Below are 115,343 nucleotides of genomic sequence, written 5' to 3'. Positions count from 1 at the left end.
GGCGCAACGTATTCAGCGCCCGCCAGCGCGGCCAGTAACCCCTGCGTCGCGCCATAAACTGCCGTACCCAGCGTTGGGATCCCGAGGACTTTAAGCTGTTTAAGTGCCGCAAGGCCTTCCGGTGTAGCGGGAACCTTAACAACCAGCCCCGGTACCCGCGTGGTTAGCAGCTGTGCCTCTTTCACCATTTCATCAGCCTGGTTTGCAATCACCTGAGCAAACAGCTGACCTTCGCCCCCCAGAGCGTCCTGCAGTGCAGGAAGCACTTCCCACAGGGATATTCCTGCTTTGGCAACGATGGAAGGGTTGGTGGTTACGCCCTGCAGCGGCAGAACACGGGCAAGACGCTTAACGGCGGCAACATCTGCGGTATCTAAATACAGTTCCATTACGCTCTCCAGAATTAGAGTCATCTCTCATTGACCGCATCATAACCCGACTGTCGATTGATTAGCTGATCAATATCAATATAACTTTCATTCGAAAGTAATTTAATTTACGAAAGAAACAAAACAGAGATAATGCCATGCTGTTCAATATTCAGCGCTACTCCACGCACGATGGCCCAGGGATCCGCACGGTGGTCTTCCTGAAAGGATGCTCGCTAGGCTGTCGCTGGTGCCAGAATCCCGAAAGCCGTAGCCGTGAATGCGACGTTTTGCTGGAGCGCCGTTTGTGCATCACCGGCTGCGAACTTTGCCAGCAGGCCGCGCCGGACGTGGTTTCCCGTGTAGACAATGAACTGGTTATTGCCCGTGGCAAACTCAACGCCGATGCTATCAATGCACTGAGAGAGTGTTGCCCTACCCAAGCGTTGACCGTCTGCGGCGAAGTAAAAACGACGGATTCTATTATGGCCACAGTGCTGCGCGATAAACCTTTTTATGCTCGCAGCGGAGGGGGGATTACGCTTTCCGGCGGGGAGCCTTTTATGCAGCCGGAGCTGGCGCGCGAACTGCTACAGCGCAGTAAAGAGGCCGACCTGCATACTGCCGTGGAATCCTGCCTGCACGTGCCCTGGAAATACATTGCACCTTCATTAACTTTTTTGGATTTGCTGCTGGCGGATCTTAAGCACGTAGACAAAGCGCGCTTTCAGCAGTGGACCGACGGCAACGCCGAACGCGTGATGGATAACTTTCGCAAGCTGGCCGCCCGCGGCGTAGAGATGACCATCCGCGTGCCGTTGATTCCCGATTTTAACGCCGATGAACGTTCCATCCGCGCCATCAGCGATTTCGCCGCCGACGAAATTGGCGCGAAATCTATCCATTTTCTGCCTTATCACACCTTAGGGATAAACAAATACACCCTGTTGGAGCAGCCCTACCTGGCCGCCAGCAGGCCGCTTGATGCACCAGACCTTCTGCACTTCGCCGAACAGTACGCCAGCCAAAAAGGCATGACAGCCTGGATTAGAGGATAATCATCATGACCGAACTGAACCTGAATTTTCTCAGCCCACGTATAAAGGCGCACAAAGAAGCGCTGATACATATCGTGAAGCCGCCGGTCTGCACCGAGCGTGCCCGCCACTACACTGCCGTTTACCAGCGGCATCAGGATAAACCGCTGCCGGTTCGCCGCGCGATGGCGCTGGCCCATCATCTGGCGGAGCGAACCATCTGGATCAAACATGACGAGCTGATCGTCGGCAACCAGGCAAGCCATGTGCGCGGGGCGCCGTTCTTCCCGGAATACACCGTGGGTTGGATTGAGAGCGAAATCGACGAGCTTGGCGACCGTCCGGGTGCCGGCTTTTCAATTTCCGACGCGGATAAAGCGGCCATGCATGAAATTTGCCCCTGGTGGCGCGGGCAGACGGTGCAGGATCGCTGTTATGGCATGTTTACCGACGAGCAAAAGGCACTGCTGGCGACCGGGATCATAAAAGCCGAAGGCAATATGACTTCCGGCGACGCTCACCTGGCGGTTAATTTCCCGCTGCTGCTTGAGCTGGGTATTAGCGGGTTCCGTGACAAAGTCGCCGAGCGTCGCGGGCGTTTGCAACTTACCGACTGGGACGACCTGCACAAAGAGCAGTTCCTGAAGGCCATTGATATGACTTTTGTTGCCCTGAGCGACCATATATTACGCTACGCAGAATTGGCGAAGAAAATGGCCTCCGACGAAAAACGAGAGGCACGCCGGGATGAACTGTTGGCGATCGCTGAAAACTGCGAACATATCGCCAGCAATCCGCCGGTCACTTTCTGGCAGGCTTTACAGCTCAGCTATTTCGTTCAGCTTGTACTGCAGATTGAATCCAACGGGCACTCCGTCTCCTTTGGTCGGCTCGATCAATACCTTTATCCGTGGTTCCGCCGGGATGTAGAATTACAGCAAACCACCAGTCGGGAACAGGCTATTGAACTGTTGCAAAGCTGCTGGCTGAAGCTGCTTGAGGTGAATAAAATTCGCTCCGGCTCGCATTCAAAAGCCTCCGCCGGCAGTCCGTTATACCAAAACGTCACCATCGGAGGACAAACGCTGGTGCACGGCGTGGCGGTGGATGCCGTTAACCCGCTCTCCTACGCCATTCTTGAGTCCTGCGGCCGCCTGCGCTCAACGCAGCCTAACCTCAGCGTTCGCTATCACGCCGGGATGAGCAGCGACTTCCTTGATGCCTGTGTGCAGGTGATTCGCTGCGGATTCGGCATGCCGGCGTTTAACAATGATGAAATTGTTATCGAGGCATTCATTAAGCTTGGCGTCAGCCGGGAAGATGCATATGACTATGCGGCTATCGGCTGCATTGAAACCGCCGTCGGCGGAAAATGGGGCTACCGTTGCACCGGCATGAGCTTCATCAACTTTGCCCGCGTGATGCTGGCAAGCCTTGAACATGGCCGGGATGCCACCAGCGGGCGTATCTTCCTCCCACAGCAAAAGGCGCTGTCTGAAGGCAATTTCACTTCGTTTGACGAAGTCCTCGAAACCTGGGACCAGCAAATTCGTTATTACACGCAAAAATCGATCGAGATCGAATGCGTGGTAGATACCGTGTTGGAAGAAAACGCGCACGATATTCTTTGTTCGGCGCTGGTGGATGATTGCATTGAACGAGGCAAAAGCATCAAGCAAGGCGGCGCCAAATACGACTGGGTTTCAGGGCTTCAGGTCGGGATTGCCAATCTTGGGAATAGCCTTTCAGCCGTAAAAAAACTGGTCTTTGAACAGGGCATCATAGGGCAGCAACAGCTGGCGGGTGCCCTGGCCAACGATTTTGCCGGGCTGAGCGGCGAGCAGCTTCGCCAACGACTAATCAATGGTGCGCCAAAATACGGCAACGACGATGACGAAGTCGATATGCTGCTCGCCCGCGCCTATCAAACCTACATTGATGAACTTAAGCGCTATCACAACACGCGCTTTGGCCGCGGCCCTGTTGGCGGAACATACTACGCGGGAACCTCTTCTATTTCAGCAAACGTGCCGTTTGGCGCAGCCACAATGGCCACGCCTGATGGCCGGAAAGCACATACACCTTTGGCAGAAGGCGCCAGCCCCGCGTCCGGGACCGATCATCTTGGCCCTACGGCGGTCATCAGTTCCGTGGGCAAACTGCCGACCAATAAAATCCTCGGCGGTGTTTTATTGAACCAAAAACTGAATCCTTCAACGCTAGATAATCCGCGCGATCGTGAAAAATTAATGTTTATGCTGCGCACCTTCTTCGAATCACACAAGGGCTGGCACGTTCAGTACAACATTGTCTCCCGCGAAACACTGCTGGAAGCCAAACAAAATCCTGATAAATATCGAGATTTGGTGGTAAGGGTTGCAGGATACTCGGCCTTCTTTACGGCCTTATCTCCTGACGCGCAGGATGATATTATAGCCCGCACGGAACATACTCTTTGACGAGAAGGCGGGGTTAATCCCCCGCCTGACTACTGGCTGACATGAACTCAAGACAACAAATTATCCTGCAGATGGTTATCGATCAAGGCCGGGTTAGCGTCGCCTCTCTGGCGAAAACAACCGGCGTTTCAGAAGTCACCATCCGCCAGGATTTGAACCTGCTGGAAAAAAATAATTACCTTCGTCGCACGCATGGTTTTGCCGTCCCGCTGGATAGCGATGATGTTGAAACTCGCATGATGAACAACTACACCCTCAAGCTGCAGCTTGCGCAATATGCCGCCTCGCTGGTGAGTGATGGTGAAACCGTGTTTATCGAAAACGGCAGCAGCAACGCGCTTCTCGCCCGTACTCTGGCGGAGCAAAAAAAGGTCACGCTGATCACCGTCAGCAGCTACATCGCCCATTTGCTGAAAGACACCGATTGTGAAGTCATTCTGGTCGGCGGGATCTATCAGAAGAAAAGCGAAAGCATGGTCGGGCCGCTTACCCGCCAGTTTATCCAGCAGCTGCATTTCAGTAAGGCTTTTATCGGCATCGACGGTTTCTTGCCGGAAACCGGTTTTACCGGGCGCGATATGCTGCGTACCGACGTGGTGAATTCTGTGCTGGAGAAAGGTAGCGAGGCCATTGTGCTGACGGACAGCAGCAAGTTTGGCAACGTGCATCCGTATACTTTGGGCCCGATTTCACGCTTCAACCGCGTTATCACCGACGCCGCAATTAGCCAGGAGACGCTGGAGCAACTGAAAGCAGTCCACCTGCAGGTGGATATTGTTGACCCCTACGCCGCCGTCTAAGTCTCTGTTGCCCGTGCCGCGCGCGGGCTTCTTCTCTCTCAGAATATTCCCACGCTGGAATTAAGAGTTTTTACCTGTGTTAATCATACGGAAAAAATAGAATAGAATTTAGCGATATAACAGGGAGTAATAAACGCACCTGCCCTTTTTTAAGCTTATATCGCGACATCGTTTCACGAACCGTCCGGTAAAGTGGTGAATTCTTACTATACTTACCTGAGACTGGTTTCCGTGAATCAATTATTCTGGAGAAAGTATTATGACCTTAAATAACAAAAAAGTGGCCGCTGCCATGCTGGCTATTACTCTCGCAATGTCCCTGAGCGCCTGTTCTAACTGGTCTAAGCGTGACCGCAACACGGCGATCGGCGCAGGTGCCGGTGCGCTGGGCGGCGCAGTACTGACCGACGGCAGCACGCTGGGTACGCTTGGCGGTGCGGCAGTAGGCGGTATTATCGGTCACCAGGTGGGTAAATAAGGCAGGACGCCAGCAAAAGCTAACTCGCTTTGACGAATTCATTACGTGTTAATTTTCAGGTCTGACTAACAGCAGTAAAAATAAAAGGCCACGGTATTTTCCGTGGCCCAATAATTAATATTATCCCGAATTACCCGCCCGCGAGTTTCACTTTCATGCCTTTCGCTTCAAGCAATGATTTTATCAAATCGCGCTTATCGCCCTGGATTTCAATCACACCGTCTTTGACCGCGCCACCGCAGCCACATTTCTTTTTCAGCTCCGCAGCAATGGCTGCCAGCGTCGCATCGTCGGCATCAATACCAGAAATCAGGCATACGCCCTTCCCTTTGCGGCCGCTGGTCTGCTTTTGAATGCGCACAATGCCGTCGCCTTTTGGGCGCTGAACTTCAACTTTAGGTTCGTCTATACGCCCGGTTTCCGTGGAGTAAACCAGCCGGCTGTTATTGTCTTTCATCAAACCCCCTGCACCAGCGAGGCGCGAATATCGCGCAAAGTCTGCGCCGGGTCAGCAGATTGGGTGATCGGACGCCCAATGACCATAAAGTCTACCCCGGCTTGCTGAGCCTGCTGTGGTGTCATGATGCGGCGCTGATCGCCGGCATCACTGCCAATCGGGCGAATACCAGGGGTAATAAGCTTGAATTCTCGGCCTAACGCCGCCTTAAAACGTACCGCTTCTTGCGCAGAGCACACTACGCCGTCCAGGCCACACTCTTTGGTCAGCGTCGCCAGACGCTCGGCATAGTCTGCCGGGCTCGCGGTAATGCCCAGATCGGCCAGGTCGCTGGCTTCCATGCTGGTCAAGACGGTAACAGCGATCAGCAACGGCGCATCTTTCCCAAATGGGGCAAGTGCTTCTTTTGCGGCGCGCATCATTCGGGCTCCACCCGTAGCATGAACGTTGACCATCCACACACCCATTTCTGCAGCAGCAGCTACGGCCCGCGCGGTGGTGTTCGGGATATCGTGGAATTTCAGATCGAGGAAGACCTCAAACCCGCGCTGTTGCAGGTCGCCCACAAGCTGTGGCCCAAACAGGGTAAACATCTCCTTCCCAACTTTCAGACGGCAGTCGCGCGGGTCGATACGGTCGACAAAGGCCAGGGCGCTATCGCGATTATCATAATCAAGAGCAACGACTATCGGCGATTCAGTGGCAACACGGGAGGAGGATGACGCAGTTGAATTCATGGCAAAACCTTCTGACTGTTGGGCACCAGCGCGGCGCAAAAAAGTTAAACGGCAGCATTCTACTCGTCAGCCAGGTAAATTTACAGCCGCGATTGCCCCCTGCTAAGCGAAAGTTGCACGATGCTGAAGCTGGGGACGATGAAGCATTGATTAGTATGTTGTAACTAAAGTATGTTTTTTTAAAAAACGCGGGCTATTGACCATCCAGCCCGCGAATTGGTTTCACCGTTGACCAGGCACGGCAGGACGGGCAATGCCAGTACATGGTGTAGGCAGTAAAGCCGCATTTTTGACAGCGATAGCGGGGCTTGGTGCGAATTTGTTCGCCAACCATATCCCTCAGTACCATCAAGCTTTCTTTCGCTCGCCCTTCCTCCGCCTCATGCAGGTGGTAATCCATCAGACGATGGAATACCCGCATTGTTGGATGCCGTTGCAGTTGACGGTTGATATACATCTGGGCCGTTTCAGCGCCTTCGCGCTGCTCAAGAATACTCGACAGCATAAGCTCTGCCACCGCCCCGCTGTTTTCTTCCACGCAACGCTTGAGGAAAGTTTCCCACTCGTCAGGTTTGCCTAGCTGTTGATAGCACACCTGCAGCATCTCCAGCGTTTCGCTGACCAGTTCGCTATCTTGCTCAATCACGCGTTTTAACGAGTCTACCGCTTTGGCATACTCGCCTTTTTCCATGAAAATACGCCCCATCATGATGGAGACCCGGGCGCAATTTTTATCTGCAGCCGCCCCTTTTTTCAGCAGTGACATGGCCTTGTCCGTGTCGTCATTGCCAATGTTTTGCAGCGCAAGTTCACAGTAGAAGTGCGCGATTTCCACACGCTGTTTGTCTTTGCCGAGCTTAACCAGCCGTTCGGCCACATCGATGGCTTTCTGCCAGTCGCTTGTTGCCTGGTGAATTTGCAGCAGCTGCTGGAGCGCGCTGATGCGGAAGTCGGTTTCGTCGATAAGCTGGCTGAACATATCTTCGGCGCGGTCATAAAGCCCGGCGGCCATGTAGTCTTTGCCGAGTTGCTGCACGGCAAGCAGACGCTGGTCGTAGTTCAGCGACGCGCTTTCCATAAGCGACTGGTGGATACGGATAGCCCGATCAACCTCGCCACGCTGGCGGAAGAGATTCCCTAACGTGAGGTGAGCTTCAACGGTGCCGGTGTCCTCTTTCAGCATATCGAGGAACAGATCAACCGCTTTGTCCTGCTGGTTAGCCAACAGGAAGTTCACCCCGGCGACATAGTCGCGAGAAAGGCGACTGGCCTCCTGCTGTTTGTCTTGCAGCGCACTTCTGCGCCCCATGTACCAGCCATAAGCGGCTGCAACGGGTAACAGCAGAAACAGCAGTTCCAACATAAAAGATTATTCCTTCACAGCCGGCACAACGGGCACCGAAACATCAGTAGTAGGGGTAACCTGCTGCTCAAGACGTTTAATTTTTCGCTCAGCACGGGCCAGGGACACACGGACGCGCAGCCAGAACAGACCGCAAATCAGCCATCCAATAATAAACCCTGCCGCAAACAGCGTGGCCAGCAAAGTAGACACCCGGTACTCGCCTTGCGCTAACAGGTAATTAAAGTTCACAACCTGATCGTTTTGCGCCCCTAAAGTGATAGACACCACAAAGATGGCAAGTACCAGTAAGAAAATGAGTAAATATTTCACATGACATCCCGTTATGTGGTCACAGCTGGCTTAGCTATGCCAAAAATGAGTCCCAGAGGTATAAACTACCATTTCAGGCGAAACCGGGGAATCAATTAACCTCCCCGAATGCATAAGAAATGGGGGTTAAAACACTATTCTCAACTTTTTTCATGCCGTTCGGCTATTTCCTGGTCTTCTTCTGCCGGCGGAGTCAGCGGCCCACACCAGCGCTGCGCCAGCCAGGTCGCCAGAATAACTAGCAAACCAGAGATAATCGTGGCGACAACCAGGTCACGTGGCCAATGCATGCCCAGCCACAGTCGACTTCCCATTACGCCAGTTGCCCATAACAACAATACCCCCAGCGTAAACGTCCGCCTGCGCGGCCAAAGTAATCCTACGCCCAACAGCGCCCAACTGGCAGCAAACATCGTGTGACCAGAAGGAAAAGCGAAACCGGTTTCGAACTGCCAGTGTTTGCGTAACCAGCCGGGAATTTCATCCTGCCCTTCCAACTGCGCTTTCACCAGTTCCGCACGCTGAGTACGCTTTAAAGTGTAGAACTGGTCGGTAGTGATATGGTGAGTTTTTTCAAGCCAGACGACGAATGGCCGGGGTTCCTGCACTTTGTTCTTGATAACGGACTTAATGCCCTGACCTATAAGGATAGCGGCAGCGAGGATAGCAAATAACATCAGCCCAGGCTTAAGGCGATAACGCAGGCACCACAGAAACCAGGCACAAAGCACAACATGCGTAATGATTCCCCAGGGCTGCGTCACGGTCTCAGTGACCCAATAAAGCATTTTTAACACGCTTTCATCGCCCCCAGGGGCCCATTCCCAGCCGCTGAACCAGACAATTAACGGCATGATTAAAAGAAGCATTGTGCCTGTGGTGATGCGTTTTGCTATTGCCTGCATGAAAACCTCATGATAATGAAAGCCTTTAAAGAATAACCGAAAAATGCCCAGGAAGGTTAAACCGCGAGGCCGTCATTGGCAAAAATGGCTTTTTAATTTGTCAATGAAGCGAACGACCGCGCGTTATGGCAAAATATCTGACATTAACGTACAGGCCAGACTTCTGGCAGACACCACGGTGTCAAAATAAGTACCTGGAGAATCACATGCAGCTTAAACGTGTGGCAGAAGCCAAACTGCCAACCCCCTGGGGCGATTTCCTGATGGTGGGTTTTGAAGAAGTGGCAACGGGGCAGGATCATGTTGCCCTGGTTTTCGGGGATATTAGCGGTGAAGAGCCCGTGCTCGCGCGCGTCCACTCCGAATGTCTGACCGGTGATGCGCTGTTCAGCCTGCGCTGTGACTGCGGCTTCCAGCTTGAAGCCGCGTTAACCCACATTGCTGAACAAGGCCGTGGCGTGCTGCTTTACCATCGCCAGGAAGGCCGTAATATCGGGCTGCTGAATAAAATCCGAGCCTATGCGCTGCAGGATAAAGGCTACGACACGGTAGAGGCTAATCACCAGCTCGGCTTTGCCGCCGACGAACGTGACTTTACGCTGTGCGCCGACATGTTCAAACTGCTGGGCGTGGATGCCGTGCGTTTACTCACCAATAACCCGAAAAAAGTCGAAATTTTGACTGAAGCCGGGATCAACATTGTTGAGCGCGTACCGCTCATCGTCGGGCGCAACCCGAAAAACGCGCATTATCTCGACACTAAAGCCGCCAAAATGGGCCATCTGTTGTCTGAGTAAAGACGCTCATCTCGTCAAAAAGCCCCTTTTCAGGGGCTTTGTCGTTTCTTACTTCAGCATATTCCTGATCACATAATGCAGGATGCCGTCGTGACGGAAATAGGTCAGCTCATTGCCGGTATCAATGCGGCAGCGGCAATCAATGACTTGTTTTCGCCCATCGGCAAAGGTCAGCGTAACCGGGACGCTGGCGCCAGGCTTCAGTTGGTTTAACCCGCTAATATCGAGCTTTTCCTCACCCGTTAGCCCAAGCGTTTTTCGCGTGACGCCCTGAGGGAACTCCAGCGGTAAAATGCCCATGCCGATAAGGTTCGAGCGGTGAATGCGTTCGAACGATTCGGCAATGACCACCCGTACGCCCAGCAAGCGAGGGCCTTTGGCCGCCCAGTCGCGGCTTGAACCGGAGCCATACTCTTTCCCGGCGATCACCGCCAGCGGAATGCCCCGCTCTTTGTAACGCATTGCAGCGTCATAAATTGAAAGAACTTCTTCACCCGGCAGTAACCGCGTCATACCGCCTTCAACGCCTGGCACCATCTCGTTGCGAATACGAATGTTAGCAAACGTCCCGCGCATCATGACTTCATGGTTACCGCGGCGCGAACCGTAGGAGTTAAAGTCTCTGCGCTCTACACCATGCCCCTGCAGGTATCGCCCCGCCGGACTGTCAGGTTTAATGCTCCCCGCCGGGGAAATATGGTCGGTAGTGACCGAATCCCCCAGCATCGCCAGCACGTTAGCCCCGTGAATATCTTCCACTTGTTTTGGCTCGGCGCCCATCTCGTCAAAGAACGGCGACAGTCGGATATAGGTTGAGTCGTCCTGCCAGCCGTAGGTGGCCGACCGCGCCACCTCGATGCTGCGCCACTCTTCGGTACCTTCAAACACTTCAGCATATTCTTTGTGGAACATCTCGGTAGTCACCTGCGCGACAGCCGCAGCAATTTCCTGGCTACCCGGCCAGATGTCTTTCAAGTAGACGTCAGCGCCATTTTTATCCTGCCCTAATGGCTCTTTAGTCAGGTCGATGTTCATGTTACCAGCCAGCGCGTAGGCGACGACAAGCGGCGGTGAGGCCAGCCAGTTCGTTTTCACCAGCGGGTGGATACGGCCTTCGAAGTTGCGGTTGCCGGAAAGCACCGCGCCCACGGTAAGATCGCCTTTTTTAATCGCCTGCTCGATAGGATCGGGCAGCGGGCCAGAGTTGCCTATGCAGGTAGTACAGCCGTAACCCACCAGGTTAAAGCCCAGCTCATCAAGGTATGGGGTTAATTTGGCTTTCGCCAGATAATCAGAGACCACCTTAGATCCCGGCGCAAGCGAGGCCTTCACCCAGGGCCGTGGTTTCAGCCCCAGACTGACGGCTTTTTTAGCCAGCAAGCCTGCCGCCATCAGCACGCTGGGGTTTGACGTGTTGGTACAGGAGGTGATAGCGGCAATCACTACAGCGCCATCCGGCAATTGATGCTCTTCGCCCGCCAGCGTGTAGCTGACCGGATGACGATCTTTGTGGGAAGCGTTGACTTCAAGCTCGTTGCTGGCGGCAAACGCCTTTGGCACTCCGCCGAGCGGGACACGATCCTGCGGGCGTTTTGGCCCGGCCAGGCTTGCCTCAACGTCATGCATGTTTAAAGAGAGCGTGCTGGTAAACACGGGTTCATCCCCCGTATTACGCCACATGCCCTGCGCCTTAGCGTAAGCTTCAACCAGAGCCACCTGCTCTTCGCTACGCCCGCTGAGGCGCATATATTCCAGCGTTACGCCGTCGATCGGGAAGAAACCGCAGGTCGCACCGTATTCAGGAGACATGTTGGCGATCGTTGCCCGGTCGGCGAGCGGCAGCGAATCAAGCCCGTCGCCGTAAAACTCAACAAATTTGCCCACTACGCCGTGTTTACGTAGCATCTGGGTGACGGTCAGCACAAGGTCCGTCGCGGTGATCCCTTCCCGCAGTTTGCCCTCGAGCTTAAAGCCGACCACATCGGGGATCAGCATAGATACCGGCTGGCCCAGCATCGCCGCTTCAGCTTCGATACCGCCCACTCCCCAGCCCAGCACGCCAAGGCCATTAATCATCGTGGTATGCGAGTCGGTGCCAACGAGCGTGTCAGGGTAAGCGACAAGTTCACCGTTCTGTTCTTCACTCCAGACGGCTTTGCCCAGGTACTCAAGGTTCACCTGGTGGCAAATGCCTGTACCGGGCGGCACAACGCTGAAACGGCTAAAGGCCTGCTGGCCCCAGCGTAGAAAGACATAGCGCTCGTGGTTGCGCTCCATTTCAAGACGAACGTTTTCCTCGAAGGCATCGTTGTCGCCGAAATGGTCGACGGTCACCGAGTGGTCAATCACCAAATCGACCGGGGAAAGCGGGTTAACTTTCGCCACATCACCGCCGAGGCGCTTAACCGCCTCCCGCATTGCGGCAAGATCGACCACCGCCGGGACGCCGGTAAAGTCCTGCATCAGTACCCTGGCAGGACGATAGGCAATTTCGCGGTCGGCGTGGGCCTGTTTCAGCCAGCCGGCCAGGGCATGAATATCTTCGCGGGTGACGGAGTCTTCATCCTGCCAGCGCAGCAGGTTCTCCAGTAAAACTTTTAGCGACTTAGGTAACCGGCTGATATCCCCCAGCTCTTTTGCAGCCAGCGGTAAACTGTAGTAATGCCAGGTTTTATTTAGCGCCCGTAGAGTGTCCTTACTGGCTTCGCGTAGGGTTAACGACATAGCTCCTCCTTTATGACAGGGATAGCGAGTGCCCTGATTATTCGCAGGGTCACTATTAAAGATAACACAAACTTGCCGTAACGATTTGATAACAACCCAAATTGATAAATGAGGCGAAGGGAATAAACCGTGAATAAACAAACGCCCCAACGGAATGTCGGGGCGAGAGGCGAATCGGGAGGATTATTCGAAGCAGTAAGACGGGGCGTTCAGCCACTCAACAAAGATTAATTCGCGAAGACACGCAGCACTTCTACCCAAAACAAGGCAGACAGCGTGAAAGCACCGATCCATGACCAATATTTCACGGCATTGTGATTATTCATAGCGTTAACTCAATGTGACTATATGCAACAAGACTGCTTAATTAAGCAATCACCAGAATGTATTGCTGTGTGTAATTATTAGTGAATAACAGGTTACCCTGCGGTAAATAAAAAGCACTTTTAATTCCGCAGAAAAAATAAACAATTCAATAACGATTTTATTGTTTTTTGCTATCGTCTTCAGAAAACAAATCAATAAAGGCCTGCTGCTGTTTCGTCAGCGTCCAGCCTTCTGGTGGCGTGCTTTCCTCTTTCTTAACGTCTTTTCGTGGTTTGCCGCTGTTGCGGGCCACAACTTTAGGTGCAGGAACCCTATCCCGAGTAGACATAGCTACCCCCAAAAATGCCAGGCAACCAGCGCCACAACCAGCCAGAACAAGGCTGACACCAAAAACACCGCCATCCATGCCTTGCGTTTCAGGGATGGATCCTGCTGCGATTCCTCACTGCCTGATGACATTGCTAGCCTCATACAATCGACACCACTTATCGTAACGTTTCTAAACAATCGGTATAACTAATCGCCAGTTGGGATTAATCCTAAAGAAACTCTAGCTCAAAAGCCAGAAAAATTGCGCAATAAGCAGGAGAAAAGATTTAATCTTTTGACCTGAAATAAATAATCGAAACGCCAGGTTTGCGCAACCACGAATTATTTACTAGCTGTGTCTCTTAATTGCGACACAATAACCATTAACAGGATGTGGCTTATTTGCGGGAATGGGAATAGACGAAGAAATGCGTTTAATTCTTGTTTAATAATGACTCGGGTATCTTCGGATGCGCCGAAGATACCCTGGGGAATTATTTGGCAGGTAATTTTATATCTTTAAACATCGCTTCAATATCTTCGTTCGAGCGTAATGCCACGGCGGTATCCACCACGTCACGGGTTAAATGTGGCGCAAAACGCTGAATAAAATCATACATATAACTGCGCAGAAAAGTGCTGCGGCGGAAACCTATTTTCGTCGTGCTGTGGCTAAATACGCCCTGGGCTTCGATACGGACTAAATCCGGGTCTGAAATCGGATCTACCGCCATGCTAGCAATGACCCCTACTCCGAGACCCAGGCGAACATAAGTTTTAATCACATCGGCATCGGTGGCGGTAAAGACGATTCGCGGCGTTAACCCTGCACGGTTAAAAGCAGTGTCCAACTCGGAACGGCCGGTAAAACCAAAGGTGTAGGTGACCAGCGGATACTGCGCCAACTCTTCGATGCTAACCGACTCTTTCGAAGCCAATGGGTGATCGGGCGTAACCACAATGGAGCGGTTCCAGTGGTAGCAAGGCAGCATCACCAGGTCATCATAGAGATGAAGCGCTTCGGTGGCGATAGCAAAATCGGCGTTGCCTTTGGAAACCGCTTCTGCAATCTGCGTCGGCGAGCCCTGATGCATATGCAGTGAAACCCGAGGATAACGCTCAATAAAGCCTTTAATCACGCCAGGCAGCGCATAACGGGCCTGTGTGTGGGTTGTCGCCACATAGAGCGAGCCTTTGTCAGGCCAGGTGTGTTCTCCGGCAACGGACTTGATGGCGTCGACTTTAGACAGCACTTCACGGGCGATACGGATAATTTCCTGCCCCGCAGGAGTGACCTGGGTCAGGTGTTTTCCGCTTCGGGCAAATATTTGTATCCCCAGTTCGTCTTCCAGCATACGAACTTGCTTACTGATCCCCGGCTGAGAGGTATAAAGCCCTTCCGCCGTAGAAGAGACATTAAGATTGTGGTTTACGACTTCAACGATATAACGCAGCTGCTGTAATTTCATAGCTTACCGTCCAGGGTCAAAGGCCCCGGCGCAATGGGCGGGGTTAAGACGCAGAAAAAACGAAAATTGACATTGCTTTACTCACTATATCAGTTATAGCTACTTTGTATAGATGGGATAAAAAGATAATAAACGAGTTATATAAAGCACTATAAAAAAACCGGAGACAGGCTCCGGTTTTCACAGGTTCAGGCAGAATTATTTCTTACCAACGACCCATTTGCCGTCAACGAAGAACGCTGACCAGCCGGTCGCTTTACCGTCTTTATCAGAAGCCACGTACTGCTGCTTCGTTTTACGACTAAAGCGAACGAACGCTTTATTCCCCTCTGGATCTTCCTGAGGAGCATCGGCCAGATAGCGCAGCTTCTCCGGCAGGCGATCGCGGAAGCGATGCAGCTCTTCAACCAGCGGGGCGCGCGTTTCACGAGATTTCGGGAACGTGTTCGCGGCAAGGAAGACGCCAGCGGCGCCATCACGCAGCACGAAATACGCGTCAGACTTCTCACACGACAACTCTGGCAGCGGCACCGGATCTTCCTTCGGTGGCGCTACTTCGCCGTTACGCAGGATCTTACGGGTATTTTTACACTCGTCATTAGTACAAGCCATGTACTTGCCAAAACGCCCCATTTTCAGGTGCATTTCGGAGCCACATTTCTCACACTCAACGATTGGGCCGTCATACCCCTTGATGCGGAATTCACCCTCTTCGATTTCGTAGCCATCACAGGTCGGGTTATTACCGCACACGTGCAGCTTGCGCTTCGGATCGATAAGGTAGCTGTCCATCGCCGTGCCGCACTTTTGGCAGCGACGCTTGGCGCGCAGGGCGTTAGTTTCCGCATCATCACCTTCCAGCACGTTAAGAACTTCGTTCTCCGGCACCAGGTTGATGGTGGTTTTGCAGCGCTCTTTCGGCGGTAACGCATAGCCAGAACAGCCGAGGAATACGCCGGTACTCGCAGTACGGATCCCCATTTTACGGCCGCAGGTTGGGCAGTCGATGCTGGTCAGAACCATCTGGTTCGGACGCATACCGCCTTCTTCCGGATCCTGCTCCGCTTTCTCAAGCTGGCCGCTAAAATCAGTGAAGAAGTTATCCAGCACGCCTTTCCACTCGGCCTGGTTATTAGCCACCTGGTCAAGACTGTTTTCCATTTGCGCCGTGAAGTCGTAATTCATCAGCTCGCGGAAGTTCTCTTCCAGACGATCGGTAACAATTTCACCCATTTTTTCGGCGTAGAAACGGCGGTTCTCAACGCGCACGTAGCCACGATCCTGAATGGTTGAAATGATAGAGGCATAGGTGGACGGGCGGCCAATCCCGCGTTTTTCCAGCTCTTTCACCAGCGACGCTTCGCTGAAACGCGCGGGCGGCTTGGTAAAGTGCTGGGCTGGAAGCAGTTCAACCAGCGTCAAAGATTCGCCCGGATTCACCGCAGGTAAGGTGCGATCTTCATCACCCTTGCGCAGCGCAGGCATCACTTTCGTCCAGCCATCAAAGCGCAGCGTGCGGCCACGCGCCTTCAGACGGTACTCACCTGCTTCCACCGTCAGCGTGGTGGAGTCGTATTTCGCTGGCGTCATCTGGCAGGCGACGAACTGGCGCCAGATCAGCTGATAAAGCTTCTGGGCATCCGCCTCCATGTCTTTTAACGCTTCCGCCTGCACGGCCACGTCAGAAGGACGAATCGCTTCGTGCGCTTCCTGAGAGTTATCCTTGCTGGCGTATTGATTGGCATCCGCCGGCAGGTATTTCTTACCAAAGTTTTCTTCGATGTAGCCGCGTACCATGCTCACCGCGTCCTGGCTCAGGTTAGTAGAGTCAGTACGCATATAGGTAATGTGGCCCGCTTCGTAAAGACGCTGCGCCATCATCATGGTTTTCTTCACGCCGAAGCCAAGGCGGGTGCTGGCAGCCTGCTGCAGTGTGGAGGTGATGAACGGCGCCCCCGGTTTGCTGCTGGTCGGCTTGTCTTCACGATCCAGAACGGTGTAACGCGCTTTTTCAAGCAGGCTAACGGCCGCCATGGTCTGCTCGCGGTTAACCGGACGGAACGGTTTGTCTTTATGGTGACTCACCTGCACCGGCAGCGCATCGCCCTTCGGCGTCGACAGGTTGGCATCGATTTCCCAATACTCTTCCGGGACGAACGCTTTAATTTCGCGTTCACGCTCAACCACAAGGCGAACTGCCACGGACTGAACGCGCCCGGCAGACAGGCCACGCGCAATTTTTTTCCACAGCAGCGGAGACACCATATAGCCCACAACGCGGTCCATAAAACGGCGCGCCTGCTGGGCATTCACACGGTCAATATTCAGTTCACCCGGCTTTTCAAACGCCTGACGAATCGCATTCTTAGTGATTTCATTAAACACCACGCGGCTGTAGCGGGTGTCGTCGCCGCCGATAACTTCCCGCAGGTGCCAGGCAATGGCTTCCCCTTCGCGGTCAAGGTCGGTTGCGAGATAGATGTGGTCTGCTTTTTCTGCCAGTGATTTCAGCTCGGAGACCACTTTCTCCTTGCCAGGCAGCACTTCGTAATGAGCATCCCAGTCATGCCAGGGATCGACACCCATACGGTTGACGAGCGCTCCGCGTTCATCCTTTTTGACCTTTTTGGCCCCTTTGGCGGCGGTAGAGTCAGCGCTCTTCTTGGTGGTTGATCCACTGGTCGGCAAATCGCGGATATGACCGACGCTGGACTTCACCACGTAGTCGTTTCCGAGATATTTGTTGATCGTTTTGGCTTTTGCCGGGGACTCAACGATAACGAGAGCTTTACCCATTTTCACCTTTACCTATTTAATTCTTCCAGGAATACGTCGCAAATTTTCACCTTCCACTGGCGACGCGCTTTTTTATATTGCGGCAGCGTAGAAGGAGATCAACTCTTTTTTTCAATAACCTGCAGCACCCACGGCTCACTCATCGGGTATTGAAGGCCAAAAGTCTCAAACAAGTGGCATAGCACGACGTAAGTTTGGTCGAATGTCAAGCAATTCTGTTGCCAGATTTGCGAAAGCGTCACACTCTACCTGATAAAATATGTTACGCAACTTTATTAGCATGCAATACCGGATCCCGCCAGCACGGTTAACTTTTTTAAGGCCACAGGGTTTACAGGGAAAATTTGCCCTTTTCCCTCAAGCGGACGTAAACTAACGCCAGTTTTTTAAGGAGAACATCATGCAAGAGACAACTCAACCTATTGACCGCGAATCCCTCCTCGCAGAGGCGAACAAAATCATTCGTGAACATGAGGATTTCCTGCACGGAATGGAAGCCACCGGCGTGGAGCAGAAAAACGGCGTGCTGGTCTTTAGTGGAGAATACTTCCTGGACGAACAAGGTTTGCCCACTCCGAAGAGTACGGCGGTGTTTAATATGTTTAAACACCTGGCCCACGTCCTGTCAGAAAAGTATTCGCTGCAGGGCTAAACGAAAAGCGAGGCTTAAACGCCTCGCTTTTTTGGCTTTACAGCAGTGGTTTTTCACCACGCTGCCACCAGCGCAACAGCAGGCGATCTACGCTGTTCGCCGCGCTACCGGTGAAGCGGTCCATCATTTTTTTACGCTGCAAATAACGTACATTAATAGCGTCAAAATCTTTCATCATGCCCAGCAGCAGATCGTCGCTGGTCGCCACGTCATCAACCAGACCTTTTTCTTTCGCCTGGGTACCGTACCAGTGCTCGCCCGTAGCCACTGATTCAATATCAAGACCCGGACGCATGCTGCTGACAAACTGTTTGAACAGGTGATGTGTTTCGTTGAGATCTTCCCTGAACTTCTCACGCCCCTGTTCAGTGTTCTCACCCAGCAGGGTCAGCGTGCGCTTGTACTGCCCCGCGGTGTGCAGCTCCACGTCGATGTCATTGCGTTTAAGCAGGCGATGGAAGTTAGGGATTTGCGCGACAACGCCAATCGAGCCGATGATCGAGAAGGGTGCGGCCACAATGCGCTGGGCAACACACGCCATCATATAGCCGCCGCTGGCCGCCACTTTATCCACCGCAATGGTTAAAGGCACGGCTTTGTCCCGCAAGCGCTGGAGCTGTGATGCCGCTAGCCCGTAGCCATGAACCACTCCGCCAGGGCTTTCCAGGCGCAGCAAAACTTCATCCTTGGGTTTAACTACCGATAGCACGGCGGTAATTTCTTCACGGAGCGAGCTGACTTCGTGGGCATCCATGCTGCCTTTAAAGTCGAGGACGTAAAGCGTCGGCTTGCCTGAACTGGCCTTTTCGCCACGTTTAGCCCGCGCCTTTGCCTGCTTCGCTTCGAGCTTAAGCTTTTTCTTTTCTTCTTTAAGCCACAGCTTCTGCTGATGTGGGTCGAGCATAGCGACCTGCATCTCCTGCTGTACATCCTGATACTGCTCGCTCAGATTCGTCAGCCTTAGTTCACCCCGGCCCTGTTTCTTACGTTGCGCAACGTTCACCAGGATAAGTGCAACGGCACCAATTGCCACCACGATGGTCACCGCTTTAGCCAAAAAAAGTCCATAGTCAGCAATCAGATCCACATTTACCGCCTTTTTCACCAAGCATTGTTAATCTCCGCAGTGTACCCGAGCGGGCACACGTTCGTCTGTAAGTAACTATAAAGGCAGCATGAGGGCATCCTTAAAAGATTTGGCTCGGGGAAATTTTTGCAAAATGTTAATCCTTAGCATTGTCTCCGGCTGACTGATTGAAATACGCCCGTCTTTAAGGCATAAAGCCAGGTAACTTAACGAGAAATAAGACGTGAGCATATTGCATCACGCGAGGAGTAAAACCGTGCACTATCAGCCGCAAGATAATTTACTGAAAAATCGCATTATTTTAGTGACCGGTGCCAGCGATGGCATCGGCCGCGTCGCCGCACTCACCTATGCCAGATTTGGTGCTTCGGTGATTTTGCTGGGGCGCAATGAGCAAAAGCTCCGCGCCGTCGCCGGTGAGATCCAGTCTCACGGTTTGCTCCCCGCGCACTGGTTCACACTTGACTTGGCTACCGCCACGTCGGCAGATTGCCATGCGCTGGCTAACAAGCTTAGCGCGCTGGTTCCCCGCCTCGATGGCGTCCTGCATAATGCCGGTATTCTTGGCGATGTCGTGTCGATGGACAAACAGGATCCCGACACCTGGCAGGCCGTCATGCAGGTGAACGTCAATGCGACCTTTTTCCTGACTCAGGCTTTGCTTCCTTTATTACTTAAATCCGAATCTGGCTCTCTGGTTTTTACCACCTCAAGCGTGGGTCGCCAGGGCCGCGCTGGCTGGGGCGCTTACGCCGCCTCAAAGTTTGCGACGGAAGGCATGATGCAGGTGCTGGCGGAAGAGTATAAGCAGCACAACCTGCGCGTAAACTGCATCAACCCAGGCGGTACTCGCACCGCAATGCGCGCCAGCGCCTTCCCCACGGAAGATCCGGCCAAACTGAAAACGCCCCGGGATTTAATGCCGCTTTATCTCTGGCTGATGGGCGACGACAGCCGCCGTAAGACCGGCATGAGTTTTGATGCCCAGCCTAACCGTAAACCGGGGATTTCGGAATGAGCGAAGAGCGTTATCAGCAGCGCCAACAGCGCCAGAAAGAAAAGGTTGATGCGCGCATTGCAGAAGCCCAGCAGGAGCGCGGGCTCCTGATAGTCTTCACCGGCAACGGGAAAGGTAAAACAACCGCCGCATTCGGCACCGCTACCCGCGCCGTAGGCCACGGCCAAAAAGTCGGCGTCATTCAGTTTATCAAGGGCCAGTGGCCGAACGGCGAACGTAATCTGCTGGAGCCACACGGGGTTGAGTTTCAGGTGATGGCAACAGGCTTTACCTGGGAAACGCAAAACCGGGAAACGGATACCGCCGCCTGTCTTGCGGTGTGGGAACACGGCAAACGGATGCTGGCAGACGCCACGCTGGATATGGTGATCCTCGACGAGCTGACCTACATGGTGGCTTATGATTATCTGCCGCTGGAAGACGTCTTAAGCGCGCTGGCTAACCGCCCGGCGAATCAGACAGTGATTGTGACAGGCCGCGGGTGCCATCGCGATATTCTGGAGATGGCCGACACAGTCAGCGAACTCCGCCCGGTTAAGCATGCGTTTGACGCCGGGGTGAAGGCGCAGATGGGTATTGATTACTAATAAAAAAACCCCTCAAAAGAGGGGTTAAGATTTAGCTGCCGCTGCCGTTATTACGGCTGCTGCTGGCGCGGCGGTTGCCGCCGGTCACTTGGGTGTGACGCTTCACGGCACGACGAATCTGGTTCGCTTTCATGCGGCGGCGATCTTTTTCTACCGCCACTTTACTGCTGGTTTCTTCCGGCAGTTCCACCAGCGTACGCAGGTAGTTTGTCTGCGCCAGGTCAAGCTCGGTATAGCCCCCGCGCGGAAGGCCTTTCGGTAGCTTAATGTCACCGTAACGCACGCGAATAAGGCGGCTCACCTGAACACCGACAGCTTCCCACAGGCGACGAACCTCACGGTTACGGCCTTCGGTCAGGGTCACGTTGTACCACTGGTTAATGCCTTCCCCGCCGGTGAACTTGATGGTTTTGAACGCCGCCGGGCCATCTTCAAGCTGCACGCCACGAGACAGTTGTCTTACTTTGTCGTCATCCACCTGGCCAAACACGCGTACGGAGTATTCACGCTCCACTTCACGGCTTGGGTGCATCAGGCGATTTGCCAGTTCTCCGTCGGTGGTGAACAGCAGTAAACCACAGGTATTCACGTCCAGACGCCCAACGGCAATCCAGCGTGCACCGCGCAGCTTTGGTAAACGGTCAAAAACGGTTGGGCGCCCTTCCGGGTCGCTGCGGGTACACAGCTCACCTTCCGGCTTGTAATAGGCCAGCACGCGGCAGATTTGTTCCGCAGATTCACGGATGGAGATCAAATGACCATCGATGCGGATTTTAAGCGACTGGGTAATTTCAACACGATCGCCCAGCGTGGCAATTTTACCGTCAACGCTTACGCGGCCTGCAGAGATAATGGTTTCAATCTCACGACGGGAACCATGGCCAGCGCGAGCCAGCACTTTTTGTAACTTTTCGCTCATTGAGCTTCCTCGGGTGTCGCCTTCACAGGCGTCTCAGATACTTTGAAATCAAAAGGCATGGGCCTGATGAAGTATAAATACGAATTTGAATGGCTGCCCGGCAATGCAGGAAAACCGCTGACAGCATCGTGGCCGCCCATAGTACACGAATTTTAACGTAAATGGAGTGAAAACCCGTTTCCAGATTTGCTCACCGCTGGCTCTGAGTATCCAGCAGCGCAGCTTGCTCGCCGGAAGCACAATTGCGCGGAGTTGCCACATTTTTATTTCCTCTGGCAGCCTCACTGCCTCCCAGAAAAACAGGAATTCCGCTCTTCAGCCAGCGGTGATACTGTGCCTGTTGGTTAGCATCCAGCGCCTTATCGGCCCAAATCATAATGTGGTCCGCATGAATACGGCTAAGGTCCGGGCAGGGAATACCGCGATCCAGGACCTCAACGCAAAAACCGTCGCTGGCAAAACGGATCCCTTCCAGCCACAGTTCAACGGGGTCTTCAAGCGACAGCGCCAGAATAAACAGACTGCCGCCCGGACGCTTACGCCCGCTGGCCAGGACGAACGTCGCATATTCAATCAGCGCCGTATCAAGCAATGCGCTATTCATCGCCTGTTCCTGCGGTACATCAGCGTTAAGCCATAGTCTCAGCGGGCGGATAACCTCATCAATAAAAATAGCGGGCGGGACTTCGCGGCCATAGCGCCAGATAAGCCCCCGGAGCTTCGCAGGCTGCATCGCTTCACACTGCGCCAGCAGGGCTTCCTGAACGTCGAGCCATCTGAAAGGCGGAGACATCTCCTCGCCTTTCAGCAGCGCCAGCATATCTGACAAAGCAACCCCCTTCTCAAGCCAGCCGACAATCGCGGCGACCTGCGAACAGTGGGTAAAATCAAAAAAACGGTGCCCATTCTCATCCACCTGCGGCTTGATCAACCCATAACGCTGCCAGCTACGAATATTGGCGGGCGTCACGCCGCATTGAGAAGCAAGAACATCAATGTTAAATCGGGCCATAGCGATTTCCTTACAGGAAAGGTTTAACGTCCCCGACGCCCTCGCGCATCACAACCGGTGCGTCTTCAGTCAGATCGATAACCGTGGTGGGCTGCTGCCCCAGATAGCCGCCGTGGATAACCAGATCCACCACTTTCTCGAGGCGATCTTTGATCTCTTCGGGATCGGACTCGGTAAACTCGCTACCCGGTAGCATCAACGAAGTCGACAGCATCGGCTCATTCAGCACTTCAAGCAGCGCCAGCGCAATCGGGTTTGACGGCACGCGCAGACCAATAGTTTTACGTTTTTCCTGCAGCAGGCGGCGGGGAACCTCTTTGGTGCCCTTCAGGATAAAGGTGTAATTTCCCGGCGTGTTGTTTTTAATCAGGCGGAATGCCACGTTGTCGACGAAGGCGTATGTCGACAGCTCCGACAGATCCCGACACATCAGGGTAAAGTTGTGGCCATCAGGGAGCTGACGAATGCGGCAAATGCGCTCCATGGCGCCCTTATCTTCAATCTTGCAGCCCAGCGCATAGCCGGAATCGGTAGGATAAACAATGACCCCGCCTTTACGAATAATATCGACGGCCTGATTAATCAGGCGCGGCTGCGGGTTATCCGGGTGGATATAAAAAAACTGACTCATACTGCCCTCTCTTTAGCGATGCGGCTCTGCTCCCAGTGCTGCCAGACGGGCTCAACGCCCGCCGGTAGCCACAGCTTACGGCCCAGTTCAATCCACGCGCAGGGTAGATGAAAATCAGACCCCTGCGACGCCAGCAGATTAAACTGCTTAGCGTAGCTCGCAAGCTGGGTACGTTCGTTGGGAGCCTGCTGGCACTGCGCAACTTCCATGGCATCGCCACCGTGTTCGGCAAAGTGCGCCAGCAGTCGTTTTAGCCATTTTGCGGTCAGGCCGTAGCGCCCTGGATGCGCCAGCACCGCCTGCCCGCCAGAATGATGAATCACATCAATAGCTTGTTCTATTGTACACCACTGGGGCGGAACGTATCCGGTTTTCCCCTTAGCCAGATACTTTTTGAAAACATCGCCCATATTGCTGGCTTTGCCCTGCTCGACCAGAAAACGAGCGAAATGCCCGCGGGTAATTGCCCCGCTGCCTGCGTGGCGCATCGCCCCTTCCAACGCACCGGGAATACGTGCTTTATCCAGACGTTCCGCAATCATTACCGCGCGCTGGCTGCGACGTTCACTTTGCTGTTCAAGAAAAAGCTTCAGCGACGGATGCTGTTCATCAATGCCCAGGCCAACGATATGGATTTCGTGATTTTCCCAGATGGTGGAGATTTCAACGCCGCTAATTAACCGTAGTGGTAAATTCAGACGCTGGATTTCAGCCCTTGCAGCAGGCAGGCCCGCCACGGTGTCATGATCGGTAATAGCCAGGACCGTAACACGCATATCTACGGCGCGATTAACCAAAGCTTCAGGAGACAACAGGCCGTCCGAGGCGGTAGTGTGGCTGTGCAGGTCGTGGATCGTGGCCAGGGTGGGCTCGCTCAAAATGGCTCCAGAAATGGATAGACAGAAATTTAGCGGCCCATGATAACGATAATCGGCTATTTTAAAAAATCAGTATTGACAATATAGCCACGAACCAGTTTACTAGTACGCAAGTTCACATGACGAGGTATCTGAAATGAAAGCGATGAATTCCCTGCACGGTTGGTGGCGTACTCCCTGAACTCGGGCGGTGCGATCGCGTACGCTGTTTAACAGCACAGATACCAGGCCCGCCAACGATGCGGGCTTTTTTTTGAACAAAATTTGAGAACTAAAATGCAAACACAAAAACCGGCACTTGAACTCCTGAGCAGCGAAGCTGCCTACCGTGAAAACCCAACGGCCCTTTTCCACCAGCTGTGCGGCGCGCGCCCAGCGACGCTGCTGCTGGAATCCGCAGACATCGACAGTAAAGACGACTTAAAAAGCCTGCTGCTGGTAGATAGCGCCATGCGCATTACGGCCTTAGGTGACACCGTCACCTTACAGGCCTTGTCTGCTAACGGCGCTTCACTGCTGCCGCTGCTGGACGCCGCGTTGCCTGCCGGCGTCGAAAACGAACACTTCCCGGATGGCCGCACCCTGCGTTTTCCAACGGTCAGTACGTTATTAGATGAAGACGCGCGCCTGTGCTCGCTGTCGGTCTTTGACGCATTCCGCATTATGCAGGAACTGGTAAGCGTGCCGGCGGAAGAACGTCATGCGATGTTCTTCGGCGGTTTGTTTGCCTACGACCTGGTGGCGGGCTTCGAAGACCTGCCGCAGTTGAAGCAGGACAACCGCTGCCCGGACTACTGCTTCTACCTGGCCGAAACCTTATTGACCATCGATCACCAGAAAAAACAAACCCGCATTCAGGCCAGCCTCTTTACGCCTTCCGTGAGCGAAAAACAGCGCCTGCAGAAACGCACCGAACAGCTGCGCCAGCAAATCAGTGAAGAGCCTGCTGCCCTCCCGGTGCAGAAAGTTGAGCACATGAGCTGCGATGTCAATCAGACAGACGAAGAGTTCGGGGCGGTTGTTCGCCAGATGCAAAAAGCCATTCGCATCGGTGAAATTTTCCAGGTTGTCCCGTCCCGCCGGTTCTCGCTGCCTTGCCCGTCACCGCTGGCGGCTTATCAGACGCTGAAGAAGAGCAACCCAAGCCCATACATGTTCTTTATGCAGGACAACGATTTCACACTGTTTGGCGCTTCCCCGGAAAGCTCGCTCAAATATGATGCGACGAATCGCCAGATTGAGATCTACCCGATTGCCGGCACCCGCCCTCGTGGCCGCCGCGCCGACGGATCGCTGGATCGAGACCTGGACAGCCGCATCGAGCTGGAAATGCGTACCGACCATAAAGAACTCTCAGAACACCTGATGCTGGTTGACCTGGCGCGGAACGATCTCGCCCGCATTTGCACACCGGGCAGCCGCTACGTGGCGGATTTAACCAAAGTCGACCGCTACTCCTTCGTGATGCACCTGGTTTCCCGCGTTGTCGGCGAGCTGCGTCAAGACCTGGACGTGCTGCACGCCTACCGCGCCTGCATGAATATGGGCACCCTGAGCGGCGCGCCGAAAGTGCGTGCGATGCAGCTGATTGCTGGGGCCGAAGGCGTTCGTCGCGGCAGCTACGGCGGCGCGGTGGGTTACTTCACCGCCCACGGCGACCTCGATACCTGCATCGTCATCCGCTCAGCCTACGTTGAAGACGGCATTGCCACCGTGCAGGCCGGCGCTGGCGTTGTCCTTGATTCAGACCCGCAGTCCGAAGCCGACGAAACCCGCAACAAAGCTCGCGCTGTTTTGCGCGCCATTGCTACCGCGCATCACGCCCAGGAGATTTTCTAATGGCTGACATTCTGCTGCTCGATAATATCGATTCATTCACCTATAACCTGGCGGACCAGCTGCGCGCGAACGGCCACAACGTGGTGATTTACCGTAACCACGTCCCGGCACAAACGCTGATCGAACGCCTGGCCACCATGGATAACCCGGTGCTGATGCTGTCCCCTGGGCCAGGTGCCCCAAGCGAAGCGGGCTGCATGCCGGAATTACTGACACGAATGCGCGGGAAACTGCCGATTATTGGCATTTGCCTCGGCCACCAGGCCATTGTGGAGGCTTACGGCGGCTACGTCGGCCAGGCAGGCGAAATCCTGCACGGCAAAGCCTCCTCTATCTCCCATGACGGCGAAGCGATGTTTGCCGGGCTGCCTAACCCGCTGCCGGTGGCGCGCTATCACTCCCTGGTGGGCAGCAACATCCCTGCCGGCCTGACCATCAACGCCCATTTCGACGGCATGGTGATGGCGGTTCGCCACGAGGCTGACCGGGTTGTGGGCTTCCAGTTCCACCCGGAATCCATTCTCACCAGCCACGGCGCTCGCCTGCTGGAGCAGACCCTCGACTGGGCGCTGCAGAAGCTGAAGCAGGCCAATACGCTGCAGCCGATCCTCGACAAGCTTTATCAGGCGCAAACCCTGAGCCGCGAAGAGAGCCACCAGCTGTTTTCTGCCATCGTTCGCGGTGAGCTGAAGCCAGAACAGCTGGCGGCCGCGCTGGTCAGCATGAAGGTGCGCGGTGAACACCCGAACGAAATCGCCGGCGCCGCATCTGCCCTGCTTGAGCACGCCGCGCCGTTCCCAAGCCCGAGCTACGAGTTTGCCGATATCGTCGGCACCGGCGGCGACGGCAGCAACAGCATTAACATCTCCACCGCCAGCGCCTTTGTTGCCGCCGCGGTCGGGCTAAAGGTCGCCAAACACGGCAACCGCAGCGTTTCCAGCCGTTCGGGTTCCTCCGATCTGCTGGCAGCGTTTGGCATCAACCTGGAAATGAACGCGGATGCTTCCCGTAAAGCGCTGGACGAGCTGGGCGTTTGCTTCTTGTTTGCGCCTAAGTACCACACCGGTTTCCGCCACGCGATGCCGGTTCGCCAGCAGTTGAAAACGCGCACCCTGTTCAATGTTTTGGGGCCACTGATTAACCCGGCGCATCCGCCGCTGGCGCTGATCGGCGTCTACAGCCCGGAACTGGTGCTGCCGATTGCTGAAACCCTGCGCGTCCTCGGCTATAAACGCGCAGCTGTGGTTCACAGCGGCGGCATGGATGAAGTGTCGCTCCATGCGCCGACGCTGGTCGCCGAACTGAATCAGGGTGAAATCAAAAGCTACCAGCTGACCGCCGCCGATTTCGACCTTCCGGCCTATCACCAGGAAGCACTGGCGGGCGGCACGCCGGAAGAAAACCGTGACATTCTGACTCGCCTGCTACAAGGTAAAGGTGAGACCGCGCACGAGTCTGCCGTCGCGGCTAACGTTGCGATGCTGATGCGATTGCACGGCCATGAAGACTTGAAGGCTAACGCCAAAAAAGTGCTGGATGTATTGCGCAGCGGGGCCGCATATGACCGCGTCACCGCGCTCGCAGGAAGAGGATAAGGGAATGCAGGAGACCGTTTTAAACCGCATCGTGGCTGACAAAGCGCTGTGGGTCGAAGCCCGCAAACAGCAGCAGCCGCTGGCGAGCTTCCAGAATGAGATTGTGCCCGCCACGCGGAACTTCTATCACGCGCTGCAGGGGGCCCGCACCGTCTTTATTCTTGAATGCAAAAAGGCATCCCCGTCCAAAGGGACGATCCGCGATGACTTCGACCCGGCTCATATCGCCGGTGTTTATAGGCATTATGCCTCTGCCGTGTCGGTGTTGACCGACGAGAAATACTTCCAGGGCAGCTTCGATTTTCTGCCGATCGTCAGCGGGATTGTCAGCCAGCCGGTACTGTGCAAAGACTTTATTATCGACGCCTACCAGATTCATCTGGCGCGCTTTTACCAGGCGGACGCCTGCCTGCTGATGCTCTCGGTGCTGGACGATGAACAGTATCGCCAGCTGGCCGCTGTGGCCCACAGCCTGAACATGGGCGTGCTGACCGAAGTCAGCAACGAAGAAGAGCTGGAACGCGCCATCTCGCTCGGGGCTAAAGTGGTCGGCATCAACAACCGCGACCTGCGCGATCTGTCCATTGACCTGGACCGCACTCGCCAGCTGGCCCCGCGTCTGACCCACGGCGTCACGGTGATCAGCGAATCGGGCATTAATCATTACGCCCAGGTTCGTGAACTCAGCCACTTCGCCAACGGATTCCTGATTGGCTCCGCGCTGATGAGCGAGGATGACCTGAACGCCGCGGTACGCCGCGTGCTGCTTGGGGAGAATAAAGTCTGCGGCCTGACGCGAGGGGAAGATGCTCGTGCGGCTCAGGAAGCCGGAGCTATTTACGGTGGCCTGATCTTCGTCCCGACTTCGCCGCGTTTTGTCAGCGATGAGAAAGCCGCTGCAGTCATTGCCTCCGCGCCGCTTCGCTACGTGGGTGTATTCAGAAATACACCGGTAACGGATGTTGTGCAGAAAGTAGAAACGTTCTCACTGAGCGCAGTTCAGCTTCACGGCGCTGAAACCCAGGCATACATTACTGAGCTGCGAGCGCTGCTGCCGGAGAAAACACAAATCTGGAAAGCGTTGAGCGTAGCCGACACGCTTCCTGAGCGGAATCTGCATCACGTCGACAAATACGTGTTCGATAACGGCCAGGGCGGCACCGGGCAAAGCTTTGACTGGCGACTGTTAGCCGGACAAAAGCTGGATAACGTGATTCTGGCGGGCGGCCTCGGAGCGGATAACTGCGTGGAAGCTGCTAAAGCCGGCTGCGCGGGACTGGATTTCAACTCTGGCGTGGAAAGTGCGCCGGGAATAAAAGATGCTAACAAGCTGGCTGCGGTCTTCCGGACCCTGCGGGCTTACTAAGGAAGAGATACCATGACTTTACTGAACCCTTATTTTGGTGAATTTGGCGGGATGTACGTGCCGCAGATCCTGATGCCTGCTTTGCGCCAGCTCGAAGAAGCTTTTGTGGCGGCGCAAAGTGACGCTGAGTTCCAGGCGGAGTTTACCGATCTGCTGAAGAACTACGCGGGCCGCCCAACGGCGCTGACCAAGTGCAAAAACCTTGCGGCTGGTACCAATACCACGCTGTATCTCAAACGTGAAGATCTGCTTCACGGCGGCGCGCACAAAACTAACCAGGTGCTGGGCCAGGCGCTGCTTGCCAAGCGTATGGGCAAAACCGAAATCATCGCCGAAACCGGCGCGGGTCAGCACGGCGTAGCTTCTGCCCTCGCCAGCGCCCTGCTCGGCCTGAAATGCCGTATTTATATGGGAGCCAAAGACGTCGAGCGCCAGTCGCCAAACGTCTTCCGTATGCGCCTGATGGGGGCCGAAGTCATTCCGGTGCACAGCGGCTCATCCACCCTGAAAGATGCCTGTAACGAGGCGCTGCGCGACTGGTCTGCAAGCTATGAAACCGCGCACTACATGCTCGGCACCGCCGCAGGTCCGCACCCGTTCCCGACCATCGTGCGTGAATTCCAGCGCATGATCGGCGAAGAAACCAAAGCGCAGATCCTGGAAAAAGAAGGTCGTCTGCCTGACGCGGTAATCGCCTGCGTGGGCGGGGGCTCCAACGCCATCGGTATGTTTGCCGACTTTATCGATGAAACCAGCGTGGGCCTGATTGGCGTTGAGCCAGCCGGGCACGGGATCGAAACCGGCGAACACGGGGCACCGCTGAAACATGGCCGCGTGGGGATCTACTTCGGTATGAAGTCGCCAATGATGCAAACCGACGAAGGGCAAATCGAAGAGTCTTACTCTATTTCTGCCGGGCTGGACTTCCCGTCCGTGGGGCCGCAGCACGCTTACCTGAACAGCACCGGTCGCGCCGATTACGTCTCTATTACCGATGACGAAGCGCTGGATGCCTTTAAAGCACTGTGCCGCAGCGAAGGGATTATTCCTGCGCTGGAGTCCTCCCACGCCCTCGCCCATGCCTTAAAAATGATGCGCGAGAACCCTGAAAAAGAGCAGCTGTTGGTAGTGAACCTCTCTGGCCGCGGCGACAAAGACATCTTCACCGTCCACGATATTCTGAAAGCACGAGGGGAAATGTAATGGAACGTTATCATCATCTGTTTGAACAGCTGCAGGCCCGCAAGGAAGGCGCATTCGTTCCCTTTGTGACGCTGGGCGACCCAACCCCTGAGCTTTCGTTGAAAATTATTGATGCACTGGTTGAAGGCGGCGCGGATGCGCTCGAACTGGGCATTCCGTTCTCCGATCCGCTGGCGGATGGCCCAACCATCCAGGGCGCGGCGCTGCGGGCTTTCGCCTCTGACGTGACGCCAACCCAGTGCTTTGAAATGCTGGCGACGATCCGCCAAAAATACCCGGAGATCCCGATTGGTCTGCTGATGTATGCCAACCTGGTCTTTAACCGCGGCATCGACGAATTTTATGCGCTGTGCGCCAAAGTGGGCGTGGATTCTGTGCTGGTTGCAGACGTGCCGGTGGAAGAGTCCGCTGAATTCCGCCATGCCGCAATGCGCCACAACGTCGCGCCTATTTTCATCTGCCCGCCAAACGCCGACGAAACGCTGCTGCGCGAAATTTCGGCTCATGGCCGGGGTTACACTTACCTGCTTTCCCGTGCAGGCGTTACCGGCACCGAAACGCGCGCTCAGCTTCCGCTGCATCATTTAATTGAGAAACTGGGTGAGTATCAGGCCGCACCGCCTCTGCAAGGCTTTGGTATTTCCGAACCGTCTCAGGTACGCGATGCCATTGCCGCCGGTGCTGCAGGCGCGATTTCAGGTTCTGCGGTGGTGAAAATCATCGAAAAGAACCTGGCACAGCCTGAAGTAATGCTCAGCGAACTGAAACAGTTCGTGCAGAACATGAAAGCCGCCACGCGGGGTTAAGGTAAATAAAAACGGCGGCCGACCGGTTTAGTCCCCCGATCTGCCGCCGTATTAACAGAAATTGTGGTTATGTTAACTGGCTGCTTTATTTTCCAGCTCTTCCTGATATTCAAAAAAGCGCTGTCTGAATCTCATTGGATCTTTAATAAAACGAATCGGCGCATGACCAGCCCCGGAATCACTGATCACCAGAGAGCCATAACCCAGCATGCGACCAATAATCCCTTGCCGAACCTGAAGGCTGGATATTTTCTTAATCGGGATTTCAACGGTATCACGTTTAATTAAGCCCGATTTAGCGATCAGTCGCTTATTGGTAATAGCCGCTTCATTGGAGCGTACAACAAAATACCCCAATGGAATCAGGATAAAACCAACGATAGTCATGAATCCTAAAATGAGTCCCCAAAGGATCCAGGGCAGCCATGCCCACAAAGTCACCTGCCCACGATATAATACTTCTTCATTGCCAATTAAGTTGGAGTCGATATATGCCATTTTTCTACCCATTAAAAGAAGACGGGGAATAATAGCATCTCATTTCAGAATATGACTAATTGAAATTTAATGTACGCACCCAAAGAAACTGGCCATTAAACAGCCAGTTTCTTCCGATGAAGAGAGACTTAAAAACGGTAACCCGCAGAGAACATAAATGCCCACGGGTCAATACGCGTCTTGATGCTTTGCTGATCGTCGCCAGCTTTAAATTTCACCGTAGTGTCGATGTCCATATACCAGACGGACATGTTCAGCAGCCAGTTCTCGTTAACCAGATAATCCAGCCCAACCTGACCCGCTACGCCCCAGGAATCTTTGACCTTCAGATCGCTCAGGCCCGCGCTTTTGCCGGTGTCATTGAAACTTGCATCAAAGAAGGTGGTGTAGTTTACCCCGACGCCCACATAAGGCCGTACTTTGCTGCCCGCATCGCCAAAGTACCACTGCGCCATCAGCGTAGGTGGCAACTGATGCACGGTGGCCAGGTCACCGGTTGGGCCCAGCCCTACTTTATGACGGAACGGCGTCGCCGCCAGCAGCTCAATCCCGATGTTATCGGTGACCATGTAGTCAAAGGTCAGCCCGAGCTGCGTGTTGTTATCGACTTTAAAGCCGCCCATTTTGAGCACGTCGTCCGAGCCCGCGGTGGGTCGAACCGTCGCGGTACCCGCGCGCATAAAGAATTCCCCCGCCTGATGCGCCGACGCCGCACCGGACAAACATCCCATCGCCAGTAATGCCAGTGTGAGTTTTTTCATAGCCCTTCCCTTGTTATGGTTTTTAACAGCGGGCTGAATATACTTAGAAAGAAGTACAAAGTGATCTAACACCGATCACACTTTATCCACTAATTTAACATTCAATGATCTGGATTAATTTTTGGTTACGCAGTGAAAAACAACAAACCGAAACCAGATCAACTTTGTGAATAATCACATCCTGAAAATTCTTCCCCCTCCACCTCTTGCAAAACGTCCTGCCCTGGCTAATTTGGATATTCCTCTCAACCGTTGGAACGTGAAATCAGAAGTGGCAGGTGCAAGATGAGCGATAACCCTTGTATGACTTGTGGTGCCTGTTGTGCTTACTTTCGTGTCTCTTTCTACTGGGCTGAAGCCGACGATGCTGGCGGCCTGGTCCCTTCACACTTAACCGAGCCGGTGACTCCATTTCTGCGCTGCATGAGCGGCACCAACCAGCGTAACAGTCGCTGCGTTGCGCTGGAGGGCGAGCCGGGTCAGCGGGTCAGTTGTAACATCTATGAGAATCGCCCTTCGCCGTGCCGCGAGTTTGCGATGTCCGGGGAAGACGGCATCACCAACGATGCCTGCAACCGGGCACGAGCTCGTTACGGCCTGGCACCGCTGTACGGAACTGACGCTATTCAACCGCTTATAGAAAGTCTTTGTGGTGCCACGGCAGCCTCATCCAGGGTACAATTGCCCCCAGATTGATAACCGTTAGCAACATCAAGGAGAGTGCATGTCTATCACGGCAGGTTCCGTATACCGTGACACGGGGAATTTTTTGCGTAATCAGTTTGTTACCATATCGCTGATTGCGTTACTTTGCGCCTTAATTTCGGTGATTATTGGCCGCGCGTTCTCGCCCAGCGAAGAACAAATGGCGATTCTGAGTGAGGGAGATAACCTGGCGGGCAGCGTCGGGCTGTTTGATTTAGTGCAGAATATGTCGCTGGAACAGCAGCAAGTGTTACTGAAAGCGTCTGCGGCCTCCACGTTTTCGGGCCTGATTGGCAACGCTATTCTGGCGGCCAGCATGATGGTGCTGATGCAAATCGTTTCTGCAGGCCAGCGCGTTAGCGCCCTGCGCGCGATTGGTGCCTCTGCGCCCGTGCTGCCAAAAATGTTCATTCTGATCTTCCTGACCACGCTGCTGGTGCAAATCGGCATTATGCTTGTGGTTGTGCCCGGCGTGCTGCTGGCAATCCTGCTGTCGCTTGCCCCGGTAATGCTGGTGCAGGATAAAATCGGGATTTTCCGCTCTATGCGCAGCAGCCTGCGCCTGGTGTGGGCCAACATGCGCCTTGTTGCCCCTGCGGTCGTCGGCTGGCTGGCGGCCAAAACGGCGTTACTGCTGCTGGCATCCAGCTTTGCTGCGCTGTCGCCGGAGGCCGGGGCCGTGATTGCGAATACCATAAGCAACCTGATTTCAGCCGTGCTGCTGATCTACTTATTCCGCCTGTACATGTTGATACGTCAATAACCTTCCCCGACTCCTGACCGCGCGTTATAGTCAGGAGTCACCTCTTTACGGAACAGATTATGAAGCAGTTTCTCGACTTCCTGCCCCTGATTGTCTTCTTTGCTTTTTATAAGATGTACGACATTTTTGTCGGCACCTGGGCGCTGATCATCGCCACCGCCCTCGCCCTGGTTTATAGCTGGGTCAAGTACCGCAAGGTGGAAAAGACCACGCTGGTAACTTTTGTGATGGTTGCCGTGTTTGGCGGCCTGACGATTTACTTCCACAATGCCGAATTCATTAAGTGGAAAGTCACGCTGATTTACGGCCTGTTCGCCGCCGCCCTGCTGGTGATGCAGTTCGGCATGAACAAGCTGCTGATTCAAAGCATGCTGGGTAAAGAAATCACATTGCCAACCGAGGTGTGGACTCGCCTGAATATCGCCTGGGCGCTGTTCTTTATCGCCTGTGGCTTATTGAATATTTACGTGGCGTTTTGGCTCCCGGAAAGCATCTGGATTAACTTTAAAGTGTTCGGGCTGACCGCCATCACCCTGGTCTTTACCCTGCTGAGCGGCGTCTACATCTACCGTCATATGCCAAAGGAAGAGCAGTAATGCCGAACGAATTACCGCAAGGTGAATTAGTGCTGCGCACCCTGGCGATGCCAGCGGACACCAACGCCAACGGCGATATTTTTGGCGGCTGGCTGATGTCGCAGATGGACATGGGCGGCGCCATTCAGGCCAAAGAGATCGCTCATGGCCGCGTCGTGACCGTGCGTGTGGATGGCATGACCTTCCTGAAGCCAGTGGCAGTGGGAGACGTAGTGTGCTGTTACGCACGCTGCGTTAAGCGCGGGACAACGTCCATCACCATCAATGTGGAAGTCTGGGTGAAAAAGGTTTCTTCCGAGCCAATCGGCCAGCGCTACAAAGCCACCGAGGCGATATTTATCTACGTGGCGGTGGACAAAGAAGGCAAGCCTCGCGCGATACCTCAGGTAGATTAATCCAGCTGCCCGGTAACGCCGGGCAGTTTATTTTCCCCACCTGATCACCTCATTTCTCCCCGATTTCCCGAAGAAGATAATCAATAAAAAGGCGCGTTTTAGCTGGAATTAACCGGCCTGGCGGCATAATGCCGTAGACGCCGCCCCGATCCTGCCCTTTCCACTCGGGTAATACCCGGATCAATTGTCCGCAGGTAATCTCGGTGGTGATAAGCCAGTCGGGAACCAGCGCAATACCTACCCCATCCAGCGCCGCCTGTAACAGAGCTTCAGCATTATCCGTCTGCATCGGGCCCCTGATACGCACGGTAGCTTTGCGGTCACCGTTCACCAAAAGCCAGTCTGGCCAGCTGGCATGACTCACCAGTCCCAGGCAGGCATGTTCGTTCAGGCCTTCGGGCTCGCTTATCTTGCTCTGTCCCAGGTAAGCCGGGGAAGCAACAAGGTGGTATTCAAACTGCCCCAAAGTACGGGCAATCAGCGCGCTGTCGGTCAGACGCCCTACGCGGATGGCCAGATCGTAGCCTTCGGCCACAAGATCCACCCGCCTGTCGGTAAACCTGACATCCAGATGAATGCCGGGATACCCGGATAAAAATGCCGATAGCTTTGGAACGATCCAGCGTCGGCCAAAGGTCAGCGGCAGAGAGATTTTAAGGTTTCCAACCGGGGCAGCCGTGAATTCACTGACTTCCAGCTGAGCATTGCGTAACTCATCCAGGATGCCCCGCACGCGGCGGTAAAAAAGTTCTCCGGCTTCAGTCAGCACGACGTGGCGTGTGGAACGCGCCAGCAATCGAGTGCCCAGCTGAGACTCAAGGTGCTGAACCCGCCTCGATATTACGGTGGCATTACGGTCCAGCACGCGAGCCGCGCCGACAAAACCGTTGTTTTCCACTACCGCAGCAAACGCAGCCAGTTCGTCAATTTTAAGATGCTCGCTGAATTCCTGCATATTTTGCATTAAGCAATTGCTCCAGTGAGTGATTATCTACATTTATGCAGATGATACAGTGCTCGCGAACTTATTGAGGAGTAAATAATGAAAACTTTTCTTAGCATTGGGGCCGGGCCGGGGATCGGCTATGCCACGGCGGAACGCTTCGCCCGTGAAGGTTTTGTGGTGATTTTAGCCGCAAGGAATGCATCGAAACTTGGCGAACTTGCGGCGCGCCTCGCCAGCAAAGGCTTCCAGGCGCACGCTAAGGTTGTCGATGCCGCCGATGCCAATGCCGTTGCAGCTTTAATACAGGAGACTGAGACCGAATTCGGCACCCTCGACGTGGTGCACTACAACGCGGCACATCTGCACCCGGGGTCAGTGCTCGACCAGCAGATCGCCACCTTTAACACCGACCTTGCGGTCAATATCGGCGGGGCGCTGGCTGCCTCCCAGGCCGCATTGAAAACCATGTTTGCCCGAGGGCGCGGCGCCCTGTTGTTCACCGGCGGCGGCTGGGGAGTGCACCCCAACCCGGAATACATCTCGATCAGCATTGGCAAAGCAGGCGTTCGCGCCCTGACGCTGGGGCTTTTCCCCTATGCCAGATCGCATGGCGTGCACGTGGGGTCGGTCACGGTAGAGGCGCTGATTGAGCCGGACTCCGCCGAGGCCACCGGCGTGGCCGATACATTCTGGACACTGTACCAGCAGCCCGAAGCCGAATGGGTGGCAGAGATGACGTTTAGCGGATAAAGTTTTAGCCGGGTTTTGATGGCGGTAAACGCCCGGCAGCGCCGGGCTTTATAAAGCCAGCGAGGCAATTTTCATCTACGTAGGCGTGGATAAAGAAAGCAAGCCTTGCACGATATCGCACATAGATTAATGCTTAAGAGAACCTGTTTTTTATTATTTTATTAATTTATCTGGAATAGCTCTCCCTGTACGGAGATCAATTCTATAGCTTCCAGCATCCCATCTATAAGCATGCAAAAAACAATCATCACCTAATGCTAAATTTGTAAACGGGTTTCCCTCATTATCAAAGTCACTACTTACCTGCCATATAGTTGTACCGTCCTGACTAAGAAGATAAATATTTCTCGCACATTCCTCCTTACCGTATAAATCTCCCATTCCAAGTCTGTCAATAAGAACTACACGTTTATTATCCGTCAGATAATATTCAGTTAATATTTTATCAGGCATCTCTGAACTCTCACTTTAAAGGCCCAGGCACACCAAAACTACCTGTTGGTATCTGTTCCAGAATCTGATATTGAACACCACCAGAACTATGAGCATCAAACTGAGGTTGAGGTACAACCTTACCAACTTGCCATCCCGATCAACCATCCCAGATACCCAATCCGACTTAACCATAAAAATGGGCTGGTTAATCCAGATCTTCTGATATTAGTTAATTCCCTCATCGGTGCCAAGCCATCATGCTTGATAACAACATGCTTTGCACTATAGCGACAATGCATTACCAGAAAGAAAATTCCGGCGATCCCCAAGCCAAAATAACTTTCGGAACTCCCCCAAAAATGAGGTCTCAATTTTAAATAAAAGATTCCCCACAGGCTTAGTAAAAAAATAAAGAAAGAACAGGCAGCAATGTTCATCTCGTTTTTTCTTCCGAGTCCAAAAAAAAGTGCATCAAAAAAATGCATTGTTGTTACGGGAGACTGAAGATTTCTCTCCGTTATCTTACCGAAGCGATGGAATATGACTGTTCCAACAGCAAACGCAATCAGGACAATACCTAACAGCAACAGCATCATTTAGTTAGTCCTTTTTGATAGGCCACGACATTATTTCGGTACTACCGGAATCATTAAGCTCGGGCTGATTATTGTGGTTTTCACTTTGTCGGAAACTTGCACCAATTCCTCCACCAAATCTCAAAGAACCACCAATACCGTCTTTACCAATAGACCCCTCAACAGAAATAATTCCTGCCGATAGGGAACCTGCATAATCATAGGAAGGGCTGAAATCTTTAATCGGGTAAGGTCCAAAAGTCAAACCTACAGATGCATCAGCTCGCCAGCCGAAGGCCTTTGTCACACCTCCATTGATCGCGAATTTATCTTCGGAAAGAACACTTTCAAGATACCCTCCGGCACCAACACCTGCCACCACTTGTCCTTTCATATCACCTTTAATTTTTGCTACATCTCCGAATGGTGGGTTGAGATGTGATTTTTCTATTGCTTTGGTTATTTTATCGCGGGCGACGCCTTTATCTCCTAGACTGAAGGCCAACGATGCTTCTTCTTGTGTTCTACTCGGAACCAACGCTCCCCAGGGTGATGCAGCATTATTCTCAACCGCATTCTTCCCGGCCTGCGCGCCCGTGGTCGCTGACGCGGTGCTATTCCCCACCACGCCGCCGGCGATCCCTGCCGCCAGAGCGCCCCAGACCGCATGCGCCATCAGGTTAGCCGGTTCATCGACTTTGTTACCGTCGGTTGTGGCGCCCTTAATTACTTGTGCCATCACCGGGTTCAGACCGCCCGCCAGAGCTTTGTTGAAATCGCCCCTGGCGGCGCCCGCCAGAGCCGGAGATCATGCAGATCCTGTGCCGGGTCTGTATGTTCTCCGCCCGCAAGCAAAAGCAGGTGACGGAGCTTATCGAAGTGATCGGCAAGCCGCAGCGGTGAGATGCTAACCGACTGGTGTATCAAGTAAAATCCCGACGCGATGGCCAGGATTTTACTTAGTTAATCATCATATTGAAGGTTTATGCTTATTTTTCCTTCTGGTATATCAACGATTATTTCACATTTTGACCATATCGGCTGGCCGTTAGTTAGATTGTTATCCAAGAAGAACCTTTTGTATTCAATTAATACATCCGTCAAATCAGCAATCGCATGCCCATCAGGATCAAACCAATCTAATTCACCGTTTTCATCAAGATAGTCAAATTCGTATTTCCCACCATCATCTTCAGTGAAAACCTCAGCTTTAACGATTATTTTTTGAGCATTCTCAGGTCCACAGCTATACAATATACGACCTATTTTTTGCTCAAAGCCCTGATATTCCATTACTTTCCTCCAGGAGAATTTTTAAAATCAATATTTACTGGTCTACTGCCATCAATAGAATATTTTACAATTATCCTATCAGGCCTTTGGTTATTACCTGAATATATAGGTTGGATATTAACATTGACTTCCTTACCATCTTTCAATGCCTTAGCCCAGTCATTTTCCATCTGTTTCCATGCACCTTTATTCAGATTCCCATTCATTGGAACAAGATTTATTTTTTCTCCTGGCCCGTTAAATATAGATGCAATCAAATGGCCGCCTTCATCACCAGAGATACCACACTTACCTGCCTTACACTGCTGATAAGTATTGCGGTCATTTGTGTTCAAAGACAGTTTCGCCTCAACACTTGATGTCCGCCCTAGATCATCTGTTTTAAAAACTTTATTTCCATCAACTGGGTAAGTTTCATTAGGCTTCGGTTTATTTAATTCACTACTCCAGTTTCCTTTACCACCAGAACTATGAGTTATCTTTTCCAGCGTTTCAGCACTGATCGCTTTCCCGGTCTGCTGCTCTATCTCTTTCGTCGCTTTAATTTCCGTAAGCAGCTTCAGTTGATCTGCGGTGATCTTCCCGGTAGCACCAACCGCAAGCCCTGCCGGAAGCGCATCACCCATCCCCAACTCAGCGAACCAGATAGCAATTTCATTCGCGCACAGTACCGGATTTGCCATACAGGCGCTCACTCCGGCTTCAACCGCCGCCGCCGCCGCTGGCGTCAGAGCCGCGATTGTTCCACCTGCCGCACCGGCACCAAGGGCAATAGCAATTGCCTTATTAACTGCCTCTCCGCGCTGACAGGCCGCACCGCCCGGATTGGTTGCACAGGAGGCTATATCCTTCCCGTGTTCCTGGACGAACTTCTCATGAAGTCCTGGTTCTATCCCTCCAAGAAGGTTATTCTCAACAGCATTTTTCCCGGCCTGCGCGCCCGTGGTCGCTGCTGCGGTGCTATTCCCCACCACGCCGCCGGCGATCCCTGCCGCCATTGTGCCCAGCAGGCTGACGAGCTGTTTTTGGTCCTGATTCAAATCCCCAGGTTTTGTATCCGGGAACATCTCGGCGGCGATATGCCTTGCCGCCAGCTCACCGCTGAATGCCCCCGCCGCGCCTGCCGCCGCATTGCCGCCTGAAAGCTGCGCCGCCAGAGCGCCCCAGACCGCATGCGCCATCAGGTTAGCCGGTTCATCGACTTTGTTACCGTCGGTTGTGGCGCCCTTAATTACCTGCGCCATCACCGGGTTCAGGCCGCCCGCCAGGGCTTTATTGAAATCGCCCCCGGCGGCGCCCGCCAGAATGCCGCTCACCGACTGCGCCACCATCTGGTATTTACCGCCGATGCCGTAGTCGCCAAAGGCTTTTTGGTAGTCCTCCGTATTACGCAGTTCTGCAGCGCTCATGCTGGCGTATTTGCTATCTTTGGCACGCACGGCATCCAGCGCCTGCAGGTCGCCATAGGTCGACACTACACTGGTCATCTGGCCGCCGATTTCACCCACCAGCTGCGCCGTCTGCAGGCGTTTTTGCTCTTCCTCTTTGTTAAAGATCTGCCCGATACTGCCGTTGGCATGTTCGGTGTCGCGACTCAGCGCAGTAACGTCCTGCTGCTGATTCGCCCTGTCACGAATTGTGATATTACCATCCGCCACGGCGGATTGCGTGGTGCCTTCGGCGTGGCCTTTCCCGTTCATCCCGGCCAGGAGCGTGCCGACGTTCGCCAGGCCGTTAGCGGCCAGCATTGATCCGACAGATATATTCGTGCCACCGGACAGGTTGATGCCGCTGTGGCTGACTTTATAGTCGGCTTTGTTGCCGATATCAGAGAAGCCCAGCGTCCCGGTATCGAGGCTGTTTTTATCCGCCCCGGCCCGGCTGGCGATCACCGCCCCGTCCAACTGAGTGTGGTTGCCCACGGTAATGTCAAAGCCGCCGTTTCCGGCAAAAATACCGCTTTGTTCCAGCACCGAGTCATAGGTGCTTTTCATCTTGTCCTGGCTGAGGCTGATATAGCCAGAACCACCACCGCCTCCAAAGGTGTAGCTTCCCCCTGCGGCCACACTGGTTTGCTTGCTGTCGTAGTTATTCGAGTCCTGCTGGCTGCCGATCAGCAGGTCCCGGCCAATGTCGGCGATAACTTTATCGCCGTTGACCTGGGCCCCGTTCAGGATGGCATCGCGGCCGCTGGTGAGGGACACCGTGCCGCCGCTGTCGAGCGTGGTTTCCGTCCAGCTGGTGCCGTTCCCTTTGTCCTTACCGTTGGCGGCGTTGACGTTGGCAAAAACGCTGAGCCCCGCTGAACCGCTGTTCACGCCGAAACCGACGCCAATGCCTCCGCCGCTGCTGCTGTTTTTGCCGGTGGTCAGCTGCGTGTTGGCCGCCCCGCTCAGCACAATGTCGTTGCTCGCCGCCAGAGAAGTGTCGCCTCCCGCTTTGAGCTGGCTGCCGCCAATCAGGATATTGCCGCTGTCCGCACTGTTTCCTTTTCCGGTGGCGGTGATGCTCAGATCATTCCCGGCCGTCAGGGTCGAGCCTTTCACTACGTCCGACTCGGCGTGCTGCTCAGATTTCGATTTTTGCGTGGTCAGGGAGACGCTTACCCGGAAACCGTTATCAGGATCTTTTTCTGCCCCCGCTTTCTGGGCGTTCAGATAGGCCTGGCCACCGGCCAGCGCCGTTTTCGTGGCCTGCAGGGCAGCCAGTCTACCGTCACTTTCATTTTTGGTTGTTTGCGCGGTCTCTACCGCGCTGTTGACAGCGTCGCCTACCGCCCCGGACAGCGCCACGGTCAGCCCGGTGCTCTTCTGCTCAAATTTCTCATCGCGGGTACGTTTGTCGTGCCCCGGCTCAATGAGAACGCTATCGCCGGCGACCGACAGGTCCTTACTTGCGACCAGGTCGGCGCCGCCAATATGCGCCGTTCCCCCGGCGTTCACGCTGACGTTGCCGCCTGTAGATCCCACGGTGCTGATGCTCTGGCTCTGGGTGGTGCCTTGCTCACGCAGATCGTGGGTACTTTTGCTGCTGCCGATGGTAAAGCCGATGCCGCCGGTACCCATCAGGCCGCTCTTTTTGGTCTCCTTAAAGTGCCAGGCGGTGTCCGTATCCGTTGCGGCCACGATATAGACGTTATGACCCGCGTTCAGCGCCACATTGCCGTCCCCTACCACGGACGAGCCTTTCACCAGCAGATCGTTACCGGCTTTCAGCGTCACGTTGTCGCCGCTCAGCAGCGTCCCGGCTTCGCGGGTCGAGCTGGTTTCGTTGATGGTGTGGGTTGTTTTCTTGCTCAGGAACCCTTTTTTGGTTTTGGTTTCTTCGTCGTAGTGATAGTCGCTGTCGGTGGCCGTGGCGAGGTTGATATCCCGTCCTGCGCCTACCCCGATATCTCCGTGAGCCGTCACCTGCGCAGCCTGGGTGTTAACATCCCGCCCGGCAATGATGGTGGTGTTCCCGCCGCTGGCGATCTCCGTGCCTTGCTGGCGCACGGATTCGTTGATATCGACTTTTTTCTTCGCGGTGTATTTATCGCTGTGGGTAGATTCCGCCGCCTCTAAGTTAACGTCCCGGCCGGCCTGCAGCCCTACGTTCTCTTGTGCTGCCAGCGCCGCACCCATGCTGTTCAGGTCTCGTCCGGCAGCCAGGGAGAGATCCTTCCCGGCACTAATGGCCGTGCGGGTGTTGCTGGTATCAAGGATGTCCATGTTGCTGGTCTGGCTATGGCGGCTGTTCTTCGCCACGTCCAGCGTCAGGTCGTTCCCGGCCCACAGCGCGGCGCTGCCGCCGGCATTGAGGTTGCTGCCGGTAACGGTCAGGTCGCGCCCGGCCTGCAGGTTCAGGTTCCCCCCGCTGTTGACGTTACTTCCCTGATGGGTAACCGTTTCATTGATGTTGCGGCCGCGCTGGTCGCGCTCCACAAGCTGGTTGCCCGTAAGCGAAATGTTATCCAGCGCCTTCAGCAGCATATCGCCACCTGCGCTGAGGTTCGCGCCGGTATTGAGGATATCTTTACCCGCGCTGAGGCTCAGGCTGTCTGTAGCGCTGATTGAGGCGAGTGGACCAACGTCAGTTTTCGTGAAGGACACATCCACCCCGTACCAGCCGCTGGTTTTGCCGGATGCATTCCATTGACTGGTCAGCGTCTGGTTAACAATGCTGCCGCCTACGCTCTCAAGGCTGACCTTTTGCCCGGCGATAGTGGAGCCAATATTGTTAATATCCCCCAGCGCGCTGAGCTGCAGGCTACCGCCCGAGTTAATTGTCCCGCCGTTAATATTGCTGATGGCGTTCTGGCTGCTGGCGCTCAGCAGCGTTTTGCCCTGCAGCGTGCTGCCATCGTTGATGATATTCCCGGCATTGAGGATGGTCTGATTCCCGGCGATCACGCTGCCGTTATTCACCGCAACGTCCTTCGGAGAGATATACAGTTTAGGCACGAGGACATTTTGTCCGTCGATCACTGAGTTTTCCCACCACAGGATGCTCGAATCCAGCGCCGCGACCTGGTCTGCAGACAGGCTGACGCCCAGTTGCAGGCCCAGCTTGTCACGAGCCTGAGCGGCGTGATCGATCAGGTACTGCATCTGCTCCAGATCGGAGCCGATGCCGTTCACGTAGCGGCTGCCGGTCTGATTCAGGATCTGATTACTGACATAGCGGGTATCAAAAGCCGCATCCCCGAGGAAGCGGTAGTCATAGTCCGGGCGCAGGTTCAGTCGAGCCAGGAAATAATCCGAGCCCAGGAATTTATTGGTATCGGTATAAGTGGCGCGCGTTTCCTGCGGTGCGGTTGGTCCGGCCATCCCGGCAAGCTTATAGATATCGTTAAACAGGCTGTTGTCCAGCTGTCCAAGACTATCCAGCTTGGGGTTGGTGACGATCAGATACGGGCTTTTCGGATCTTTATTCGTAACAAAATAGCCGTTATCGCTGGCAGGCAGCGGATAATCGCTGAGCTTAACTGGCGACCCGCTGGCCGTCAGCTTTGCGGTAATCGCCGAAATATCCGTCAGCGCAACAGGACGATAATCATATCCCGGCGGTGGCGGCGTTTTACCTCCGCTGGATTGCGCTATAACCTGAGCGGCAGCGGCGGCAATATCATCATTTTTATGGCGAGACTGCTCACCCGATGGCTGTTTGGTCAGCTCAACGCTCTCACCGTTAACAGGGGTGAGATTGCCGCCATTCGCCTTCGAATCCACCAGGCCCGTCGCGTTGCCCGCTAAATCAATACCGGGCCCGCCCTGTTGGCTTAGATTGACATCAACGATCTTACCGCCGGCCTGACCATAGTCCGCGCCATTCTGTGGCCGGCTGTCCACGGCGGCTAATCCGCCGCTTCCGATTGGATTTTCGATGTTGCCTATCCCGCTTCCCGGCAAGTTGATCGTTGCCTGCGGTGCGGTCACAGTATTATTGGTGCCTGTCTTTAGACCAGTGGCCTGCGAGCCGCCAGTTACACCAGGACCACCGGCTAAATTAAGCCCCGGAGCACTTCGCCCTGGGGTATAGCCCGGCGTATTCGCTGAGACAGACGTATTGCTGATATTGTTGCTAAAGTTGGCGATGACTGCGCCACCGGCCTGAATAACCGAACGATAAATTTCACCCGGCTCATACTGAGTATCATGCCCAATGAGGTTAAATTGCGCACCATTACCTTTTATTTCGGCACCACGCGGAGCCTCTTCAATATTCGCAAATCGAGGCTTACGCGTACCAGGATCGGTGTATTGGTAAACTAAAAAGTCGTAGTTTGTGCCTGCCTGCCAGCTTTGGTTATTTAACTGTGTTCCGGTGAATATAATATTGCTACCCGCAAGAATATTACTCGCCTGGTTTTCGAGATTATCAATACTACCGTTAATGCTACCCGCAGCAGCAATCCTGCCGCTTCCACCATTCGTAGCAACAGTAATATTTGTTTGTGAAACTGCGAATTTTTGCGTAGCAAAATCTTTGAAGGGGGCATAATGGTAATATGTGTGGTGCACGTAATTACACGCCCCGTGCCCATTACATGGACCTACTTGAACAACATCATCAGTGGTAAAATACCCCATTGCGCCGCCAGGTAATTGCTCTGGTTTAACAAAAATGGAAGCATTCCCGATACCCGCCACAGTCGAATTATTTGTTGTAGTTTGCTGAATACTAAGGCCATCGCGGGTATTCAATAAATGTCCGGTGCGAATAGAAATATCGCCATTCTGCGTCTCAATGCTGCCCGAGGTGTTCACCACTTCCGCGTTAGCGTTTCCCGCAGCATCGCGCTGCATCCACAGGCTGTTACCCGCCAGAATATCGCCGCGGTAGTTGCGAATGCTGTTGGCAAACAGGCTCATATTATTGCCCGCATACAGCAGCGCGCTGTTGAGCAGCGTCCCGCCCGCGCTGGCGATTAAATCACCGGCGGTGCCGACGAAGCCCGCGTTGTTGATGCCGTTCTGGCTGGTCAAACGCAGCGTCCCGCCCGCCTGTACGCTGCCTGCGCCGTTCAGATTAAGCTGCCCGGCATTGAGGTGGCTTTCGCCGTAGCCGGCACGAACCTGCCCGTTATTATTCAACGTCCCAGTGGCAGAGAGCTGCACGCCCTGGCCCTGCATCAGGCCATTGACGTCAATATCGCCCTGGCTGCTGACCGCCAGCGTATTGCCAGCCGCCAGCGTGGTCAGCTGGTTGTAACTGCCCTGGCTGTTAAGCGACAGGTTGCCCAGCGCCGCCACCTGCCCCTGTAGGCTGGTATTTCCGGCATTGATCCCCATGTTGCCCTGGCTAAGCAGCCGCGCCCCGGCAGCACTATTCACCTGGTTGGCCGTGATGCCCAGATTCTGTGTGGCATACACGGTGCCGTTGTTGTCCAGTTGCCCTGGGTTAACGGTTAAATTACTCCCCTGCAGCATGCCGTTATTCAGGATATAGCTGCCGCCGATCGTCCCCTGCTGCTGCGCCAGCACCGTCCCGCTGTTGCTGAGCGAGCCCGCATTAAGCGCCAGCGCAAAGCCCTGAACCCAGCCGCCGTTGGTAAACCCAGACGCATTGAGCGTTAGCGTACCGCCGCTCAGGAGCTGGCCCTGGTTGGTGCCGCGCTCACGCAGGTCGAGCCGGGTATTGCCGTTCCCCTGCACGGTGCCGCTGTTGGTTAGCTGCTGCGCCCCAAGATCCAGGCTGCCCTGGCTTAGCAGGACCGCGTTTTGTCCGTTATCCAGGCTGCCGCTCAGCGTGCCGGTGAGGGCAGAATTCGCTTCTACACGCCCCTGGTTGTTCAGCGCGGCGGCGTTGAGCGAGATCGCGTTGCCCTGAACGTGGCCCAGGTTGGTGATGATATTGGCCCCGACGGTCAGCAAGCCATTGGTTAGCAGTTTGGCGCCACTCTGCACATCCAGATTACCGCCCAGCGAGAGACCAAGGCCTTCAACGCCGCTGATGTTGCCGCCGTTATTGAGCGAGTTGCCGCTAAGAGCGAGATTTTTTGCCTGTATCTGACCCTGGTTTGTTATCCCCGGCGCCGTAACGGTGGCCACGTTATTGGCCGTGATGGCACCGGTATTCGTCAGGCCGGACGCCAGCGCCAGATCGAGGTTACCGATACTTTGCAGTGTGCCGCTATTTTGCAGTTGCTGAGCGTTCAGCTTCAGGTACTGCCCCTGCCACAGGCCGCCGTTGGTCACGTTTTGCCCAGTCACCAGCATGGCGCCCTGGGTTTGCATGGCGCCGCCCTGCCGGTTGTTGATGTCCTGCTGAGGCTGCAGGGTCAGCGACTTCAGGCCAATGACCGAACCCGCGTTGTCTATCGCCCCGTTGTTGGCCGTGAGGTTGCTGCCCTGAATATTGCCGCGGTTCAGCAGCGCGCCGCCGCTGAGGGTTAAGTCCCCCTCGCTCAACACTGCGCCGGTGTTGTTTAACGTTCCGGCGGTTATCTGGCTCACGCCCTGGCTGAGCAAACGCCCGCCGTTGGTCAGTTGGTTAGCAACCTGAGCCGTCAGCCCGTTGATGCCGAGCGCGCTGCCGCTGTTGTCCCAGTTCGTCGCCTTCACGTCCAGGGCCTGCCCCTGTATAATCCCGGCGTTGTTAATCTGCTGGCCGTTCAGCGCCAGCTGCCCGCCCGTGAGCATTTTGCCGCCGGACAGGTTATGCACCGAGGAGGCGTTAACCGTCAGATCTTGCCCCTGCATCGTGCCCTGGTTGTCCACGGTATCAGCACGGACAGTCATTCCCTGCTGCGCCAGCAGGGTTCCCTGATTGGCGAGCGTCGACAAGTTAAGCGCCAGCGCCCCGCCGGTAAGCATTCTTCCGTCTTTCTGGTTCGTGACCGTCAGCGTGGATGGCGTGCCTGAGGCCAGGGTCAGCGCCGTATTGCCCTGCAGCAAGCCCGCGTTGTTCAGGGTATTCGTCGTAATCTCAACGGCGTCACCTGCCAGCGTGCCCTGATTGTTAAGGCTGGTCGTTTGCAGAGACAGGCCTTTCTCTGCCAGAAGTTTGGCCGCGTTGCGGTTGAGGATGCTGTCGGTAAAATTCAGCGCCAGGCTGCCACCCTGCAGCATGCCCTGGTTATCCAGGCTCGCGCCTGACAGCGTGAGCGCCTCCTTCACGGAGATCAGCCCCAGGTTGACCATCTGCGGGATGGTCAGGTTCAGCGAGCTGCCGCTCACGATCTGCCCACCGGCCAGGTTGTTGAGCTGCGGGGTATTCAGCGCCAGCGCATTGTCGCCCTGGAGCACGCCCTGGTTATCAATGCGGTTGCTGCTGAGGTCGAGCTTGCCTGCGGCAATCACGCCGCTGTTAGCCAGGGTTTCGTTCTGGGTGTGCAGCGTGTCTGCTGCCAGTAATTTGCCGCCGCTCTGGTTATTCAACTGCCCGGCGATATCCAGCGCTAAATTGCCCGCCGAAAGCGTGCCCTGATTATTCAGGCTGCCTGCGGTAAAGGTCAGATTGTCGCGGGCCTGAATGTTGCCCGCGTTGCTCACATCATTAGCGGCAATGTCGAGCTGGCCGCCGCTTAACAGCTTCCCGCCGCTCAGGTTATTCAGGACGCGAACGGCCGGAGGTGGCGCTGCGGCAAAACTTCTCATCAGCATCATCTGGGGGCGGTTTACCCCTGCACCGGACAGCGACAGGCCATTATTGCCCTGCACCAGCCCACCGTTATTGAAAATGTTGACCGCCAGGCGCGCGTTATCCGCCGCCACCGCGCCGCTATTGCTCAGCGACTCTCCGCTGAAATCAAGCGTGCCGGTTGCCAGCAGCTTCCCTGTCGCCTGGTTGGTTAGCCCGTTTTGCAAGGCAAGGGTGAGCGCGCCCCCCTGCACGATGCCGCCGTTGTCGAGACTGGTGCCGGCAATATTCAGCGCCTGCTTCGCCAACAGCTTGCCGCTGTTTGTCACAACGGCACTATGGAGATCCAACCCGCTGTTGCTCTGCAGCGTTCCCCGGTTGTTAAACGTGTCGGCCTGAATACCGACTTTTGTTGCGGCCAGCACGCCATTATTCTCAAGCTGGCCGGTGGCAAGCTGCAGATCTCCCTGACTCAGCACCTGACCGTCGTTAGTGACCGATTTATCGGTGTTAATCGACAGCCTGTCTTTGCCGGACAGCGAGCCGGTGTTGCGCAGATCTCCGCCTTGCAGCGTCAGGGTTTGCCCCTGAAGCAGCCCGTTATTACTCACCTGGGTGTCCTGAAGATCAAGCCAGCCCCCGGTCAGCACTTTGCCTGCCGCGCCGTTGCCGAACTGAGTGGCGTTGAGCTTCAGGCCGCTGTCGCCCTGCAGCAGGCCATCGTTTTGCCCTTGCTGAGCAGACAAAGTGACGTTGTCACCGATAATTTGCCCGGCGTTATTCCAGCCGCCAGCGGTCATTGCCAGCCGGTTGTCCGCCACCAGTGAAGCCCCAGCCAGATTGTTGAACTGCCCGCTCAGGTTCAGGTCCACGCTTTGGGCGTCGATGGCACCGAGGTTATCTAAACGTCCCCCGTCGAGCTGAAGATGTTTGCCGGCAGAAAGACTGCCCGCGTTGTTGAGTTCTGGCAGCGTCAGGGTGACGTCATCCCCGCCAGCCACCGTGGCACCTTTGTCGTTTCGCAGCGCAGCGGCAGTTAACTTGAGTTTTCCGTCGGCCTGAATCAGGCCGCTGTTATTTGCCTGGGCTTGCCCGGCATCAATACTCAGGGTAGAACCCGCGATAATCCCAGTATTGCTGAGTGGCCCGGTCGTCAGGCCGAGATAATTCTGGCTAATCAGCCGCCCGCCGTTGTTGAACGCCCCGCCGAATAAAATATTCAGCGCGTCGCGGCCAAGAATCTGCCCTGTATTTTCACCGCCGTTTTGCCCGCCGGTGAGCGTAATATTTCTCCCCTGCAGTCGGCCGGCGTTATCCAGACGCGCAGCATTCACGGCAATATTTCCGTCAGTTAATAGCTGGCCTGTGCCACCGTTAGTCAACGTTTTACCCCGAGAGCTAATGGCCTGGTTACCCTGCAGCAATCCGTTATTGGTCAGGTCGTCAACCGTCAGGGCTGTATTGTTGGCAATCAGTTTCCCGGCGTTACTGCCTTTGGGGGTTTTCACCGAGAGCGTGTTGTCGGCGAGGAGCACGCCGCCGGCCTGATTATCCAGCCCCTGCGTCAGCTCCAGGTTCAGGTCGCTGGCTTCAATGTTCCCACTGTTGCTGAGGCTGGCCCCGTCGATCGCCAGCCCTTGTTCGACGGAAATCAGCCCGGCGTTGTTCAGCTCAGGAATGGACAGCGACAATCCGCTGCCGCTGAGAATTTTCCCCTGCGCGAGGTTGTTCAGCGCCGTGGCCCCCAGACGGAGCGATTTTTCACCCTGCAGCAGGCCATCGTTGACGTGACGCAGGCTGTCGACGCTGAGGTCAGCCGCCGCCAGCGTGCCCTGGTTTTCGAAGCTGCCGCTGGTCAGTGCGAGCTTTTCTTTGCCGAGTATTTTACCGGTGTTAACAAGGTTATCTGTCGCGGTCAGGTTGAGGATGGACAAACCAAGCAGCTTGCCGCTGTTGGTCATCTGACTGGCATTGAGCGCCGCGCTGTCGGCCTGAATCTCTCCCGCATTGGTCATCTGGCGAGCGGCAAGTGTCAGTTGCCTTTCAGCCAGGACGGTGCCCCCCGTGGCGTTGTTGAAGGTATCGCCTGTGGCTTTGAGCGCGGAATCCCCTTGCAGCAAGCCCGTGTTAGCGACGTTTTGTGCGTCCAGAACGGTACTGTCGGCAATTAACTGGCCGGCGTTATCTAACTCAGGAGCAGAAAGCTGCAGGTTGCGTTTTGCCACCAGCACGGCGCCGGCAAAGTTATTGACTTTGTCACGCAGTTTTAGCTGAAGATCCTGCGCTTCAATGCGGCCCCGGTTATCAAGCGTCAGCCCTTCGAGGGTTGCCCCCTGGTTAGCGGAAATCACCCCCGCGTTCACCAGGGCCTGAACGGTCACGTTCGCCCCGCCGCCGCTTTGCAGCCAGCCTTCGTTGGTCACGCTCCCGGCGTTGAGATCAAACTGACCGCCGGCGATGACGCCCTGAGCGTCCGGCTGGCCGACGATGATTTTCCCTTGTGGGCCGTTATTCAGCTCCCCGCTAACGCTGGCCGTTAAGCTCTCGCTTCCGCGGGTCAGCCCGCTGTTATTCCATTGCCCCGCGCCGATCGCGATGTTTTTTCCCTGCAGGCTCCCGGCGTTATTGACGTTGTCAGCCGAGAGCGAGAGCGCATCTTTCGCCAGCAGAGCACCACTGGCCTGGTTGTCCAGCTGCTGGTCAGCCTTGAGCGTCATGGCCTGCGATTCAATATTGCCGCTGTTAGCCAACATCAGGCTCTCAATGGCCAGCCCCTGCTTAACGGAAATCAGTCCTGCATTGGTGAGCTGTGGGATGCTGAGCGCCAGGCCGCTGCCGCTGATGACTTTGCCTCCGCTTCGGTTAGTCAGCTCCGCGGCGGTTAACGCCAGGCTTTGCCCCCCCTGAATCAGCCCACCGTTGTCTACCGTGGTGCCGTGTAGCCCGAGGGAGGCAGCCTCAAGCTGGCCGGTGTTTTTTAGCTGCGCCGCCGTTGCATTCAGGTTCTTCTCAGCCAGCAGGCTGCCGGTGTTGGTCAAGGCGTTATGCGCCGCTACGTCCAGCGTGGAGGCTGCGATCTGACCATCATTGTTGAAGTTACCAGAAGTACTGTTCAGGCCATTGCGTGCGGTGATTTTTCCGCTTGTCTGGTTGTCAATATTCCCGGCAATAGCCAGCGTCAGCGCATCGCTGTCCAGCGAGCCCCGGTTGGTAAAGTTCAGCGCATTAAGCTGTAAGTTGTTTTGCGCCAGCAGGGCACCACCGGCCTGTTGCACAATCTTGTCTGCGGTGAGCCACATTGCGCCATCAGCCTGAATATTTCCGCTGGTATCGATCTGACGGGCGCCAAGCGTAACGGTATTACCTTGGGTGCTTCCGCTGTGTGTCAGTGTGCCGGTGTTAATCACGAGCGCACCTTTTGCGGCCTGCGTGCCGCTCAGCGTGAGGCTATTATTAGCCTGCAGCAGCATATTGCCTTCAGATTGCAATTGCCCGCCGGCCAGGGTTTCAAATCGCTCGCCCTTGAACGTCAGATCTTTTTGCGAGGTGATTTGCCCGGCGCTTTGTAGCTGCTGAGTAACCAGCTCAAGGTTGCCCCCGCTTGCCAGAGAGCTTCCCTGTTGGCCGTAAAACTGCTGACTGCTTAACGTCACATCCTGCTTGCCGTTCAGCATCCCCGCATTACTGAACGTTCCGGACTGAAGCGCAAGATTGCCGCTGCCCAGAAGTTGACCATTTCGGCCAATATTGAAGGTGTTGCGACTGGTCCACGCCTGGTCGGTGCCGCTGCTCAACATGCCGTCTATCCAGGCATCCCCGGTCTTGGCCGTGAGTCCTGCCCCGGCCAGCATCTGGCCGCTGTGCGTGAACGAACCGAGGTCGAGCTGGATATTGCGCTGTGCCTGGACATTACCGCTGTTGTTGAAGCTGCCAGCTTTGGCGTTTAGGTTTCCGTTAGCCACCATTTGACCACTGTTGGCTAGCTGCTCTGCGGAGAGTGCAATGTCACGCCCTGCCGTCAGCTTACCGGCATTGTCCAGGTGTGCCGTAGCGCTGGCACTGATGGCACCGCCTGCGTTGACTTCGCTGGCGGCATCCGTGCTCACTGCCCCGGCATTCAGACCAATGTCATTGCCTGCAGTAAGTTGGCTGTTATTCAGGGCCAGTTTTCCGCTGCCGTTCAGCGTGATTTCCCTATCGCTGGCTATCTTACCGTTGGCGATGGTGATATCAGAGCGGCTATTAATCTGCGTTGCGCCCCCACTTTTATGCTCGCCGCTTAGCACGACGTTATCCGCCTGAGCCGTGAGATTTCCGCTTGCAAGGCTGTTATTCACCACCAGCTTGCCGCTGGCATCCAGGGTGATGTCGCCCTGGCGCGCGTTCAGGTTGCCCAGGTTGACGCCCACACCTTTGTCACTGGAAACAAGATGAATACGGTTGGCATACATGCCGCCCAGCGCGCCGGTATCAACGGCCACCACGGGCGCAGCTCCTTCACCGGCTATCGGCGTGACCGCGCCAGTGGATGAAACGCGGTTGGCACCCACGGTCACTTTAAGATCTTTGGCGTGAATACCGGCGTTAACTTCCGTTGCCCGGGCAATGATCGACAGCGCGTCGCTTTGGCTGGCGTCCAGACCCTGGCCTTCAACCGTGATGGTGCCTTTACTGACATCCAGCGCCAGCATGTTGCCTGCCGCATCAAACTGAGGTTTGCCCGTGGTGAGCGTGGCATTGGGGGTGTTGATAAATCCGCAGCCGTTACAGGTAATGCCGTAGGGGTTAGCGACCATCACGTTGGCCGCCTTGCCCGCCACTTCGGTATAACCCTGCAGCTGTGAGCGATTGCCGCCGATGACTTCATTGATGATGCCGGTCGCTTCCTGGCCGGCCCGAAGGTTAGGGTTGTTCTGAATAAGCCCCCCGAGCTGGGTTGGCGTCATCTGCCCGGTGGCATTGTTAAGAATCAGTCCCTCTTTTCCAACGTTATAGTCCTGGTACTGGTTATGGGAAATACCCGCCTGGTTTGGGGTTGCGATGTTAACTACCGGGACACCGTTTCCAGCCTGATCCATCTGCGTACCCGGCGTGACCGGGTTGATGGTCGCCGCCACCGCCGGAAAGACCGGCTGCCCGGCAATCAGGCAGATGATGAGGTAACTTAACAGGCGCTTAGCTAATCCAACCGGGTGCTTATCCATATTTTTACCTTAAATCGCCAGGCCCAGGCGGTAATAAATCACGAGATGATCCGGCGCCAGATAGCCCGGATAGTGAAGCGGCGTGCCAACGGTGAACTGGCTGGAGTAGTAGCGTCCGGCGACAGTGAGGCCAGCTGACGCGCCCCAAAGCGTGCCGGAAGCCTGCTTATCGTCGTTGTCATTGCGCAGCCAGCCGCCATCTACGGCAGCGTTCAGGCTGACTTCGCCCAGATAAGGGAGGCTGAACAGGGCGTAGTTAAGTTCGTTGCGAAGATAACCCCCGTTATCGCCGGAAAGGTATTGCTCTTTAAAACCACGCACCGAGCTTTCTCCGCCTATCGTTAAGCGCTCACTGCCGTAAAGCCGATCCGGCGACCATTGGCCGTAGACGCTGGTTAACCACCAAATTTTTTGCGTCAGTGGGCGCTGGAAACTGCCGCTCAGGCTCCATTTTTTGAATTCCGCTTTTGGCACGTCGCCCCGTTTGCCGTTATCGTTTTCGGCCCCGAACCACGGCACACCGTGACTAAATGACGGGTTCAGAGTTGCCACGCCGCCCACGATTTTCTGCGTGTGGTTAAGGCCGAATTGCAGGCTGGTTAACTTCCGGCTGCTGCTAAGCAGCGGCGCGTCGTTCAGATAGTTGCGGCTGATCCTGTGAGTCAGCCCGACGGTGGCGGCAGTTTTTAAGTCACCGTTCCGGTAAAGCACGTGGGAGAAGTTCAGACGATGCGTTTCGGCTCGCCCGGTCGAACGCCACAGATAACCTTTATTATCCAGGGTGGTGAGGTAATCGCTCCAGCTGTAGCTGTAATCGACGAGGCTATAGCCCCAGGGCACGTTGACCCCGGCCTGAAAGCTTTGCGCATCATGGCCGCTGGCAAAATCGCTGCTACGCCCGCCGCTGATAAACCATTTATCAGCCAGCCCTAGCGGGTTATTGGCGGTCAGCGAGGCGGTGAGCTGCCCGGTGCCGGTGCTTTTTTGCCCGCTGTTATCAAACCCGACGGCTGCGGAAAACGGAAATTCAGGCGTTGCCGTAAGATTGACAATCGATTCCCCGGCCTTCTCGCCCGGCAATATTTCAATTTGTACCGGCGTGGTGCGTAACCGGTTTATTTGCTCCATCCCCTGCTCAATATCGCGCAGGTTAAGTATTTTCCCTTCCAGTCCCGGAAACGCCATTTTTAGCTGGCGTGAAGTAGCCCCTTCAATACGAATAGCCTGCAGCCTGCCCTCCAGCACCGCAATATGCAGCGTTCCCCCCGAAAGATCCTGCTCGGTCAAAAATGCCCGGCTGGTGATATATCCGCGGCTAATATACCAGTCAGATATATCCCGGGTCAGCTGATTGATCTTCGCCATACCGAGGCATTGATCAATATAGGGCGTAATTAGGCGATTCTGGGCCGGGTCGGAAAGCAGCGTGGCATTATCAATATCAATATGGCGAATGGTGAAGCAGGGCCCCTGGTCAGGTTGGGCCACAGGGCTTGCCAGTCGAGGCTGGAGGCTACGCTGGATCTCCTCTCGCTGCTGCCTGTTCTGCAACAGCAAATCCTGCTGCTGCTGGAGAATAGTGTCCCGGTCGGCAGGCGTCAGCGGCGCAGCATAGTTTAAGTCGGAGTAAAAAAGCACGCACAAAAAGGCGGTCTTATAATAATGGCGCATAAAAGAAGAGTCTATTTTTGTCATTTCTTTTTAGTATGCCAGCGCAGCAATAAATAAGAAAAGTCTTAAATAACCCCCCTATTAATATTGGTAGTTAATTTACCTTAAGTTTGATTATTGAATTTAGGATAAGGAATGAAATAACTCATTTATTGTTTTTCTGGAATCGTTTAATTGATGAATATTCAAACAATAAATATCCCACAACATTAGGCAAAACTGGTCACGAAATTAAAAAGCCACGTATTCTCATACGTGGCTCTTTTAAAAGGTGGGTGATGATTATTAATCCATGCTTGCGCCGCCGCTAATGCGGAACTTGATGTTGACGGTAATGCCCTGCCCTGGCTTCCCGCTCTCATAGCGCCACTTCTTCATCGCCTGCTTAACTTCACGTTCGAACATGTTTGCAGGCTGGGCGGAGAGGATCTCAACGTTATTCACCCGGCCATCGGCATCGACATCAAACTTCACGCGAACGTTGCCGTCCATACGCAATGCAAAAGCTCGCGTTGGGTACTGCGGCCTGTCGCGGCTGATCACTCGCGGCCCGGTATTCACCGATGGTGCAGGCGATGCAGGAGCTGGTTTCGCCGCTGCCGTTGGTGCAGGCTGCACGGGCGCATTGTTTTCAAACGGAGAAGCCTGGCGAGGCTCAACCGGCTTAACGTCACGCTTCGGCTGCTCAACCTTTTTCACCGGCTTAGGCTTCGGTTTTGGCTTAGGCTCAGGCTTGTGAATAACAACGGGCGCCTCTTTCGGCGGCTCGGGTATCGGCTCTGGCTCAGGTTCGGGTTCCGCGACCGGCTGTGGCGGAGGCTGAACAACCTGAGGCTGAGGAGGCTCAAGATCAGCAGGCGCAACCATCGTGACGCTGATCGGCTGCGAAGGTGCTGGGGACTCAATAACCTGATGTACCGAGGTGTAGAGCAACCCGGCCACAACGGCACCATGAATCCCGACGGAGAGAAGAGTCGGCCACGGAAAGCGGCGAGGTAATTCCAGGGTCATTGACGTCATAATGGTTTCAGTGTCTTTCAAGAGACGACAATTTTAAATGCAAATAACAATCATATTCAACAACGCATTGCCCAAAGGCGCACTTTTTCCTGCTGTCTGCGCGAGTTTCCCGCTATTTTCTCAAGGATTTAACATCCTGTTTATCTTTCAATTGCAGTCTGCCCAAGGTTCACTTACCGTGGTTTACAACCCAACATCAAGAAGGAAGTGTGCCCGTGCTGTACGTCATTTATGCCGAAGATATTGCTGATTCACTGGAAAAGCGCCTGTCCGTTCGCCCTGCCCACCTGGCTCGCCTTCAGCTGCTGCGTGACGAAGGTCGTCTGCTGACCGCAGGCCCAATGCCGGCGGTTGACAGCAACGATCCTGGCAGCGCCGGCTTTACCGGTTCCACGGTGATTGCCGAGTTTGCGTCTCTGGAAGAGGCGAAAGCCTGGGCTGATGCAGACCCGTATATCGCCGCAGGCGTGTACGCTAAAGTTGAAGTAAAACCGTACAAGAAAGTATTCTGATTTGCCTTCAGACGAGCCTGCAGGCTGCAGGCTCATTAGCGTGTTACTCTGTCAGCTGTAAATGCTTCTGGCGAAAACTGTCCTGATTCAGGGGCCGTGAGAAAAGATAACCTTGCGCCAGCCTGACATTGCTATTGAACAGCACTTGCATCTGCGAAAAGGTTTCTACCCCTTCCGCAATAACATCCACCTCTTTCTCCTGAGCACGGCGGATAATATTGAGCGTTTCTTCGCCGGATGTGGCCCTGAAGCAGGCACGGTCTAGCTTTATGAAGTCTGTTTCTAGCTGAGCCAGTCTGCTTTGAAGCTGTTCAACGCTGTGAATATCATCCCACGCAAGTAAAAAACCGGCGTCACGAAGGCGAGTAGCGTTTTCGCGCCCGGTATCATCTAGCAGAATGTTGTTGTCGGTTATCTCAAAGACAATGCGTTGCACTGGCACAGGGCGCTGAGCCACCAGCTCGACTATCCGATCGGCAAAACCAGCATCATTCAATTGAACTGGCGAAAGATTGAGGTGCAATAAATAACTCCCGTTATGCGGCACGATGACGTCCGTCATATAGCTAAATGCCGAGGAGATAACATGTTCGCCCAGCGACACAATCCCTCCGTTTTCTTCCAGTCGATTAATAAACACGTCTGGGGAGACGAGTGCCCGCCGATGCACGCCTCGAATGAGCATCTCGGCGCCGACACAGGTAAAACCTGATGTGTCGAAAATCGGCTGCAGTAACGACTCAAAAGCCATGCCGAAGTTATTCTTCATCACCCGATTAACGATGAACTCAGCGCTTTTCTCCATGTAACTACTCCTTTTGGCAGGCTTCCTTAGCTGGTCGAGATCACGACTTTATTTTTTCCGCTGGATTTCGCCTTGTAGAGCAACCTGTCGGCTTTCTCAATCAGCGCTTCATAATCCTCACCTCGCCATGGGCAAACACCGCCGCTAAAGGTGACGACTAATCCTTGTTCACGCCAGAGTTTACTTTCGACCGTTTTACGCCAGCCTTCCATAATTTCCATCGCTTTAACCTGATTGTCGGAAAAATAAATAAAGGCAATTTCCTCTCCACCGTAGCGATAAAGCTTGGCGCGATCGTCCAGTAACCCCATGCCCATATCGGCAATGACCTTTAGCACCGTGTCACCGACCAGATGCCCATAGTCATCGTTTATTTTTTTAAAGTTATCAATATCAATGATGCCAAGACTAAAAGGTGCTTCCCGGGCTAATAGGTAATTAATGTCATTATCAAAGCTACGGCGATTAAGCAACCCTGTGAGACCATCGGTTAGCGAAGCATTTTTTGCACTTTTTATTTGCTGGCTGCTTGCATTTATTTCATTCATAATTTGTTTATCGACGCCGCCTTTCATGTCCAGACGTCCAAAACGCATCATCGAAATAATATCAATCACCATCGACTTTATCGATTGATGCATAAAGAACCACAACAATAGATAAATTGTCAGGCAAAAAACAAATCCGCCCAAGATAATCCAGACAAAATATAAAACGGCATCATCAATCATTCTGTCTTTTACAGCATAAACAACAAACCAGTCCGGATTTGATAAGGAGTAGTAGTAATACTGCTTGTGACTTGCTTTATCGTGAAATGACCCCAGACCATTTGTCATACACTGCACCACTGCCGGTGAGACAACCTCCGTGCCGATGGCATCGCTGTCTGCGTCAAGCACCGCTCTTCCCTGACGGTCAACAATCGAGAAGTGCCCTGGATTCGGACTCTCCAACTGTCGTAGCGGATAGCTCATATTGATCAAATTCAGATCCATGGCGAACATCCCGTACCGCTCGCCTTTATCGTCATGCAGCAGTTTGGCAATGGTCACTACCGGTGATTTATCAACTGCATTAGCATAAATATTCGAATAGTTCACAAAAGAACTTTTTACGCTGAGGCTTTCGTACCAGTTTCGTCCTGACAGGTCCAGGCGATTATCAACATAGGAATTTGGTATGCTATTATACTTTCCATCACGTGTGGCAATAATATAACCTGAAATAGCTGGCAACACCGCAATAGATGTTGTGAGCTGTTTCTCCAAAACTTCATTTTCAGCATTAACCAGAGTATCAACGTTTTTATTATTTAATAGGGTAGCGCTTTGCCACAATGCATTCTCTAAAGTTTTAAGCTGCTGCTCGATATAGAACATCGCAATATTATGAACAAAACCTTCGTTTTCATCATTCAACGTGTTTTTTTGATAATTATAGTTTATCCAGGCCAGCGCCGAGCTAAACATCACCAGCACGGCAAGAATAATGACAAACAGAAAGCTTATTCTCCTGGTATAAGAGAAATCCTTTTTAATTAAATCGATGATCACTTATTGCGACACCCTGTCAAGGTAAGAAAATTCCGTGAATTATGCCTCCTGTTTTAATTAAAATGATGATCGCGATCATTTTAAAAACAAACTTCCTCCCTTTGGAAATATAAATTCAGAGTAAAGGGAAGGTTTATTTCCTAATCGATTTAATGGGCACCGCACGCGGTGCCCGGATCTTATGCCCAGCGATCGTGGATGGCAAACAGCAATGAATTACGCTGCTGGTTAACCAGGCACTTACGAATAGCATGAATGCGCATATTGCGCCGTGACTGGCTTTCCAGCCAACGCGCCCTGCGCTTCTGTGTTTGACGCTGCATACGCCAACGCCCAACTTCCGTTCTGCTACGTCTCATGTCTACGACTCAATTTCCTAAAAAAGACACGCCATTATAGAACCTTCTGCCGGGCAAACCATCCGTTTTGCGTATACTTTTAGTGTTAAGCAATGAAAGTTCTGCGTACACTCTCAACTCTTCGGTTTCAAAAGGATTTTTAAGGCATGACAACCTTCTATACCGTGGTGAGCTGGCTGGTCATTCTCGGCTACTGGCTGCTTATCGCCGGCGTTACGCTGCGTATATTGATGAAACGCCGCGCCGTCCCTTCAGCAATGGCCTGGCTATTGATCATCTATATTCTGCCGCTGGTCGGGATTATTGCCTATCTCTCCGTGGGGGAACTGCATCTCGGTAAACGCCGGGCAGAGCGCGCGCGCGCCATGTGGCCTTCTACCGCTAAGTGGCTTAAAGAGCTGAAAAACTGTAAGCATATTTTTGCCTCAGAAACCAGCGAGGTCGCCAGCTCGCTGTTCCAGCTTTGCGAGCGCCGCCAGGGGATTGCCGGCGTGAAGGGGAATCAGCTCCAGCTGCTAACCAGTTCGGATGACACCATGCAGGCGCTGATCCGCGATATCCAACTGGCACGCCATAACATTGAGATGGTGTTTTATATCTGGCAGCCCGGCGGCATGGCCGACCAGGTGGCAGAATCATTGATGGCGGCAGCACGACGCGGCATTCATTGCCGTTTGATGCTCGACTCCGCGGGTAGCGTCGCCTTCTTCCGCAGCCCGTGGGCCAATATGATGCGTAACGCGGGCATCGAAGTAGTCGAAGCGCTGAAGGTTAACCTGATGCGTGTTTTCCTGCGTCGGATGGACCTGCGCCAGCACCGTAAGATGGTGATGATCGATAACTATATTGCCTATACCGGTAGCATGAACATGGTTGACCCCCGTTTCTTCAAGCAGGATGCGAATGTGGGTCAGTGGGTCGATTTGATGGCGCGTATGGAAGGCCCGGTCGCCACCGCAATGGGCATCGTATACTCCTGCGACTGGGAGATAGAGACCGGGAAACGCATTCTTCCGCCGCCGCCGGATGAGAATATAATGCCGTTCGAAGAGGCCAGCGGCCACACCATTCATACTATCGCTTCAGGGCCAGGGTTCCCGGAGGATCTGATTCATCAGGCGTTGCTGACCTCCGTTTATGCCGCACGTGAATATCTGATCATGACGACCCCCTACTTCGTACCGAGCGATGATTTGCTCCACGCCATTTGCACCGCAGCGCAGCGTGGCGTGGACGTGAGTATCATCGTGCCGCGTAAAAACGATTCTTTACTGGTGGGCTGGGCAAGCCGCGCGTTCTTCACTGAACTGCTTGCCGCTGGCGTGAAAATTTACCAGTTTGAAGGCGGGCTGCTGCACACCAAAAGCGTGCTGGTCGATGGGCAACTCAGCCTGGTCGGCACGGTTAACCTGGACATGCGCAGCCTGTGGCTGAATTTTGAGATTACGCTGGTCATTGACGATGAAGGTTTTGCCGGTGATTTGGCCGCAGTGCAGGACGACTATATCTCCCGCTCGCGGCTGCTGGACGCGCATTTATGGTTAAAACGCCCGCTCTGGCAGCGAATGACCGAGCGACTGTTTTACTTCTTTAGTCCGTTGCTGTAAAACGTGGCGCATCAGCACTCGATAAGTGGATGTAGAGATGGAAATGGATCTGAATAACCGCCTGACCGAAGACGAGACTTTAGAACAGGCGTACGATATTTTTCTCGAGCTGGCGGGCGATAATCTCGATCCTGCTGACATTATTCTTTTCAATCTGCAGTTCGAGGAGCGCGGCGGTGCGGAGCTGTTTGACCCGGCCGAAGACTGGCAGGAGCACGTCGATTTCGACCTGAACCCTGACTTCTTTGCAGAAGTCGTTATCGGGTTGGCGGATACCGACGGCGGTGAGCTGAACGATATCTTCGCTCGCGTCCTGCTGTGCCGCGAGAAAGACCACAAGCTGTGCCACATCCTGTGGCGTGAGTAATCCTCCCTGCGCGGCCCTCAGGCCGCGCTGTGACTACTTCTCATTGGGCGGGAGATGCTCCCCGCAGGTTTTGCAGTAATGCGCATTGCTGGCATGATCCTGCTGATGACAGCGCGTACATTCCCTTACCGACCGCCTTCTTTGCATATCCTGAGACATTTGCGCCGTTAAAATCCCGGTGGGGATGGCTATAACCGAATAACCAATCAGGATCAGCAGCGAGGCCACGAAACGCCCCAGCGCAGTATGCGGCACAATGTCGCCATAGCCGACAGTTGTGACCGTCACAACCGCCCAGTAAACCGCTACGCCAAGGCTGGTAAAGCCGTTGGCCTTCCCTTCTATGCCGTACATCAGCGCTCCCGCCGCAACCATCACGATGGCAATAAACGAATAGAACAGGATCAGCTGATTGCTGGCGTTAATCAGGCTGCGCCACAGACTTTTGAGCGCGGGCATGTAGCGCAGAAGTTTGAGGATACGCAGCACGCGGATGGCGCGCATTGCTCGCCAGGCAAAATAGTAGTGAATAGCAAACTCTGGCCAAAGCCACAGGACATACAGCGGCAGCATGGTCGCCAGGTCAATAATGCCCCAGAAGCTGATCACATAACGGACAGGCTGCGGCCACGTTAACACCCGAAGCAAATATTCACAGGTGAACAGCAGCGTAAAGATGATTTCCAGCCAGATAAACAGCTGCCATTCGCCGTAGGTTAGCCGGGGGTCGCTCCCGACGCTGGATTCGGTAAAAACAACGGCTACGCTGAGCAGCGCCAGCAGGCCGCAAAACGCCTCGAAACGGCGCCCGGAACGGGTATTTTGATCGAACAGAAAGCGGTACAGCAGTACACGAAGTGAAGAAATGTTCCCAGGCACGGTGATCCTCGCAAAAAGAAAGGGCCAGCGCGGTGCTGGCCCCAGGCGAGATTATAGCGGGTCAACCTTCAGACAGGAAACCGCATGGCGGAAACTGCCTTCCAGCACCGGCCGCGTTTTGGCGCATTCCGGGCCGGCAATCGGGCAGCGGGTACGGAACACGCAGCCTGATGGCGGATTGATGGGCGACGGAAGCTCCCCTTCCAGCAGCTGGATAGTTTTGTTCTTCTCCAGGTCCGGGTCGGGGATCGGCACCGCCGACATCAGCGCTTTGGTGTATGGGTGCAGCGGATTGTGGTACACCTCATCATAGGTGCCCAGCTCCACCGCATGACCCAGATACATGACCAGCACGCGATCGGAGATGTGCTTCACCACCGCGAGATCGTGGGCAATGAAGATTAACGACAGCCCCATTTCGCGCTGCAGTTTCTGCAGCAGGTTGACCACCTGCGCCTGAATCGACACGTCCAGCGCGGAGACCGGCTCATCACAGATGATGAGTTTTGGCTCAAGAATAAGCGCGCGTGCGATACCGATACGCTGGCACTGGCCGCCGGAGAACTCATGCGGGTAGCGGTTGACCAGGTTTGGCAGCAGGCCGACCTTCATCATCATCGCCTTCACGCGGTCGCGAACTTCCTGCTTAGGCATTTTTGGATGATAGGTCAGCAGCGGCTCGGCGATGATATCGCCGATGTTCATACGCGGGTTCAGCGATGCCAGAGGATCCTGGAAAATCATCTGAATATCGCTGCGCACATCGCGCCACTCTTCCTGTTTCATGCCCAGAAGATCTTTCCCCAGCCAGGCTACGCGGCCATCGGTCGCTTTCACCAGGCCAATGATGGCGCGGGCAAAGGTCGATTTCCCGCAGCCGGACTCGCCCACCACGCCGAGGGTTTCCCCTTCGTACAGGCGCAGCGTCACGCCATCCACGGCTTTCAGGGTTTTGGAAGGCTGCCAGAACCACTGTTTGCCGTCTTTGATGTCAAAATGCACCTTCAGGTCGGCGATTTCTAACAGAACTTTTCTCTCTTCTGCAACGGTGCTCATACTAATTCCTCCACCGGTCTAAAGCAGGCACGCAGGCGGCCATCACCAAACTGCTCCAGTGGCGGAGCACTATTACACGCTTCCATCGCAAACTGGCAGCGAGGCTGGAACGGGCATCCCTGCGGCAGGCGCAACAGGTTCGGCGGGTTGCCAGGAATGGTCAGCAGAGATTCACCTTCCGCATCCAGACGCGGCACCGCGTTCAACAGGCCGATGGAGTAAGGGTGTACCGGCTTGTAGAAGACGTCACGCGCGTTGCCGTATTCCATCGTACGCCCAGCGTACATCACCAGCACTTTGTCGCAGATCCCCGCTACAACGCCCAGGTCGTGGGTAATCATGATGATCGCCGTGTTGAACTCACGCTTCAGCTCGTTCAGCAGCGTCATGATCTGCGCCTGAACGGTAACGTCCAGCGCGGTAGTCGGTTCGTCAGCAATTAGCAGTTTTGGCCGACACAGCAGCGCCATGGCAATCATCACGCGCTGACGCATCCCGCCGGAGAACTCGTGTGGGAACATGCGCATGCGCTTCCGCGCTTCCGGCATTTTTACCGCATCCAGCATCCGCACAGACTCTTCAAACGCTTCCGCCTTACCGAGTTTTTTGTGCAGCATCAGCACTTCCATCAGCTGATCGCCCACACGCATGTACGGGTTCAGCGAGGTCATCGGATCCTGGAAAATCATCGAGATTTGCTCGGCGCGCAGGCGGTTAAGCTGCGACTCCGGCAGGTTCAGGATCTCTTTGCCGTTGAATTTCGCAGAGCCGCCGATACGACCATTGGCCGCCAGCAGGCCCATCAGCGCGAAGGCCGTTTGGGATTTGCCCGAGCCGGACTCACCGACAATGCCGAGGGTTTCACCGGCACGCAGGCTAAAGTTGAGGTCGTTTACTGCCGTGACGTCGCCGTCGGGTGTGCCAAAGGTCACACGCAGGTCTTTAACGTCCAGCAGGACCTCAGATTTGTTCAGTGGAGCGGCCACCGGAGAGGTTTCAATAGTACTCATGGAGGGACTCCTTAACGATCTTTCGGGTCGAGGGCATCACGCAGGCCATCGCCGATAAAGTTAAAACAGAACAGCGTAACCACCAGGAAGCCTGCCGGGAACAGCAGAAGCCACGGTGATACCTCCATGGAGTTTGCACCGTCGCTTAACAGCGCTCCCCAGCTGCTCAGAGGTTCCTGCGTGCCGAGGCCCAGGAAACTCAGGAAAGATTCGAACAGGATCATGCTAGGTACCAGCAGTGAGGCGTAAACCACCACCACGCCCAACACGTTCGGCACAATATGGCGCAGAACGATGTTAATGGTCGAAACACCGCCTACGTGTGCCGCTTCGATGAACTCTTTGCGTTTCAGGCTCAGGGTCTGGCCGCGCACGATACGCGCCATGTCCAGCCAGGACACCATGCCGATAGCCACGAAAATCAGCAGGATGTTTTGCCCGAAGAAGGTCACCAGCAAAATAACGAAGAACATGAACGGGAAGGAGTTCAGGATCTCGAGCAAACGCATCATCACGGAGTCGATTTTGCCGCCGAGATAACCGGCCAGACAGCCGTAAAGCGTCCCAACAATCACCGCCACCAGCGCAGCAGAAATACCGACCATCAGGGAAATACGTCCCCCGATGGCGACGCGCACCAGCAGGTCACGGCCCGATGAATCGGTTCCGAAGTAGTGACCGGATGCCATGTCAGGGGCTGCAGACATCATGCCCCAGTCGGTATCAAAGTAGGTAAACTGCGACAGAACGGGCGCAAACGCCACGAACAGTGCAATCAGCGCCAAAACAAACAGGCTGGTGATCGCCGCACGGTTATGGATAAAACGGCGACGCGCATCCTGCCACAGGCTACGGCCTTCAACTTCCAGTTTTTCACTGAAGTTTTCCAGCGCCTCGCTGTTTTTCTTAGTCAACATTATGGCCACTCCAGCTTAGTAACGGATTTTCGGGTCGATAACGGCATACAGCACGTCAACTACCGCGTTGAACAGAATCGTCAGCGCACCGACCAGAATGGTCAGGCTGAGAACCAGTGAATAGTCACGGTTCAGCGCCCCGTTAACAAACAGCTGACCGATGCCCGGCAAGCCATAAATTGTTTCAATTACCATAGAACCCGTGATGATCCCTACAAACGCGGGCCCGAGGTAGGACAGGACCGGCAGCAGCGCAGGTTTCAGGGCATGACGCAGCACGATACGACGCATCGGCAGGCCTTTAGCACGTGCGGTGCGGATGAAGTTAGAGTGCAGGACTTCAATCATTGAGCCGCGGGTAATACGCGCGATGCTCGCGATGTATGCCAAAGACAGAGCAATCATCGGCAGTATCATGTACTTCGGCGCTCCCCCGTTCCAGCCGCCACCGGGCAGCCATTTCAGGGTGATAGCGAATATCAGTACCAGCAACGGCGCCACCACGAAGCTGGGGATAACCACCCCCGTCATGGCAAAGCCCATTACCGTGTAATCCCATTTGGTGTTTTGATTCAGTGCCGCAACCACGCCCGCCGTCACACCCAGCACAATGGCAAAGATGAAAGCAGCTGCGCCTAATTTTGCGGATACCGGGAAGCTGGACGCCACCAGGTCATTGACCGAATAGTCTTTGTATTTAAATGACGGCCCAAAATCCCCGTGCGCCAGCTGTTTTAAATAGCTGAAATACTGCGTGGTGATCGGATCGTTAAGGTGATACTTCGCTTCGATGTTCGCCATAACTTCTGGCGGCAACGTACGTTCGCCGGTAAAAGGGCTCCCCGGTGCGAGACGCATCATAAAGAAGGAAATAGTAATAAGAATAAAGAGTGTCGGAATTGCTTCCAGACAACGACGTAGAATAAATTTCAACATTGCCCGTACCTTCTGGCCTGTGCCTTTGCAGTGCGATGTAAATAAGACACGATGGGGCAGAATCTATCCACCGGCCGAAACCAGTGGGCCCTGCCCCACGAATTGCCATTAATGTTTGATAATGTACAAGTCTCTGACGTAGACATTATCCATCGGGTCTTTACCGGTGTAACCACCCACCCACGGCTTAACCAGACGGGCGTTAACGTAGTAGTAAACCGGAACGATGGCCGAGTCTTTATCAAGCTGCTGCTCAGCTTTCTCATACAGCGCGGTACGCTGGGCTTCGTCGGTCACTTTCAGGGTGTCGGCAATAATCTTGTCGAACGCCGGGCTCTTATAGTGCGCGGTGTTGTTAGAGCTGTCGGACAGCATGGTGTTCAGGAAGGAAGTCGGTTCGTTATAGTCCGCACACCAGCCCGCACGCGCCACGTCGAAGGTCCCCTGATGACGGGTATCCAGGAAGGTTTTCCACTCCTGGTTCTCCAGCTTGACGTTCACGCCCAGGTTTTTCTGCCAGATAGACGCCACGGCGATAGCCAGCTTCTTGTGCAGATCGGAGGTGTTGTACAGCAGGTTGAAGGTCAGCGGCTTGTCTTTGGTGTAACCTGCTTCAGCCAGCAGTTTTTTGGCTTCTTCGTTACGCTTGTCCTGAGACCAGGTGAACCACTCTGGCGGGGTCAGTTTCGCGCCATCGGTATACGGCGGGGTATAACCATAAGCCGGCAGATCGCCCTGGTTTTTCACTTTGTTCACGATGATGTCGCGATCCAGGCCCAGTTTCAGCGCCGCACGAACGCGAGGATCGGTAAATGGTGCTTTCTGGTTGTTGATCTCGTAGTAATAAGTACACAGGTACGGATCGGCGTGAACTTCAGTTGGAATTTCTTTTTTCAGTTTCTGGAACAGCTCAATCGGCAGGTTGTTATACGTCATGTCGATTTCACCGCTGCGGTAGCGGTTAACGTCTGTTACTTCAGAAGAGATTGGCAGGTAGGTCACCTGGTTAATCACGGTTTTCGCGTTATTCCAGTAGTTGGTGTTACGCACCAGAACGATACGCTCGTTCACCACCCAATCTTTTAATTTGTAAGCACCGTTGGTCACGATGTTGGCAGGCTGGGTCCACTTGTCGCCGAATTTCTCAACGGTCGCTTTCGGTACCGGAGAAACGGATGGGTGAACCAGCAGCTTGTAGAAGTACGGCACCGGCTCGCTCAGGGTGACTTCCAGAGTGTGGTCATCGATGGCTTTCACGCCCAGATCGCTGGTCGGCTTTTTACCGGCAATGATATCGTCGATATTGGTCAGGTGACCGTATTGCAGGTAGCTGGAATAAGGAGAGGCGGTTTTCGGGTCAGCCAGGCGCTGCCAGCTGTAAACAAAGTCCTGCGCGGTCACAGGTTCGCCGTTGGACCATTTCGCGTCTTTACGCAGGTGGAAAGTCCAGACTTTAAAATCTTTATTGTCCCAGGACTCTGCGACACCCGGAGACGGGTGGCCCTGCAGATCGCTTACCAGCAGACCTTCGAACAGGTCACGGCTGATATTGGACTCTGGCACACCTTCGATTTTGTGCGGATCAAGAGATTGAGGTTCTGAGCCGTTGTTACGAACCAGATCTTGTTTCTCTGCCAATTGCACACCCGCCGGAACATCTGCCGCCATCGCGGCATTGCCAGCAATCAGCGCAGTTAAAATGCCCGCTGCAATCAGGCTTTTTTTAGTGATATTTGTCATTGTGTTGGTACTCCACTCATTATAATTACCGACCCGAAAGTCGGCCTCTTCCCCTCAGGGGTCCCTTACAGCGCAGGAGCGTTAAACGTCCGTACGGGATACTGCTTTCCTTACTACTTCGCTATCACCGACTTTATTTTCGGGCCGCTCGATTCGGCGACCTCATTACGTCGATTCTTTCTGCCGCCGATTGCGTGGTCGACGGCCATGATTTAGTTGTTCGCAGGACATGATTACGCTGCGAAATCATTCTCATCTAGAAAAGAAACATTTTTCAGCGAATTGTTTTGCCCGGAAAGTATCAAAAGCTTCAGATACCCGCCAATACAATTTGCAAATTTGTTAACCATTTCTCTTTTATGGAGAGATTGTGGGGAGCGTCATGCAGGAATGAGCTCTATAAAAACCCAATCATAATCTTTATTATCATGGGGTTAGTATACTATCACTGCATTAGAGAGGAGGTCGGTTTATCGCCTGCTTCATCACTCACAAAAAATTAACAATTGATTATTTTTTAGCACATTCCTCTGCGGGAAGGCATGAATTACTAATATCATCTCAATAAACCCGCAGCAAGCCTGATTGCATAACGGATGCTAAATATCATTTCGATCGCCACTTTTCTGTACAGCTTGTTACAACGTCAACCTCTAATATACGGTTTTCCAAAGCATTTTCTTATGAAAGATTCGCATTTACTTTTGCAATGATGGGGATAGCGAGCAGGTGAAATTTTCTTCTACGGAAAGAAAAAAAGCAGAATAGAGATTCTGCTTTTTCATTTGAAAGCGGCAGCGGAATTAACTTGTCAGCCCCGGGAAGATAGCCCTGACCCCGGTGACAATAAATTCGATCCCCAGAGACATCAGAAGCAGGCCCATGATACGGGTGATCACGTTGATCCCGGTTTGCCCCAGCATGCGCACCAGCCACGGTGCAATGCGGAACAGCAGCCAACAGCAAAATGCAAACAGCGCAATGGCCAGGGAAAATCCCAGCAGATGACCCCAGCTATGATAGCGACTTCCCCAGACAATCGTTGAACTGATTGCACCAGGCCCCGCCATCAACGGCAATGCGAGAGGAACAACCCCCACACTTTCGCGAATCGCGCTCTCCGACTTCTCTTGCTTGTTCTGTTTATCTTCACCCAACTTACCGCTGATCATTGACATAGCAATGGTCACCACAAGAATACCGCCGGCAATTCGGAATGAATCGATTGAAATACCAAAAACTTGCAGAATACCGTCACCCAAAAAAAGTGAGGTCCAGAGAATAATCGCCACCGAGAGGTTGGCCGTGAGGTTGGTTTTATTTCTTGCTGCGGCACTCTGGTAACTGGTCATACTAATAAATACGGGAATGATCCCTACCGGGTTGACCAGGGCAAACATCCCGATAAAGAACTTAATATAGGTTGGCAAGTCGAAAAAGGATTGAGCCACACAAAACTCCGCAAATGAACAAAGCAAAAGCAGGCGTAATGTAATGGAAAAACACCCCTGCCGCTACGCTATTTCCCTGCTTAATCGGCGCCTGCAGCAACTTATTTTAGCATCATGGTGAACTGTTACCTGAATGTTGAATTTGTGATACTTTGTTTTGACATCGCTGTGACTAAATTTTTAAAGATTTATCAATCACCTGGATAGCGCTTGCTGAATGGTGTCAGCATCAATTAGTTGTGATTTAGATCACGAAAAACCCACTCAGAAGTGAGTACTCTTGGACACATCTGAAGAGCAGGTTTTTCCACTAACACAGCTTATTCAGATGAGGCTCTTTTAGTAAATCAGCGCATGAATTCAGGTCATTTTTATGACGGTTTTTGTCTTAAACACGCATTCTGTGGCTGCTGACTATACTGTCGACTCGCGCAGCTTATTTACTAAAAGAGTTTAACATTATCAGGAGAGCATTATGGCTGTAACTAATGTCGCGGAACTGAACGCCCTCGTAGAGCGCGTAAAGAAAGCCCAGCGTGAATATGCCAACTTTACTCAAGAGCAAGTCGATAAGATTTTCCGTGCTGCCGCCCTGGCCGCTGCCGACGCTCGAATCCCCCTGGCTAAATTAGCCGTCGCTGAATCCGGTATGGGTATCGTCGAAGATAAAGTGATTAAAAACCACTTCGCTTCTGAATATATCTATAACGCTTATAAAGATGAGAAAACCTGCGGTGTGCTGTCTGAAGACGACACCTTCGGTACCATCACGATTGCCGAACCTGTCGGTATCATCTGCGGTATCGTGCCAACCACTAACCCAACTTCAACCGCCATTTTCAAATCGCTGATCAGCCTGAAAACCCGTAACGCGATCATCTTCTCCCCGCACCCACGCGCTAAAGATGCAACCAACAAAGCAGCAGACATTGTTCTGCAGGCTGCAATCGCGGCGGGCGCACCAAAAGATCTGATCGGCTGGATTGATCAACCTTCCGTCGAGCTGTCTAACGCCCTGATGCACCACCCGGACATCAACATGATTCTGGCGACCGGTGGCCCAGGCATGGTTAAAGCTGCTTACAGCTCCGGTAAACCGGCTATCGGCGTAGGCGCAGGTAACACACCTGTTGTGGTAGACGAAACTGCCGACGTAAAACGTGCTGTTGCGTCTATTTTGATGTCAAAAACCTTCGACAACGGCGTTATCTGTGCGTCTGAACAGTCCGTCATCGTTGTTGATTCTGTATATAACGCCGTTCGCGAACGTTTCGCCAGCCACGGCGGTTACCTGCTGCAGGGCAAAGAGCTGAAAGCCGTTCAGGACATCATCCTGAAGAATGGTGCGCTTAACGCCGCGATTGTGGGCCAGCCGGCAGCCAAAATTGCAGAACTGGCTGGCTTCACCGTACCAGCAGACACCAAAATCCTGATCGGTGAAGTGTCTGTAGTAGATGAGTCCGAGCCGTTTGCTCATGAAAAACTGTCCCCTACCCTTGCCATGTACCGCGCTAAAAACTTTGAAGACGCGGTAGTAAAAGCAGAGAAACTGGTTGAGATGGGCGGTATCGGCCATACCTCTTGCCTTTATACCGACCAGGACAATCAGCCTGCGCGCGTTAAGTTCTTCGGCGACAAAATGAAGACCGCACGTATCCTGATTAACACTCCGGCTTCTCAGGGGGGTATCGGTGACCTGTATAACTTCAAACTTGCGCCGTCTCTGACGCTGGGTTGTGGTTCATGGGGCGGTAACTCCATCTCCGAAAACGTGGGTCCTAAGCACCTGATCAACAAGAAAACCGTTGCTAAGCGAGCTGAGAACATGCTGTGGCATAAACTTCCGAAATCTATCTACTTCCGCCGTGGCTCTCTGCCAATTGCGCTGGATGAAGTGATTACTGATGGCCACAAACGTGCGCTGATTGTGACCGACCGTTTCCTGTTCAATAATGGCTATGCCGATCAGATCACCTCCGTGCTGAAAGCCGCTGGCGTAGAAACCGAAGTCTTCTTCGAAGTTGAAGCTGACCCTACACTGACCGTTGTTCGTAAGGGTGCTGAACTAGCAAACTCCTTCAAACCAGACGTGATCATTGCGCTGGGCGGCGGCTCCCCAATGGATGCAGCCAAAATCATGTGGGTCATGTACGAGCACCCAGAAACCCACTTCGAAGAACTGGCGCTGCGCTTTATGGATATCCGTAAACGTATCTACAAGTTCCCGAAAATGGGCGTGAAAGCGAAGATGATTGCGGTCACCACCACGTCCGGTACCGGTTCTGAAGTCACACCGTTTGCGGTTGTTACCGACGATGCAACCGGCCAGAAATACCCGCTGGCTGACTACGCGCTGACCCCGGACATGGCAATTGTTGATGCTAACCTGGTGATGGAAATGCCTAAGTCGCTTTGCGCCTTTGGTGGTCTGGATGCCGTGACCCACGCGCTAGAAGCTTACGTTTCCGTCCTGGCAAGCGAATTCTCTGACGGCCAGGCTCTGCAGGCACTCAAACTGCTGAAAGAAAACCTGCCAGCTTCCTATAATGAAGGGTCTAAGAATCCGGTTGCGCGTGAACGTGTTCACAACGCAGCGACTATCGCCGGTATCGCGTTTGCTAACGCCTTCCTGGGCGTGTGCCACTCCATGGCTCACAAACTGGGTTCTCAGTTCCACATTCCGCACGGTCTGGCGAACGCCCTGCTGATTTCCAACGTTATTCGCTATAACGCGAACGACAACCCAACCAAGCAGACGGCTTTCAGCCAGTACGACCGTCCACAGGCTCGTCGCCGCTACGCTGAAATCGCCGACCACCTGGGTCTGACCGCAGCGGGTGACCGTACCGCGGCTAAGATTGAGAAACTGCTGGCATGGCTGGAATCAATCAAAGCTGAACTGGGTATTCCTAAGTCCATCCGCGAAGCAGGCGTGCAGGAAGCAGACTTCCTGGCACACGTAGATAAACTGTCTGAAGATGCCTTTGACGACCAGTGCACCGGCGCTAACCCACGCTATCCGCTGATTTCTGAGCTGAAACAGATTCTGCTGGATACCTACTACGGCCGTCCGTTTGTTGAAGGTGCTGCGGCTAAAGAAGCTGCACCAGCGGCAAAAGCTGACAAAAAAGCCAAGAAAACGGCTTAATCGGTAGCCCTTAAAATGCAAAACCCGCCTTTTGGCGGGTTTTTTTCTGTCTGAATACGTCACTCAGGCCTGCACAGCATGTTTAATGTAGAAGCGTTACAGGAAGTTCTGGCCGGTGAATCAGTTGCCCTGAATGGCCTGTAGAGAGCCTTTAAGCAAGGCTTCTTTGTAATGCTTACGGCAGACCGAAACATAGCGCTCATTCCCACCTATCACCACCTGCTCACCCTCATTATAAGGCCGACCTTCCTGATCGAGACGCAGCACCATACTGGCTTTACGGCCACAGAAACAAATCGTTTTCAGCTCAACCAATTTGTCAGACAGCGCCAGCAGGTACTGACTACCGCTAAATAACTCCCCGCGAAAATCCGTTCGCAGCCCGTAGCATAAAACAGGAATATCCAGCTCATCGACAACATCAGATAAAGCATAAACCTGCTCTTTAGATAAAAATTGGCTCTCGTCCACCAGAACGCAGTGTATCGGGGCAGATTGCTGTTCGGCGCGGATGTCGGCCAGCAGGTCGGTTGTCGGATTATAAAGCCGGGCCGGGGAAGACAGACCAATACGCGAACTGACCTTACCCACACCAAAACGATTATCAATTTCGGCGGTGTAGACCAGCGTACGCATCCCTCTTTCCTGGTAATTCCAGGATGACTGAAGTAGCGCCGTCGATTTTCCCGCATTCATTGCTGAGTAGTAAAAATAGAGTTGAGCCATTGCACCCGTTGCCTGAATCAAAAGTGTAAATTATGTTTCGGCGGATTGTACCACACTGTAACGTGCGGTGGATGGTGGATTACCTCGCTAAACATCAAGGTTAATTGTATCCGATATATTAATAAATCACGCTTATACATTGAGTAATAGCGGTATGCCGGATACATGAAACGGCTATGACGGATCGCCGATCCAGACGGGTTATCGCCTCTAATGAAATGGTTCACCTGCTCAATTATTATAAATTGTAAACGACCGCTATCCATCCTATGCCTAAATACCCGTGCTTGATATTTGATGATTAATGCGAAATTTTTATCTTTCCCTCATCATGACAAACCCTTTTGATGGCAGGGTTGTTGTCTAAAAATTGAGTCTTGAAGTGCCATTTCACGTGGTTTAGCGGCCAGGAATTAAGTTAACAGTATTTAAACTGCCACTTATATATCAGCAAATTTTGAATTACTTACATTCACGGCTATTGCAGAACCTAATATAACGCTCTATTATTAGCTCAAACGTCACCCCCCAATAATAAGTTTGAGATTACTACAATGAGCGAAGCACTTAAAATTCTGAACAACATCCGTACTCTTCGTGCCCAGGCAAGAGAATGCACCCTGGAAACTCTGGAAGAGATGCTGGAGAAATTAGAAGTTGTCGTTAACGAACGTCGTGAAGAAGAAAACGCGGCGGCGGCTGAAGTTGAAGAGCGCACTCGTAAACTTCAGCAATACCGTGAAATGCTGATTGCTGACGGCATCGACCCTAACGAACTGCTGAACAGCATTGCCGCTGTTAAATCTGCAGGTAAAGCGAAGCGCGCTGCGCGCCCTGCTAAATACCAGTACATCGACGAAAACGGCGAAACTAAAACCTGGACTGGCCAGGGCCGTACTCCAGCAGTTATCAAGAAAGCAATGGATGAGCAAGGTAAGAAACTGGAAGACTTCCTGCTGTAATCCTCTCAGTGCTGCTTATTAAGATCCCGCTCCGGCGGGATTTTTTATTTGTGACGCACTTCATTTTAATGCCCCTGCCATGAACCACTTTAGTAAAACAATCCTATAACAGCTTACGTTTCTTTATTAATGAATCGTATTTAATATCTTTAGATACAATACCTGTCCTTTAGTACAGTTAATTTCTCCCGCTAATCATCAGGTTAAGCCTGACGCAGATTTATCTGACGTTAAGATAATCCATTTCTCGGGCTGATATACTCCATAAGCGTTATCAACTAAAAATGTGGCATTACTACATATAGTTGAATCCTTGCCTAAACAAAGTGGGGAATCCTGCCTGAAGATCGCATGCCGAGAGATTATTGAGTATCCCATACGTTGCTTTTATCTCGCTTACGCCGAGACTGGTTCGCCCCACATACGCGCCGTGAAGTATATTACTGCCATTTTTATCGCTCATATTTACACGGCCCATTGTTATCCGCGTTTAGTCGCTCGCTTATCTTTCTGCTTCAGATGCACCCTAATGTTCAAATAACGAGCACAGCCCTTTACCTTAACCCCTATAAAGGTTTTGTCGGTCGAGAACGGCAGAATATTGCAGGAACACGGCTGAAAAGCCCTGTAGAAGCCTAATAGCGGGGATTTAAAATCTTAGGAGTAGTACGGAGAAGGAGAACGTGACCGGCAGCGTACAGGCTCTCTGGTGCGCTGTCGTGCCGGTCACGATAAATAACAACAGACGGGCGTTATTTAAACAATATTAATCGAAGCACCGCGGCCGATTGCGTAATAAACAAAACCACGCTTATTCAGTCTTTCTGGATCATAAAGATTACGACCATCGAAGATGACCGGCTGCTTCAGGGATTTCTTCATCAGATCGAAATCCGGAGCCTTAAAGCTCTGCCACTCGGTACAAACCACAAGCGCATCCGCGCCCTGCAGGGCCGCTTCTTTGGTTCCCATCAGCCTTAAATCACTGCGGTGGCCGTAAATACGCTGAGTTTCATCCATGGCTTCTGGATCGAAAGCCTGAATCTCTGCGCCTCGTTCCCACAGTGCCTCAATCAGCACCCGGCTGGAGGCTTCACGCATATCGTCTGTATTAGGCTTGAAAGAAAGTCCCCAAAGCGCAAAGGTTTTGCCTTTCAGATCCTGGCCGAAGTGGCGGGTCACGAATTCAGGCAGCTTTTGCTTCTGAGCATAGTTAACCTCTTCGACCGCCTGCAGAATTTTTGGCGTGTAGCCAATCTGCTCTGCGGTGCGAATCAGCGCCTGAACATCTTTCGGGAAGCAGGAGCCACCGTAGCCGCAGCCAGGATAGATGAAGCTGTAGCCAATCCGGGAATCAGACCCGATACCCATTCGCACTTTCTCGATGTCAGCCCCGAGACGTTCGGCCAGGTTAGCAATCTCGTTCATGAAGCTGATTTTGGTCGCCAGCATGCAGTTAGCGGCGTATTTAGTCAGCTCGGCGCTGCGGATATCCATCAGAATCATGCGATCGTGATTACGGTTGAACGGTTCGTACAGCTCACGAAGCAGGTCAATAACCTCTTCGTTATCCGTCCCGATGACGATACGCTCAGGGCGCATGCAGTCGGCAACCGCGGCACCTTCTTTCAGGAACTCGGGGTTAGAAACCACATCAAAGTTAATCTCCAGACCGCGAGATTTCAGGGTTTCTTCCATCACCGCACGGACTTTGTCTGCCGTGCCAACGGGTACCGTTGACTTGTCGATGACGACTTTATGTGAATCCATGTACTGCGCAATGGTACGCGCAACGGAAGTCACGTATTTCAGGTCAGCGGAACCGTCTTCATCCGGCGGAGTCCCCACGGCGATATAGTGCATTTCGCCATGGTTGACGCCCTCTTCAGCATTGGTGCTGAACTGCAGGCGCCCTTCTTCATAATTTTTCTTCACCAACGGCGCTAGGCCTGGCTCAAAGATAGGGATTTCGCCTTTTTTCAGGTTTTCCACTTTCTTTGCGTCCACGTCGATGCACATGACGTCATGCCCAACATCAGCGAGCACGGCGGCCTGGACTAAACCAACGTAGCCAATACCAAATACGGTAACTTTCATCTTACCATCCTGCGTTGAATTAACTTATTTCTTCGCGCCAACGGTGGCTTCAAGCCAAGTTTTAAAGTCTGCACCCAGCGTGTTATGACGAATACCGTACTCAACAAACGCCTGCATATAGCCCAGCTTGTTGCCGCAGTCATGGCTCACGCCTTTCATGTGGTAGGCTTCAACGGTCTCTTTTTCCATCAGCATGGCGATAGAATCGGTGAGCTGAATTTCATCCCCGGCACCTGGAGGAGTTTTCGCCAGCAGCGGCCAGATATCCGCACTCAGCACATAGCGTCCGACAACGGCCAGATTGGATGGCGCAACGTCGGCTTTAGGTTTCTCAACAATCCCGACCATTGGCACGCTGTCGCCCGCAGAAAGCGCAGCACCTTTGCAGTCAACCACGCCATAAGCGGTTACATCCGCAACAGGTTCAACCATGATTTGGCTGTGTCCGGTCTCGTCAAAGCGGCGGATCATTTCAGCCAGGTTGTCCTGAGAAAGGTCGGATTCGAACTCATCCAGAATCACGTCCGGCAGGATCACCGCAACCGGCTCATCACCGACGACAGGATGCGCGCACATCACGGCGTGGCCCAGCCCTTTCGCCAGCCCCTGACGCACCTGCATAATGGTGACGTGCGGTGGGCAAATAGACTGCACTTCTTCCAGAAGCTGACGCTTAACGCGCTTCTCAAGCATGGCTTCCAGTTCAAAACTGGTGTCGAAGTGGTTCTCGATGGAATTTTTAGAAGAGTGGGTAACCAGTACAATCTCGGTAATACCGGCAGCGATACACTCATTAACGACATACTGAATCAGCGGTTTATCAACCAGCGGCAGCATCTCTTTTGGAATTGCCTTTGTTGCCGGCAACATACGCGTTCCCAACCCCGCAACCGGGATAACAGCTTTTCTTACTTTAGAATTAATGGCAGCCATTGAAAAAACCTCCAGGACTGTTCAAGTTTCACACTTGTCGTCAATTTAAAAACGCGGTTGAGTATATCAGCTTAAAAACGAAAACCGCCCCCCGTTTACTCCGGCAGCGGCTAATTTAAGACAAATACGATTAGGTTGGTCGCGATATTACCACCGCCCGAGTTCCAGGAAAAAAGCTAAATGTAATCAGTTGTTCCGTTGTTTATTCTGCAGACAACATCAGCCGTAAACGCCCACCGGAGCCCCACACCTGGCATTGCCAGGCTTCGCACCGCTGACTGATTTGATTGAGGTAGGCATTGCCCAGCGTCCCCAACGGCACGCCGTTGCTGACCTGGATTTGGTGCTCGCCGGTATTTAATGTGGCATTAAGCCCGGCGGAGACCAGAATGAGGTTTTTTAATCCGCTGTGATAATAACCCACAATGAGCGGAAATTGTCCGTTCAGGTTTGCCTGACGCAAAAGTTGATTGACCTGTTTTAGTAAATTACCCAGTTCAGGTAAACGCTGGCCCTGATGCGAAAGTTGTTCCTGTAATAATCCATTGAATAACGCTCTGAGCAACAGCGCGGCTAATACACCGTTATCGCCAGCACGGGTAACGTCTAAACAATAAAAAGCCAGATCATTATCTGAAAGTGGCGCAATATCGAGCACCAGACCAGGCTGATCGACGGCAATTAACTGGCGATAATTTATTCGGCAGCGCGACATAACCTGCTGGACCGGCGGCTGCAGTTCTTGCAGCAGCTTCGATGCAGCCTGAGGATCCCGTGCCAGCGCATCCCAATCCTGAAACAGCCGCTCCTCCTCTTCTACCCGGGAATTAAACATTGTGGGGTAGATACAGGACAGTACGGTCTCTTTTAATCGATTAAGATCTTTAATGGGTTTCAGCAACACATCCTGCACACCGAGCCGTAAAGCCTGGGCTATGTCAGACATATTTTCCGTCGCTGAAATAACTAAAATGGGCGTTTGATTACCTTCGTTACGGATATGCTCCACCAGTTCAAGGCCATTCATTCGTGGCATCGCCAGGTCACAAATCAGCAGATCCGGCGTAAATTGCCCCAGCTTCTCAAGCGCATCCATTCCGTCCCAGGCAAGCAGCGTGCCCGCGCCAAGCGACGTCAAATAGCTGTCCAGCAGAGAGCGGAAAACGGGCTCGTCTTCAACAATGAGGATCTGCTTTCCTTCCAGCGGGTAACTCATGCGCTTTCCTCTGCCTGGCAATATTTCAATAGTGGCACGGTATCGCAACGAGCGCCTGTCACAAACGGGTTAAGTATTAACTTAATCATGAGTACGAACCAGCGGCAGTAGCTCATCCATTTTTTTCTCAACCGCAAGGTAGCCTGCCGCGATAGCTTCGGACGCGCGATGAAAGTCGAGGGTGGAAATTTGCGGACAAAAGGGCTGCAGAAGAATATCGGGAGGATCGCCCGCCATGCGGTTACGCTTGAGGCGGTTTTCCAGCACCTGAATCGAGGTAGTCATAATTTCCATCGCCGTCGGCGTAACATTGGCCCGGCGGTGGGTCATTTTTCCCAAACGCTCCCGTAAACGACTGCGCCAGGACGCAGGCTGCGCCAGATTGTCCTCCCCGGCAGGCGTCATATTCACCGACAGCAGATCCTGCTGCATCAGGTGCGCATCGTGCTGCAAGTCCACCGCAATGACGATATCCGCACCCAGCGCACGAGTGAGCGAAATCGGCACCGGATTAACAATAGCGCCATCCACCAGCCAGTAACCGTTGTGCGCAACGGGAGACAGCAGCCCCGGCATGCTGCAGGAAGCGCGAATAGCCTGATGGAGGTCGCCGTCGGTAAACCACAGCTCTCGCCCGGTACTCAGGTTGGTGGCCACGGCACCAAATCTCATGCCACAGCCCTCAATAGCGGTTTCTGGAATGATTTTGCGAATATTGTTAAACACGCGTTCACCACGGAGCAGCCCGCCGCGACGCCAGGAAAGATCCATCAGACGCAGGACATCCCAGTAGCTGAATGATCGCACCCATCGCTCCATCACCGGCAACCGCTGGCTGGCATAGGCGGCACCGACCAGCGCGCCGACGGAACACCCTGCCACGATATCAATCTGAATCCCTGCTTTTTTTAACGCATTGATAACGCCAATGTGCGCCCATCCTTTGGCCGCACCCGACCCTAATGCCAGGCCGATCTTTACCTGTCTCATCACGCCTCGGTCAATCTTCCCCGGTAATCACTCCGTGACGCCAACGCCACCGCTCAGTTAACATAAGTGCTGCCGCCGTATTATTGGCGTCGTTTATTTTTTCCTGGAGATATTATGTTGCAACTTTGTCCCTGTGGCAGCGGTTTGGAGTATAGCTTATGTTGCCAGCCTTACCTAAGCGCGGCCCAGCATCCGCAACGCCCGTCACAGCTTATGCGCTCTCGTTACACCGCTTTTGTGAAGCAGGATGCGGATTATCTTGTTGCAAGCTGGCATGAAAGCTGCCGCCGTCCGTCGTTAAAATCAGAAATATCCACCGGCTTCGGCGACACGGAATGGCTCGGCCTGACGATATATGAAGAAGCTGAGGGCAAAGATGCCAACGAAGGATTTGTCAGCTTTGTTGCCCGTTTTCAGGAAAACGGCAAGCAAAACGCGATAATCGAACGCTCTCGTTTCGTCAGGGAAAGCGGTCAATGGTACTATATCGACGGCCTCCGCCCGCAGTTCGGTCGTAATGACCCCTGCCCTTGCGGTTCTGGAAAAAAATATAAAAAATGCTGCGGATGATAGCCTTCGCCGCATAACAGCATTATTGTTTCGCAAACACCGTTCAACAGGATTTATCTCTTCATGCAGGCATTACAACGTAAAGTTCTCCGCACAATCTGCCCCGATCAGAAGGGTCTCATCGCGCGAATCACTAACATTTGCTACAAACACGAACTCAATATTGTTCAGAACAACGAATTTGTCGATCATCGTACCGGCCGCTTCTTTATGCGTACCGAGCTTGAAGGCATTTTTAACGACACCACGCTGATGGCCGACCTGGACAGCGCGCTGCCGGAAGGCTCAATTCGTGAATTGACGCCTGCGGGCCGCCGTCGCATTGTTATTCTGGTCACCAAAGAAGCCCATTGTCTCGGCGATTTGCTGATGAAATCCACCTATGGCGGCCTGGACGTAGAAATCGCTGCCGTCATCGGCAATCACGAAACCCTACGTACCTTAGTGGAGCGTTTCGACATTCCGTTCCAGTTAGTCAGCCACGAAGGGATGACGCGCGAAGAGCACGACATGCAAATGGCCGATGCTATCGAAGCGCATAAACCAGACTACGTCGTGCTGGCCAAATACATGCGCGTATTGACGCCTGAGTTTGTCGCCCGCTTCCCGAACCAGATAATCAACATCCATCACTCGTTCCTGCCGGCGTTTATCGGCGCACGCCCTTACCACCAGGCCTACGAACGCGGCGTGAAAATTATCGGCGCCACCGCGCATTACGTTAATGATAATCTGGACGAAGGCCCGATCATCATGCAGGACGTGATCCACGTCGATCACACCTACACCGCCGACGACATGATGCGTGCCGGGCGTGACGTCGAGAAAAATGTGCTAAGCCGGGCGCTCTACGAAGTGCTGGCCCAGCGAGTCTTCGTTTACGGCAACCGTACGATTATTCTCTAATCACCCAGAAAATGAATTGGTTAGCTTTGCGGCGCTCAGCGTAAAAAAGCGGCAAACGATTCATTTTCCTCAAGTGAATGCTTTACAGCGGCGCTTCATTTGATATGATGCGCCCCGCTTCCACAGCGAAGCAGGCCAGTAACAAGCATTACCCCGTGGTGGGGTTCCCGAGCGGCCAAAGGGAGCAGACTGTAAATCTGCCGTCATCGACTTCGAAGGTTCGAATCCTTCCCCCACCACCATCTCAAAGCATTAACCCCTGGCGGGGTTCCCGAGCGGCCAAAGGGAGCAGACTGTAAATCTGCCGTCATCGACTTCGAAGGTTCGAATCCTTCCCCCGCCACCATATTCCAGAACAAATCCAAACCCAAAAGCTTGCACAATGTTCCAGTTTCCCGTTGGGGAAGAACGAGAAGCTTCGATTAAGGTTCGACTCACGTCAGTGAGAACGCGCTTGTGCGGTCATACTTCCCCTGCCTCCCTATTCCTGGCACCCGGGCTAATACTCTTATAAAACGCCTTTCTCTGTTGTTCTCTAAGAATAAAAAAGGCGAGCCAAACTCAGGCCCGCCGGTTGCACAGCCCTATTACATCACGGCATTTATGACAAAGAAACCGACCGCGGTCATTAACAGTGAACCCAGTACGTGAGCGAAAACGGACGCCAACGCCCAGGCATAATTCCCCCCCTGCAGCAGCGAAAACAGCTCAACAGAGAACGTTGAAAAAGTACTCATGCCGCCGCACAGGCCGGTGGTAATCAACAACTTCCAGCCGGGATCAAGCTGCGGCTGACGCAGAAAGAAAGCCATCGCGCCACCGATAATCAACCCGGCCAACAGGTTGACCGCCAGCGTACCGAGGGGCAAATGAGGGAAAAGGCCATTCAGACGTAACGCAAGGAGCCAGCGAATAACACACCCAGCCGAGCCGCCAACAATAACTGCAAACAGTGGTTTAACCATATTTCCCTCAAAAAGATCTAAACGATACGGTGTTGTTAAATAAGAACTTTGCTTTTAGCTTTTATGAATAAAAGCGCTACGTCCGGCAAAATGTGCATCTGCGCCTAGCGCCTGTTCAATTCGCATCAACTGATTATATTTTTCTACCCTTTCGCCCCGACAAGGCGCGCCGGTTTTCAGGTGCCCCGCACGCAAGGCAACCGTCATGTCCGCAATAAAGCTGTCCGTCGTTTCACCGCTGCGGTGCGAAATAAACGTTCCCCAGCCGTGCTGCTGGCAAAGTGCCACCGCGTCGAAGGTTTCGCTCAGGGTGCCTATCTGGTTCAGCTTGATCAGCGCCGCGTTAGCCAGGTTCTCTTCTATGCCACGTCGGATGTATTTCACGTTAGTCACGAAGAGATCGTCGCCCACCAGCTCGACCCTGTTGCCCAATTTTTGGTTCAGGTGCTTCCAACCTGCCCAGTCATTCTCGGCCAGCCCATCTTCAAGCAGCACAATAGGAAACTGGCCCAGCAGATCGGCATAATAGCCCGTCATCTCTTCGGCGCTAAGCGTGCTTTTTTCCGTTCTTAGGTGGTATTTACCCTCGGTATAGAATTCGCTGGAAGCGGGATCGATACAGATGCTGATATCTTCCCCTGGCCGGTAGCCCGCTTTCTCAATCGCCTGCACGATAAACTGCAAAGGTTGTTTATTAGAGGACACCGCCGGGGCAAATCCGCCTTCATCACCCACGGCTGTAGAAAGATCGTTATCCAGCAGGATCTGGCGAAGCGCCTGGTAGACTTCGCTCCCCTGGCGCACGGCTTCGGTCAGGCTGGCCGCACCATGTGGCGCAATCATAAACTCCTGAAAATCCGCTCCCTGCCCCCGGGCATGCACCCCGCCGTTAACAATATTCATGCAGGGAACCGGCAGCAGGTTCGCCCTCAGCCCACCGAGATAGCGAAACAGCGGCTGGCCGGTTACCTGAGCTGCAAGCCGCGCGACGGCCAAAGAAACACCGAGAATGGCGTTAGCCCCCAACCGTGCCTTGTTTTCCGTGCCGTCCAGCGCCAGCAGAATATCATCCACCCGCCGCTGTTCACGGGCATCAACGCCCACAAGTGCCTGATGAATCTCGGTATTGATCGAATGCACTGCGTTCTGCACCCCCTTACCGTTGTAGCGCTGTTTATCGCCATCCCGTCGCTCTATGGCCTCCCTTGAACCCGTGCTGGCACCGGACGGAACCGAGGCCCGGGCCATAACCCCCTCTGTGGTATAAGCATCAACTTCAACGGTTGGGTTCCCACGAGAATCCAAAATTTCACGAGCAACTATTTTATCCAGCGTAAAATTCATGGTGATTACCTCATTGTTTGCCATCGATATGTTTAATCAGCACGTCAACATTCAGATGATTGACGTATTCCATCGAGTCAGAAGCGATCTGCCCCAGCCAGCGGTTGCGGTGCCCGGCCAGCACCAGGTCCACATCCAGTGAAGAAATGCATTTTTCAACGTCTTCAAAGCGGTTCAACGTCACCAGCTCCCGCGTTTTTACCGGCACGTTGACCGAGCGCACCAGCTCGCTAAACAACGCTTTCGCCTGAATCAGGTCGGCAGAAACGTTGTCATCCATTCGCGCATCGGAGACGTAATTCATCTCCCGGTAGTCTTCGCTGATGTGGACGAGGGTGATTTGGACGGGCAGCGCCCCGGCAAGGCGAGCGGCATGTTGAATCAGCACCTGTCCGTCGGTCTTGCCCTGAATAAGTACGAGAACGTGGGAGTAGAGGTTCATAACGGGCTCCTGGCGGGGTTGAGCTGGCTTTGCAGCCAGGGGAGAAGCTGTTTTTTGCGACTCATCATACCCGGCATCACGCGGGGCTGCGCCCCAGGTATCAATGAAGAGGTGGAGAAATAGAGTTCAGATGCACAAGCATTAATATCGGTCACCATCAACACGACAAGATCGACATCGGCGTCGGCCGCATGCAGGTTCATTTCTTCCAGCAGAGCATTCAATTGAGGAGCAAGTTGCGTTAGAGAGTAGAGTTCCAGTTGCGCAATTTTTAGCCGAACACCGTTGATGTCAAAACGCTTGAGATCTTTGTGCAGCAGCTCCCTCGCGCTCAGCCCCGCCACAGAGGTCTTGGCCGTGAGCAGGTCGGCAATAAACTCTTCATAATCGATACCGATGCGCCCGGCCAGCTCATCCGCCGCCAGCCTATCCTCAGGTGTGGTCGTGGGCGAACGTAGCGCGACGGTGTCACTGAGCAGCGCGCCCAGGAGCAAAATAGCCTCGCTGGCAGAGATCCCGGCCCGAAGTCGGGCGTCCATAAGCTGCCAGATCACCGTGGCCGTGCTGCCTACGGGTTTGATGCACACCTCCGGCGGCAACCGGGTAATCAGCCCGCCCAAACGGTGATGATCGATGATCCCAACAATATTGCCGGTGATAAGCGAGTCTGGCCCTTGCCCCGGCTCGTTAAAATCCACCAGCCAGATGTCTTTGTTGCTCAGAGAAGACGAGAGAAGCCCGGGCAGAGGAAAAGCGGCACGGGAGAAAATTAGTTCAGTTTCACGGTTAACCTCGCCGCAGCGCCACGCCTGTGCCGTGCGGCCCCGCAGCGTTAACCAGCGAGCAACCATCACGGCGCTGCAAACGGCATCGCTGTCGGGATGAAGGTGACCAATAACATGTATCATGGCTCGAGCCCCGTTAAGGGAAGCATGCAGAGCCGGCGGGTAAACGTTGACCAGCCTGACATGCCTCTTGGATTAAAAGAGTCATACCAGGCGTCATCAGCCTCTGAACGAGGCGGTTGGGGGAAGGTGGAACGCCATCACCTTGCGAAGTATTGTGAACCCTTCCCCTCAGGGTTTCAAGCGGGTTTTACGGTTTCAAGCGCTGGCCCTGCTCATCCACAACCGGCTCGCCGTCCTCTTTACTGAACGCGCCCTGCTGCGCTTCAGGCAGGATATCCAGCACGCGTTCCGAAGGGCGGCAAAGTCTCGTCCCCCGCTCAGTCACCACAATCGGGCGGTTAATTAACAGCGGGTACTGCACCATCAACTCAATGAGTTGCTCCTCGCTGAATTGCCCTTTCTCCAGCCCTAAAACTTCATAAGGCTCAACGTTTTTGCGCAGCAGCTCACGGGCTCCGATCGCCATGTCGGCCAACAGCCCGGCAAGTTCTTCACGGGACGGTGGCGTCTCGAGGTAATAGATTATCGTGGGCTCCGTGCAGCTATTGCGGATCATCGCCAGCGCGTTGCGGGACGTGCCGCACTCAGGATTGTGGTAAATCGTAATGTTGCTCATAGACAGTTGCTCAGCGAGAGAAAGAAAGGCGCAGGGCAAGCGCCGCGAGCGTGACGAGCAGCACCGGCAGCGTCATCACAACACCGGTTCGGAAGTAATAACCCCAGCTGATAGTAAGCTTCTTCTGGGCAAGCACATGCAGCCACAGCAGCGTGGCAAGGCTACCAATTGGCGTAATTTTAGGCCCGAGATCGCAGCCGATAATGTTGGCGTAAATCATCGCTTCTTTAATAACGCCGCCCGCGATGCTGCCCTCAATCGACAAGGCCCCCACCAGCACCGTGGGCATGTTGTTCATCACGGACGACAGGAAGGCGGTAATAAGCCCCGTCCCAAGCGTCGCCGTCCAAAGCCCATGCTGCGCCAGCACGTTGAGCAAGCCGGAAAGCTGGTCAGTCAAACCGGCGTTGCGCAGGCCATAAACCACCAGATACATCCCGAGAGAGAAAATCACAATCTGCCAGGGCGCACCGCGCAGCACTTTGCCGGTATTGATCGCCTGCCCTTTTTTCGCCACCGCCAGCAGAATCAACGCCCCCACGGCGGCTATCGCACTGACCGGGATCCCGAGCGGCTCCAGAGCAAAAAAGCCCACCAGCAGCAGGACAAGGACAATCCAGCCCGCCTTGAACGTAGCCGGGTCCCTGATGGCGCTGGCCGGGATTTGCAACAGTTCAAGGTCGTAAACCGGGGGAATCTCTTTGCGGAAATACAGATGCAGCATGATAAGCGTGGCCACAATCGCGGCGAGGTTGACCGGCACCATCACCGAGGCGTATTCGCTGAACCCAAGCTGGAAGAAGTCAGCGGAAACGATATTCACCAGGTTAGAAACAATCAGCGGCAAACTTGCCGTATCGGCGATAAAGCCCGCGGCCATCACGAAGGCCAGCGTCGCGCCGGGGCTAAAGCCGAGGGCCAGCAGCATGGCGATAACAATCGGCGTCAGAATCAGCGCCGCGCCATCATTGGCAAACAGCGCCGCCACCGCTGCCCCAAGCAGCACAATCCAGGAGAACAGCAGCCGCCCATTCCCCTTTCCCCAGCGGGCAACGTGCAATGCCGCCCACTCAAAAAAACCAGACTCATCCAGCAGCAGGCTAATGATAATCACCGCGATAAAGGTCGCCGTAGCATTCCAGACAATTGCCCACACTACGGGAATATCGGCGACCTGAACTACGCCAGTCGCCAATGCCAGCCCCGCGCCCAGCGCTGCACTCCAGCCAATTCCCAACCCGCGCGGCTGCCAGATAACCAGCCCCAGGGTAAGAAGAAATAGTGTTCCTGCTAAAACTATGTTCACTCCCGCGTCAGTAAAACAACGCATTCACATGTGAAAAAACGAATATGTTTAATTAAATTTTTTTTACTGGCAAAGTGCCATAGCCCCGCTAGCCTCTATGCGTTTCAAACGCTCCAGCACTTCATGGCCCTGGCTTTGCCAGGCCTGCTCAATGACCGCCGCCGCCCACGCGGGCATGTGGGGTGAAAGGCGATAATAAACCCATTTCCCCTCTCTTCTGTCCTGCAGCAAACCGCCCTCGCGCAACATCGCCAAATGCCGGGAGACCTTAGGCTGCGGCAGGTTCAGCACAGCAGTTAGTTCGCAGACGCAAAGCTCGCTTTTCGCTCTTAGCAGCAGCGTGATAGCCAGCCGGGTTTCTTCCGACAAATGTTTAAAAAGCTGTAAGGGCGTCAGTGCAGTCATGGCGAGATCTCTTGAATAGACGCTGCCATAGTAAAGCTCACGGCGTTAAAGTCAACTTTCATATTCGAAAAAACGAATTTGTTTATCGTGTAAAAAGCCCGGCATATACCGGGCTTGTGATAATTCATGCAGGCTAGCGGCGAGCGCGGACAATCTGGTATTTGCGCGTCAGGTATTCCACCGGCGCGCTCCAGATATGCACGAGGCGCGAGAACGGGAACAGCAGGAACAGCGTCATGCCCAGCACCAGATGAACGCGGAAAATAAACGCCACGCCGTCGAGGTAGTCAGATGCGCCACCGCGGAAGGTGACCACGTGCTGCGCCCAGTTCACCAGCTTCATCATTTCGCTGCCGTCCATATGCTGGGCGGAGAACGGAATAGTGCCGAGGCCCAGCGCACACTGGAGCATCAACAGGCTAAGGATCAGGATATCGGCCCCGGTGGTGGTAGCGCGAACGCGTGGGCTGAACAAGCGGCGCTTCAGCAGCAGCAGGCCGCCCACCAGCGTCATCACGCCGCTGGCTCCCCCGGCAAACATGGCCATTTTCTGTTTAATTTCTAGCGGCAAAAACGCCTCGTACATCCAGTGCGGCGTCAGCATGCCAAGGAAGTGCCCGGCAAAGATCCCAAGAATACCGAAATGAAACAGGTTTGAGGCCAGGTTCATGCCCTTGCGATCCAGCATCTGGCTGGACGCTGCGCGCCAGGTGTACTGCCCGTAGTCATAGCGCAGCCAGCTGCCAATCAGGAACACGGCACCGCAAAGGTACGGGTAGATATCAAAGAAGAAGACGTTGAGAAAATGCATTATTTCCCTCCTGCTATATTCAGGTACTGCGGAGCCACCGCCCCGGCAAAACGGCGCTGGTGTGCGGTAATGTCAGTCTCTCCGCAGCTGTCATCGGCCATGAATTTCACCTGCTCCTCTTCCCACACCGCATCCAGCGCCTGAGGCGTGTCGTCGCGCGCTTCGTTAGCAATTTGCTGGCGGACCGTTTCGACGCTGACGTCGCTTTCAGCAAGAGCAATCAGCAGATCGAAGAGCTGTGCATAGTCGCTCTCACGCTGTTTCAGACGCGCGCTGAGCAAAGCCAGGATCGGCGCGATGTCCTGCAGCCCGCCCTGCGCTTCTGCTCGCGTGCGCTGGGACAGGTATTCCAGATAAAGCGGCAAATGGTCCGGCAGTTCGCGGCTGTCAATTTCCAGCCCGGCCTGCTCATACTGGTTCATCAGGTTAACCATCGCCTGGCCCCGATCGCGCGATTCACCGTGAACGTGCTCGAAGAGCAACAGCGAAGTGGCTCTGCCCCGGTCGAATAGCTCGCTGTAGCTGGATTGCGCGTCCAGCAGCTCCCGCTGGCAGAGTGAGTCGATAAACCCATCCAGACTGGCGCGCTGCATTTCCGTTAATGTCTCGCTTTGGGCCAGCGCCTCATGCAGCTCCTGATGATGCTGCCACAGGGCAGCATCCGGGTACTCCAGCAGGCGGGAGATAATCAGTAGTTCAATCATGGGTGCGGCTCCGTTTTGCTCGAGACGTCGATAGCGTCAATCCGACGGCTGTTGAACAGATTGAAGTTGGTGTCGCTGCCGTGACAGCCGTCGCCGAAGCTAAAGCCGCAGCCGCTGTGCTCAGGGAAAGAGTTCTCAGCCAGTTCGCGATGGCTGGTCGGCACCACAAAACGATCTTCGTAGTTAGCGATAGCCAGGTAGCGGTACATCTCCTGCGCCTGAGCTTCGGTTAGTCCCACCTCTTCCAGCGCGCGCGTGTCGATCACGCCTTCAACGGTTTCAGCACGTTTGTAGTGACGCATCGCCATCATGCGCTTCAGCGCCCGCAGCACCGGCGCGGTGTCCCCGGCGGTCAGCAGGTTGGCCAGGTACTCCACCGGAATACGCAAGCTTTCGACGTCAGGTAGAATGCCGGTGTGCGGCAGTTGGCCCGCATCGCTTGCGGACTGAATCGGCGACAGCGGCGGCACGTACCAGACCATCGGCAGCGTGCGATACTCCGGGTGCAGCGGCAGAGCCAGCTTCCAGTCCATCGCCATTTTGTACACCGGTGACTGCTGAGCCGCCGTAATAACTCCCTGCGGGATACCGTCTTTCAGCGCTTGCGCAATGACCGCCGGATCGTTCGGATCCAGGAATACGTCCAGCTGGCGCTGATACAGATCTTTTTCGTTTTCCGTGCTGGCCGCCTGCTCAATCGCATCGGCGTCATACAGCAGTACGCCGAGGTAGCGAATACGCCCTACGCAGGTTTCTGAGCAGACCGTCGGCATCCCCGCTTCAATGCGCGGGTAGCAGAAGATGCACTTCTCGGACTTGCCGCTTTTCCAGTTGAAGTAGATTTTTTTGTACGGGCAGCCGGTGATGCACATCCGCCAGCCACGGCATTTATCCTGATCAATCAGCACAATGCCGTCTTCTTCACGCTTGTAGATGGCCCCGCTCGGACAGGTGGCGACGCAGGCCGGGTTCAGGCAGTGCTCGCACAAGCGCGGCAGGTACATCATGAAGGTGTTTTCGAACTGGCCGTACATCGCCTTTTGCATATTGACGAAGTTCTGGTCCTGCGCGCGTTTTTCAAATTCGCCGCCAAGCAGCTCTTCCCAGTTCGGGCCAGCTTCGATTTTGTTCATCCGCTGGCCGGTAATCAGCGAACGAGGCCGGGCCACGGGCTGCGCTTTGCTGCCTTCCGGCGCGGTGTGCAGGTTCTGGTAGTCGTAGTCAAACGGCTCGTAATAATCGTCGATCCCCGGTAAATGCGGGTTAGCGAAGATTTTACCCAGCAGCATCGCGCGGTTGCCCATGCGGGGCTGCAGCTTGCCGTTGATTTTGCGGATCCAGCCCCCCTTCCATTTGTCCTGGTTTTCCCAGTCGTTTGGGTAGCCCAGGCCAGGCTTGGTTTCCACGTTGTTAAACCACGCGTATTCCGTTCCTTCGCGGCTGGTCCAGACGTTTTTGCAGGTCACCGAGCAGGTATGGCAGCCGATGCATTTGTCCAGATTCAGCACCATGCCAATTTGTGAACGAATTTTCATTTTACGCTCTCCTGTACCTGGTCATTGCCTTCGCCGTCTAACCAGTTAATCTCTTTCATTTTGCGAACCACCACGAACTCATCGCGGTTAGAGCCGACCGTGCCGTAATAGTTAAAGCTGTAGGCCAGTTGGGCGTAGCCGCCAATCATGTGGGTTGGCTTCAGCGTGATGCGGGTCACCGAGTTATGAATGCCGCCACGCTGGCCGGTGATTTCAGAGCCCGGCAGGTTCATGATGCGTTCCTGCGCGTGGTACATCATCGTCATCCCGGCCGGAACGCGCTGGCTCACTACCGCGCGCGCCGCCAGCGCCCCGTTTTTGTTAAACACTTCAACCCAGTCGTTATCGGCGATGCCGATTTCTTTTGCATCTGCTTCACACAGCCAGATAATTGGCCCCCCGCGCCCCAGCGTCAGCATTAACAGGTTGTCGCTGTAGGTGGAGTGGATGCCCCACTTCTGATGCGGGGTCAGGAAGTTAAGCGCTTTTTCCGGGTTGCCGTTAGACTTGTGGCCCATCATGCCGTCCACGGAACGGGTATCAATCGGCGGACGGTACACCACGAGGCTCTCGCCAAAGTCGCGCATCCACTGGTGATCCTGATAAAGCTGCTGGCGCCCAGACAGGGTGCGCCACGGGATCAGCTCGTGCACGTTGGTGTAGCCTGCGTTATAAGAGACATGTTCGTCCTCCAGGCCGGACCAGGTCGGGCTGGAGATAATTTTGCGCGGCTGAACCTGAATGTCGCGGAAGCGAATCTTCTCTTCTTCTTTCGGCAATGCGAGGTGCGTGTGATCGCGACCGGTAAATTCACCGAGCGCGGCCCAGGCTTTCACCGCCACCTGGCCGTTGGTTTCCGGCGCCAGGCTGAGCACAACCTCGGCGGCATCAATGGCCGTGTTGATCATAGGCTGCCCTTTAGCCGGGCCGTCGGTCTTCACGTAGTTGAGCTTGCGCAGGAACTCGACTTCTTTTTCGGTATTCCAGCTAATGCCTTTCCCGCCGTTGCCCATTTTCTCCAACAGCGGCCCGACGGAGGTGAAGCGTTCGTACGTCGCCGGATAGTCGCGCTCAACGGCAATAATGTGCGGCGCGGTTTTGCCTGGGATTAGGTCACATTCGCCTTTCTTCCAGTCCATAACGCCATACGGTTGAGCCAGTTCAGCGGCCGAGTCGTGCTGAATCGGCAGCGTCACAACATCGGTCTCTTTACCGAGGTGGCCAACGCAAACTTCGGAGAACTTCTTCGCGATGCTTTTGTAGATTTCCCAGTCGCTTTTCGACTCCCAGCAAGGATCCACGGCGGCGGAGAACGGGTGAATAAACGGATGCATATCCGAAGTGTTCAGATCTTCTTTCTCATACCAGGTGGCGGTCGGCAGCACAATGTCGGAATACAGGCAGGTGCTCGACAGGCGGAAGTCCAGGGTGACCACCAGATCCAGCTTGCCGTCCAGGCCGTTATCGACCCATTCCACCTCCTCCGGCATCAGCCCGCCTTCCTGGCCCAGATCTTTCCCCTGAATGCCGTGCTCGGTGCCCAGCAGGTATTTGAGCATAAATTCATGCCCCTTCCCGGAAGAGCCCAGCAGGTTCGAACGCCAGATAAACATGTTGCGCGGATGGTTATAGCCGGAGTCAGGCTGCTCCGCCGCAAAGCGGATGCCGCCGGATTTAAGTTGTTCAACGGTGTAATCCACCGGCGACATTCCGGCCTCTTTCGCCCGGTCAGCAATGCGCAGCGGGTTAGTGCCAAGCTGCGGCGCAGACGGCAGCCAGCCCATGCGTTCGGCGCGCACGTTGAAGTCGATCAGGTGGCCGGTGTAGCGGGACTTATCCGCCAGCGGCGACAGGAACTCATCCGCCGTCACCGTCTCGTAGCGCCACTGACTGGAGTGGTTATAGAAGTAGGAGGTGCTGTTCATGTGGCGAGGCGGACGCTGCCAGTCGAGGGCAAACGCCAGCGGCATCCAGCCGGTCTGCGGACGCAGTTTTTCCTGACCGACGTAGTGGCCCCAGCCGCCGCCGCTCTGCCCGATACTGCCGCAGAAGATCAGCATATTGATAAGCCCGCGGTAGGCCATATCCATATGGAACCAGTGGTTCACGCCCGCGCCAACGATAATCATCGAGCGGCCGTGGGTTTTGTCCGCGTTATCCGCGAACTCACGGGCAATGCGCACGATATCCTGGCGAGGTACACCGGTGATCTGCTCGGCCCAGGCTGGCGTATAGGCCTTCATTTCATCGTAGCTGCTGGCGCAGTTATCATCGTTCAGGCCGCGATCCAGGCCGTAGTTAGCCAGGGTGAGATCGTAAACCGTTGCCACCAGCACGCTTGAGCCATCCGCCAGCTGCAGGCGTTTAACCGGTAGCTTATGCAGCAGTACGTCTTTCAGTTTGACGTTGTCGAAATGCTCGGTGCTCTCACCGCCAAAGTACGGGAAGCCCACCTCGGCAACTTCATCATGACTGCCCAGCAGGCTCAGGCGCAGCGAGGTTTCTTCCCCGGTGCTGCCGTCACGCTGCTCGAGGTTCCACTTGCCTTTTTCACCCCAGCGGAAGCCAATGGATCCGTTAGGTGCAACCAGCTCGCCGGACTGATCAGCCAGCGCCACGGTTTTCCACTGAGGATTATTTTCCTGGCCGAGACTGTCGACCAGGTCTGCCGCACGCAGCAAATTCGCCGGGGCATAGAAGCCGTCACGGGCTTCCAGCGTCACCAGCATCGGCATATCGGTGTAGCGACGAACGTAGTCGGTGAAGTACTGGCTTGGTTTGTCGAGATGGAATTCCCGCAGCATAACGTGGCCCATTGCCATCGCCATCGCGGCATCCGTCCCCTGCTTCGGCGCCAGCCACTGGTCGCACAGCTTGGAGATTTCCGCATAGTCCGGCGTGACGGCAACCGTTTTGGTGCCTTTGTAGCGGACTTCAGTGAAGAAGTGGGCGTCAGGGGTACGCGTCTGCGGGACGTTAGAGCCCCAGGCGATGATGTAACCGGCGTTGTACCAGTCCGCGGACTCCGGTACGTCAGTCTGCTCGCCCCAGGTTTGTGGAGACGCTGGCGGCAGGTCGCAGTACCAGTCGTAGAAGCTCATGCAGGTGCCGCCGATAAGCGACATATAGCGGGTGCCTGCGGCGTAAGAAACCATCGACATGGCCGGGATCGGCGAGAAGCCGGTGATGCGGTCCGGGCCGTAGGTTTTTGCGGTATAGACGTTCGCCGCCGCGATCAGCTCGTTAACCTCTTCCCAGGTCGAACGAACAAATCCCCCGCGGCCACGCGCCTGTTTGTAACTTTTGGCTTTGTCGGGATCGTTAATGATCGATGCCCAGGCTTCAACCGGATCGTTATGCTGCGTTTTCGCTTCGCGCCACAGCTTGATCAGACGTTTACGCATCTGCGGGTACTTCAGACGGTTGGCGCTGTAGAGATACCATGAGTAGCTTGCCCCGCGCGGGCAGCCGCGAGGTTCGTGGTTCGGCATATCCGGACGGGTACGCGGGTAGTCCGTTTGCTGGGTTTCCCAGGTCACCAGGCCGCTTTTGACATAAATCTTCCAGCTGCAGGAGCCGGTACAGTTCACGCCGTGCGTGGAGCGCACCACTTTGTCATGCTGCCAGCGCTGGCGATACCCTTCTTCCCAGTCGCGATTGGTATCGAGTAGCTGGCCGTGTCCATTGGCGAAGGTTTCTCCCTTCTGCCTGAAATAACGAAACCGGTCGAGGAACTTGCTCATCGGGATACTCCTGATGTGGAGCCTGGTGGCTCTTCTGGTGAAATCGACATTGCTTGATGCCCGAGACGGTAACGCCTCGAAAGCTGGGGATTTTTGATAACGATCAACTGCTTCTGGTGTGTTTTTTGGGCGCCCGGTGACCACTACCACCAAAGTATAAGACCTTAACAATCACTAACTAACTGAATATAAATACAAAAAAACCAAAACCCATCGAAGAAGGGGTAGCGGAAAGCCGGGTTTAGGTATTAAGGGGTAGGCGGCGAATTAACCAGCGCTGAAAACGTAATGGGCAAAAAAAAGCGCGGACGAAGCCGCGCAAAGGGATAACCAAAAAGGTCAATGCATTAGCGAGAGGATTTCCGGCCATAAACGGCCCAGGTAATAACCACACACGCAATGTAAAAGACGAGGAACAGCTTCATCGCCCCGGCAGGCGAGCCGGTCAGCGCCAGGGAGGTGCCGAAGGCTTTAGGGATAAAGAATCCCCCGATGGCCCCAATGGCCGAAATAAAGCCCAGCGCTGCGGCGGTATCCGTGGCGGCCTCGCGCAGGGCGACTTCATCGCTGCCACCGGCGGCTTTTACTCTGTCCATTGTCAGCTTACGGAAAATCACGGAAATCATCTGGAAGGTTGAGCCACTGCCCAGCCCCGCCGTCAGGAACAGCATCAGAAACACCCCGAAGAAGGCGATGAAGTTCCCGCCCTGTCCGTTCGTTGGCAGCGTGGTGAACAGCAGCGCGCTGAAAATGGCCATCAGCATGAAGTTATACAGCGAAACTCTGGTGCCGCCCCAGCGGTCGGAAATCGCCCCACCTGCAGAACGTGCCAGGGCGCCAAACAGCGGGCCGAAGAAGGCAAAATGCAGAATGTTGACGTCCGGGAACTGGGTTTTAGACAGCATCGCAAACCCGGCAGAAAAGCCGATGAACGAGCCAAATGTCGCCAGGTAGAGCAGCCCCAGAATCCAGAGATGGCCGCGCTTAAGCACCGGCAGTTGCTCACGCAGGGAGGCTTTCGACGCCGAGAGATCGTTCATTCCGAACCAGGCGGCTAAAGTGAATACCGCCAGAAACGGTACCCAAATCCACGCGGCATTTTCCAGGAACAGCATCGTGCCGTCGCCCTGTGCCACGCCTTTGCCGCCAAAAACGGCAAACATCGACAGGGAGATAACCAGCGGGGCCACCAGCTGCATCACGCTCACGCCCATATTCCCCAGCCCACCGTTAATCCCCAGCGCGCCGCCCTGCTTTGCCTTCGGGAAGAAGAAGCTGATGTTTGCCATGCTGGAGGCAAAGTTCGCCCCGGCAAAGCCGCACAGCAGCGAGATACAGATGAAGGTGTTAAACGAGGTGCTGGTGTCCTGCACGGCAAAGCCCAGCCAGACGCACGGAATAATCAAGATCCCCGTGCTGAACGCCGTCCAGCGCCGGCCGCCAAAGACCGGCACCATGAACGAATACGGTACGCGCAGCAGCGCGCCGGAAACGGAAGGTAACGCCGTGAGCATAAACAGCTGATCGGTGGTGAAAGTAAAGCCGACCTTATTCAAATTCACCGCCACCGCGCTGAACAGCATCCAGACGCAGAAGGCCAGCAGCAGGCTTGGGACGGAAATCCACAGGTTGCGGCTGGCGATCCGATGACCTTTTTGCTGCCAGAACTGCGGGTCTTCCGGCCGCCAGTCGGTAATCAGTGCGCCCGACGGCTTCTCGGGAACGGGAGACTGTGACATAAACACCTCATTTTGTGTGAGTAAATGCCGCAACCTTAGGGTTCCTGTGTCGAGATTAGTTGATGTAAATCAAGGGATAATCTATCTCTCCGGCGGGCAAAAAAGCCCCCTCATTCTTTGTGAGTAATCTTCTGGCAAAAAAATAACGTGATTTATCACACCCCTGCGGGACTTGCTGCCGACCGCTCCCATTGCCCTGCCACCTCTGGCAATTTGGGGGTAATCCTTTGGAGGTATGGGTATACTCCAGCTGTTGACTGAAAATAGCGCCACTCGTCACCTTTCCCACTCAGGAGCCCGTTTGCCAATGCTAAAACGCCTGTTTTCTCCCCTTTCGCTGGTCAATCAGCTCGCGCTGGTTGTCATGCTGCTGGCGATGTTAAGCGTGGTGGGAATGGCGATGGCTGGCTGGCTGGCCCAGGGGATTTCGGGCAATGCCCACGCGATCAACAAAACGGGCTCCATGCGCATGCAGAGCTACCGCCTGCTGGCAGCCATTCCGCTGACGGAGCAGGACAAGATGCTGCTGCGAGAAATGGAGCAAACCACATGGAGCGACGATCTCCGCCTTGCAGCCGAGCGCGACGGGCAGCAGGCCAGGCTTCAACAGCTACAAGATTACTGGCGCAGCACGCTTGAACCCGCGCTGATTGCCGCCCAAACGCCGCAGCAGGTAAAACCCGCCGTCGCCCATTTTGTCGCCAGCATTGATGAACTGGTCAGCTCCTTCGACCGCACCACCGAGATGCGTCTGCATCACGTGATTTTGCTGCAGCAGGGTATGGCGGTGTTACTCGGGCTGTTGATCGTCTTTACCCTGATTTGGTTACGCAAAAGATTACTCCGCCCGTGGCGTCAGCTACTGGCGATGGCCACAGCCATTGGTCAGCGGGACTTCACCCAACGGGTGAATATTCGTGGCCGCGACGAAATGGCCACGCTTGGGAGCGCGCTTAACAGCATGTCCAGCGAGCTGGCGCAAAGCTACGCCGTGCTCGAGCGGCGGGTCCGGGAGAAAACCGCCGGGCTTGAGCAAAAAAACCAGATGCTCACCTTCCTCTACGAGGCTAACCGCCGCCTGCACGCGCAGGCTCCGCTGTGCCAGCGTATTTCCCCCGTACTGAGCGAACTCCAGGTTTTAACGCCGCTGCTGGGCATCGTGCTACGGGTGTACGAGTACGAAGATGAAGAGAATTATCAGGAGTACACGTTCCAGCCGGACGCGCACTGCGATGCCCGGGGCTGCCAGCTGTGCCCGGATGCCGGGGCAGCGCTGCCGCAGGATACCACCACGCTGAAATGGCGCCTCACCGACAACCATCTTCATTACGGCCTGGTGCTGGCCCAGCTTCCGTTGGGCAAAACGCTGACCGAAGACCAGTTGCAGCTTATTGCCACGCTAATGGAGCAGCTCACCGCCACGCTCGCCATGGAGCGTCAGTATGAACACCAGCAGCAGTTAGTGGTGATGGAGGAGCGATCTGCCATTGCCAGGGAATTGCATGACTCCATCGCCCAGTCACTTTCCTGTATGAAGATGCAGGTCAGCTGCCTGCAAATGCAGGGCAAAACGCTGCCGGACGAGAGTCGGACGCTGCTGGAGCAAATACGCGGCGAGTTGAATACCTCCTGGCGGCAGCTGAGAGAATTGCTGACCACCTTCCGCCTTAAGCTCACCGAGCCGGGTTTGCGCCCGGCGCTTGAGGCCAGTTGCCAGGAGTTCAGCGACAAACTTGGCTTCCCGGTGGCGCTGGACTACCAGCTCCCGCCGCGCTTAGTGCCTTCTCATCAGGCCATTCATTTGGTGCAGATTGCGCGTGAAGCGCTGAACAACAGCCTGAAACACGCGGAAGCCAGCGCCTGCGGTATCAGCGTCACCCGCCACGGAAATCAGGTACGCCTTGTGGTGTGGGACAACGGGCGCGGTATTTCCGGCAGCGGCGAGCGCAGCAACCATTACGGCCTTATTATCATGCGCGACCGCGCACAAACCTTGCAGGGTGACTGCCAGGTTCGCCCCCGTCCCTGCGGCGGCACCGAAGTAGTCGTCAATTTTATCCCCGAAGCACCGCTTTCTTCCGTAATAAGGAGCGAAGAATGAGTCATCAGGAAGCAGCAACCATTTTGCTGATAGACGATCATCCCATGATGCGTACCGGCGTTAAGCAGCTGATCAGCATGGCGCCAGAGCTGGCCGTCGTCGGAGAAGCCGGTAGCGGCGAACAGGGCGTGCAGCTTGCCGAAGCGCTCGATCCAGACCTGATCCTGCTCGACCTGAATATGCCGGGCATGAACGGGCTGGAAACGCTCGACTGCCTGCGCGAAAAAGCGCTGTCAGGACGCATTGTGGTGTTTACCGTTTCGAACCATGAAGAAGATGTGGTTACCGCCCTTAAGCGCGGCGCGGATGGCTATTTGCTGAAAGACATGGAGCCGGAAGATTTGCTCAAAGCCCTGCAGCAGGCCGCAGCGGGGGAAATGGTACTCAGCGAAGCACTGACCCCGGTGCTGGCGGCCAGCCTGCGGGCCAACCGTGCAACCTCAGACCGTGACGTCAATCAGTTGACTCCGCGGGAACGCGATATCCTGAAGCTGATAGCCCAGGGGCTGCCGAACAAAATGATCGCCCGTCGCCTGGACATCACCGAAAGTACGGTGAAAGTGCACGTCAAACATCTGCTGAAGAAAATGAAGCTCAAGTCCCGAGTGGAAGCGGCCGTTTGGGTTCACCAGGATCGTATTTTTTAGCGCCGGCTACTCCTCCGGCAGCAAGGAGTAACGCGGGTCACTTTCGGGGGCAATCAGCAGCGGTGCGGCAGGCTGGAGCACAATCTCATTCGACGAGACGCGCTGTCCCTTTTCGTCTTCCACAGTGACCGACAGGTGATATTCATTTGTGACACCTGACTGCCATGCAGGCAAAATAATGCTCCAGCCGTCGGTGCTGAGCGGCCGTGCCGGCGGCGTCAGGCTGAGTACCTGGGTATCTCCCTGCCATACCAGCCGCCGGATGCCATGCGTCGCTTTCACCTGCAGCTTAAGCAAAACCGTTTCTCCCGGCTGCAGCTGCCACGGCGGCGTGGCCAGGAATACTGACAACGTTTTACGCTGGCGGAACTGCATCACCGGGGCGGACTCGCGCTCAACGCTATCGTAGCGGCTGCCGCGCAGGGAGCTGGTCGCGGCCACTTCGTCCGCCGAGAGCTGCTTCTGCAGCGGCACCCCGAAACGATAATTCAGCTTGAGCCCCAGATTTTCCTGCGCGACGCCGCTTTCACCCTGCTTGTGCTGGGCCGTGAGCGTGATCAGCGGCACGGGCGTATAGTTAATGCCCATCGTCACCGCGACTGGGTTTCGGTATCCGCTATCGCTGTCGAAGAGCGTGACGTTGTCACCAAAGTATTGTTCGAAGCTAAGACTGGTCGCAATATGCCGATAAAACGGCAGCCAGGCCTGCGCCGTGACGTCATAGCCCCGGGCCAGGCGCTGCTCAAGCGTGTCGGTTTGCCCGCGCCAGCCGTTCAGCGGCTGGTAATAATTGGCCGAAAGCCTCAGGTATTCGCCCCAGGCTTCGGCGCCAAATCCCGCCCGCTGTAGCTGCGTAGTCAGCTGATTATCGTAGAACGAGTTGTAGCCCAGTAGCCAGCTTCCGGCGACCCAGCGCTGCCCCAGCCCGAGGTTACCGGTGGTGCCGTATTTTTGCTGGCTAAAGCCGAGCTGGCTCCAGGTCAGATAGCGGCTGTTGTCCTGCCAGGGCGTGAAAAGCGAACCATTGCTGCCCTTCCAGCTCCCGTGTTCATCCACCCGCAAATTGACGCTGGCTTTGCCCCAGGGCGAAAGCAAAGCCTGGGTTTCATCGGTCACTTTGTCGGCCAGTAAATCTCTCAGGCTGGTAAAAGCGAACAGTCGCGCCTGCTCGCCGGTATCCAGCCCGTTGTCCACCATGCTGTCTTCGCCAAACTTCTTCGCCATTGCGGCAATCCTGCGCGCGGCAGCATCGGTTTCAGGCGCGAGGCCCATGTTCGGCAGGTCATCCGCGGGAGAAGAGAAAGGGTTTTGGGCCGCGGGAACAACGTTGTTTGAGGTACTCATTGCCCCTCCCGGACGAGGGAGCAAACAGCTCAAGGTTAAAAGCGGAACGGCAAATCTACGCATTGATTAATGATAACACACTGGTTTTGCTCTTAACCCACCGGGGACACATGCATGTACGACTCCAGGATTAATCCTGCTTTTCCGGGCACAAATCATACCCAGCGATAACTCAGGGCGATACACTGCTTCTCACGCTTAGCGTTATCATCAAGGAGAAACCCATGCAGAAAATAGTCATCATTGCCAACGGGGCGGCGTACGGCAGCGAATCGCTTTTTAATAGTTTGCGGCTGGCCATCGCCCTGCGCGACCAGGAGCCGCAGCCAGAAGTAAAACTGTTCCTGATGTCCGATGCTGTGACCGCTGGCCTGCGCGGTCAGAAGCCAGCTGAGGGATACAACATTCAGCAGATGCTCGAGATTCTCACCGCGCAAGGTGTGCCGGTTAAGCTCTGTAAAACCTGTACCGACGGGCGCGGGATCACCAGCCTGCCGCTCATTGAAGGCGTTGCCATCGGCACGCTCGTTGAACTTGCCGAATGGACGTTAGCGTCGGACAAAACCCTCACTTTCTAATTATTTCAGCGCGGGAATATTATTTGCTTATACCCTCTCCCGCGCCATCAAGTTACCTGCATTTGTTGCCGATATTTTGCTTAGGACAACACAGCAGCAGGATAACAATTATGGTTAGATCTCTTCGTACACGTCTTCTTTTAGTCACGGCAATTTGCCTGGTCTCAGCTCTATGTCTCAACACCTTCATTAATTACGCCGTCACCAGCCGCGATAACCAACGTGCCATCACCGACACACTAACCAGCACCAGCCTGAGCCATTCCGTCGCTATCAGCGACTGGGTCAGCGGTAAAATGGCGATCGTTAGCTCCCTGGAAAACACCGCGCTGAGTGAAGATCCTATCCCGGTCTTCACTCAACTGGCCAAAGCCGGCGGCTTCACCAATATCTACGTCGGTTATGCGAATAAAACCGCAAAATTTTCTGATCCAACGGGGGTACCGGCCGACTTCGACCCCACCGGGCGCCCGTGGTATCAGCAGGTGGTGAAAGACGACGCTCCCGTCGTCACCGCTCCTTACGTGGATGCCGGTACCGGTAAGCTGGTCGTGACTTTTGCCGTGCCCATTAAGCAAAATGGCAGCCTTAAAGCCGTCGTCGCGGGGGATGTGGCGATGGACAGCGTGGTGGCGAACGTGCGCAGCATTCACCCAACGCCCGCCAGCAGCGGGCTGCTAATCAACAGCGATGGGACATTGATTGCCGCTCAGGATCCGACCCTGACGCTGAAAGCCTTTTCTGATGCCGTTCAACAGGCTGATTTACCTCAGCTACTCGGCGATATACATCGCGCCGTCGGCATAATCAGCGGGCAAAGCAAACAGCTGATGGCTACGCCGATTAGCGGCACGCATTGGTATCTGGTCGTGGCCCTCGACGAACATGATGCCACCTCCGGGATGCGCGCTTTACTGAAGGCTTCCGCCATCGCCCTGCTGGGGTTGGTGCTGATTTCTGGCGCAATTGTGCATCTGCTGATTAGCAAGGTGATGAGCCGCCTCGGGACGATTCGCGACGGGATGCGCGCCATCAGCAACGGCACAAATGATTTATCTCAGCGGTTGCCGGAAACGGGTCACGATGAAGTGACGGAAATCGCCCACGCCTTTAACGCCTTCAGCGACAAGTTGGGCGTAGTCATGACCCAGCTCAGGGATTCAAGCGCCTCGGTGAAAGTCGCCGCCAACGAAATTGCTGCAGGCAATCAGGAGCTTTCTGCCCGCACCGAGCGGGCCGCCTCCAGCCTGCGAGAAACAGCCAGCGCCGTAGAGCAAATCACAGCCTCTGTCGCAAACTCTACGACTTCTGCCGCTCAGGCCAACACTCAGGCCCACAGCGCCGGTGAAGCCGCTGAACGCGGGGGTGAAGTGGTCTCGAAGGTTATTACCACCATGCAGGCCATTGAGCTGGCCTCCGGCAAGATTGGCGATATTACCGGCGTCATTGACAGCATCGCTTTCCAGACCAACATCCTGGCGCTAAATGCCGCCGTTGAGGCTGCCCGCGCGGGTGAACAAGGCCGGGGATTTGCCGTGGTCGCTGGCGAAGTGCGCAACCTCGCCAGCCGCAGCGCACAGGCGGCGAAGGAGATCAAAAGTCTGATCGACTCCACCACCGCAAGCGTTGCCGATGGCTCGCTTTACGTGCGCCAGGCCGGTGAGGCGATGGACAAAATAGAACAAAGCGTCGGCAGCGTTTTGGTCATCATGCGCGAGATAACCCTCTCAACCGACGAACAGATGAAAGGGATTCAGGAGATTAATCACGCGGTGACCCATCTGGACAATATGGTACAGCAGAATGCTGAACTGGTAGTGGAATCCGCGGCGGCGGCGGGTGCATTGCAAAGTCAGGCTGGAGAGTTAGCGGAAACCGCGGGGCATTTCCGTATTTAATGGTGCGCGGGCGGATGTTTGCCAACGAAACGCCCGCCAGCTGAAAGGTTTCAGGCACAATATGATTATTGTTTAATCGTTGCGGCATTTTTTGATCAACATCAGCATTTACCCCTCTCGGCTCTGGTGTGATGCCATGAGTGATTTGTGAACAACATCACGAACCAGGACAGCACCTTTGGGGGCCAGCAGGCCATGTTTGATGCGGAAGTGGAGTGAAAAATGCCAGTAGTAAAAGCCAGTTTAAAACTTTTTGGTGGCGATACCGTGGTGGTTCGCTGTTCGAATAACTGTCATATCCATTTGATGTGCGACTCAGACAGGCGCGGTAGCACGGAGGCCGACGTGCTAAGCGTGCAAAATCGCCAGTCGGCCTATATCGCCGTGCCCTATAGCGGGACCTGGAAGGTGCTGATCGACAGTCATACCCAGTCGCTGGAGCACTCCATCAGTTTTGTTCCGGCATAAAACACTGAGGCCACCTTTCGGTGGCCTTTTTCTTACTATGCAAAACCAGGCAGCAGCCCGCTGTTATCCTCATGCCCGCTCAGCCAGGCCCGCACCTGGTTTGCCAGTTCGGACATACAATCGTCCTTCATTCCGTGCTTTTTCATTTCCTGCTCGAGCGAAAAAAGATACTGAGCATTGGTGCCCAGCGGCCCGCTGGCAGAAGCGATCAGCGGTGCGATGGTTTCTGCCCGGGTATCCGCCTCATAAAGCGGGTGACGCGGGTCCATAATGAACACCAGCGCGTTGACCATCCGCCCATCGTCCAACCCGAGTTTGCACCAGGTTGGCATATAGCAGCCGGTAATCATCTCCCGCTTCCAGACCAGCGTCAGTTCGTCTTCCAGGCCTGCCTCCGGCAACCGGTAAGCCAGCCCGGTCGTTCTGCCGCCCTCTTTAAGCGCGAGCATACGTCCAGGGCGGCAGGCGGTTCCACGCCCCGCCGTCAACCGTAGGCAAAATGCACGATGCCAGCCCACCAGCATGCCGGGGGCTGACTCTTCAAATTCAAAAGCCGGGTTCCACATCAGTGAACCGTAACCAAAGAGCCATACCGGACTTTGGTCTGGGCGACAAGCGAGCGTGGCGGCAAGAGACGCCGAACGCTGCTCAGGGGACCACAGTAACGATTCCTCAATGGCACCAAAAGCCGTCTTACAATCCGCTTTCATTAAGAAATCACGCGTTAACACGATATACCTCCGCCACTGCTTGCTTCCGTGCGACTGCACACGCTGCGCCTTCCCGGCATTTATTGACAACTTTTGCCTACTAATAGAGCAATATATCAAGACCATAAGCAATTCACCGCGCGCTGGCAAGCATGATAGCGATCACAAAACAGATAAATTGTCATTTTTTCTTGTCAGACTGATGTGTGTTACCCTGTCGCCAATAAATTAGTCACACATAATGGAGGGTTAATTTTCATAACACTTCTTTTGGTAAACAATGCACTCGCTCGTTACTCTATCTCTAACATACTGATTTCGCGATCAGGTTGTGATTTTCGTGCCAACACCCGGGGAAAACACCGTCGAAAACAGTGGTTATTTGATTTAATGAGATTCATATCGATATGTTTTATTTAAATTAAATAAAGAATACACGACCTTTTGGTGCACCAGCCATAAATTTAAATAAATGCCGTAAAAATAAGTAAATTTTTGACTAAAAGTAACGGTTTTTTGCTAGTTTATATGACTTCAAAAACCTGACTATAATGATCAAAACAGGTTATCGCCTGCAGAGATGGAGAAGTTGAATGACAAAAACACAACATGAGGCGGTAAAAACCCGCCACAAGGAGAGTTCTCTCATTTTCCCGGTACTGGCACTGGCGGTACTGGCGATGTGGGGGTCAAGCCAGTCCCTGCCGGTGGTTGTCGGCATCAATATTTTGGCGCTGGTCGCCATTCTGAGCAGTGCCTTTAGCGTTGTTCGCCACGCGGACGTGCTGGCGCACCGTCTGGGTGAACCCTACGGCTCACTGATTCTGAGCCTGTCGGTCGTTATTCTTGAAGTTAGTCTGATTTCCGCGCTGATGGCCACCGGCGATGCAGCCCCGACGCTGATGCGCGACACGCTCTATTCCATCATCATGATTGTGACCGGCGGCCTTGTGGGCTTCTCCCTGTTGATGGGCGGTCGCAAATTTGCCACGCAGTACATGAACCTGTTTGGTATTAAACAGTACCTGATCGCGCTGTTCCCGCTGGCGGTGATCGTGCTGGTGTTCCCGATGGCGCTTCCGGGCGGCAATTTCTCTCTGGGCCAGTCCCTGCTTGTAGCGCTGATCTCTGCCGCCATGTACGGCGTGTTCCTGCTGATTCAGACGAAAACGCACCAGAGCCTGTTTGTTTACGAGCACGAAGATGAAGGCGACAGCGACGACCCGCACCACGGCAAGCCATCCGCGCACAGCTCCGCATGGCATACGGCCTGGCTTATCGTCCACCTGATTGCAGTGATTGCCGTGACCAAGATGAACGCCAACCCGCTGGAGCATCTTCTGGACGCGATGGATGCCCCAGCCCAGTTCACCGGCTTCCTGGTCGCCTTGCTGATTCTGTCTCCGGAAGGGTTGGGCGCGTTAAAAGCGGTGCTGAGCAACCAAGTGCAGCGCGCCATGAACCTGTTCTTCGGTTCCGTGCTCGCCACCATTTCTCTTACCGTACCGGCGGTGACGCTGATTGCCTGGTTCACCGGCAACGACCTGGTTTTCGCCCTAGGCATGCCGCAGATGGTGGTGATGATGGCGGCGCTGGTCCTGTGCCAGATTTCGTTCTCCACCGGACGCACCAACGTGCTTAACGGCACCGCGCACCTGGCGCTGTTTGCTGCCTACCTGATGACAATCTTTGCCTAAGTAAACAGCAAGACCGCCTGTAAAGGCGGTCTTTAATATTTGCTCCTCCTCCCACGGGGAGAGCATCAGGCCACTACGGACTCATTTCGCAGTCTCCCTCAAGGGAGGGTTCCAAATATAAAAAAACCCGCCGAAGCGGGTTTTCTTTTTTGCAGCAATTACTTGCTGGTGTCCAGCGGCTCGAAGTTCTTCACCAGATCGTCAATCGCTTTAATCTGGGTCAGGAAAGCTTCCAGCTTCGCCAGCGGCAGCGCAGATGGGCCGTCGCAGCGGGCGTTATCCGGGTCCGGGTGCGCTTCAATAAACAGACCAGCGAGGCCAGTAGCCATCCCGGCGCGAGCCAGTTCAGTCACCTGCGCACGACGACCGCTTGACGCCGCACCAAACGGGTCACGGCATTGCAGCGCGTGGGTGACATCGAAAATCACCGGCGCGCCGTTAGAGACCTGCTTCATCACGCTGAAGCCCAGCATGTCGACAACCAGGTTGTCGTAGCCGAATTGCGTGCCGCGATCGCACAGGATGATTTTGTCGTTGCCGCCTTCGGCGAATTTATCCACGATGTTGCCCATCTGACCAGGGCTGACGAACTGTGGCTTCTTCACGTTGATGACGGCGCCGGTTTTGGCCATCGCTTCAACCAGGTCGGTCTGGCGAGCCAGGAAAGCTGGCAGTTGAATCACATCAACCACGTCAGCCACAGGCTGTGCCTGGTGAGCTTCATGCACGTCGGTAATGATTTTCACGCCGAAGGTCTGCTTCAGCTCCTGGAAAATCTTCATGCCCTCTTCCAGGCCCGGGCCACGGTAGGAGTGAATGGATGAACGGTTAGCTTTATCAAAAGAGGCTTTGAACACGTACGGGATACCCAGTTTTTGGGTCACGGTCACGTAGTGTTCGCAGATGCGCATCGCCAGGTCGCGGGACTCCAGCACATTCATGCCGCCAAACAGCACAAACGGCAGGTCGTTTGCGACGTTGATATCGCCAATGTTAACCACTTTTTGTTTCATATGTTCGCCTTATCAGGTGTGAACTTAATGCAGGGTAATCTGCTTGTGCGCAATCGAATTGATTTGCGCCTTAATCATTTCGCTAATCGGATCTTCCGGGCACTGCTCAACAAAATAGCTCAAGTCGTTGAGCGCCACGTGCTCGCAGTCCAGCTGCGCATAAATCAGGCCGCGGTCGCGAATTTCGTACGGATCTTCCGGATTAAACTGCAGCAGTACTTCGCTGGCGCGCAGCGCCATCTCCATCTGCCGCTCCTCCATCAGCGCGGACTTGAGCGTATCCAGCAGCTTGCGGATCACCTCCGCGTTGTCGGACTCGTCAAGATCTTCGTCGAAAAGCTCCGCCGTCGGGTTAATATTGCCCTTGATCCACACTTCCAGCGTGTGCTCATCCAGCGTATCGCCGTTAAACGGATTGATAAGCCACATTTCGCCGTCCATCCAGTCGGCACGCAGAATAAGCTGCGTCGGAAAAATCACCGGCATCAGCGGAATATCAAGCTGCTCGGCAAGCCACAGCAAAATTGCCCCAAGGGAAACCGCGCTCCCCTGGCGACTTTTTAAAACGTTGTCCAGCCACAGGGCGTCGGACAGGCGATACACGCCGCCTGAGTCCTTAAAGCCCCATTCGCCGTAAAAGAGTTCCAGCAGTTTTTCCAGCTGCAGGTCGGGATGTGTCCCCAGGCAAATCTCTTCTTTTGCCAGCTTCACCAGTTCCCCGAGCTGTGCTTTCACTTCTGCGGTCGGGAAATCATCCCGAATCAGCTGCGAGACCAGAATCATGCCCTCGCAGAGCGGTGCCTGATTAAATTCGAAATCGGCTAACGACTTCATACTTACCCCAATATCGGTATTTTAGTGGTGGCGAGTTTTATGATGATGTAAAGCACCACCAGCCCCAGCAGAAAAGCAAACCAACGAACCTGCTGGCTGCGCGGACGTTTTCCCAGCGCGATAAAACCTAAAGCGATATAGATAATAACGCCAAACAGCTTTTCAGTCAGCCACGTTCCCTGCGGCGTAAAAGGATAGAAATGCGTAACCATAACCAGCGCAAAACCGCTGATCAATAACAGCGTATCATTAACGTGCGGTACGATGCGCACCCAGCGCTTGCCGGACATCACAGACCCGCGATATTGCCACCAGTAGCGTAAAACAAACAGGCTGATTGAAATAACGACGGTGAAAATATGCAGATATTTAAGTGAAAAATAAGTCGCCAAAATGTCTGTTCCTTAATAAGTCAAAGATAGCGTCCTGACGTCAGGCGATCGTTATCGCCATAATCTTTGTAGGTTGCAACCTCGGTAAAACCGGCGTCCCGCAGCAAGCGCTGCACGCTTTCGCCCTGCGTCCAGCCGTGCTCCAGCACCAGCCAGCCACCGGGCTCAAGAAAACGGCGTGAATCGTTAACCAGAGTTTCTAAATCGGCCAGACCATGATTGTCCGCTACCAGCGCGCTTTTCGGTTCAAAGCGAACGTCACCTTCACTGAGGTGCGGATCGGCTTCGTCGATATACGGTGGATTACTGACAATCAGCGCAAAGCGCTGGGCATCAAGGGCGTTAAACCAGTGGCTTTGCAACACCCTGACGTTGGTTATGCCCAGGTTTTCTGCGTTCGTTTTCGCCAGCGCTACCGCTTCCGGCACCACGTCCAGCGCGGTGACGTCGCAGTCAGGACGTTCGCTGGCCAGCGCCAGAGCGATAGCGCCCGTCCCGGTGCCAAGATCTAACATTGCGCACGGGGTTTTCGGCAGCTTGGTTAACGCATGTTCGACGAGACATTCGGTATCAGGGCGAGGAATCAGCGTCACCGGAGAAACGCGCAGCGGCAGCGACCAGAACTCACGTTCGCCCACAAGATGTGCAATCGGTTCACCGCGTTCCCGGAGAGCCAGAAGCCCATCAAGCTCGGCTTGCTGGGCTGGCGTCAGCGAGGTTTCACCAAAAGCGAGGATAAACGTGCGGGATTTGCAGGTGACAAACCCCAATAAAATCTCCGCATCTCGCTTTGGGCTTTCGCTTTGCGCCAGGCGCTGAACGGCCTGGCGAAGCCATGACTGAAACTCCATTAATCCTGCTCGGACAGCGCCGCGAGCTGATCGGCCTGGAACTCCTGCACAATCGGCTCGATCAGGGCGTCGATTTTCCCTTCCATCACTTCATCCAGACGGTAAAGCGTCAGGTTAATGCGGTGATCGGTCACGCGCCCCTGCGGGAAGTTGTAGGTACGGTTGCGGTCAGAGCGGTCGCCGGAGCCGAGCAGGTTACGGCGAGTGGAAGCCTCTTCCTGCTGACGTTTGGCGACTTCGGCGGCGCGAATTCGCGCCCCCAGCACGGAAAGCGCTTTGGCTTTGTTTTTATGCTGGGAACGTTCGTCCTGGCACTCCACCACAATGCCGGTCGGCAAGTGAGTAATACGGATTGCGGAGTCGGTGGTGTTAACGTGCTGCCCACCCGCCCCAGAGGAACGGAAGGTATCGATGCGCAGATCCGCCGGGTTAATGTCCGGCAGTTCCGCCTCTGGGATTTCCGGCATCACCGCCACGGTACACGCGGAAGTATGAATACGTCCCTGGGATTCCGTGGCCGGAACACGCTGCACGCGGTGGCCGCCGGATTCAAATTTCAGGCGACCATAGACGCCCTCGCCGCTGATTTTTGCGATCACTTCTTTGAAGCCGCCGTGCTCGCCTTCGTTGGCGCTGATGATTTCAATGCGCCAGCGGCGGGCTTCGGCATAGCGGCTGTACATGCGGAACAGATCGCCGGCAAACAGCGCAGCTTCGTCCCCGCCGGTGCCGGCACGAACTTCGACAAACGCATTGCGCTCATCGTCGGGATCTTTTGGCAGCAGCAGAACCTGAAGCTGCTGCTCCAGCTCTTCGCTGCTGGCTTTGGCTTCGGCCAGCTCTTCCTGCGCCATTTCGCGCATTTCCGGGTCGCCGAGCATACTTTCTGCGGTTTCAATGTCTTCCTGTACCTGACGCCATTGCAGGAAACAGCGCGATACATCGCTTAACTGGGCATATTCACGAGACAGGGCGCGGAAACGGTCCTGATCGGCAATGGTCGAGGCATCGCCTAGCAGGGCCTGAACTTCTTCATGGCGCTCCTGCAAGGCTTCCAGTTTGGCAACAATAGAAGGCTTCATGGGCGGTGGTTCACCTTGTAATAAGAGTTGTGTGTGCTAATCCAGCCCGAGGCTGTTACGCAGGATTTGCAGGCGTTCGTCGTCCCCGTCACGGGCAGCCTGCGTGAGCGATTTGGTTGGGGCATGAATCAGGCGATTGGTCAGTTTCCAGGCCAGATCCTGCAGTACGGATTCCGCGTCGCCGCCCTGTTGTAGGGCAGCCAGCGCTTTGGCAGCGAGGTCGTCTCTCACCTGCTCTGCCTGACTACGGTATTCGCGAATGGTCTCGGAGGCGCTTTGCGCGCGCAGCCAGGCCATAAATTCACTGCATTCCTGCGCCACGATAGTTTCAGCCTCAACCGCCGCCGCTTTGCGCTGCGCGAGGTTGCTCTGAATAATGGCCTGCAGGTCGTCCACGCTGTAAAGGTAGGCGTTCGCCAGCTTACCGACTTCGGGTTCAACGTCACGCGGTACGGCGATGTCTACCAACAGCATCGGCTGGTTACGACGGGCTTTAAGCGCGCGTTCCATCATCCCCTTGCCAATGATAGGCAGCGGGCTGGCGGTAGAACTGATGATGATATCGGCATCCGCCAGACGTTCGTCAATTTCACTCAGGCTAATCACTTCCGCGCCGACCTCATCGGCCAGCACCTGAGCGCGTTCTCGGGTACGGTTGGCGATAATCATCTTCTCAACTTTATGCTCGCGCAGATGGCGGGCAACCAGTTCGATAGTCTCTCCGGCACCGACCAGCAGGACAGTTACCGAGGAGAGAGATTCAAAGATTTGCCGTGCCAGGGTGCAGGCGGCAAACGCGACGGAAACGGCGCTGGCGCCAATGTCGGTTTCGGTGCGCACGCGCTTGGCAACGGAGAAGGACTTCTGGAACATGCGCTCCAGCTCGCTGGAAAGCGAATGGCCTTTTTGGGAGTCGGCAAAGGCTTTTTTTACCTGCCCGAGGATCTGCGGTTCGCCCAGCACCAGTGAATCCAGGCCGCTGGCCACGCGCATCAGATGGCTGACGGCATCGTTATCGTGGTGCCAGTAAAGGCTTTTACGCACTTCCTCTTCGTTGAGGTTATGGTAATCGCACAGCCAGCGCACCAGCCCTTCGTGCAGATTTTCCTGTTGCTCAACGCTCAGATATAACTCGGTTCTGTTGCAGGTCGACAGCACCACTCCGCCCTGAACCATAGGCTGTTCCAGCAAACTGCCCAACGCCTGGTCGAGCGTGTCTGGCGAAAACGTTACACGTTCTCGCAGCGATACCGGCGCGGTTTTGTGGTTAATTCCTAACGCTAACAGGGTCATGGAGCGGTCTGAGTAATACCGATGTTGATAAGGATTTCTGGTCGCATCATACAGGATGAGCCGAATCAATAAAAGAGAGCTTCCCCTTGTGGAGTAAGTGGATGATTTATGATTTAAGACAACATGACCGTAGACGCCCTGCCGCCCGCCCGCTAGCATGAACGGTTGACCACAAAAATGAATTTAAGGATTTGCTGCCGCCATGTTGATGCCAAAAGCCCGCCTGATGCGCCTTCTGCCCCTTGCCAGCCTCGTGCTGGCCGCCTGTTCAGTCAACCAACCGAGCGGCCCGGGCAAAAGTCCTGACTCGCCGCAGTGGTTAGAACACCAGCAACAAGTGCAAAAAATCACCCAGTATCAGACGCGTGGCGCTTTTGCTTATCTCTCCGATAGCCAAAAGGTATATGCCCGCTTTAACTGGCAGCAAACTGCCCCGGACCGTTACCGCCTGCTGCTGACCAACCCGCTCGGCAGCACCGAACTTGAGCTTAACGCTCAGCCGGATCGGGTTCAGTTAACCGACCGCGACGGCAAGCGCTACACCGCCACAGATGCGGAAGAGATGATCGGCAAGCTGACCGGGATGCCTATTCCGCTGAACAGCCTGCGTCAGTGGATGCTTGGCCTGCCGGGCGACTCCACGGACTACAAGCTGGACGACCAGTACCGCCTGCGCGAAGTAAACTACACCCAGGGCGGCAAAACCTGGAAAGTGGTGTACAGCGATTACGACACTAAAACCCAACCTTCTCTGCCGTCCAACATGGAATTGCGCGAAGGCGACCAGCGTATCAAGCTGAAAATGGACAGCTGGACGGTGAAATAATGATTTCCCGCTGGCCTGCCCCTGCAAAACTGAACCTGTTTCTGTACATCACCGGCCGCCGTGCCGACGGTTATCACAACCTGCAGACGCTGTTTCAGTTTCTTGATTATGGCGATACGCTCACCATCGAACCGCGTCCCGACGGCGTCATTCGGCTGGTAACGCCGATTGACGGCGTGCCTGATGAAGAAAACCTGATTGTGCGCGCCGCCCGTATGCTGATGGAATACGCGGCAGAAAAAGGCACCCTGCCCGCTGACGCAGGGGCAGATCTCGGCGTTGAGAAGCAGCTTCCGATGGGCGGCGGACTGGGCGGCGGCTCCTCCAACGCGGCTACCGTACTGGTGGCGCTGAACCAGCTCTGGAAAACCGGCTGCAGCGAAGACGAACTGGCCGCGCTGGGCATTCGCCTTGGTGCCGACGTGCCGGTATTTGTCAGGGGCCACGCCGCCTTTGCTGAAGGCGTCGGTGAAATCCTGACGCCGGTTGAACCTGAAGAAAAATGGTACCTGGTTGCTCATCCGGGCGTCAGTATTCCAACGCCGATCATTTTTGGCGATCCTGACCTCCCGCGCGAAACCCCGGTCAGGTCAATTACGACGTTGCTAAAATGTGAATTTGTCAACGATTGTGAGGTTATCGCAAGAAAACGTTTTCGCGAGGTTGATGCCGCGCTTTCCTGGCTGTTAGAATACGCGCCGTCGCGCCTGACCGGCACCGGCGCTTGTGTGTTTGCTGAATTTAACACCGAGCACGCCGCCCGGCAGGTGCTTGAGCAAGCCCCGGAATGGCTGCATGGGTTTGTTGCGCGAGGCGTTAATAGATCTCCGCTGCATCAGGCCATATCCGGGCAAGCTGGGCATTGGTGACAACGTCACCTCGTTTCAGACGTTGCATCGTGCTCTTTAATACACCGCCTGGATGGGGGCTACCCCGCCCGCACATTAATGCGGTAGCAACCATCCGCCACTGGACGCATGCCTGAGGTTCTTCTCGTGCCTGATATGAAGCTTTTTGCTGGTAACGCCACCCCGGAACTAGCACAACGTATTGCCAACCGCCTGTACACCTCCCTTGGTGACGCCGCCGTCGGTCGCTTTAGCGACGGTGAAGTAAGCGTACAAATCAACGAAAATGTACGCGGTGGTGATATTTTCATCATCCAGTCCACCTGTGCCCCAACGAACGACAACCTGATGGAATTGGTTGTTATGGTTGATGCCCTGCGCCGCGCTTCTGCAGGTCGTATCACCGCTGTTATCCCTTACTTTGGCTACGCTCGTCAGGACCGCCGCGTGCGCTCCGCTCGTGTACCCATCACTGCGAAAGTCGTTGCTGACTTCCTCTCAAGCGTAGGGGTTGACCGTGTTCTCACCGTGGACCTGCACGCTGAACAAATCCAGGGCTTCTTTGACGTCCCGGTAGACAACGTCTTCGGTAGCCCAATTCTGCTGGAAGATATGCTGCAAATCGGCCTGGAAAACCCAATCGTGGTTTCCCCGGACATCGGCGGCGTGGTACGTGCCCGTGCTATCGCTAAGCTGCTGAACGACACCGATATGGCTATCATCGACAAGCGCCGTCCGCGCGCTAACGTTTCCCAGGTTATGCATATCATCGGTGACGTGTCCGGCCGTGATTGCGTGCTGGTTGACGACATGATTGATACCGGCGGCACCCTGTGTAAAGCAGCTGAAGCGCTGAAAGAACGCGGCGCTAAACGCGTATTCGCCTATGCCACTCACCCTATCTTCTCCGGTAACGCGGTGCACAACCTGCGCAACTCGGTGATCGACGAAGTGATTGTCTGCGATACCATCCCGCTGTCTGATGAAATCAAAGCCCTGCCAAACGTCCGTACCCTGACCCTGTCCGGTATGCTGGCAGAAGCCATTCGTCGTATCAGCAACGAAGAATCTATCTCTGCGATGTTCGAGCACTGATAGACATTGCTTTTAAAACCCGCTGCGGCGGGTTTTTTCGTTTTTGAACTACTCTTTTTCAATGCCTCCTTCACCTGCCTGAACGACAGATGATGCGCTCACGGATGGAATCACAAGTGAAAACCGTATCTTCTTCTCACGTAATGCCATTCCGCGCCCTGATTGATGCCTGCTGGCGCGAAAAGTACACCTTGTCCCGCTTTAGCCGCGACGCCATCGCCGGTGTGACCGTCGGGATCATCGCTATTCCTCTGGCTATGGCGCTGGCCATCGGCAGCGGCGTTGCGCCGCAGTACGGTTTGTATACTGCCGCCGTGGCCGGGATTGTCATCGCCCTTAGCGGCGGCTCGCGCTTCAGCGTCTCCGGCCCGACAGCGGCTTTCGTGGTGATCCTCTACCCGGTCGCGCAACAATTCGGGCTTGCTGGCCTACTGGTTGCCACGCTGATGTCCGGGATATTCCTGATCCTGTTTGGGCTGGCACGCTTTGGGCGGCTTATCGAATACATTCCGCTGTCGGTGACGCTGGGCTTTACCTCCGGAATAGGCATCACCATTGCGACGATGCAGGTGAAAGACTTTTTCGGCCTGACGCTGGAGCACGTGCCGGAGCACTACCTGAATAAAGTGGCAGCGCTGGCGATGGCGCTGCCTACGGTGAATATGGGCGACGCTGCGATCGGCATCGTGACGCTGGCGGTGCTGATTCTCTGGCCGCGCCTGGGGCTTCGCCTGCCGGGGCATCTGCCTGCGCTGCTGGCGGGCTGCGCCGTGATGGCGATGGTGACTTTGCTTGGCGGTGAAGTTGCGACGATTGGCTCCCGGTTCCACTACGTGCTTGCCAACGGCACCCAGGGCAACGGCATTCCCCAACTGCTGCCCCAGCTAACGCTCCCGTGGGCGATGCCAAATTCGGACTTTACGCTTAGCTGGGATTCACTTAGCGCCCTGCTACCTGCGGCGTTCTCTATGGCCATGCTGGGTGCCATCGAATCCCTGCTTTGTGCAGTGGTGCTGGACGGCATGACCGGCACCAAACATAACGCCAATAGCGAGCTGGTCGGCCAGGGGCTGGGAAATATTATTGCCCCGTTCTTCGGCGGAATTACCGCCACCGCGGCCATTGCTCGCTCAGCCGCCAACGTGCGTGCCGGGGCAACTTCGCCGGTGGCCGCGATTATTCACTCGCTGCTGGTGATCCTGGCCCTGCTGGCGCTCGCCCCTCTGCTTTCCTGGCTGCCTCTCTCGGCGATGGCGGCCCTGCTGCTGATGGTGGCGTGGAACATGAGCGAGGCGCATAAAGTCTTCAACCTGCTGCGCCGGGCGCCGAAAGACGACATCATCGTGATGCTGATCTGCATGTCGCTGACCGTGCTGTTTGACATGGTGATTGCCATCAGCGTCGGCATTGTGCTGGCGTCTCTGCTTTTCATGCGCCGGATAGCTCGTATGACCCGCCTCGCGCCGCTTAGCAATGTGAATGTGCCTGAGGATGTGCTGGCGCTGCGCGTCACGGGACCGCTGTTCTTTGCCGCTGCCGAAGGATTGTTCATTCAGTTGGCCCAGCAGGTGCCGGAGCATCGGGTGGTTATTCTGCAATGGGATGCGGTTCCGGTGCTGGACGCAGGGGGTCTGGATGCCTTCCAGCGCTTTGTAGAGAAAATGCCGGAAGGCTGCGAACTACGGGTGACGAACCTTGAATTCCAGCCGCTGCGCACGCTCGCGCGGGCTGGCGTGAAACCGATTCCCGGCCGCCTTGCGTTCTTCCCGGACGTTCAGGCCGCACTGGCCGCCAATTAGCGGCCAGGTTCACTCCTACTCCTGCCCGGCTTCGCGTCGTCGCCGGGCGCTCACGCTTTCACGGTTCACGCCCCAGTTGTCGGTTTCAACCTCGTCGATAACCACAAAGGTGTCGGCGGGCTTTTTGTTTAATACCTGCTCCAGCAGATCGGTGACGCCCTCAATCAGCGCCAGCTTCTGCTCTGCGCTGACCCCTTCCCGGGTGACGCGAATATTAACGTATGGCATAGCGGTTCCCCGTTACCAGATCCCGGCAGTGCTGCCGCCGTCCACGGCCATGACCGTGCCGCTGACGAATTGTGAATCCGTCAGGTACAACACGGCGTTCACCACATCCTGCACGGTACCTGTCTTCCCGCTCGGCGACAGAGAGCTTAGAAAACCTACCGAGCCCGAATAATCCGCGTGCAGCGGTGTCTCAATAATGCCCGGCGCAACGGCGTTAACCCGCACATTATCCGCCGCCAGTTCTAAAGCCAGCGCCCTGGTCGCCTGATTTAGACCGCCCTTCACCATCACCGGCAACAAGGCAGGCACCTTGACGTTAGGCTGCATGGCCACACTCGCCGTGATGTTCACAATGTGCCCCGATTTGTTTTTGCTCATATGGCTGGCGGCCAGCTGGGACGGGAACAGAAACCCTTTCAGGTTGGTGTTAATCAGCGCGTCGATATCCTGCTCGCTGTAGTCGCTCGCCGGTTTTGGGATAAAGATCCCGGCGTTATTGATCAGAATATCCACGCGGCCAAAAGCGGCAATAGCCTGCTTAAACAGTGCTTCAGCAGTGGTCTTCAGCCCAATATCTCCAGGCACTGCCAGGAAATTCGCCGGGTTACCGAAGCTTGCCGCCGCCGTTTCTAAGCGCTTCAGCGTTCGGCCATTACCGACAACATTGTAGCCGCGAGCCAGGTAAGCCTGCGCGATAGCCAGGCCGATGCCGCTTGAAGCACCGGTCACAATAACGGTTGGGGTTGAGTTCATGATTTGCTCCTGTGGGTGA

100 protein-coding genes, 2 tRNA genes, 1 riboswitch and 1 other annotated feature (1 of these 104 only partly in view) are annotated in these 115,343 nt (G+C 54.7%); of the genes, 38 read left to right on the top strand and 64 right to left on the bottom strand.

What is annotated here, in order from left to right; all coding sequences use genetic code 11:
- Window positions 1-389 carry the 5' portion of a fructose-6-phosphate aldolase gene (fsa, locus tag ACR6JA_RS05580; RefSeq protein WP_213716175.1) on the bottom strand. 274 nt of this gene lie to the left of the window's left edge, so the window shows 389 of its 663 coding nt (coding positions 1-389); the start codon lies at window positions 387-389; the stop codon falls past the left edge of the window.
- A 137-nt stretch (window positions 390-526) separates the two neighbouring features.
- On the opposite strand from fsa, the gene ACR6JA_RS05575 reads away from it, so the two are divergent.
- The 4 genes from ACR6JA_RS05575 to osmB all read left to right on the top strand — a co-directional run bounded on the left by ACR6JA_RS05575 (window position 527) and on the right by osmB (window position 5,142).
- Window positions 527-1,426 carry a glycyl-radical enzyme activating protein gene (locus ACR6JA_RS05575; protein WP_494493015.1) on the top strand — a complete coding sequence of 300 codons (900 nt, stop codon included), beginning with the start codon at window positions 527-529 and terminating at the stop codon, window positions 1,424-1,426.
- A 5-nt stretch (window positions 1,427-1,431) separates the two neighbouring features.
- Window positions 1,432-3,864, top strand: a complete 2,433-nt coding sequence (locus tag ACR6JA_RS05570) for a formate C-acetyltransferase/glycerol dehydratase family glycyl radical enzyme (protein WP_494493014.1) — start codon at window positions 1,432-1,434, stop codon at window positions 3,862-3,864.
- 41 nt (window positions 3,865-3,905) lie between these two features.
- Complete coding sequence (gene yciT, locus ACR6JA_RS05565; protein WP_166992097.1) at window positions 3,906-4,664, top strand: DNA-binding transcriptional regulator YciT; 759 nt, start codon at window positions 3,906-3,908, stop codon at window positions 4,662-4,664.
- 259 nt (window positions 4,665-4,923) lie between these two features.
- Window positions 4,924-5,142 carry an osmotically-inducible lipoprotein OsmB gene (osmB, locus tag ACR6JA_RS05560; protein ID WP_008461331.1) on the top strand — a complete coding sequence of 73 codons (219 nt, stop codon included), beginning with the start codon at window positions 4,924-4,926 and terminating at the stop codon, window positions 5,140-5,142.
- 130 nt (window positions 5,143-5,272) lie between these two features.
- On the opposite strand, the gene yciH is transcribed toward osmB, so the two are convergent.
- The 5 genes from yciH to pgpB all read right to left on the bottom strand — a co-directional run bounded on the left by yciH (window position 5,273) and on the right by pgpB (window position 8,916).
- Window positions 5,273-5,599, bottom strand: coding sequence for a stress response translation initiation inhibitor YciH (gene yciH, locus ACR6JA_RS05555; protein WP_166873417.1), 327 nt, complete (start codon window positions 5,597-5,599; stop codon window positions 5,273-5,275).
- On the bottom strand, window positions 5,599-6,336 hold the full coding sequence (gene pyrF / locus ACR6JA_RS05550; protein WP_494493013.1) for an orotidine-5'-phosphate decarboxylase: 738 nt from the start codon (window positions 6,334-6,336) through the stop codon (window positions 5,599-5,601). Before pyrF ends, yciH begins: the two co-directional genes overlap by 1 nt.
- A 193-nt stretch (window positions 6,337-6,529) precedes the next feature.
- Entirely contained in the window at window positions 6,530-7,699 is a 1,170-nt protein-coding gene (gene lapB / locus ACR6JA_RS05545) for a lipopolysaccharide assembly protein LapB (RefSeq protein WP_213716179.1), read from the bottom strand.
- Window positions 7,700-7,705: 6 nt separating this feature from the next.
- Entirely contained in the window at window positions 7,706-8,011 is a 306-nt protein-coding gene (locus ACR6JA_RS05540) for a LapA family protein (RefSeq protein WP_494493012.1), read from the bottom strand.
- Between the two features lie 140 nt (window positions 8,012-8,151).
- Window positions 8,152-8,916, bottom strand: a complete 765-nt coding sequence (pgpB, locus tag ACR6JA_RS05535; protein ID WP_494493011.1) for a phosphatidylglycerophosphatase B — start codon at window positions 8,914-8,916, stop codon at window positions 8,152-8,154.
- Window positions 8,917-9,122: 206 nt separating this feature from the next.
- On the opposite strand from pgpB, the gene ribA reads away from it, so the two are divergent.
- Window positions 9,123-9,713 carry a GTP cyclohydrolase II gene (gene ribA / locus ACR6JA_RS05530; protein ID WP_008461322.1) on the top strand — a complete coding sequence of 197 codons (591 nt, stop codon included), beginning with the start codon at window positions 9,123-9,125 and terminating at the stop codon, window positions 9,711-9,713.
- Between the two features lie 48 nt (window positions 9,714-9,761).
- Here the strand turns inward: ribA and acnA are convergent, their stop codons facing one another.
- From acnA to topA, 6 genes are all read right to left on the bottom strand, one after another.
- Window positions 9,762-12,437 carry an aconitate hydratase AcnA gene (gene acnA / locus ACR6JA_RS05525; protein WP_494493010.1) on the bottom strand — a complete coding sequence of 892 codons (2,676 nt, stop codon included), beginning with the start codon at window positions 12,435-12,437 and terminating at the stop codon, window positions 9,762-9,764.
- 227 nt (window positions 12,438-12,664) lie between these two features.
- On the bottom strand, window positions 12,665-12,763 hold the full coding sequence (gene ymiC, locus ACR6JA_RS05520) for a small membrane protein YmiC (protein WP_273969969.1): 99 nt from the start codon (window positions 12,761-12,763) through the stop codon (window positions 12,665-12,667).
- A gap of 158 nt (window positions 12,764-12,921) precedes the next feature.
- Window positions 12,922-13,092 carry a YciX family protein gene (locus ACR6JA_RS05515; protein ID WP_250153681.1) on the bottom strand — a complete coding sequence of 57 codons (171 nt, stop codon included), beginning with the start codon at window positions 13,090-13,092 and terminating at the stop codon, window positions 12,922-12,924.
- 2 nt (window positions 13,093-13,094) lie between these two features.
- Window positions 13,095-13,223: a YmiA family putative membrane protein gene (locus ACR6JA_RS05510; protein ID WP_008461320.1), complete on the bottom strand. Its 129-nt coding sequence runs from the start codon at window positions 13,221-13,223 to the stop codon at window positions 13,095-13,097.
- A 344-nt stretch (window positions 13,224-13,567) separates the two neighbouring features.
- Window positions 13,568-14,542, bottom strand: a complete 975-nt coding sequence (cysB, locus tag ACR6JA_RS05505) for an HTH-type transcriptional regulator CysB (RefSeq protein ID WP_008461319.1) — start codon at window positions 14,540-14,542, stop codon at window positions 13,568-13,570.
- Window positions 14,543-14,740: 198 nt separating this feature from the next.
- Complete coding sequence (topA, locus tag ACR6JA_RS05500; protein WP_494493009.1) at window positions 14,741-17,338, bottom strand: type I DNA topoisomerase; 2,598 nt, start codon at window positions 17,336-17,338, stop codon at window positions 14,741-14,743.
- A gap of 400 nt (window positions 17,339-17,738) precedes the next feature.
- Here topA and ACR6JA_RS05495 point away from each other — a divergent pair, with 400 nt between their 5' ends.
- Window positions 17,739-17,990 (top strand): YciN family protein, encoded by a 252-nt coding sequence (locus tag ACR6JA_RS05495; protein WP_166863569.1) that lies wholly within the window; start codon window positions 17,739-17,741, stop codon window positions 17,988-17,990.
- A gap of 37 nt (window positions 17,991-18,027) precedes the next feature.
- On the opposite strand, the gene sohB is transcribed toward ACR6JA_RS05495, so the two are convergent.
- Entirely contained in the window at window positions 18,028-19,077 is a 1,050-nt protein-coding gene (sohB, locus tag ACR6JA_RS05490; RefSeq protein WP_494493008.1) for a protease SohB, read from the bottom strand.
- Window positions 19,078-19,333: 256 nt separating this feature from the next.
- Here sohB and ACR6JA_RS05485 point away from each other — a divergent pair, with 256 nt between their 5' ends.
- The gene (locus ACR6JA_RS05485) at window positions 19,334-20,095 is read left to right on the top strand and encodes a YciK family oxidoreductase (protein WP_039294082.1); all 762 of its coding nucleotides are present in this window, start codon (window positions 19,334-19,336) and stop codon (window positions 20,093-20,095) included.
- A complete protein-coding gene (gene cobO, locus ACR6JA_RS05480; protein ID WP_213716184.1) occupies window positions 20,092-20,682 on the top strand; it encodes a cob(I)yrinic acid a,c-diamide adenosyltransferase in 591 nt (196 codons plus the stop codon). The genes ACR6JA_RS05485 and cobO overlap by 4 nt, the downstream gene beginning before the upstream one ends.
- Window positions 20,683-20,713: 31 nt before the next feature.
- On the opposite strand, the gene rluB is transcribed toward cobO, so the two are convergent.
- The 4 genes from rluB to rnm all read right to left on the bottom strand — a co-directional run bounded on the left by rluB (window position 20,714) and on the right by rnm (window position 24,122).
- A complete protein-coding gene (gene rluB, locus ACR6JA_RS05475) occupies window positions 20,714-21,601 on the bottom strand; it encodes a 23S rRNA pseudouridine(2605) synthase RluB (protein ID WP_008461308.1) in 888 nt (295 codons plus the stop codon).
- 190 nt (window positions 21,602-21,791) lie between these two features.
- Window positions 21,792-22,613 (bottom strand): MerR family transcriptional regulator, encoded by an 822-nt coding sequence (locus ACR6JA_RS05470; protein WP_213716185.1) that lies wholly within the window; start codon window positions 22,611-22,613, stop codon window positions 21,792-21,794.
- Between the two features lie 10 nt (window positions 22,614-22,623).
- A complete protein-coding gene (locus ACR6JA_RS05465; protein ID WP_008461305.1) occupies window positions 22,624-23,244 on the bottom strand; it encodes an L-threonylcarbamoyladenylate synthase in 621 nt (206 codons plus the stop codon).
- A complete protein-coding gene (rnm, locus tag ACR6JA_RS05460; RefSeq protein WP_494493007.1) occupies window positions 23,241-24,122 on the bottom strand; it encodes an RNase RNM in 882 nt (293 codons plus the stop codon). Before rnm ends, ACR6JA_RS05465 begins: the two co-directional genes overlap by 4 nt.
- A gap of 157 nt (window positions 24,123-24,279) precedes the next feature.
- Window positions 24,280-24,377 (top strand) — a sequence feature (Trp leader region).
- 21 nt (window positions 24,378-24,398) lie between these two features.
- Between rnm and ACR6JA_RS05455 the strand changes: the two genes are divergently transcribed.
- The 5 genes from ACR6JA_RS05455 to trpA are packed head-to-tail and all read left to right on the top strand — an operon-like array spanning window position 24,399 to window position 30,931.
- Complete coding sequence (locus ACR6JA_RS05455; RefSeq protein ID WP_494493006.1) at window positions 24,399-25,961, top strand: anthranilate synthase component 1; 1,563 nt, start codon at window positions 24,399-24,401, stop codon at window positions 25,959-25,961.
- The gene (gene trpD / locus ACR6JA_RS05450) at window positions 25,961-27,556 is read left to right on the top strand and encodes a bifunctional anthranilate synthase glutamate amidotransferase component TrpG/anthranilate phosphoribosyltransferase TrpD (protein ID WP_166992071.1); all 1,596 of its coding nucleotides are present in this window, start codon (window positions 25,961-25,963) and stop codon (window positions 27,554-27,556) included. The genes ACR6JA_RS05455 and trpD overlap by 1 nt, the downstream gene beginning before the upstream one ends.
- Before the next feature lie 4 nt (window positions 27,557-27,560).
- Window positions 27,561-28,922: a bifunctional indole-3-glycerol-phosphate synthase TrpC/phosphoribosylanthranilate isomerase TrpF gene (gene trpCF / locus ACR6JA_RS05445; protein WP_213716187.1), complete on the top strand. Its 1,362-nt coding sequence runs from the start codon at window positions 27,561-27,563 to the stop codon at window positions 28,920-28,922.
- A gap of 12 nt (window positions 28,923-28,934) precedes the next feature.
- Window positions 28,935-30,125 carry a tryptophan synthase subunit beta gene (trpB, locus tag ACR6JA_RS05440; RefSeq protein ID WP_213716188.1) on the top strand — a complete coding sequence of 397 codons (1,191 nt, stop codon included), beginning with the start codon at window positions 28,935-28,937 and terminating at the stop codon, window positions 30,123-30,125.
- Window positions 30,125-30,931 carry a tryptophan synthase subunit alpha gene (gene trpA / locus ACR6JA_RS05435; RefSeq protein ID WP_008454291.1) on the top strand — a complete coding sequence of 269 codons (807 nt, stop codon included), beginning with the start codon at window positions 30,125-30,127 and terminating at the stop codon, window positions 30,929-30,931. The genes trpB and trpA overlap by 1 nt, the downstream gene beginning before the upstream one ends.
- Window positions 30,932-31,003: 72 nt before the next feature.
- Here the strand turns inward: trpA and ACR6JA_RS05430 are convergent, their stop codons facing one another.
- Together ACR6JA_RS05430 and ompW are read right to left on the bottom strand one after the other, a co-directional pair.
- The gene (locus tag ACR6JA_RS05430) at window positions 31,004-31,429 is read right to left on the bottom strand and encodes a PH domain-containing protein (protein ID WP_166873365.1); all 426 of its coding nucleotides are present in this window, start codon (window positions 31,427-31,429) and stop codon (window positions 31,004-31,006) included.
- 128 nt (window positions 31,430-31,557) lie between these two features.
- Window positions 31,558-32,190: an outer membrane protein OmpW gene (ompW, locus tag ACR6JA_RS05425; protein WP_213716189.1), complete on the bottom strand. Its 633-nt coding sequence runs from the start codon at window positions 32,188-32,190 to the stop codon at window positions 31,558-31,560.
- Between the two features lie 285 nt (window positions 32,191-32,475).
- Between ompW and ACR6JA_RS05420 the strand changes: the two genes are divergently transcribed.
- The 4 genes from ACR6JA_RS05420 to yciA are packed head-to-tail and all read left to right on the top strand — an operon-like array spanning window position 32,476 to window position 34,649.
- Window positions 32,476-32,886: a YkgJ family cysteine cluster protein gene (locus tag ACR6JA_RS05420; protein ID WP_213716190.1), complete on the top strand. Its 411-nt coding sequence runs from the start codon at window positions 32,476-32,478 to the stop codon at window positions 32,884-32,886.
- Window positions 32,887-32,914: 28 nt separating this feature from the next.
- On the top strand, window positions 32,915-33,658 hold the full coding sequence (locus ACR6JA_RS05415; protein ID WP_213716191.1) for a YciC family protein: 744 nt from the start codon (window positions 32,915-32,917) through the stop codon (window positions 33,656-33,658).
- Between the two features lie 59 nt (window positions 33,659-33,717).
- Complete coding sequence (locus ACR6JA_RS05410; RefSeq protein ID WP_166873360.1) at window positions 33,718-34,254, top strand: septation protein A; 537 nt, start codon at window positions 33,718-33,720, stop codon at window positions 34,252-34,254.
- The gene (yciA, locus tag ACR6JA_RS05405) at window positions 34,254-34,649 is read left to right on the top strand and encodes an acyl-CoA thioester hydrolase YciA (RefSeq protein WP_172744224.1); all 396 of its coding nucleotides are present in this window, start codon (window positions 34,254-34,256) and stop codon (window positions 34,647-34,649) included. Before ACR6JA_RS05410 ends, yciA begins: the two co-directional genes overlap by 1 nt.
- A 49-nt stretch (window positions 34,650-34,698) precedes the next feature.
- On the opposite strand, the gene ACR6JA_RS05400 is transcribed toward yciA, so the two are convergent.
- The gene (locus tag ACR6JA_RS05400; protein WP_494493005.1) at window positions 34,699-35,613 is read right to left on the bottom strand and encodes a LysR family transcriptional regulator; all 915 of its coding nucleotides are present in this window, start codon (window positions 35,611-35,613) and stop codon (window positions 34,699-34,701) included.
- Window positions 35,614-35,691: 78 nt separating this feature from the next.
- On the opposite strand from ACR6JA_RS05400, the gene ACR6JA_RS05395 reads away from it, so the two are divergent.
- Window positions 35,692-36,345, top strand: coding sequence for an SDR family oxidoreductase (locus tag ACR6JA_RS05395; protein WP_213716193.1), 654 nt, complete (start codon window positions 35,692-35,694; stop codon window positions 36,343-36,345).
- A gap of 153 nt (window positions 36,346-36,498) precedes the next feature.
- Here the strand turns inward: ACR6JA_RS05395 and ACR6JA_RS05390 are convergent, their stop codons facing one another.
- The 3 genes from ACR6JA_RS05390 to ACR6JA_RS05380 all read right to left on the bottom strand — a co-directional run bounded on the left by ACR6JA_RS05390 (window position 36,499) and on the right by ACR6JA_RS05380 (window position 38,094).
- Complete coding sequence (locus ACR6JA_RS05390; protein WP_213716194.1) at window positions 36,499-36,798, bottom strand: DUF7957 family protein; 300 nt, start codon at window positions 36,796-36,798, stop codon at window positions 36,499-36,501.
- 119 nt (window positions 36,799-36,917) lie between these two features.
- Window positions 36,918-37,376, bottom strand: coding sequence for a hypothetical protein (locus ACR6JA_RS05385; RefSeq protein ID WP_213716195.1), 459 nt, complete (start codon window positions 37,374-37,376; stop codon window positions 36,918-36,920).
- 4 nt (window positions 37,377-37,380) lie between these two features.
- Window positions 37,381-38,094: a polymorphic toxin type 25 domain-containing protein gene (locus ACR6JA_RS05380; RefSeq protein ID WP_250153683.1), complete on the bottom strand. Its 714-nt coding sequence runs from the start codon at window positions 38,092-38,094 to the stop codon at window positions 37,381-37,383.
- Between the two features lie 71 nt (window positions 38,095-38,165).
- Between ACR6JA_RS05380 and ACR6JA_RS05375 the strand changes: the two genes are divergently transcribed.
- Window positions 38,166-38,258, top strand: coding sequence for a hypothetical protein (locus ACR6JA_RS05375; protein WP_494493004.1), 93 nt, complete (start codon window positions 38,166-38,168; stop codon window positions 38,256-38,258).
- Between the two features lie 60 nt (window positions 38,259-38,318).
- Here the strand turns inward: ACR6JA_RS05375 and ACR6JA_RS05370 are convergent, their stop codons facing one another.
- The 4 genes from ACR6JA_RS05370 to tonB form a co-directional block, all read right to left on the bottom strand.
- Window positions 38,319-38,648 (bottom strand): hypothetical protein, encoded by a 330-nt coding sequence (locus ACR6JA_RS05370; protein WP_213716196.1) that lies wholly within the window; start codon window positions 38,646-38,648, stop codon window positions 38,319-38,321.
- The gene (locus ACR6JA_RS05365) at window positions 38,648-52,915 is read right to left on the bottom strand and encodes a hemagglutinin repeat-containing protein (protein ID WP_494493003.1); all 14,268 of its coding nucleotides are present in this window, start codon (window positions 52,913-52,915) and stop codon (window positions 38,648-38,650) included. The genes ACR6JA_RS05370 and ACR6JA_RS05365 overlap by 1 nt, the downstream gene beginning before the upstream one ends.
- A 9-nt stretch (window positions 52,916-52,924) precedes the next feature.
- Window positions 52,925-54,586 carry a ShlB/FhaC/HecB family hemolysin secretion/activation protein gene (locus tag ACR6JA_RS05360; RefSeq protein WP_494493262.1) on the bottom strand — a complete coding sequence of 554 codons (1,662 nt, stop codon included), beginning with the start codon at window positions 54,584-54,586 and terminating at the stop codon, window positions 52,925-52,927.
- Window positions 54,587-54,871: 285 nt separating this feature from the next.
- Window positions 54,872-55,606 (bottom strand): TonB system transport protein TonB, encoded by a 735-nt coding sequence (gene tonB / locus ACR6JA_RS05355; protein WP_213716198.1) that lies wholly within the window; start codon window positions 55,604-55,606, stop codon window positions 54,872-54,874.
- 215 nt (window positions 55,607-55,821) lie between these two features.
- Between tonB and ACR6JA_RS05350 the strand changes: the two genes are divergently transcribed.
- A complete protein-coding gene (locus tag ACR6JA_RS05350) occupies window positions 55,822-56,118 on the top strand; it encodes a YciI family protein (protein WP_213716199.1) in 297 nt (98 codons plus the stop codon).
- 43 nt (window positions 56,119-56,161) lie between these two features.
- Here the strand turns inward: ACR6JA_RS05350 and ACR6JA_RS05345 are convergent, their stop codons facing one another.
- The 3 genes from ACR6JA_RS05345 to ACR6JA_RS05335 all read right to left on the bottom strand — a co-directional run bounded on the left by ACR6JA_RS05345 (window position 56,162) and on the right by ACR6JA_RS05335 (window position 58,838).
- The gene (locus tag ACR6JA_RS05345; RefSeq protein WP_494493002.1) at window positions 56,162-56,923 is read right to left on the bottom strand and encodes an EAL domain-containing protein; all 762 of its coding nucleotides are present in this window, start codon (window positions 56,921-56,923) and stop codon (window positions 56,162-56,164) included.
- 26 nt (window positions 56,924-56,949) lie between these two features.
- On the bottom strand, window positions 56,950-58,479 hold the full coding sequence (locus ACR6JA_RS05340; protein WP_494493001.1) for a sensor domain-containing diguanylate cyclase: 1,530 nt from the start codon (window positions 58,477-58,479) through the stop codon (window positions 56,950-56,952).
- A gap of 179 nt (window positions 58,480-58,658) precedes the next feature.
- The gene (locus ACR6JA_RS05335) at window positions 58,659-58,838 is read right to left on the bottom strand and encodes a YciY family protein (RefSeq protein ID WP_008454259.1); all 180 of its coding nucleotides are present in this window, start codon (window positions 58,836-58,838) and stop codon (window positions 58,659-58,661) included.
- A 146-nt stretch (window positions 58,839-58,984) separates the two neighbouring features.
- Between ACR6JA_RS05335 and cls the strand changes: the two genes are divergently transcribed.
- Both cls and ACR6JA_RS05325 read left to right on the top strand, forming a co-directional pair.
- Complete coding sequence (gene cls / locus ACR6JA_RS05330) at window positions 58,985-60,445, top strand: cardiolipin synthase (RefSeq protein ID WP_008454258.1); 1,461 nt, start codon at window positions 58,985-58,987, stop codon at window positions 60,443-60,445.
- Window positions 60,446-60,482: 37 nt separating this feature from the next.
- On the top strand, window positions 60,483-60,812 hold the full coding sequence (locus ACR6JA_RS05325; RefSeq protein WP_008454257.1) for an HI1450 family dsDNA-mimic protein: 330 nt from the start codon (window positions 60,483-60,485) through the stop codon (window positions 60,810-60,812).
- A gap of 33 nt (window positions 60,813-60,845) precedes the next feature.
- On the opposite strand, the gene ACR6JA_RS05320 is transcribed toward ACR6JA_RS05325, so the two are convergent.
- The 7 genes from ACR6JA_RS05320 to ACR6JA_RS05290 form a co-directional block, all read right to left on the bottom strand.
- A complete protein-coding gene (locus ACR6JA_RS05320; protein ID WP_213716203.1) occupies window positions 60,846-61,691 on the bottom strand; it encodes an ion transporter in 846 nt (281 codons plus the stop codon).
- A 51-nt stretch (window positions 61,692-61,742) separates the two neighbouring features.
- Complete coding sequence (gene oppF / locus ACR6JA_RS05315) at window positions 61,743-62,747, bottom strand: murein tripeptide/oligopeptide ABC transporter ATP binding protein OppF (protein WP_008454255.1); 1,005 nt, start codon at window positions 62,745-62,747, stop codon at window positions 61,743-61,745.
- The gene (locus tag ACR6JA_RS05310; protein ID WP_039294150.1) at window positions 62,744-63,757 is read right to left on the bottom strand and encodes an ABC transporter ATP-binding protein; all 1,014 of its coding nucleotides are present in this window, start codon (window positions 63,755-63,757) and stop codon (window positions 62,744-62,746) included. Before ACR6JA_RS05310 ends, oppF begins: the two co-directional genes overlap by 4 nt.
- A gap of 11 nt (window positions 63,758-63,768) precedes the next feature.
- Window positions 63,769-64,677: an oligopeptide ABC transporter permease OppC gene (gene oppC / locus ACR6JA_RS05305; RefSeq protein ID WP_034807489.1), complete on the bottom strand. Its 909-nt coding sequence runs from the start codon at window positions 64,675-64,677 to the stop codon at window positions 63,769-63,771.
- Window positions 64,678-64,689: 12 nt separating this feature from the next.
- Entirely contained in the window at window positions 64,690-65,610 is a 921-nt protein-coding gene (gene oppB / locus ACR6JA_RS05300) for an oligopeptide ABC transporter permease OppB (protein ID WP_008454251.1), read from the bottom strand.
- 108 nt (window positions 65,611-65,718) lie between these two features.
- Window positions 65,719-67,350, bottom strand: a complete 1,632-nt coding sequence (gene oppA / locus ACR6JA_RS05295) for an oligopeptide ABC transporter substrate-binding protein OppA (RefSeq protein WP_494493000.1) — start codon at window positions 67,348-67,350, stop codon at window positions 65,719-65,721.
- An 803-nt stretch (window positions 67,351-68,153) separates the two neighbouring features.
- Window positions 68,154-68,801, bottom strand: a complete 648-nt coding sequence (locus ACR6JA_RS05290; protein ID WP_213716204.1) for a YchE family NAAT transporter — start codon at window positions 68,799-68,801, stop codon at window positions 68,154-68,156.
- Window positions 68,802-69,276: 475 nt separating this feature from the next.
- Here ACR6JA_RS05290 and adhE point away from each other — a divergent pair, with 475 nt between their 5' ends.
- The gene (adhE, locus tag ACR6JA_RS05285) at window positions 69,277-71,949 is read left to right on the top strand and encodes a bifunctional acetaldehyde-CoA/alcohol dehydrogenase (RefSeq protein ID WP_213716205.1); all 2,673 of its coding nucleotides are present in this window, start codon (window positions 69,277-69,279) and stop codon (window positions 71,947-71,949) included.
- Window positions 71,950-72,069: 120 nt separating this feature from the next.
- Here adhE and tdk read toward each other — a convergent pair whose 3' ends face one another.
- Window positions 72,070-72,675: a thymidine kinase gene (gene tdk, locus ACR6JA_RS05280; RefSeq protein WP_039303730.1), complete on the bottom strand. Its 606-nt coding sequence runs from the start codon at window positions 72,673-72,675 to the stop codon at window positions 72,070-72,072.
- Between the two features lie 554 nt (window positions 72,676-73,229).
- Here tdk and hns point away from each other — a divergent pair.
- Window positions 73,230-73,637, top strand: coding sequence for a histone-like nucleoid-structuring protein H-NS (gene hns, locus ACR6JA_RS05275; protein WP_008454242.1), 408 nt, complete (start codon window positions 73,230-73,232; stop codon window positions 73,635-73,637).
- A gap of 756 nt (window positions 73,638-74,393) precedes the next feature.
- On the opposite strand, the gene ACR6JA_RS05270 is transcribed toward hns, so the two are convergent.
- From ACR6JA_RS05270 to rssA, 4 genes are all read right to left on the bottom strand, one after another.
- Window positions 74,394-75,734 carry a UDP-glucose dehydrogenase family protein gene (locus ACR6JA_RS05270; protein ID WP_166873320.1) on the bottom strand — a complete coding sequence of 447 codons (1,341 nt, stop codon included), beginning with the start codon at window positions 75,732-75,734 and terminating at the stop codon, window positions 74,394-74,396.
- A gap of 24 nt (window positions 75,735-75,758) precedes the next feature.
- A complete protein-coding gene (gene galU / locus ACR6JA_RS05265) occupies window positions 75,759-76,667 on the bottom strand; it encodes a UTP--glucose-1-phosphate uridylyltransferase GalU (protein WP_008454237.1) in 909 nt (302 codons plus the stop codon).
- Between the two features lie 202 nt (window positions 76,668-76,869).
- Window positions 76,870-77,883: a two-component system response regulator RssB gene (gene rssB, locus ACR6JA_RS05260; protein WP_008454235.1), complete on the bottom strand. Its 1,014-nt coding sequence runs from the start codon at window positions 77,881-77,883 to the stop codon at window positions 76,870-76,872.
- A gap of 81 nt (window positions 77,884-77,964) precedes the next feature.
- Entirely contained in the window at window positions 77,965-78,873 is a 909-nt protein-coding gene (gene rssA / locus ACR6JA_RS05255) for a patatin-like phospholipase RssA (RefSeq protein ID WP_166873314.1), read from the bottom strand.
- Window positions 78,874-78,987: 114 nt separating this feature from the next.
- On the opposite strand from rssA, the gene ACR6JA_RS05250 reads away from it, so the two are divergent.
- The 4 genes from ACR6JA_RS05250 (at window position 78,988) to ACR6JA_RS05235 (ending at window position 80,695) form a co-directional block, all read left to right on the top strand.
- On the top strand, window positions 78,988-79,443 hold the full coding sequence (locus ACR6JA_RS05250; RefSeq protein ID WP_494492999.1) for a YchJ family protein: 456 nt from the start codon (window positions 78,988-78,990) through the stop codon (window positions 79,441-79,443).
- Between the two features lie 63 nt (window positions 79,444-79,506).
- Window positions 79,507-80,349: a formyltetrahydrofolate deformylase gene (gene purU, locus ACR6JA_RS05245; protein ID WP_008454230.1), complete on the top strand. Its 843-nt coding sequence runs from the start codon at window positions 79,507-79,509 to the stop codon at window positions 80,347-80,349.
- A gap of 157 nt (window positions 80,350-80,506) precedes the next feature.
- Window positions 80,507-80,591, top strand: a tRNA-Tyr gene (locus ACR6JA_RS05240).
- Window positions 80,592-80,610: 19 nt separating this feature from the next.
- Window positions 80,611-80,695 (top strand) — tRNA-Tyr (locus tag ACR6JA_RS05235).
- Between the two features lie 241 nt (window positions 80,696-80,936).
- On the opposite strand, the gene crcB is transcribed toward ACR6JA_RS05235, so the two are convergent.
- The 12 genes from crcB to ACR6JA_RS05175 all read right to left on the bottom strand — a co-directional run bounded on the left by crcB (window position 80,937) and on the right by ACR6JA_RS05175 (window position 94,867).
- The gene (gene crcB, locus ACR6JA_RS05230; RefSeq protein ID WP_494492998.1) at window positions 80,937-81,314 is read right to left on the bottom strand and encodes a fluoride efflux transporter CrcB; all 378 of its coding nucleotides are present in this window, start codon (window positions 81,312-81,314) and stop codon (window positions 80,937-80,939) included.
- A 54-nt stretch (window positions 81,315-81,368) separates the two neighbouring features.
- Window positions 81,369-82,658 carry a phosphopyruvate hydratase gene (eno, locus tag ACR6JA_RS05225; protein ID WP_494492997.1) on the bottom strand — a complete coding sequence of 430 codons (1,290 nt, stop codon included), beginning with the start codon at window positions 82,656-82,658 and terminating at the stop codon, window positions 81,369-81,371.
- Window positions 82,659-82,668: 10 nt separating this feature from the next.
- Window positions 82,669-83,100: a universal stress protein gene (locus ACR6JA_RS05220; RefSeq protein WP_008454225.1), complete on the bottom strand. Its 432-nt coding sequence runs from the start codon at window positions 83,098-83,100 to the stop codon at window positions 82,669-82,671.
- Window positions 83,097-84,008, bottom strand: coding sequence for a DHH family phosphoesterase (locus tag ACR6JA_RS05215; RefSeq protein ID WP_494492996.1), 912 nt, complete (start codon window positions 84,006-84,008; stop codon window positions 83,097-83,099). The genes ACR6JA_RS05220 and ACR6JA_RS05215 overlap by 4 nt, the downstream gene beginning before the upstream one ends.
- An 80-nt stretch (window positions 84,009-84,088) precedes the next feature.
- Window positions 84,089-84,159, bottom strand: a riboswitch (Fluoride riboswitch).
- A 36-nt stretch (window positions 84,160-84,195) separates the two neighbouring features.
- Window positions 84,196-84,624, bottom strand: coding sequence for a glutaredoxin-dependent arsenate reductase (arsC, locus tag ACR6JA_RS05210; protein ID WP_494492995.1), 429 nt, complete (start codon window positions 84,622-84,624; stop codon window positions 84,196-84,198).
- Window positions 84,625-84,634: 10 nt separating this feature from the next.
- Window positions 84,635-85,924 (bottom strand): arsenic transporter, encoded by a 1,290-nt coding sequence (locus tag ACR6JA_RS05205; RefSeq protein WP_494493261.1) that lies wholly within the window; start codon window positions 85,922-85,924, stop codon window positions 84,635-84,637.
- 69 nt (window positions 85,925-85,993) lie between these two features.
- Entirely contained in the window at window positions 85,994-86,335 is a 342-nt protein-coding gene (locus tag ACR6JA_RS05200; protein ID WP_213716212.1) for a metalloregulator ArsR/SmtB family transcription factor, read from the bottom strand.
- A gap of 133 nt (window positions 86,336-86,468) precedes the next feature.
- Window positions 86,469-87,146 (bottom strand): respiratory nitrate reductase subunit gamma, encoded by a 678-nt coding sequence (narI, locus tag ACR6JA_RS05195; protein WP_008454218.1) that lies wholly within the window; start codon window positions 87,144-87,146, stop codon window positions 86,469-86,471.
- Window positions 87,146-87,850, bottom strand: coding sequence for a nitrate reductase molybdenum cofactor assembly chaperone (gene narJ, locus ACR6JA_RS05190; protein WP_494492994.1), 705 nt, complete (start codon window positions 87,848-87,850; stop codon window positions 87,146-87,148). The genes narI and narJ overlap by 1 nt, the downstream gene beginning before the upstream one ends.
- Window positions 87,847-89,385, bottom strand: coding sequence for a nitrate reductase subunit beta (narH, locus tag ACR6JA_RS05185; protein ID WP_213716214.1), 1,539 nt, complete (start codon window positions 89,383-89,385; stop codon window positions 87,847-87,849). Before narH ends, narJ begins: the two co-directional genes overlap by 4 nt.
- Window positions 89,382-93,128 (bottom strand): nitrate reductase subunit alpha, encoded by a 3,747-nt coding sequence (locus ACR6JA_RS05180; RefSeq protein WP_494492993.1) that lies wholly within the window; start codon window positions 93,126-93,128, stop codon window positions 89,382-89,384. The genes narH and ACR6JA_RS05180 overlap by 4 nt, the downstream gene beginning before the upstream one ends.
- A 347-nt stretch (window positions 93,129-93,475) precedes the next feature.
- Window positions 93,476-94,867 carry a NarK family nitrate/nitrite MFS transporter gene (locus ACR6JA_RS05175; RefSeq protein ID WP_494492992.1) on the bottom strand — a complete coding sequence of 464 codons (1,392 nt, stop codon included), beginning with the start codon at window positions 94,865-94,867 and terminating at the stop codon, window positions 93,476-93,478.
- A 307-nt stretch (window positions 94,868-95,174) separates the two neighbouring features.
- On the opposite strand from ACR6JA_RS05175, the gene narX reads away from it, so the two are divergent.
- Together narX and narL are read left to right on the top strand one after the other, a co-directional pair.
- On the top strand, window positions 95,175-96,968 hold the full coding sequence (gene narX, locus ACR6JA_RS05170; RefSeq protein WP_213716036.1) for a nitrate/nitrite two-component system sensor histidine kinase NarX: 1,794 nt from the start codon (window positions 95,175-95,177) through the stop codon (window positions 96,966-96,968).
- Window positions 96,965-97,615 carry a two-component system response regulator NarL gene (gene narL, locus ACR6JA_RS05165; RefSeq protein ID WP_008454210.1) on the top strand — a complete coding sequence of 217 codons (651 nt, stop codon included), beginning with the start codon at window positions 96,965-96,967 and terminating at the stop codon, window positions 97,613-97,615. The genes narX and narL overlap by 4 nt, the downstream gene beginning before the upstream one ends.
- 6 nt (window positions 97,616-97,621) lie before the next feature.
- Here narL and ACR6JA_RS05160 read toward each other — a convergent pair whose 3' ends face one another.
- The gene (locus ACR6JA_RS05160; RefSeq protein ID WP_494492991.1) at window positions 97,622-99,022 is read right to left on the bottom strand and encodes a YchO/YchP family invasin; all 1,401 of its coding nucleotides are present in this window, start codon (window positions 99,020-99,022) and stop codon (window positions 97,622-97,624) included.
- Window positions 99,023-99,183: 161 nt separating this feature from the next.
- Here ACR6JA_RS05160 and ACR6JA_RS05155 point away from each other — a divergent pair, with 161 nt between their 5' ends.
- The 3 genes from ACR6JA_RS05155 to ACR6JA_RS05145 all read left to right on the top strand — a co-directional run bounded on the left by ACR6JA_RS05155 (window position 99,184) and on the right by ACR6JA_RS05145 (window position 101,903).
- The gene (locus tag ACR6JA_RS05155; protein ID WP_166873277.1) at window positions 99,184-99,537 is read left to right on the top strand and encodes a DsrE/DsrF/TusD sulfur relay family protein; all 354 of its coding nucleotides are present in this window, start codon (window positions 99,184-99,186) and stop codon (window positions 99,535-99,537) included.
- A gap of 110 nt (window positions 99,538-99,647) precedes the next feature.
- A complete protein-coding gene (locus ACR6JA_RS05150) occupies window positions 99,648-101,435 on the top strand; it encodes a methyl-accepting chemotaxis protein (protein WP_494492990.1) in 1,788 nt (595 codons plus the stop codon).
- Between the two features lie 222 nt (window positions 101,436-101,657).
- Window positions 101,658-101,903 (top strand): DUF1883 domain-containing protein, encoded by a 246-nt coding sequence (locus tag ACR6JA_RS05145; protein ID WP_213716039.1) that lies wholly within the window; start codon window positions 101,658-101,660, stop codon window positions 101,901-101,903.
- Between the two features lie 35 nt (window positions 101,904-101,938).
- On the opposite strand, the gene ACR6JA_RS05140 is transcribed toward ACR6JA_RS05145, so the two are convergent.
- Entirely contained in the window at window positions 101,939-102,634 is a 696-nt protein-coding gene (locus ACR6JA_RS05140; protein WP_494492989.1) for a gamma-glutamylcyclotransferase, read from the bottom strand.
- A gap of 572 nt (window positions 102,635-103,206) precedes the next feature.
- Between ACR6JA_RS05140 and chaA the strand changes: the two genes are divergently transcribed.
- Window positions 103,207-104,310 (top strand): sodium-potassium/proton antiporter ChaA, encoded by a 1,104-nt coding sequence (chaA, locus tag ACR6JA_RS05135; protein WP_213716041.1) that lies wholly within the window; start codon window positions 103,207-103,209, stop codon window positions 104,308-104,310.
- Between the two features lie 158 nt (window positions 104,311-104,468).
- Here the strand turns inward: chaA and kdsA are convergent, their stop codons facing one another.
- Genes kdsA through hemA form a run of 6 tightly spaced genes read right to left on the bottom strand, consistent with a single transcriptional unit; the run spans window position 104,469 to window position 109,775 of the window.
- Window positions 104,469-105,323 carry a 3-deoxy-8-phosphooctulonate synthase gene (gene kdsA / locus ACR6JA_RS05130; protein ID WP_008454194.1) on the bottom strand — a complete coding sequence of 285 codons (855 nt, stop codon included), beginning with the start codon at window positions 105,321-105,323 and terminating at the stop codon, window positions 104,469-104,471.
- Window positions 105,324-105,347: 24 nt separating this feature from the next.
- Window positions 105,348-106,157, bottom strand: coding sequence for an invasion regulator SirB1 (gene sirB1, locus ACR6JA_RS05125; protein ID WP_008454192.1), 810 nt, complete (start codon window positions 106,155-106,157; stop codon window positions 105,348-105,350).
- Between the two features lie 2 nt (window positions 106,158-106,159).
- Complete coding sequence (locus ACR6JA_RS05120; RefSeq protein WP_008454190.1) at window positions 106,160-106,549, bottom strand: SirB2 family protein; 390 nt, start codon at window positions 106,547-106,549, stop codon at window positions 106,160-106,162.
- A gap of 20 nt (window positions 106,550-106,569) precedes the next feature.
- The gene (prmC, locus tag ACR6JA_RS05115) at window positions 106,570-107,400 is read right to left on the bottom strand and encodes a peptide chain release factor N(5)-glutamine methyltransferase (protein ID WP_494492988.1); all 831 of its coding nucleotides are present in this window, start codon (window positions 107,398-107,400) and stop codon (window positions 106,570-106,572) included.
- Window positions 107,400-108,482 carry a peptide chain release factor 1 gene (prfA, locus tag ACR6JA_RS05110; RefSeq protein ID WP_008454187.1) on the bottom strand — a complete coding sequence of 361 codons (1,083 nt, stop codon included), beginning with the start codon at window positions 108,480-108,482 and terminating at the stop codon, window positions 107,400-107,402. Before prfA ends, prmC begins: the two co-directional genes overlap by 1 nt.
- Before the next feature lie 36 nt (window positions 108,483-108,518).
- The gene (gene hemA / locus ACR6JA_RS05105; protein WP_008454185.1) at window positions 108,519-109,775 is read right to left on the bottom strand and encodes a glutamyl-tRNA reductase; all 1,257 of its coding nucleotides are present in this window, start codon (window positions 109,773-109,775) and stop codon (window positions 108,519-108,521) included.
- 202 nt (window positions 109,776-109,977) lie between these two features.
- On the opposite strand from hemA, the gene lolB reads away from it, so the two are divergent.
- The 4 genes from lolB to dauA all read left to right on the top strand — a co-directional run bounded on the left by lolB (window position 109,978) and on the right by dauA (window position 114,343).
- A complete protein-coding gene (lolB, locus tag ACR6JA_RS05100) occupies window positions 109,978-110,601 on the top strand; it encodes a lipoprotein insertase outer membrane protein LolB (RefSeq protein WP_213716044.1) in 624 nt (207 codons plus the stop codon).
- 2 nt (window positions 110,602-110,603) lie between these two features.
- Entirely contained in the window at window positions 110,604-111,470 is an 867-nt protein-coding gene (ispE, locus tag ACR6JA_RS05095) for a 4-(cytidine 5'-diphospho)-2-C-methyl-D-erythritol kinase (protein ID WP_494493260.1), read from the top strand.
- A gap of 126 nt (window positions 111,471-111,596) precedes the next feature.
- Window positions 111,597-112,544, top strand: coding sequence for a ribose-phosphate diphosphokinase (gene prs / locus ACR6JA_RS05090; RefSeq protein WP_008454180.1), 948 nt, complete (start codon window positions 111,597-111,599; stop codon window positions 112,542-112,544).
- A gap of 116 nt (window positions 112,545-112,660) precedes the next feature.
- Window positions 112,661-114,343: a C4-dicarboxylic acid transporter DauA gene (gene dauA, locus ACR6JA_RS05085; protein ID WP_494492987.1), complete on the top strand. Its 1,683-nt coding sequence runs from the start codon at window positions 112,661-112,663 to the stop codon at window positions 114,341-114,343.
- A gap of 15 nt (window positions 114,344-114,358) precedes the next feature.
- Here the strand turns inward: dauA and ACR6JA_RS05080 are convergent, their stop codons facing one another.
- Together ACR6JA_RS05080 and ACR6JA_RS05075 are read right to left on the bottom strand one after the other, a co-directional pair.
- A complete protein-coding gene (locus tag ACR6JA_RS05080; RefSeq protein ID WP_008454175.1) occupies window positions 114,359-114,571 on the bottom strand; it encodes a tautomerase family protein in 213 nt (70 codons plus the stop codon).
- Between the two features lie 12 nt (window positions 114,572-114,583).
- Window positions 114,584-115,324, bottom strand: a complete 741-nt coding sequence (locus tag ACR6JA_RS05075; protein ID WP_494492986.1) for an SDR family NAD(P)-dependent oxidoreductase — start codon at window positions 115,322-115,324, stop codon at window positions 114,584-114,586.
- Window positions 115,325-115,343: the final 19 nt, after the last annotated feature.

The organism is Cedecea sp. B1(4), assembly GCF_059414925.1.
This window is presented reverse-complemented; position numbering and strand designations above follow the sequence as displayed.

Coding starts and splice junctions, on each gene's coding strand:
- ACR6JA_RS05575 (WP_494493015.1), top strand. CDS start 527: ATGCTGTTCAATATTCAGCGCTACTCCACGCACGATGGCCCAGGGATC.
- ACR6JA_RS05570 (WP_494493014.1), top strand. CDS start 1,432: ATGACCGAACTGAACCTGAATTTTCTCAGCCCACGTATAAAGGCGCAC.
- yciT (WP_166992097.1), top strand. CDS start 3,906: ATGAACTCAAGACAACAAATTATCCTGCAGATGGTTATCGATCAAGGC.
- osmB (WP_008461331.1), top strand. CDS start 4,924: ATGACCTTAAATAACAAAAAAGTGGCCGCTGCCATGCTGGCTATTACT.
- yciH (WP_166873417.1), bottom strand. CDS start 5,599: ATGAAAGACAATAACAGCCGGCTGGTTTACTCCACGGAAACCGGGCGT.
- pyrF (WP_494493013.1), bottom strand. CDS start 6,336: ATGAATTCAACTGCGTCATCCTCCTCCCGTGTTGCCACTGAATCGCCG.
- lapB (WP_213716179.1), bottom strand. CDS start 7,699: ATGTTGGAACTGCTGTTTCTGCTGTTACCCGTTGCAGCCGCTTATGGC.
- pgpB (WP_494493011.1), bottom strand. CDS start 8,916: ATGCAGGCAATAGCAAAACGCATCACCACAGGCACAATGCTTCTTTTA.
- ribA (WP_008461322.1), top strand. CDS start 9,123: ATGCAGCTTAAACGTGTGGCAGAAGCCAAACTGCCAACCCCCTGGGGC.
- acnA (WP_494493010.1), bottom strand. CDS start 12,437: ATGTCGTTAACCCTACGCGAAGCCAGTAAGGACACTCTACGGGCGCTA.
- ymiC (WP_273969969.1), bottom strand. CDS start 12,763: ATGAATAATCACAATGCCGTGAAATATTGGTCATGGATCGGTGCTTTC.
- ACR6JA_RS05515 (WP_250153681.1), bottom strand. CDS start 13,092: ATGTCTACTCGGGATAGGGTTCCTGCACCTAAAGTTGTGGCCCGCAAC.
- ACR6JA_RS05510 (WP_008461320.1), bottom strand. CDS start 13,223: ATGTCATCAGGCAGTGAGGAATCGCAGCAGGATCCATCCCTGAAACGC.
- cysB (WP_008461319.1), bottom strand. CDS start 14,542: ATGAAATTACAGCAGCTGCGTTATATCGTTGAAGTCGTAAACCACAAT.
- topA (WP_494493009.1), bottom strand. CDS start 17,338: ATGGGTAAAGCTCTCGTTATCGTTGAGTCCCCGGCAAAAGCCAAAACG.
- ACR6JA_RS05495 (WP_166863569.1), top strand. CDS start 17,739: ATGCAAGAGACAACTCAACCTATTGACCGCGAATCCCTCCTCGCAGAG.
- cobO (WP_213716184.1), top strand. CDS start 20,092: ATGAGCGAAGAGCGTTATCAGCAGCGCCAACAGCGCCAGAAAGAAAAG.
- rluB (WP_008461308.1), bottom strand. CDS start 21,601: ATGAGCGAAAAGTTACAAAAAGTGCTGGCTCGCGCTGGCCATGGTTCC.
- ACR6JA_RS05470 (WP_213716185.1), bottom strand. CDS start 22,613: ATGGCCCGATTTAACATTGATGTTCTTGCTTCTCAATGCGGCGTGACG.
- ACR6JA_RS05465 (WP_008461305.1), bottom strand. CDS start 23,244: ATGAGTCAGTTTTTTTATATCCACCCGGATAACCCGCAGCCGCGCCTG.
- ACR6JA_RS05455 (WP_494493006.1), top strand. CDS start 24,399: ATGCAAACACAAAAACCGGCACTTGAACTCCTGAGCAGCGAAGCTGCC.
- trpD (WP_166992071.1), top strand. CDS start 25,961: ATGGCTGACATTCTGCTGCTCGATAATATCGATTCATTCACCTATAAC.
- trpCF (WP_213716187.1), top strand. CDS start 27,561: ATGCAGGAGACCGTTTTAAACCGCATCGTGGCTGACAAAGCGCTGTGG.
- trpB (WP_213716188.1), top strand. CDS start 28,935: ATGACTTTACTGAACCCTTATTTTGGTGAATTTGGCGGGATGTACGTG.
- trpA (WP_008454291.1), top strand. CDS start 30,125: ATGGAACGTTATCATCATCTGTTTGAACAGCTGCAGGCCCGCAAGGAA.
- ACR6JA_RS05430 (WP_166873365.1), bottom strand. CDS start 31,429: ATGGCATATATCGACTCCAACTTAATTGGCAATGAAGAAGTATTATAT.
- ompW (WP_213716189.1), bottom strand. CDS start 32,190: ATGAAAAAACTCACACTGGCATTACTGGCGATGGGATGTTTGTCCGGT.
- ACR6JA_RS05420 (WP_213716190.1), top strand. CDS start 32,476: ATGAGCGATAACCCTTGTATGACTTGTGGTGCCTGTTGTGCTTACTTT.
- ACR6JA_RS05415 (WP_213716191.1), top strand. CDS start 32,915: ATGTCTATCACGGCAGGTTCCGTATACCGTGACACGGGGAATTTTTTG.
- ACR6JA_RS05410 (WP_166873360.1), top strand. CDS start 33,718: ATGAAGCAGTTTCTCGACTTCCTGCCCCTGATTGTCTTCTTTGCTTTT.
- yciA (WP_172744224.1), top strand. CDS start 34,254: ATGCCGAACGAATTACCGCAAGGTGAATTAGTGCTGCGCACCCTGGCG.
- ACR6JA_RS05400 (WP_494493005.1), bottom strand. CDS start 35,613: ATGCAAAATATGCAGGAATTCAGCGAGCATCTTAAAATTGACGAACTG.
- ACR6JA_RS05395 (WP_213716193.1), top strand. CDS start 35,692: ATGAAAACTTTTCTTAGCATTGGGGCCGGGCCGGGGATCGGCTATGCC.
- ACR6JA_RS05390 (WP_213716194.1), bottom strand. CDS start 36,798: ATGCCTGATAAAATATTAACTGAATATTATCTGACGGATAATAAACGT.
- ACR6JA_RS05385 (WP_213716195.1), bottom strand. CDS start 37,376: ATGATGCTGTTGCTGTTAGGTATTGTCCTGATTGCGTTTGCTGTTGGA.
- ACR6JA_RS05380 (WP_250153683.1), bottom strand. CDS start 38,094: ATGGCACAAGTAATTAAGGGCGCCACAACCGACGGTAACAAAGTCGAT.
- ACR6JA_RS05375 (WP_494493004.1), top strand. CDS start 38,166: ATGCAGATCCTGTGCCGGGTCTGTATGTTCTCCGCCCGCAAGCAAAAG.
- ACR6JA_RS05370 (WP_213716196.1), bottom strand. CDS start 38,648: ATGGAATATCAGGGCTTTGAGCAAAAAATAGGTCGTATATTGTATAGC.
- ACR6JA_RS05365 (WP_494493003.1), bottom strand. CDS start 52,915: ATGGATAAGCACCCGGTTGGATTAGCTAAGCGCCTGTTAAGTTACCTC.
- ACR6JA_RS05360 (WP_494493262.1), bottom strand. CDS start 54,586: ATGCGCCATTATTATAAGACCGCCTTTTTGTGCGTGCTTTTTTACTCC.
- tonB (WP_213716198.1), bottom strand. CDS start 55,606: ATGACGTCAATGACCCTGGAATTACCTCGCCGCTTTCCGTGGCCGACT.
- ACR6JA_RS05345 (WP_494493002.1), bottom strand. CDS start 56,923: ATGGAGAAAAGCGCTGAGTTCATCGTTAATCGGGTGATGAAGAATAAC.
- ACR6JA_RS05335 (WP_008454259.1), bottom strand. CDS start 58,838: ATGAGACGTAGCAGAACGGAAGTTGGGCGTTGGCGTATGCAGCGTCAA.
- cls (WP_008454258.1), top strand. CDS start 58,985: ATGACAACCTTCTATACCGTGGTGAGCTGGCTGGTCATTCTCGGCTAC.
- ACR6JA_RS05325 (WP_008454257.1), top strand. CDS start 60,483: ATGGAAATGGATCTGAATAACCGCCTGACCGAAGACGAGACTTTAGAA.
- oppF (WP_008454255.1), bottom strand. CDS start 62,747: ATGAGCACCGTTGCAGAAGAGAGAAAAGTTCTGTTAGAAATCGCCGAC.
- ACR6JA_RS05310 (WP_039294150.1), bottom strand. CDS start 63,757: ATGAGTACTATTGAAACCTCTCCGGTGGCCGCTCCACTGAACAAATCT.
- oppB (WP_008454251.1), bottom strand. CDS start 65,610: ATGTTGAAATTTATTCTACGTCGTTGTCTGGAAGCAATTCCGACACTC.
- oppA (WP_494493000.1), bottom strand. CDS start 67,350: ATGACAAATATCACTAAAAAAAGCCTGATTGCAGCGGGCATTTTAACT.
- adhE (WP_213716205.1), top strand. CDS start 69,277: ATGGCTGTAACTAATGTCGCGGAACTGAACGCCCTCGTAGAGCGCGTA.
- tdk (WP_039303730.1), bottom strand. CDS start 72,675: ATGGCTCAACTCTATTTTTACTACTCAGCAATGAATGCGGGAAAATCG.
- hns (WP_008454242.1), top strand. CDS start 73,230: ATGAGCGAAGCACTTAAAATTCTGAACAACATCCGTACTCTTCGTGCC.
- ACR6JA_RS05270 (WP_166873320.1), bottom strand. CDS start 75,734: ATGAAAGTTACCGTATTTGGTATTGGCTACGTTGGTTTAGTCCAGGCC.
- galU (WP_008454237.1), bottom strand. CDS start 76,667: ATGGCTGCCATTAATTCTAAAGTAAGAAAAGCTGTTATCCCGGTTGCG.
- rssB (WP_008454235.1), bottom strand. CDS start 77,883: ATGAGTTACCCGCTGGAAGGAAAGCAGATCCTCATTGTTGAAGACGAG.
- rssA (WP_166873314.1), bottom strand. CDS start 78,873: ATGAGACAGGTAAAGATCGGCCTGGCATTAGGGTCGGGTGCGGCCAAA.
- ACR6JA_RS05250 (WP_494492999.1), top strand. CDS start 78,988: ATGTTGCAACTTTGTCCCTGTGGCAGCGGTTTGGAGTATAGCTTATGT.
- purU (WP_008454230.1), top strand. CDS start 79,507: ATGCAGGCATTACAACGTAAAGTTCTCCGCACAATCTGCCCCGATCAG.
- crcB (WP_494492998.1), bottom strand. CDS start 81,314: ATGGTTAAACCACTGTTTGCAGTTATTGTTGGCGGCTCGGCTGGGTGT.
- eno (WP_494492997.1), bottom strand. CDS start 82,658: ATGAATTTTACGCTGGATAAAATAGTTGCTCGTGAAATTTTGGATTCT.
- ACR6JA_RS05220 (WP_008454225.1), bottom strand. CDS start 83,100: ATGAACCTCTACTCCCACGTTCTCGTACTTATTCAGGGCAAGACCGAC.
- ACR6JA_RS05215 (WP_494492996.1), bottom strand. CDS start 84,008: ATGATACATGTTATTGGTCACCTTCATCCCGACAGCGATGCCGTTTGC.
- arsC (WP_494492995.1), bottom strand. CDS start 84,624: ATGAGCAACATTACGATTTACCACAATCCTGAGTGCGGCACGTCCCGC.
- ACR6JA_RS05200 (WP_213716212.1), bottom strand. CDS start 86,335: ATGACTGCACTGACGCCCTTACAGCTTTTTAAACATTTGTCGGAAGAA.
- narI (WP_008454218.1), bottom strand. CDS start 87,146: ATGCATTTTCTCAACGTCTTCTTCTTTGATATCTACCCGTACCTTTGC.
- narJ (WP_494492994.1), bottom strand. CDS start 87,850: ATGATTGAACTACTGATTATCTCCCGCCTGCTGGAGTACCCGGATGCT.
- narH (WP_213716214.1), bottom strand. CDS start 89,385: ATGAAAATTCGTTCACAAATTGGCATGGTGCTGAATCTGGACAAATGC.
- ACR6JA_RS05180 (WP_494492993.1), bottom strand. CDS start 93,128: ATGAGCAAGTTCCTCGACCGGTTTCGTTATTTCAGGCAGAAGGGAGAA.
- ACR6JA_RS05175 (WP_494492992.1), bottom strand. CDS start 94,867: ATGTCACAGTCTCCCGTTCCCGAGAAGCCGTCGGGCGCACTGATTACC.
- narX (WP_213716036.1), top strand. CDS start 95,175: ATGCTAAAACGCCTGTTTTCTCCCCTTTCGCTGGTCAATCAGCTCGCG.
- narL (WP_008454210.1), top strand. CDS start 96,965: ATGAGTCATCAGGAAGCAGCAACCATTTTGCTGATAGACGATCATCCC.
- ACR6JA_RS05160 (WP_494492991.1), bottom strand. CDS start 99,022: ATGCGTAGATTTGCCGTTCCGCTTTTAACCTTGAGCTGTTTGCTCCCT.
- ACR6JA_RS05155 (WP_166873277.1), top strand. CDS start 99,184: ATGCAGAAAATAGTCATCATTGCCAACGGGGCGGCGTACGGCAGCGAA.
- ACR6JA_RS05150 (WP_494492990.1), top strand. CDS start 99,648: ATGGTTAGATCTCTTCGTACACGTCTTCTTTTAGTCACGGCAATTTGC.
- ACR6JA_RS05145 (WP_213716039.1), top strand. CDS start 101,658: ATGCCAGTAGTAAAAGCCAGTTTAAAACTTTTTGGTGGCGATACCGTG.
- chaA (WP_213716041.1), top strand. CDS start 103,207: ATGACAAAAACACAACATGAGGCGGTAAAAACCCGCCACAAGGAGAGT.
- kdsA (WP_008454194.1), bottom strand. CDS start 105,323: ATGAAACAAAAAGTGGTTAACATTGGCGATATCAACGTCGCAAACGAC.
- sirB1 (WP_008454192.1), bottom strand. CDS start 106,157: ATGAAGTCGTTAGCCGATTTCGAATTTAATCAGGCACCGCTCTGCGAG.
- prmC (WP_494492988.1), bottom strand. CDS start 107,400: ATGGAGTTTCAGTCATGGCTTCGCCAGGCCGTTCAGCGCCTGGCGCAA.
- prfA (WP_008454187.1), bottom strand. CDS start 108,482: ATGAAGCCTTCTATTGTTGCCAAACTGGAAGCCTTGCAGGAGCGCCAT.
- hemA (WP_008454185.1), bottom strand. CDS start 109,775: ATGACCCTGTTAGCGTTAGGAATTAACCACAAAACCGCGCCGGTATCG.
- lolB (WP_213716044.1), top strand. CDS start 109,978: ATGTTGATGCCAAAAGCCCGCCTGATGCGCCTTCTGCCCCTTGCCAGC.
- ACR6JA_RS05080 (WP_008454175.1), bottom strand. CDS start 114,571: ATGCCATACGTTAATATTCGCGTCACCCGGGAAGGGGTCAGCGCAGAG.
- ACR6JA_RS05075 (WP_494492986.1), bottom strand. CDS start 115,324: ATGAACTCAACCCCAACCGTTATTGTGACCGGTGCTTCAAGCGGCATC.